Origin of the sequence: Agarivorans litoreus (genome assembly GCF_019649015.1) — a bacterium.
Taxonomy (GTDB): Bacteria; Pseudomonadota; Gammaproteobacteria; order Enterobacterales; family Celerinatantimonadaceae; genus Agarivorans; species Agarivorans litoreus.
The window spans coordinates 3,765,417-3,880,759 of sequence record NZ_BLPI01000001.1 but is presented as its reverse complement, the minus strand read 5'-3'; the positions used below and the strand labels follow the sequence as shown (position 1 = coordinate 3,880,759).

The 115,343-nt window shown below is 43.1% G+C and carries 109 protein-coding genes (2 of these 109 cut by a window edge); 17 read left to right on the top strand and 92 right to left on the bottom strand.

What is annotated here, in order from left to right:
* The 10 genes from K5L93_RS17860 to K5L93_RS17815 form a co-directional block, all read right to left on the bottom strand.
* Positions 1 to 1,184: the 5' portion of a polysaccharide biosynthesis protein gene (locus K5L93_RS17860; protein WP_220721043.1), read on the bottom strand. It extends 715 nt beyond the left edge of the window; only the first 1,184 of its 1,899 coding nucleotides appear in the window; it begins with the start codon at positions 1,182 to 1,184; the stop codon falls past the left edge of the window.
* Positions 1,185 to 1,210: 26 nt separating this feature from the next.
* A complete protein-coding gene (locus K5L93_RS17855; RefSeq protein ID WP_220721042.1) occupies positions 1,211 to 2,386 on the bottom strand; it encodes a DegT/DnrJ/EryC1/StrS family aminotransferase in 1,176 nt (391 codons plus the stop codon).
* A gap of 79 nt (positions 2,387 to 2,465) precedes the next feature.
* Complete coding sequence (locus K5L93_RS17850) at positions 2,466 to 3,086, bottom strand: NeuD/PglB/VioB family sugar acetyltransferase (RefSeq protein ID WP_220721041.1); 621 nt, start codon at positions 3,084 to 3,086, stop codon at positions 2,466 to 2,468.
* A complete protein-coding gene (locus K5L93_RS17845; protein WP_220721040.1) occupies positions 3,083 to 3,694 on the bottom strand; it encodes a sugar transferase in 612 nt (203 codons plus the stop codon). The genes K5L93_RS17850 and K5L93_RS17845 overlap by 4 nt, the downstream gene beginning before the upstream one ends.
* Positions 3,695 to 4,831 (bottom strand): glycosyltransferase family 4 protein, encoded by a 1,137-nt coding sequence (locus tag K5L93_RS17840; protein ID WP_220721039.1) that lies wholly within the window; start codon positions 4,829 to 4,831, stop codon positions 3,695 to 3,697.
* On the bottom strand, positions 4,828 to 5,937 hold the full coding sequence (locus K5L93_RS17835; protein ID WP_220721038.1) for a glycosyltransferase: 1,110 nt from the start codon (positions 5,935 to 5,937) through the stop codon (positions 4,828 to 4,830). Before K5L93_RS17835 ends, K5L93_RS17840 begins: the two co-directional genes overlap by 4 nt.
* Complete coding sequence (locus K5L93_RS17830; RefSeq protein ID WP_220721037.1) at positions 5,934 to 7,013, bottom strand: glycosyltransferase; 1,080 nt, start codon at positions 7,011 to 7,013, stop codon at positions 5,934 to 5,936. The genes K5L93_RS17835 and K5L93_RS17830 overlap by 4 nt, the downstream gene beginning before the upstream one ends.
* A complete protein-coding gene (locus tag K5L93_RS17825) occupies positions 7,010 to 8,149 on the bottom strand; it encodes an O-antigen ligase family protein (RefSeq protein ID WP_220721036.1) in 1,140 nt (379 codons plus the stop codon). The genes K5L93_RS17830 and K5L93_RS17825 overlap by 4 nt, the downstream gene beginning before the upstream one ends.
* Positions 8,149 to 9,243 carry a glycosyltransferase gene (locus K5L93_RS17820; protein WP_220721035.1) on the bottom strand — a complete coding sequence of 365 codons (1,095 nt, stop codon included), beginning with the start codon at positions 9,241 to 9,243 and terminating at the stop codon, positions 8,149 to 8,151. The genes K5L93_RS17825 and K5L93_RS17820 overlap by 1 nt, the downstream gene beginning before the upstream one ends.
* Positions 9,236 to 10,537, bottom strand: a complete 1,302-nt coding sequence (locus K5L93_RS17815) for a lipid II flippase MurJ (protein WP_220721034.1) — start codon at positions 10,535 to 10,537, stop codon at positions 9,236 to 9,238. The genes K5L93_RS17820 and K5L93_RS17815 overlap by 8 nt, the downstream gene beginning before the upstream one ends.
* A 299-nt stretch (positions 10,538 to 10,836) precedes the next feature.
* On the opposite strand from K5L93_RS17815, the gene K5L93_RS17810 reads away from it, so the two are divergent.
* A complete protein-coding gene (locus K5L93_RS17810; protein ID WP_220721033.1) occupies positions 10,837 to 10,983 on the top strand; it encodes a hypothetical protein in 147 nt (48 codons plus the stop codon).
* Positions 10,959 to 11,477 carry a hypothetical protein gene (locus K5L93_RS17805; protein ID WP_220721032.1) on the top strand — a complete coding sequence of 173 codons (519 nt, stop codon included), beginning with the start codon at positions 10,959 to 10,961 and terminating at the stop codon, positions 11,475 to 11,477. The genes K5L93_RS17810 and K5L93_RS17805 overlap by 25 nt, the downstream gene beginning before the upstream one ends.
* A 242-nt stretch (positions 11,478 to 11,719) precedes the next feature.
* On the opposite strand, the gene ppiC is transcribed toward K5L93_RS17805, so the two are convergent.
* Positions 11,720 to 11,998, bottom strand: coding sequence for a peptidylprolyl isomerase PpiC (ppiC, locus tag K5L93_RS17800; protein ID WP_220721031.1), 279 nt, complete (start codon positions 11,996 to 11,998; stop codon positions 11,720 to 11,722).
* Positions 11,999 to 12,191: 193 nt separating this feature from the next.
* Here ppiC and K5L93_RS17795 point away from each other — a divergent pair, with 193 nt between their 5' ends.
* The 3 genes from K5L93_RS17795 to K5L93_RS17785 are packed head-to-tail and all read left to right on the top strand — an operon-like array spanning position 12,192 to position 15,848.
* Complete coding sequence (locus tag K5L93_RS17795; RefSeq protein WP_220721030.1) at positions 12,192 to 12,857, top strand: YjbF family lipoprotein; 666 nt, start codon at positions 12,192 to 12,194, stop codon at positions 12,855 to 12,857.
* Between the two features lie 32 nt (positions 12,858 to 12,889).
* On the top strand, positions 12,890 to 13,726 hold the full coding sequence (locus tag K5L93_RS17790; protein ID WP_220721029.1) for a capsule biosynthesis GfcC family protein: 837 nt from the start codon (positions 12,890 to 12,892) through the stop codon (positions 13,724 to 13,726).
* Positions 13,719 to 15,848, top strand: coding sequence for a YjbH domain-containing protein (locus tag K5L93_RS17785; RefSeq protein WP_220721028.1), 2,130 nt, complete (start codon positions 13,719 to 13,721; stop codon positions 15,846 to 15,848). Before K5L93_RS17790 ends, K5L93_RS17785 begins: the two co-directional genes overlap by 8 nt.
* 260 nt (positions 15,849 to 16,108) lie before the next feature.
* Here K5L93_RS17785 and K5L93_RS17780 read toward each other — a convergent pair whose 3' ends face one another.
* From K5L93_RS17780 to gyrA, 74 genes are all read right to left on the bottom strand, one after another.
* A complete protein-coding gene (locus K5L93_RS17780) occupies positions 16,109 to 17,275 on the bottom strand; it encodes a nucleotide sugar dehydrogenase (RefSeq protein WP_220721027.1) in 1,167 nt (388 codons plus the stop codon).
* 51 nt (positions 17,276 to 17,326) lie between these two features.
* On the bottom strand, positions 17,327 to 18,100 hold the full coding sequence (locus K5L93_RS17775) for a glycosyltransferase family protein (protein ID WP_220721026.1): 774 nt from the start codon (positions 18,098 to 18,100) through the stop codon (positions 17,327 to 17,329).
* Positions 18,101 to 18,129: 29 nt separating this feature from the next.
* Positions 18,130 to 19,005 (bottom strand): dTDP-4-dehydrorhamnose reductase, encoded by an 876-nt coding sequence (rfbD, locus tag K5L93_RS17770; protein ID WP_220721025.1) that lies wholly within the window; start codon positions 19,003 to 19,005, stop codon positions 18,130 to 18,132.
* The gene (rfbC, locus tag K5L93_RS17765; RefSeq protein WP_220721024.1) at positions 19,005 to 19,541 is read right to left on the bottom strand and encodes a dTDP-4-dehydrorhamnose 3,5-epimerase; all 537 of its coding nucleotides are present in this window, start codon (positions 19,539 to 19,541) and stop codon (positions 19,005 to 19,007) included. Before rfbC ends, rfbD begins: the two co-directional genes overlap by 1 nt.
* Positions 19,542 to 19,575: 34 nt before the next feature.
* The gene (rfbA, locus tag K5L93_RS17760) at positions 19,576 to 20,475 is read right to left on the bottom strand and encodes a glucose-1-phosphate thymidylyltransferase RfbA (RefSeq protein WP_220721023.1); all 900 of its coding nucleotides are present in this window, start codon (positions 20,473 to 20,475) and stop codon (positions 19,576 to 19,578) included.
* 9 nt (positions 20,476 to 20,484) lie between these two features.
* Complete coding sequence (rfbB, locus tag K5L93_RS17755; RefSeq protein ID WP_220721022.1) at positions 20,485 to 21,561, bottom strand: dTDP-glucose 4,6-dehydratase; 1,077 nt, start codon at positions 21,559 to 21,561, stop codon at positions 20,485 to 20,487.
* A gap of 50 nt (positions 21,562 to 21,611) precedes the next feature.
* Positions 21,612 to 22,718 (bottom strand): glycosyltransferase, encoded by a 1,107-nt coding sequence (locus tag K5L93_RS17750; protein WP_220721021.1) that lies wholly within the window; start codon positions 22,716 to 22,718, stop codon positions 21,612 to 21,614.
* The gene (locus K5L93_RS17745) at positions 22,715 to 23,311 is read right to left on the bottom strand and encodes a DapH/DapD/GlmU-related protein (protein WP_281422579.1); all 597 of its coding nucleotides are present in this window, start codon (positions 23,309 to 23,311) and stop codon (positions 22,715 to 22,717) included. Before K5L93_RS17745 ends, K5L93_RS17750 begins: the two co-directional genes overlap by 4 nt.
* A gap of 14 nt (positions 23,312 to 23,325) precedes the next feature.
* On the bottom strand, positions 23,326 to 24,582 hold the full coding sequence (locus K5L93_RS17740) for a hypothetical protein (protein WP_220721020.1): 1,257 nt from the start codon (positions 24,580 to 24,582) through the stop codon (positions 23,326 to 23,328).
* A complete protein-coding gene (locus K5L93_RS17735) occupies positions 24,583 to 25,404 on the bottom strand; it encodes a glycosyltransferase family protein (protein WP_220721019.1) in 822 nt (273 codons plus the stop codon).
* Positions 25,377 to 26,114 (bottom strand): glycosyltransferase, encoded by a 738-nt coding sequence (locus K5L93_RS17730; protein ID WP_220721018.1) that lies wholly within the window; start codon positions 26,112 to 26,114, stop codon positions 25,377 to 25,379. The genes K5L93_RS17735 and K5L93_RS17730 overlap by 28 nt, the downstream gene beginning before the upstream one ends.
* Positions 26,107 to 27,318 (bottom strand): glycosyltransferase, encoded by a 1,212-nt coding sequence (locus K5L93_RS17725; protein ID WP_220721017.1) that lies wholly within the window; start codon positions 27,316 to 27,318, stop codon positions 26,107 to 26,109. The genes K5L93_RS17730 and K5L93_RS17725 overlap by 8 nt, the downstream gene beginning before the upstream one ends.
* 4 nt (positions 27,319 to 27,322) lie before the next feature.
* On the bottom strand, positions 27,323 to 29,650 hold the full coding sequence (locus K5L93_RS17720; protein WP_220721016.1) for a polysaccharide pyruvyl transferase family protein: 2,328 nt from the start codon (positions 29,648 to 29,650) through the stop codon (positions 27,323 to 27,325).
* Positions 29,651 to 29,674: 24 nt separating this feature from the next.
* Positions 29,675 to 31,006: a flippase gene (locus tag K5L93_RS17715; protein ID WP_220721015.1), complete on the bottom strand. Its 1,332-nt coding sequence runs from the start codon at positions 31,004 to 31,006 to the stop codon at positions 29,675 to 29,677.
* Between the two features lie 33 nt (positions 31,007 to 31,039).
* On the bottom strand, positions 31,040 to 32,008 hold the full coding sequence (fcl, locus tag K5L93_RS17710; RefSeq protein ID WP_220721014.1) for a GDP-L-fucose synthase: 969 nt from the start codon (positions 32,006 to 32,008) through the stop codon (positions 31,040 to 31,042).
* A 4-nt stretch (positions 32,009 to 32,012) separates the two neighbouring features.
* Positions 32,013 to 33,146, bottom strand: coding sequence for a GDP-mannose 4,6-dehydratase (gene gmd / locus K5L93_RS17705; protein WP_220721013.1), 1,134 nt, complete (start codon positions 33,144 to 33,146; stop codon positions 32,013 to 32,015).
* 52 nt (positions 33,147 to 33,198) lie between these two features.
* Complete coding sequence (locus tag K5L93_RS17700; protein WP_220721012.1) at positions 33,199 to 34,626, bottom strand: phosphomannomutase; 1,428 nt, start codon at positions 34,624 to 34,626, stop codon at positions 33,199 to 33,201.
* Positions 34,627 to 34,641: 15 nt separating this feature from the next.
* On the bottom strand, positions 34,642 to 36,045 hold the full coding sequence (locus tag K5L93_RS17695) for a mannose-1-phosphate guanylyltransferase/mannose-6-phosphate isomerase (RefSeq protein WP_220721011.1): 1,404 nt from the start codon (positions 36,043 to 36,045) through the stop codon (positions 34,642 to 34,644).
* A gap of 76 nt (positions 36,046 to 36,121) precedes the next feature.
* Positions 36,122 to 36,583 carry a GDP-mannose mannosyl hydrolase gene (locus tag K5L93_RS17690; protein WP_220721010.1) on the bottom strand — a complete coding sequence of 154 codons (462 nt, stop codon included), beginning with the start codon at positions 36,581 to 36,583 and terminating at the stop codon, positions 36,122 to 36,124.
* 17 nt (positions 36,584 to 36,600) lie between these two features.
* Positions 36,601 to 37,704: a UDP-N-acetylglucosamine--undecaprenyl-phosphate N-acetylglucosaminephosphotransferase gene (wecA, locus tag K5L93_RS17685; protein WP_220721009.1), complete on the bottom strand. Its 1,104-nt coding sequence runs from the start codon at positions 37,702 to 37,704 to the stop codon at positions 36,601 to 36,603.
* A 39-nt stretch (positions 37,705 to 37,743) separates the two neighbouring features.
* Positions 37,744 to 38,724, bottom strand: a complete 981-nt coding sequence (locus tag K5L93_RS17680) for a Wzz/FepE/Etk N-terminal domain-containing protein (RefSeq protein WP_220721008.1) — start codon at positions 38,722 to 38,724, stop codon at positions 37,744 to 37,746.
* 65 nt (positions 38,725 to 38,789) lie between these two features.
* A complete protein-coding gene (locus K5L93_RS17675; RefSeq protein ID WP_220721007.1) occupies positions 38,790 to 41,489 on the bottom strand; it encodes an SLBB domain-containing protein in 2,700 nt (899 codons plus the stop codon).
* 166 nt (positions 41,490 to 41,655) lie between these two features.
* Positions 41,656 to 42,171, bottom strand: a complete 516-nt coding sequence (locus K5L93_RS17670; RefSeq protein WP_220721006.1) for an outer membrane beta-barrel protein — start codon at positions 42,169 to 42,171, stop codon at positions 41,656 to 41,658.
* A 254-nt stretch (positions 42,172 to 42,425) separates the two neighbouring features.
* Positions 42,426 to 43,385, bottom strand: coding sequence for a DHH family phosphoesterase (locus K5L93_RS17665; protein WP_220721005.1), 960 nt, complete (start codon positions 43,383 to 43,385; stop codon positions 42,426 to 42,428).
* Positions 43,386 to 43,400: 15 nt separating this feature from the next.
* Positions 43,401 to 44,009, bottom strand: a complete 609-nt coding sequence (cysC, locus tag K5L93_RS17660) for an adenylyl-sulfate kinase (RefSeq protein ID WP_220721004.1) — start codon at positions 44,007 to 44,009, stop codon at positions 43,401 to 43,403.
* Between the two features lie 31 nt (positions 44,010 to 44,040).
* Entirely contained in the window at positions 44,041 to 45,768 is a 1,728-nt protein-coding gene (locus K5L93_RS17655) for an SLC13 family permease (RefSeq protein WP_220721003.1), read from the bottom strand.
* Positions 45,768 to 47,189, bottom strand: coding sequence for a sulfate adenylyltransferase subunit CysN (cysN, locus tag K5L93_RS17650; protein WP_220721002.1), 1,422 nt, complete (start codon positions 47,187 to 47,189; stop codon positions 45,768 to 45,770). The genes K5L93_RS17655 and cysN overlap by 1 nt, the downstream gene beginning before the upstream one ends.
* A gap of 102 nt (positions 47,190 to 47,291) precedes the next feature.
* Positions 47,292 to 48,197, bottom strand: coding sequence for a sulfate adenylyltransferase subunit CysD (gene cysD / locus K5L93_RS17645; RefSeq protein ID WP_220721001.1), 906 nt, complete (start codon positions 48,195 to 48,197; stop codon positions 47,292 to 47,294).
* Between the two features lie 214 nt (positions 48,198 to 48,411).
* Positions 48,412 to 49,413, bottom strand: a complete 1,002-nt coding sequence (locus K5L93_RS17640) for a response regulator (protein ID WP_220721000.1) — start codon at positions 49,411 to 49,413, stop codon at positions 48,412 to 48,414.
* Between the two features lie 218 nt (positions 49,414 to 49,631).
* Complete coding sequence (locus K5L93_RS17635; protein WP_220720999.1) at positions 49,632 to 50,405, bottom strand: MlaA family lipoprotein; 774 nt, start codon at positions 50,403 to 50,405, stop codon at positions 49,632 to 49,634.
* A 161-nt stretch (positions 50,406 to 50,566) separates the two neighbouring features.
* Positions 50,567 to 51,838, bottom strand: coding sequence for a c-type cytochrome biogenesis protein CcmI (gene ccmI, locus K5L93_RS17630; protein ID WP_220720998.1), 1,272 nt, complete (start codon positions 51,836 to 51,838; stop codon positions 50,567 to 50,569).
* Positions 51,838 to 52,308, bottom strand: coding sequence for a cytochrome c-type biogenesis protein (locus K5L93_RS17625; protein ID WP_220720997.1), 471 nt, complete (start codon positions 52,306 to 52,308; stop codon positions 51,838 to 51,840). Before K5L93_RS17625 ends, ccmI begins: the two co-directional genes overlap by 1 nt.
* 2 nt (positions 52,309 to 52,310) lie before the next feature.
* Complete coding sequence (locus K5L93_RS17620; protein ID WP_220720996.1) at positions 52,311 to 52,841, bottom strand: DsbE family thiol:disulfide interchange protein; 531 nt, start codon at positions 52,839 to 52,841, stop codon at positions 52,311 to 52,313.
* Positions 52,842 to 54,851 carry a heme lyase CcmF/NrfE family subunit gene (locus K5L93_RS17615; protein ID WP_220720995.1) on the bottom strand — a complete coding sequence of 670 codons (2,010 nt, stop codon included), beginning with the start codon at positions 54,849 to 54,851 and terminating at the stop codon, positions 52,842 to 52,844.
* Positions 54,852 to 54,862: 11 nt separating this feature from the next.
* The gene (ccmE, locus tag K5L93_RS17610) at positions 54,863 to 55,357 is read right to left on the bottom strand and encodes a cytochrome c maturation protein CcmE (protein ID WP_220720994.1); all 495 of its coding nucleotides are present in this window, start codon (positions 55,355 to 55,357) and stop codon (positions 54,863 to 54,865) included.
* Positions 55,354 to 55,560 (bottom strand): heme exporter protein CcmD, encoded by a 207-nt coding sequence (ccmD, locus tag K5L93_RS17605; RefSeq protein ID WP_220720993.1) that lies wholly within the window; start codon positions 55,558 to 55,560, stop codon positions 55,354 to 55,356. Before ccmD ends, ccmE begins: the two co-directional genes overlap by 4 nt.
* A 6-nt stretch (positions 55,561 to 55,566) precedes the next feature.
* Positions 55,567 to 56,319 carry a heme ABC transporter permease gene (locus tag K5L93_RS17600; protein WP_220720992.1) on the bottom strand — a complete coding sequence of 251 codons (753 nt, stop codon included), beginning with the start codon at positions 56,317 to 56,319 and terminating at the stop codon, positions 55,567 to 55,569.
* A gap of 33 nt (positions 56,320 to 56,352) precedes the next feature.
* Positions 56,353 to 57,018 carry a heme exporter protein CcmB gene (ccmB, locus tag K5L93_RS17595; RefSeq protein ID WP_220720991.1) on the bottom strand — a complete coding sequence of 222 codons (666 nt, stop codon included), beginning with the start codon at positions 57,016 to 57,018 and terminating at the stop codon, positions 56,353 to 56,355.
* Entirely contained in the window at positions 57,018 to 57,653 is a 636-nt protein-coding gene (gene ccmA / locus K5L93_RS17590; protein WP_220720990.1) for a cytochrome c biogenesis heme-transporting ATPase CcmA, read from the bottom strand. Before ccmA ends, ccmB begins: the two co-directional genes overlap by 1 nt.
* A gap of 223 nt (positions 57,654 to 57,876) precedes the next feature.
* The gene (locus K5L93_RS17585) at positions 57,877 to 58,302 is read right to left on the bottom strand and encodes a DUF2802 domain-containing protein (RefSeq protein ID WP_246615083.1); all 426 of its coding nucleotides are present in this window, start codon (positions 58,300 to 58,302) and stop codon (positions 57,877 to 57,879) included.
* Positions 58,303 to 58,791, bottom strand: a complete 489-nt coding sequence (locus tag K5L93_RS17580) for a chemotaxis protein CheW (RefSeq protein WP_220720989.1) — start codon at positions 58,789 to 58,791, stop codon at positions 58,303 to 58,305.
* A 138-nt stretch (positions 58,792 to 58,929) separates the two neighbouring features.
* On the bottom strand, positions 58,930 to 59,742 hold the full coding sequence (locus K5L93_RS17575) for a chemotaxis protein CheW (RefSeq protein WP_220720988.1): 813 nt from the start codon (positions 59,740 to 59,742) through the stop codon (positions 58,930 to 58,932).
* Positions 59,739 to 60,524, bottom strand: coding sequence for a ParA family protein (locus K5L93_RS17570; RefSeq protein WP_220720987.1), 786 nt, complete (start codon positions 60,522 to 60,524; stop codon positions 59,739 to 59,741). The genes K5L93_RS17575 and K5L93_RS17570 overlap by 4 nt, the downstream gene beginning before the upstream one ends.
* Positions 60,524 to 61,447, bottom strand: coding sequence for a flagellar motor protein MotB (locus K5L93_RS17565; protein WP_220720986.1), 924 nt, complete (start codon positions 61,445 to 61,447; stop codon positions 60,524 to 60,526). Before K5L93_RS17565 ends, K5L93_RS17570 begins: the two co-directional genes overlap by 1 nt.
* A 1-nt stretch (position 61,448) precedes the next feature.
* Entirely contained in the window at positions 61,449 to 62,195 is a 747-nt protein-coding gene (locus K5L93_RS17560; protein WP_220720985.1) for a flagellar motor protein, read from the bottom strand.
* Positions 62,188 to 63,312, bottom strand: a complete 1,125-nt coding sequence (locus K5L93_RS17555) for a protein-glutamate methylesterase/protein-glutamine glutaminase (protein WP_220720984.1) — start codon at positions 63,310 to 63,312, stop codon at positions 62,188 to 62,190. Before K5L93_RS17555 ends, K5L93_RS17560 begins: the two co-directional genes overlap by 8 nt.
* Before the next feature lie 25 nt (positions 63,313 to 63,337).
* On the bottom strand, positions 63,338 to 65,440 hold the full coding sequence (locus K5L93_RS17550) for a chemotaxis protein CheA (RefSeq protein ID WP_220720983.1): 2,103 nt from the start codon (positions 65,438 to 65,440) through the stop codon (positions 63,338 to 63,340).
* Positions 65,441 to 65,451: 11 nt separating this feature from the next.
* Positions 65,452 to 66,192, bottom strand: a complete 741-nt coding sequence (locus K5L93_RS17545; protein WP_220720982.1) for a protein phosphatase CheZ — start codon at positions 66,190 to 66,192, stop codon at positions 65,452 to 65,454.
* A gap of 13 nt (positions 66,193 to 66,205) precedes the next feature.
* Positions 66,206 to 66,589, bottom strand: coding sequence for a chemotaxis response regulator CheY (gene cheY / locus K5L93_RS17540; protein WP_084681816.1), 384 nt, complete (start codon positions 66,587 to 66,589; stop codon positions 66,206 to 66,208).
* A 127-nt stretch (positions 66,590 to 66,716) separates the two neighbouring features.
* Entirely contained in the window at positions 66,717 to 67,436 is a 720-nt protein-coding gene (locus tag K5L93_RS17535; RefSeq protein ID WP_220720981.1) for an RNA polymerase sigma factor FliA, read from the bottom strand.
* On the bottom strand, positions 67,429 to 68,322 hold the full coding sequence (locus K5L93_RS17530) for a MinD/ParA family ATP-binding protein (RefSeq protein WP_281422576.1): 894 nt from the start codon (positions 68,320 to 68,322) through the stop codon (positions 67,429 to 67,431). Before K5L93_RS17530 ends, K5L93_RS17535 begins: the two co-directional genes overlap by 8 nt.
* Positions 68,312 to 69,739 (bottom strand): flagellar biosynthesis GTPase FlhF, encoded by a 1,428-nt coding sequence (flhF, locus tag K5L93_RS17525; RefSeq protein WP_220720980.1) that lies wholly within the window; start codon positions 69,737 to 69,739, stop codon positions 68,312 to 68,314. The genes K5L93_RS17530 and flhF overlap by 11 nt, the downstream gene beginning before the upstream one ends.
* A gap of 31 nt (positions 69,740 to 69,770) precedes the next feature.
* Positions 69,771 to 71,882 carry a flagellar biosynthesis protein FlhA gene (flhA, locus tag K5L93_RS17520; protein ID WP_220720979.1) on the bottom strand — a complete coding sequence of 704 codons (2,112 nt, stop codon included), beginning with the start codon at positions 71,880 to 71,882 and terminating at the stop codon, positions 69,771 to 69,773.
* A gap of 98 nt (positions 71,883 to 71,980) precedes the next feature.
* Complete coding sequence (gene flhB / locus K5L93_RS17515; RefSeq protein WP_220720978.1) at positions 71,981 to 73,108, bottom strand: flagellar biosynthesis protein FlhB; 1,128 nt, start codon at positions 73,106 to 73,108, stop codon at positions 71,981 to 71,983.
* Between the two features lie 18 nt (positions 73,109 to 73,126).
* The gene (fliR, locus tag K5L93_RS17510) at positions 73,127 to 73,906 is read right to left on the bottom strand and encodes a flagellar biosynthetic protein FliR (protein ID WP_016401703.1); all 780 of its coding nucleotides are present in this window, start codon (positions 73,904 to 73,906) and stop codon (positions 73,127 to 73,129) included.
* Positions 73,906 to 74,175 (bottom strand): flagellar biosynthetic protein FliQ, encoded by a 270-nt coding sequence (locus K5L93_RS17505; protein ID WP_220720977.1) that lies wholly within the window; start codon positions 74,173 to 74,175, stop codon positions 73,906 to 73,908. Before K5L93_RS17505 ends, fliR begins: the two co-directional genes overlap by 1 nt.
* 16 nt (positions 74,176 to 74,191) lie before the next feature.
* Positions 74,192 to 74,935, bottom strand: a complete 744-nt coding sequence (fliP, locus tag K5L93_RS17500; protein WP_220720976.1) for a flagellar type III secretion system pore protein FliP — start codon at positions 74,933 to 74,935, stop codon at positions 74,192 to 74,194.
* Positions 74,925 to 75,329, bottom strand: a complete 405-nt coding sequence (gene fliO / locus K5L93_RS17495) for a flagellar biosynthetic protein FliO (RefSeq protein ID WP_220720975.1) — start codon at positions 75,327 to 75,329, stop codon at positions 74,925 to 74,927. The genes fliP and fliO overlap by 11 nt, the downstream gene beginning before the upstream one ends.
* Complete coding sequence (gene fliN / locus K5L93_RS17490; RefSeq protein ID WP_016401707.1) at positions 75,329 to 75,700, bottom strand: flagellar motor switch protein FliN; 372 nt, start codon at positions 75,698 to 75,700, stop codon at positions 75,329 to 75,331. The genes fliO and fliN overlap by 1 nt, the downstream gene beginning before the upstream one ends.
* A 17-nt stretch (positions 75,701 to 75,717) precedes the next feature.
* Positions 75,718 to 76,746, bottom strand: a complete 1,029-nt coding sequence (gene fliM, locus K5L93_RS17485; protein WP_220720974.1) for a flagellar motor switch protein FliM — start codon at positions 76,744 to 76,746, stop codon at positions 75,718 to 75,720.
* A gap of 9 nt (positions 76,747 to 76,755) precedes the next feature.
* On the bottom strand, positions 76,756 to 77,265 hold the full coding sequence (fliL, locus tag K5L93_RS17480) for a flagellar basal body-associated protein FliL (protein ID WP_220720973.1): 510 nt from the start codon (positions 77,263 to 77,265) through the stop codon (positions 76,756 to 76,758).
* An 83-nt stretch (positions 77,266 to 77,348) separates the two neighbouring features.
* Positions 77,349 to 79,460 carry a flagellar hook-length control protein FliK gene (locus K5L93_RS17475; RefSeq protein ID WP_220720972.1) on the bottom strand — a complete coding sequence of 704 codons (2,112 nt, stop codon included), beginning with the start codon at positions 79,458 to 79,460 and terminating at the stop codon, positions 77,349 to 77,351.
* A 97-nt stretch (positions 79,461 to 79,557) separates the two neighbouring features.
* Complete coding sequence (gene fliJ, locus K5L93_RS17470; protein WP_220720971.1) at positions 79,558 to 80,001, bottom strand: flagellar export protein FliJ; 444 nt, start codon at positions 79,999 to 80,001, stop codon at positions 79,558 to 79,560.
* Positions 80,002 to 80,033: 32 nt separating this feature from the next.
* The gene (fliI, locus tag K5L93_RS17465; RefSeq protein WP_220720970.1) at positions 80,034 to 81,377 is read right to left on the bottom strand and encodes a flagellar protein export ATPase FliI; all 1,344 of its coding nucleotides are present in this window, start codon (positions 81,375 to 81,377) and stop codon (positions 80,034 to 80,036) included.
* Positions 81,355 to 82,416: a flagellar assembly protein FliH gene (fliH, locus tag K5L93_RS17460; RefSeq protein WP_220720969.1), complete on the bottom strand. Its 1,062-nt coding sequence runs from the start codon at positions 82,414 to 82,416 to the stop codon at positions 81,355 to 81,357. The genes fliI and fliH overlap by 23 nt, the downstream gene beginning before the upstream one ends.
* A gap of 2 nt (positions 82,417 to 82,418) precedes the next feature.
* A complete protein-coding gene (fliG, locus tag K5L93_RS17455; protein WP_220720968.1) occupies positions 82,419 to 83,453 on the bottom strand; it encodes a flagellar motor switch protein FliG in 1,035 nt (344 codons plus the stop codon).
* Positions 83,443 to 85,137 (bottom strand): flagellar basal-body MS-ring/collar protein FliF, encoded by a 1,695-nt coding sequence (gene fliF / locus K5L93_RS17450; RefSeq protein ID WP_220720967.1) that lies wholly within the window; start codon positions 85,135 to 85,137, stop codon positions 83,443 to 83,445. Before fliF ends, fliG begins: the two co-directional genes overlap by 11 nt.
* 42 nt (positions 85,138 to 85,179) lie before the next feature.
* Positions 85,180 to 85,524, bottom strand: a complete 345-nt coding sequence (gene fliE, locus K5L93_RS17445; protein ID WP_220720966.1) for a flagellar hook-basal body complex protein FliE — start codon at positions 85,522 to 85,524, stop codon at positions 85,180 to 85,182.
* Positions 85,525 to 85,596: 72 nt separating this feature from the next.
* Positions 85,597 to 87,846: an EAL domain-containing protein gene (locus K5L93_RS17440; protein ID WP_220720965.1), complete on the bottom strand. Its 2,250-nt coding sequence runs from the start codon at positions 87,844 to 87,846 to the stop codon at positions 85,597 to 85,599.
* A gap of 185 nt (positions 87,847 to 88,031) precedes the next feature.
* Positions 88,032 to 89,366, bottom strand: a complete 1,335-nt coding sequence (locus K5L93_RS17435; protein WP_220720964.1) for an EAL and HDOD domain-containing protein — start codon at positions 89,364 to 89,366, stop codon at positions 88,032 to 88,034.
* A gap of 50 nt (positions 89,367 to 89,416) precedes the next feature.
* A complete protein-coding gene (gene aroA / locus K5L93_RS17430) occupies positions 89,417 to 90,697 on the bottom strand; it encodes a 3-phosphoshikimate 1-carboxyvinyltransferase (RefSeq protein WP_220720963.1) in 1,281 nt (426 codons plus the stop codon).
* A gap of 16 nt (positions 90,698 to 90,713) precedes the next feature.
* Complete coding sequence (hisC, locus tag K5L93_RS17425; protein ID WP_220720962.1) at positions 90,714 to 91,823, bottom strand: histidinol-phosphate transaminase; 1,110 nt, start codon at positions 91,821 to 91,823, stop codon at positions 90,714 to 90,716.
* A 9-nt stretch (positions 91,824 to 91,832) separates the two neighbouring features.
* Positions 91,833 to 92,921 carry a 3-phosphoserine/phosphohydroxythreonine transaminase gene (gene serC / locus K5L93_RS17420; protein WP_220720961.1) on the bottom strand — a complete coding sequence of 363 codons (1,089 nt, stop codon included), beginning with the start codon at positions 92,919 to 92,921 and terminating at the stop codon, positions 91,833 to 91,835.
* 106 nt (positions 92,922 to 93,027) lie between these two features.
* Entirely contained in the window at positions 93,028 to 95,733 is a 2,706-nt protein-coding gene (gene gyrA / locus K5L93_RS17415; RefSeq protein ID WP_220720960.1) for a DNA topoisomerase (ATP-hydrolyzing) subunit A, read from the bottom strand.
* Positions 95,734 to 95,938: 205 nt separating this feature from the next.
* Between gyrA and ubiG the strand changes: the two genes are divergently transcribed.
* From ubiG to K5L93_RS17380, 7 genes are all read left to right on the top strand, one after another.
* Positions 95,939 to 96,658, top strand: a complete 720-nt coding sequence (gene ubiG / locus K5L93_RS17410; protein ID WP_220720959.1) for a bifunctional 2-polyprenyl-6-hydroxyphenol methylase/3-demethylubiquinol 3-O-methyltransferase UbiG — start codon at positions 95,939 to 95,941, stop codon at positions 96,656 to 96,658.
* Positions 96,659 to 96,660: 2 nt separating this feature from the next.
* Positions 96,661 to 97,335: an HAD family hydrolase gene (locus K5L93_RS17405; RefSeq protein ID WP_220720958.1), complete on the top strand. Its 675-nt coding sequence runs from the start codon at positions 96,661 to 96,663 to the stop codon at positions 97,333 to 97,335.
* Between the two features lie 289 nt (positions 97,336 to 97,624).
* Positions 97,625 to 99,910, top strand: coding sequence for a class 1a ribonucleoside-diphosphate reductase subunit alpha (gene nrdA / locus K5L93_RS17400; protein ID WP_220720957.1), 2,286 nt, complete (start codon positions 97,625 to 97,627; stop codon positions 99,908 to 99,910).
* A gap of 50 nt (positions 99,911 to 99,960) precedes the next feature.
* On the top strand, positions 99,961 to 101,091 hold the full coding sequence (nrdB, locus tag K5L93_RS17395; RefSeq protein ID WP_220720956.1) for a class Ia ribonucleoside-diphosphate reductase subunit beta: 1,131 nt from the start codon (positions 99,961 to 99,963) through the stop codon (positions 101,089 to 101,091).
* Positions 101,091 to 101,378 carry a class I ribonucleotide reductase maintenance protein YfaE gene (gene yfaE / locus K5L93_RS17390; protein WP_152781350.1) on the top strand — a complete coding sequence of 96 codons (288 nt, stop codon included), beginning with the start codon at positions 101,091 to 101,093 and terminating at the stop codon, positions 101,376 to 101,378. Before nrdB ends, yfaE begins: the two co-directional genes overlap by 1 nt.
* A 126-nt stretch (positions 101,379 to 101,504) precedes the next feature.
* Positions 101,505 to 102,377 carry a hypothetical protein gene (locus K5L93_RS17385; RefSeq protein ID WP_220720955.1) on the top strand — a complete coding sequence of 291 codons (873 nt, stop codon included), beginning with the start codon at positions 101,505 to 101,507 and terminating at the stop codon, positions 102,375 to 102,377.
* A gap of 80 nt (positions 102,378 to 102,457) precedes the next feature.
* Entirely contained in the window at positions 102,458 to 102,817 is a 360-nt protein-coding gene (locus K5L93_RS17380) for a DUF3802 family protein (protein WP_246615081.1), read from the top strand.
* Positions 102,818 to 102,824: 7 nt separating this feature from the next.
* On the opposite strand, the gene K5L93_RS17375 is transcribed toward K5L93_RS17380, so the two are convergent.
* The gene (locus K5L93_RS17375) at positions 102,825 to 103,748 is read right to left on the bottom strand and encodes a LysR substrate-binding domain-containing protein (protein ID WP_220720954.1); all 924 of its coding nucleotides are present in this window, start codon (positions 103,746 to 103,748) and stop codon (positions 102,825 to 102,827) included.
* Between the two features lie 169 nt (positions 103,749 to 103,917).
* Between K5L93_RS17375 and K5L93_RS17370 the strand changes: the two genes are divergently transcribed.
* The 4 genes from K5L93_RS17370 to K5L93_RS17355 all read left to right on the top strand — a co-directional run bounded on the left by K5L93_RS17370 (position 103,918) and on the right by K5L93_RS17355 (position 108,705).
* Complete coding sequence (locus K5L93_RS17370; protein WP_220720953.1) at positions 103,918 to 105,138, top strand: pyridoxal phosphate-dependent aminotransferase; 1,221 nt, start codon at positions 103,918 to 103,920, stop codon at positions 105,136 to 105,138.
* A 308-nt stretch (positions 105,139 to 105,446) separates the two neighbouring features.
* Entirely contained in the window at positions 105,447 to 106,748 is a 1,302-nt protein-coding gene (locus tag K5L93_RS17365; protein ID WP_220720952.1) for an anti-phage deoxyguanosine triphosphatase, read from the top strand.
* A 243-nt stretch (positions 106,749 to 106,991) separates the two neighbouring features.
* The gene (locus K5L93_RS17360) at positions 106,992 to 107,441 is read left to right on the top strand and encodes a CBS domain-containing protein (RefSeq protein ID WP_220720951.1); all 450 of its coding nucleotides are present in this window, start codon (positions 106,992 to 106,994) and stop codon (positions 107,439 to 107,441) included.
* A 427-nt stretch (positions 107,442 to 107,868) separates the two neighbouring features.
* Positions 107,869 to 108,705: a dienelactone hydrolase family protein gene (locus K5L93_RS17355; protein WP_220720950.1), complete on the top strand. Its 837-nt coding sequence runs from the start codon at positions 107,869 to 107,871 to the stop codon at positions 108,703 to 108,705.
* Between the two features lie 38 nt (positions 108,706 to 108,743).
* On the opposite strand, the gene K5L93_RS17350 is transcribed toward K5L93_RS17355, so the two are convergent.
* Entirely contained in the window at positions 108,744 to 109,109 is a 366-nt protein-coding gene (locus K5L93_RS17350) for a hypothetical protein (RefSeq protein ID WP_220720949.1), read from the bottom strand.
* Between the two features lie 99 nt (positions 109,110 to 109,208).
* Positions 109,209 to 109,376 (bottom strand): hypothetical protein, encoded by a 168-nt coding sequence (locus K5L93_RS17345; RefSeq protein WP_220720948.1) that lies wholly within the window; start codon positions 109,374 to 109,376, stop codon positions 109,209 to 109,211.
* Positions 109,377 to 109,525: 149 nt separating this feature from the next.
* On the opposite strand from K5L93_RS17345, the gene K5L93_RS17340 reads away from it, so the two are divergent.
* On the top strand, positions 109,526 to 110,113 hold the full coding sequence (locus tag K5L93_RS17340; RefSeq protein ID WP_220720947.1) for an acyl carrier protein phosphodiesterase: 588 nt from the start codon (positions 109,526 to 109,528) through the stop codon (positions 110,111 to 110,113).
* 278 nt (positions 110,114 to 110,391) lie between these two features.
* Here the strand turns inward: K5L93_RS17340 and aceA are convergent, their stop codons facing one another.
* From aceA to pstA, 4 genes are all read right to left on the bottom strand, one after another.
* Positions 110,392 to 111,702, bottom strand: a complete 1,311-nt coding sequence (aceA, locus tag K5L93_RS17335) for an isocitrate lyase (protein ID WP_220720946.1) — start codon at positions 111,700 to 111,702, stop codon at positions 110,392 to 110,394.
* A gap of 944 nt (positions 111,703 to 112,646) precedes the next feature.
* Complete coding sequence (gene phoU / locus K5L93_RS17330; RefSeq protein ID WP_220720945.1) at positions 112,647 to 113,351, bottom strand: phosphate signaling complex protein PhoU; 705 nt, start codon at positions 113,349 to 113,351, stop codon at positions 112,647 to 112,649.
* Between the two features lie 24 nt (positions 113,352 to 113,375).
* Positions 113,376 to 114,194 carry a phosphate ABC transporter ATP-binding protein PstB gene (gene pstB / locus K5L93_RS17325; RefSeq protein WP_220720944.1) on the bottom strand — a complete coding sequence of 273 codons (819 nt, stop codon included), beginning with the start codon at positions 114,192 to 114,194 and terminating at the stop codon, positions 113,376 to 113,378.
* 26 nt (positions 114,195 to 114,220) lie between these two features.
* Positions 114,221 to 115,343: the 3' portion of a phosphate ABC transporter permease PstA gene (pstA, locus tag K5L93_RS17320; protein ID WP_220720943.1), read on the bottom strand. 533 nt of this gene lie beyond the right edge of the window; only the last 1,123 of its 1,656 coding nucleotides appear in the window; its start codon lies beyond the right edge, outside the window; the stop codon is at positions 114,221 to 114,223.

Genomic DNA, 115,343 nt, shown 5'->3' with positions numbered 1-115,343 from the left:
TAAGAACCAAACACATTATTACATACACCTTCTACCACATTTTTCTCAACCAACGGTACATGCTTGTAGGCCGCTGCGTGATACACCGTATCTACCTTATAGGCCTGCATCATGGTACTTAAGCGCGGTAAGTGCTGAACAGAAATCATCAGAGGCACCAGCTCAACGTTAAGCGCTAAGGCTTCACAACGTTTTATTAGTTCACGCTCAATCTCATACAAAGCCACTTCTGAGCGCTCAACTAACAACAAACGCTTGGGTCTATACTGAATGATTTGACGACAAAGTTCAGAGCCAATAGAGCCACCAGCGCCACTTACCAACACGGTTTTATGGCGAATAGAACTGTCCATTAAATGGCTATCCGGGCTTACTGCTTCACGCCCCAATAAATCTTCAATATCCACTTCTTTAATTTGGTCAACTTTTGCTTCACCGGTCACCAAATCATTTAAACGAGGAACGGTGAGCACTTCGGTATTTAAATCAGCAAGAGAAGTAAGAATTTCGGAACGACGCTTTTTACCGGCATTAGGAATAGCCAATAGAACCTTGCTGACATGGAAGCGATGAATCAACATTGGCAGTTGTTGAGGCGGATACACGGTTAAACCATGAATCAAAGAATGACGCAACTCTTGCTTATCATCAATAAATGCTACCGCTTGAAAATCATCTCCCTGGCCAATGGCTTGCAGTAACTGGCGACCACTGTCTCCAGCACCAAAAATAATCACATTTTGCTTAGTACTGTTTTCTATCCACACAAATAAGTAACGAATAGCAAAGCGCACTCCGCCACACATAATTATGCCAAAGGCCAAGTAAATGAACGGGGCTGTACGAGGAATCACCGCTTGTAAGTAAAATGAGGTAACAATCATTAAAAGGGTGGCACTAGCAAAACTAAATAAGATTGCTTGTAAGTTCTTCTCATTGATGTAACGAAGCACTGCCCGATAAAGACCAAAATACCAAAAGCCCGCCAGCGTTGTAACAATCACCGAACCAAAAGTTATCCAGGTTGGCGTGTCGAAAAAGTAATGGTGACTCTCAAAGCGAACCCAAAGCGCCCCCCAAAAAGCTAAACTTAAAAAGGCCAAATCAAACGTAAAGATAAGCGCAACTTTTTGTCGACGACTTGGCCGGTCAAATAAACTCATCAAATTAAATTGCGGTAACATCTAAATTCCTTTTTAGATAAGTACAGTTAAACAGCTATCTCTGAAGACATACGGCTTAAGCAATCTTCAACAAGGTCGCATAAATGCTGCATATCCTGCGTAGTAATGGTTGGGTGAACCATGAACATAATGGCTGTATCACTTAAGTGTTTAGCATTAGTTAATGGTCGTTGCGGCCTCACATCTAAGCCGTCAAACGCCTTCTCTAAATACACTTCTCCGCAGCTACCTTGCATACAAGGCACTCCGGCTGTATTTAATGCGTCAATAATTTGATCGCGACTTACAGTTTGCTGGCTGCTATCAACAAAAACATAAAACTTATAAAACGCATGTTGAATATGCTTGGGAGGCTGAGGGATTGTAATAAAAGGATATTCAGCTAGGCATTTAGCCAGCTGCATCGCATTAGCTTGACGCTGCTTTTGCCAATCGGCCATGCGAGTCAATTGGATACGACCGATAGCGGCTTGCATCTCAGTCATCCGCCAATTGCTACCAATACTCTCGTGTAGCCAACGAAATCCAGGCGGGTGCGCTTTATTAAACACGGTATCGTAAGACTTACCATGGTCTTTATACGACCACATTTTTTCCCACAACGCCTTATCATTGGTGGTAACCATGCCTCCTTCACCACCCGTGGTCATAATTTTATCTTGGCAAAATGACCAAGCAGCTACATCACCTAATCCACCCACTAGCTTACCGCGATAAAGAGCGCCGTGGGCTTGCGCGCAATCTTCAATCACATACAAATTATGCTGTTTAGCAAGTTGATTGATGGCATCCATCTCACAGGGCCAACCTGCAAGGTGCACACAAATAATGGCTTTAGTTGCTTTGCTACGAACCGCGTTAATGCTTTCTGCTGTGATATTTTGGCTGGCTAAATCAACATCGGCAAAAACAGGTTTAGCGCCAACATTTACAATGGCACTGGCCGATGCAATAAAGGTTCGAGAGGTAACGATCACCTCATCGCCTGAGGTAACGCCTAAAGCACGTAGGGCTAACTCTAAAGCTAAGGTGCCATTTGCAACAGCAACTGCAAAATTGGTTTCTGCCCAAGCCGCAAATTCTTTCTCAAAGGTTTTGCCTTGGGTACCGGTCCAGTAGTTAACTTTATTTGATAGCAGTACATCACTTACAGCTTGAGCTTCCTGCTCTGTAAAGCTTGGCCAAGAAGGTAAATCTCGCATTTTTACTTTTTTTAGTCCTTTAAAACACCTTCCCTATATTGCTGTAAAACTACTCAAGCTACAACTTTAGTAGCGTGAATTAAGGTGTTTTAGCTGGGTTACCGAACACTTTTTCAGCAGAGTTCACATCTTTTACCACTACCGCGCCAGCCCCCACCAATACTCGCTCCTTAATGACAATTCCCTGAATAACACAACAGCTAATTCCTAACATACTTTCGTCTCCCACACTCACCTCACCGGCTAGGTGAGCACCAGGGCAAATATGAACACCATCACCTAACTTAACATCGTGATCAACGGAGCTATTATGATTTATAATATTACCGATACCTAAACTAACCCCAACACTTACTGTTGCATTAGCCATTACCACACTCCCTTCACCAAGTATCGCCGAGGCGCACACATGGGCTTTAGGGTGAATCAGTGTCGGTAGTTTAAGGTTTAACTGCTGGAGCTGCTGTAAACGGCTTAAGCGTGTGGAATTATTGCCAATAGCAACGTGCACAGCGTAATCGGTATTGGTGGTAACAAAGGTGAGCATTTCTGCCCACCCGCCTATCACTTGGCAGCCTTCGGTTTCGCCAAGCTCCTGCCAGCGCTCATCAAACAAACAAATAGTTTGATACCCCAACTGCTTAGCTAACTCCACCACAACTTTTGCGTGTCCTCCGGCACCATAAATAGCTAATTTCATGATTCACTGTTCCCAGTAAATTTGCTCATGGTTGCCTCGCCTTCTGCGCTCACACCGTCTTTCACAAAAACCTTTTTCACGGTAAGCATCAATATTTTGATATCCAAGATAAGAGAGCGATTATTAACATACCAAACGTCCAGCTCAAACTTCTCTTGCCAGCTTAATGTATTACGACCATTAATTTGCGCCCAACCGGTTATCCCAGGTTTAACATCATGCCGCTTTGCTTCCTCAGCCGAGTACAGGGGTAAATACTCCATAAGCAGTGGGCGAGGCCCTACAAAGCTCATGTCACCTCTTACAATATTCCACAACTCTGGCAGTTCATCGGCGCTACTTGCTCGAAGTGCACGGCCAAATGAACCTAGTCGTTCTGCGTCGGAGAGTAAGTTGCCTTGAGCATCTTTATCATCGCGCATACTGCGAAACTTAATCATATTAAACGCTTTACCGTGTAAACCAGGGCGCAGCTGAGTGAAGAAAATGGGCTTGCCAAGCTTTGAGGCTACCAGCCAGCAGAGCAACAAAAATAACGGAGACAATAACACCAACAAAATTGCCGCAGCGATCCGTTCAAAAAAGTAAAACACCTTGTCCTTAAACAACTAGCTCTCTCCATCCATGTATTGCAAGATTTGTTGATTAACCAAACGAACGTCGTAACGCTGCTCAGCAAGCTGGCGACTTGCAGCAGCTTGTTGAGTAAGCAGCTCAGGTTGCTCGAAATAACGTTTTAGAGCCTCAACTAATGAGTCTACACTTTGCGGCTGCACTAAATACCCATTCAAGCCTTCCGTCACTGTTTCTCTGCAGCCTGGCGCATCGGTGGTAACAATTGCCCGACCACAACTCATTGCTTCCAAAACCGTGCGAGGCGTACCCTCACGGTAAGATGGCAAAACGTAAACATGGCATTGCGCAATTAAGCCTGCCACATCCTCTATTCGACCGTGATACTTAACAGTACCTTCTTCAACCCAAGCATCTAAATCGGTTTGAGCAATCGCGCTCGGGTTATCATCAATCCAGCCAGCCAAATGAAAAACACATTGGTAACCTTGCTGTTTAAGCTTTTGGGCCGCAGCGGCGTATTCTTCAACACCTTTATCTTTTAGCAGCCGAGCAATTAACAAAAAGTGTATTTGGGGCTGCTGGCGATCTAAAGCGGGTAAACTTAGCAGCGGGAAACGCGCTAAATTAATCCCAGAGCCGTTAATTAGCTTGGTTTTTTGCTCTGGAATTAAGCCCTTATCAACAAACAACTTACGGTCATCTGGGTTTTGAAAAAACACCCCGTTTGAGCAGGCCAAGCCTGATTTATACAAAAGACTAACTAGGGAATGCAGCACTTTTTGTTTAGTTGTATTCTGCTGAGTAAATACGTAACCCAAACCGGTAATCATCGAGTAAACACTTTTTACACCAGCCAAGCGCGCCGCAAGCGCTCCATAGATAACCGGCTTAATGGTATAAGCAAGCGTTTGCTGAGGTTTTAGTCTGCGAATTAAACGAAATAACGACCACACACTGGCAGCATCTTTTATTGGATTTAAACCGGTACGCTGCAGGGCATAAACATGCGGTGTAACGCCCAATTCAAGCAGGGCTTTTTTCTGCTCTAGAGAAAAATCAGGCGCCGCAATATGCACTTCTTTGCCTTGCTGCTGCATCGCTTTAAGCAAATCACCACGAAAGCTTAAAATGGAATCAGCAAAGCTGGCGATTACCAGAACTCGCTTCACCCTTGTACCCCCGCCTGCTGGTAAACCTTCAAATAGCGCTGACTAATATCGCCTATCGAAAACTCTGCTAAAACCCGGGCTTGGTTATCATTGGCCATTTTTTGTCGCTCAACTTGATTAAGGTCTAAAACCCTCTCAACCGTAATTTGCAAATCTTTGGGGCTTTGCGGGGGCACAACCCACTCGGGTTTATTCAGTATAAAGGCCGCATCACCCACATCGGTGGTTATGCATGGCAATGCATTACTCATTGCTTCAACCAGTACATTAGGAAAACCTTCGGTTTTGGAAGGTAAAACAAAAACATCTATATTTTGATAAAAGCTTGCCATGTCACTCACTTCATCAAGCAACATGCATTGTTCTCTAGGGAATTCATAACGGGTAAGCATTGCCATCAGTTCATCATTTTGAGCATTAACATCGCGACCTGCAATCTTCAGACAAAGCGCAGCGTTGGCCCGACAAATAGGCGCAAGTGCTGCAATTAGGTTGGCGTAGTCTTTAGCTGGATGCCAACGCCCTGCCGCACCAATAACAGAGACAGACTTACGCTGCTTCCGTTCTATATCACTTTGTTCAAACTGATAGCCATTAGCAATAAATTGCATCTTATCGGCCGGGTAACCATAGGCAATATGCTGCTGTACACTGCGCTGGCTGCAGCAAATTACCTGCTTGGTTTTATGGGCGCCTTGCCTACCTAACCATAGTGCGATACGAGTACTCATCTTTTCATCTTGGTATTTATCAAGCGAGTGATGAATACCCATAAACAGGGGAAGCTTTGAGGAAAAGAGTTGTTTATATAAACCAGCTATCGCATTAGCGTGATACATCCAGCTTTGAATTAACGCTACATCATACCGTTTAACCAAACGGTGCAGCTTAAATACGGCCAGTAACATACTCACTGGTCCCTTGGCGTTCAAGCCAATAAACTCCACCCTATTCTCTTGCTTAATTAGCGAACGATTCTTAGCTGAGACCCGCATCAAGGCCACAACAACATGTTTATGTTGCGGTTGATTATTAACTAAGTTCGCTAACATTTTTTCCGCACCACCAGTAAGTGCAAAGTTGGTAATGAAATGAAGTATTGTCACAATATAGTCTCAAAAAATGACACAAAGCCTGGTGTGTCTAATACCTTACTTTGGCTATTACTAGGCGGGTTAAGAATAAGCTGCGCTAGCGCGTTAGCATCCCCTACAGGAAAATAATTTTGTTCAGGCAATAACTCTATGGCCCCTCCCGGACAGTCACTTGATATACAGGGTACACCTAAAAACTGTGCCTGAACCAAGGCATTAGGCATCCCCTCAACCATTGAGCTCAAGACGAATGACTGACAATGCTTCATATAATTAAATGGATTACTCTCAAACCCAGCTAGCGATATAACTTCGCTTAACCCTAAATCTTGCACCAAAGCCTCAAGCTTTTTGCGTAAAGGGCCCTCTCCCAATATGATTAAGCGAGTGACTTGCTGCTTTTGACACAAAGCAATAGCTTTGATTAAGGTCTCGTAGTCTTTCTCAGGAACTAAGCGCCCCACAGCCAAAACATAAGGCTGGGCATTTGCCACCCATGGGTGCTCGCAAGGGGCTAAAGATTGATTATTCACCATGTCTTTGTCTAATGGGTTGGCCAATACTTGAATAACCCTATCCAAGCCAAAGTAATTGCTAACATCGCCAGCCACATACTTTGCCGGAGCAATTAGATAATCGGCTCGTCGATAAGCGTACTTGGCGCTACTTTTGACCCAAGCACGTTTTAACCATGAAGAAATACCTAGTAGGTTTGTAGAAGGACAAGATGCCTCTCTGGCAAGCAATTTACAATTTACCCCACTCAAGCGAATTGCCCACAACATCGAAAAAGCCAAATGGCTTTGCGAGCAAAACACCACTTTAGGTTTAATTCTTTTAAGTTGTTTAACTAGCTTAGGAATAGCTTTTAAAGACGATGACTGCCCCACAATGTGACAAGTTAGCTTATCATCTAACTCTTGCCTAAAAGGGCCTTGACCATTTAATGAAAGAAACTCAACAGACCAATTTGATACCAATAAATTTGCTAAAGTCACCGCCAAGCGCTCCGCTCCCCCTTGGTGGAAGCTGGAGCTAAAAATAAGGATGTCGCAACCACTACTTGGTGGCTTAGCAAACGGGCTCATTGTTGTTCATTCCTTTGGTATTGATACATAGCGGCGGCGACCATTACTGCAATAAACATTAACCAGCTTCGGCTGTACCAAACATTTGAAGTAGAGAAAATCACACCTATATGCACTAACATTAAACAGCCCCAGAGGCTAAAAGGAAAAACACGCGTAAGATTAGCAATACTAAATAACACAAGCAGTAAACCCAATGCCGCTAACAAGCCAGCTTCCGCGCCAATATTGAGCAAAGTATTATGAGCATTCACTTCACGTTGTGCATTACCTTCTCGGCCAATGCCTAAAGGGTTAGTCGCAATTATCTCAAGGTACTCGAACACCACATCTAAACGCGAGGAGTCTTTACTAACTAGCTCTTGTTGGCTAGAAGGGGATAGTCGCTCTAGTGCTCTCGAGTTAATGCTATTACCTAGGTTTGCTTGAAAAGCTACTAACACAAACAATAAACCAGAAATAACAAAGCCTAATTTAGCTCGAAAAGAGATCATTGAATAGAACCCCAGGATAACAAGGGTATATAGCAATAAGCCACTTCGTGAAGCGGTTGCCAACACGGTAAACAGGGTAAACAAAACTACTGCAGACTCTTGCCAAGTAAAACCACCACGACTGTTTCGGCACAAAAGTACACCTGCCAATGAAAACACCAAGGCTCTAGCGCCATCATTAGCGTCCCCTGCAAAACCAGCTGCGCGATAATCCAAATTAGAAAAAGTGCCTGGATTAACAACATCTCCCCAAATTGAAGCGCAAGCAAGTATTAACGATATCCAACAAGCACGCTGTACCGTTGCCAAAGAAACTGTACCAAACCAATTGAACAACACCATCAACCAGACTAAATGAAACCAAGGAAAAGCAGCATTAGACAAATTAACCGGTGGGCTAGCGATAAATGACAGACCGTAGCAAAAGTTAACTAACAACATACCTAGCAGCAACCATTGTGTTTTAGGGAACACTTGAAAGCGCTTGTCAAATAATGCGTAAAGTATCCACAACCCAATCATGCCCAATAATGCTACATAAGAAAAACCAGGAATAAGTCGAGTTAAATACAAATCCAGTGCAGACAAATGCATAGCAAACACTGCCATTGAGAGCCAAGTAAGTAGCCGCCTAAAGCTCACTATGCGTTATCCTTAAACAACAGTTTCTGCCATTTATCATAAATAATATCTGGGTGATAACGTTTATTGGCTAAGTAAGCAGCCTGCTCTCCCCACGCCAGCAACTCATTGTGAGGCATGTCAAAAATGCGCAGCAGCGCCTCACTTAAAGCTTTAACATCCTTAAGTGAAACTAATAAGCCAGTTGTTTCATGCTCAACGATATCTTCTGGGCCAAATAAGGTTTTATAACTCACCACCGGCAGCCCCATTGCTTGTGCCTCAAGCAATGCCACTGGAAACCCTTCTCTATAGGAACTCATAACAAATACGCTAGCTTGTTGAAGCTTATCTTTTACTTTATTAGTTGGCCCATGCAAGGTGACGCAGGACTCTAAACCTAGCTTTACAATAAGCTCTGACAGCTGCTGCTGATATTCACCAGTACCGTAAATATCTAATGGCCATCGTTTATCCACAGGGATGAGTGCCAGCGCGTGTAAAGTATCTTGTAAACCTTTTTCCGGCGTTAGACGGCCAATAAACACCAACTTCTTAGCATTAACTTGCGCTTTAGCTGGGGTATCCGAAGTAGCAATCGCGGTACTATTACCAATAACTTGGTAACCTTGCGGCCGCCAGTCTGCTAGTGCTTTTCTAATGGTGTCTGTTTGTAATACCACTTCATCAAAACGGGCATAGCAATAGCGGGTAAGCCTTTGCCATAAAAGGCCATGCCTTTCAATTAGAGGGTTGCTCACTTCACCGCAGTAAACCTCAACCCTTGTCCCTCTAGTTGCAAAAAAAGCTAAACATGCTAAACGATGAGTAAATACCATTAAACGTTCTACGCCATGGGATAATACATACCGCCGAATAGCTTTTATTGTAAGTATATTCTCAATCAATCCCGCACCTTTAAAGTGGAAGCGTTGTTGATCTCGTAACTGGTGAATCGCTAACTTAGGGCTTACCTCAAAAACAGGAGAACTAATAAATAAAGTCACTAGCGCAACATCATGATTGTTATCGGAAAATTGAGAAGCAAGTTCGCAAGCAATTCTTTCCGCACCGCCCTGAGCGAGGCCAGGAACTAATATTGTGAGTTTAGCCAAGGCGCTCTGTCCTTATTTTACTATTTGAAGATGGTAGCAATATGTCTCGCAGCAAAAACAACAATAGTGTTACTGATACCAAATAGATGATAGATGTGGTTAAGGCTATGCCGCTGAGCCCAAACCAACGACTCATTAAGTAGTCCAGTACAATATTAAGAAAAAAAGCCATAAGATTGATCAGCAACATCACTCGCGCTTTGCCCAAACTCACCACGCATCGAGAAAGCACCATTCCAACCAAATACAAGGGCACCAATAAGGTATAGAGCTGAGCAACACTTACCAGTTCGGAAGTCTGTGTGATAACTACTTCACTGCCTCTAAACATAAAAGGAATAACCAGAGGTAGGATGATATAAAGGGCCCCAGCAACACTAATTCCTAGTACTGCAGCCAACCCAGTAGCCTTTGTAAGCCGAGCCTTGAGTAAATCTTTATTTTCAATCCACTCAGCCATGTGTGGTATCAACATGCTACCGATACTCATTGCTAATACGCTTTGTGCAACAGCAACAAATTTATAGGCATTACCTAATACACTCACACTCCCCTCACTAAGCTGGCCAGCAAAACCCAAATCAATCAAGGGTAAGGTTGCGAGTAGGCTTGAGCTTAAAACCAACCACAAAAACTCTTTAAATAATGGTTTAGAGCTGTATTTAGCTGCTGTTGAATAGTTTTCACGGCCTAATGGACTCAAACGCCGATGCTTAAATACTAAGATTGAGAAATGCAATAAGTAAGCGAGTAACAGAGCCAAGGCAATATAAGAAATAGTGAGCATTTTACCAGCTAGCATAACCACAATAACTACCGCCAGACCTATAGCTGGCATAATCAGTTGAGATGCCCCTAAGAAAGCTAATTGTTTTCTAGCGGTAAGCGATGCGATTAAAGGTGCCTGCAGTAAACCAGCCGCGACAACCCCCAAAAAGCTAAAGTAAACCAAAGGTTCAATTTGAGAAGAGCGATAAATAAACCGAGGCAAAATATATCCTGACAGAAACGCAAATAATATGGTTAGCGCGACTGAAAAGAGTGAAAACTGGCGGTAAAAATGGCTAAAATTAAATTGATGACGTTTTAGAAAAGAAGCCAATAAACTATTTAATGCTCCGGTTATAATGCTGATAACAAACATCGCAATAGCAAATAACAATAAATAACTATCTAACTGAGCATTAAAGCCTACCTCCCTAGCAAATAGAACATCTCGAAAAAAAGCTAAAGCTTTACCTAACACCGAGAACATCGATAAAAGTAAACCCGTGAGCAGTAACTTCTTAAACACGTAACTCTTCCATTACAGCACCACTAACCTATATAGTCAGCTTAACTAAAATCCTTTTAGTTAATAGCGCCTTAGTACATCAATACTGCTACACTAACACTGATTGTTTTCACGCCCAAAGCAAAAAGTTGTTAAATAGAGGTTAAAGCGTCAAGTCGTGAAGCAACTATCAAAACTATGTTTTTAGTACCAGAACTAGGCAGTAATACCAACATTCAAAGCTATGATATTCTGCAACTCTCACACTAAGCACCCTGTTGGGGTTGAGCGCAGAGACACTCAACAATCAAGGAGGATTAATGACTAATTACTTTATGTTTAGCACTCAACTCAAGCAGGCAGTCATCGCTAGTATGGTTTGTATCGGCTCGTTTAATCTCATTAGTTGCGCAAACACTGCCGAAGGCGCTGGAACGGTGCATTGGCTGGCGCAGCTGGCGGCTTAGTATCGGGCTTAATTTGGGGCGGCGATCCTTTGGAATCGGCCGCGAGAGGCGCTGCCGTTGGTGCGGCTTCTGGTGCTGCGGTAGGTGCAGTGCAAGATGCAAAACAAAGCTCTGCAAAGGAAGCTCCACAACAAGCTAGTGAAAACAGCTCCAATGAACTACCAAGCAAAGAGCAGCTTGTTGCCGCCATTGGTGAGCCCGCCGTTGATGGCATCGTTGCATTGGCTAAATGTGATTACTCTGGCGCTTTAAGTAACGCTCAGTTATCCAAAACCGCCAGCGAGCCGCATTATCAAGAGGCGGGTGTATGGCTAGAAGCCTTAAGCTATGCAGAGACTGGGGATGTTGAAAAACTAAACGCCAGTTATGCAGAGATTATCAAGCTGGATAAAAAAGTGAGTAACGTGCTCGAAGTACAAACCGAGCTTTCCGACAGCTTAAGCAAGTTAAAGAAAATAAGAACACAGTACAATTTGCCAGAAAGCTGCTCTTAAGCGCACGTATCATTTGCATTAATTCCATTGAAACAAGCACTCTGCCTAAGCAGCGTTGGTCTCGCCTCTTTATTCTGCGAGTTCCTAAGTTCTAATAAATGTGAGTTTCAACATACGACAAACTAGAAAAGCGCGAGCGGCCAAAACAGCCATAACGCTCGCGCTTAAAAATACAAAAAAGCCAGAAAATGGGTTAACAAACCTACAAAAGCAATCGCCAAGCTCAGGATTTATGCGCCTACTTATGTACGATATAGCACTTTAACCACATGCCAGCCGTGTTTAGTTTTCACTAAGTGTGGCACGAGCATTTCACCACTAAAGCATACTTTGTCGAATTGTGGCACCATTTGTCCGCGCCTAAATTCTCCCAAATCTCCGCCTTTTTTACCCGATGGGCAAGATGAATACTTCTTAGCTAAAGTTTGGAATTTAGCGCCTTTTTTAAGTTGTTCAATAATATCTTCAGCTTGCTGTTTGTGCTTAACCAAAATATGCAACGCCGCTGCGGTTCTTGCCATCACCAATTCCCAAATAAATACAATAATGTACCTAAATTACACGCCTCTATAAACTTAAAATGACCAAGAGGCCCCTCTAACAATAAGGCATTGCTCGCAAAACAAACAAGCAATCTTAAAACACAATACGACGCTTTCAGCTTAATAGCTCTAATGATAAGCTGTAACTCACTAACTAACCTAGGCAATGGAAATGCGCTTAAGTAGATTATTACTATTGGTCTTTTTAGCTCTTCAAATACTCGGCTGTACCCAAGACTACAAGAGCGGCAAAGAGCTCATCGATATCGCCATTAACGGCCTGCCCGATTCCAACTTAACAGAAGAGGAACGTCTCGCATTAGGTTTTGCGGCGATATACGTTAAATATGGTCAGCACCCCAAAACCTATATTGCTTTAGCCAAAGCAATTGATGATGAAAGAGTCTGGGCGGCCAGCGATGGTATTACCATCGTTACTCGCTATGGCCAAATCATCCGAACAGACGGCTTGCCCTTTGCAAGCAGCGGTGTTTACTTCACCCAAGAAAACCCTTTTGCAATTGGATTACTGTCAGTAAACCAAGATACTGTTTATACAGCAAAACGAGATTTCATTAGTGAAGGTATGTTCGGGGTAGACAGCCACTCTCGGTTTTCTATTAACGAGGTATCAACGCATTTTGTTGCAGGAAAAGAGCGACGGCTGCAAAAAGTGACCGAACACCTAAGCATTCCGAGTTTAAATTTAAAAACAGAGAACCACTATTGGGTAGAGCCAAACAACAAACAAATCGTTTGGCGTTCTGAGCAGCAGCTAGGGCCAGCTCAACCCGTTGTGCTTTTAGAAAGCCTTCTCCCCTACTTTGATGATATTTAGTCACTAGGCGAACTAACAAGGAAGAGTTAACCATGCGCATAAAGCGTAATCATCACTTAATAAAAAAGGTTGAACAATTAACCCCGTTTAGCCAACTCGCATTTGCGATTTGTAGCCTATTACTATTTACCGCAACAAGCTGGGCAAACCAATCAGCCATCACAAGCGCCGTCAATATTTCAGTAATGGTTAAGCAAGGCCAATCTCCCGCTAAAAGTTACTCGCTTGAAAATAATGCTAGGTTAAGCAACTTATTTACCCAAATACGCTTTAATAAAAATGATTATTGGTACGCAACAGCATGGTTAAGGCAAGACAACCATAAACACTACCAGCATAAAAAATCTCAACTCGAAGCGCTTATCAAAAACCAAATACAACGAGCAAACAAGTACCAAAACCAATGGCAACAGGTTCTAGATAATGTATCAACCATTAAGCCTAGCGACAGACTCGTTACTCCCGTTCACCCTGATAGAGTATTTGCCGTTAAAGCATCCAACTTTTTGCTGCAAAACGGTGATAGCTTATTAATACCTGCTCGCCCCAATTATGTGTTTATTACTGGATTTGTAGAATCAGCAAGCCGCCCTCATGCCACCACCAAAGATTTATTAGACTACCTTAATAACACCTCACCGCTGGCTTTAGCCGACAATAGTAATGTTTGGCTTATAAGGCCCGATACAAGTATAGAAAAGCTCCCCATTGCCTACTGGAATAAACGAGAGAGTGCGTTTATAGCGCCCGGCAGCATTATTTATATCCCAGCTAGCGAGCAAACATTTAGCAACGAGCACAAAGATATTAACCAGCTCTACCTTGAGCTATTACAAAACCAGCTAATAGGAACACGCCAAGGTGAGTAAGCCATTACTAAATCATCGAGTAATCACCCCATTAACGCTTGCGGTAACCAGTGCTTTATGCTGTCAAAGCCTTTCTGCGGCGCCAACACAGTCTGACTACGGCGGCGTAGGCCTAATGCAAATGCCTACCGCCCGTATGAGCCCCGAGGGTGAATTTGCCTTTAACGTAAACTATGTAGATCCATACATTCGCGGCGCAATAGCTGTAACCCCCGTCCCTTGGTTTGAAGGTGTTATTCGCTATACCTCGGTTGAAAACCGTTTGTATAGTTCACACCCCGATTTTAGTGGCGGCCAAAGCTATAAAGATAAAGGCTTCGATGCAAAGTTTCGCTTATGGAAAGAATCTTACTACGTTCCAGAGCTAGCGCTTGGTTTTCGCGATATTGGTGGCACAGGATTATTCTCTAGTGAATATGTTGCCGCCAGCAAACGCTGGGGAAACTTCGATTTTACCCTAGGCATGGGCTGGGGCTATTTAGCCAATGGCAGTAGTATTAAAAACCCTTTTTGTGCCATTAAAGATGGCGCATGCAACCGCCCAGGCTGGACCCCAAGTGATAGCGATAGAGGCGGAAAAGTAGGCTTTGAGAACTTCTTTCGTGGTGAACATGTTGGACTATTTGGCGGGCTTGAATATCAAACACCAATCGAAGGTTTAAGCTTAAAACTAGAATATGATTCTAACGATTATCAAAACGAAGCCTTAAATAATCAGTTTTCTCAAAGCTTACCTATCAACGTCGGCGCTGTTTACGCGTGGGGCGACTATGTAAATCTCAACTTAGGTTACGAGCGTGGTAATACCGTAATGGCAGGCATTACCATTAGAACTAACTTCCAAACAGTGCCTAACCAAATAAAATTAGACGCTCCTCCAGAGCCGTTAAAAGAGCAAACGCCACAAGCAACAGAATATAATGCCGATGAACTCGTCACTGCGCTGTCGGAAAGTGCAGGCCTAGACACAGAGCAAATAGTACTGAGTCAGCAATCAATCACAGTAACTGGAAAACAAGCCAAATATCGCGATAGAAAAGATGCCGACAATCGCGTCGCCCGTGTACTACATAATCGCCTCCCTAGCTCGGTTAACGAATTTACGGTAGTAGAAACCAGCGAAGATATTCCCTTGTATCAAACAACCTTGGATCGTGAACAATTTTTGCTCGAGGCAAACAACCAACTTCCCCCAGGTGAAACCGTTGAGTTTGCGCATGCTAGCTCACTTAAAGAACAGCAGCCAAATGGCGAAGTAACCACCACAGATATAGCACGCACACCCTACAATGTGTCGTTATACCCTGGTTTAACTCAAAGCATTGGCAGCCCAGAAACCTTTTATTTTTACGCCATTTCTTTACATTTAGCCGGTGAATACCAGCTAACTAAAAAACTAAAACTCGATGGTATTGCCTCGTGGACCATCGCCAATAACTACGACAAGTTTAACTATACGGTTGATGGCTCAACCGGGGCCATTCCGCGCTCACGCACTTACATCAGAGAATACCTCAGTAACAGTGATCTAGGCATTTCAAACCTTCAGCTTACTTATTTTGACCACTACGGTAAAAGCCTGTATGCCCAGTATTACGGAGGCTACCTAGAATTTATGTATGGCGGTGTTGGCGGAGAGCTACTCTACCGACCGTTTAACAGCTCTGTGGCACTAGGCGTTGACTTAAACCGCGTAAAACAACGAGAGTTTGATAGAAAATTTAATTTTAGGGACTACGAAGTAACAACCGGCCATGCAAGCTTGTACTGGCAAAGCCCTTGGTACAACATTAATACTCAGTTATCTGCTGGGCAATATTTATCGGGCGATAAAGGCTTTACCGTAGACTTATCCAGAGAATTCGACAACGGCACTATTGCCGGCATATTTTTCACGCGCACTAATGTGAGCGCGAAAGACTATGGCGAAGGCAGCTTTAACAAAGGATTTTACATAAAAATTCCTTTCGACATGATGCTTACACGCTCAAGCACCAAATATGCTGCGTTTAACTGGACTCCCCTCACCCGAGATGGTGGCCAAAAGCTAATACGTAAATACAGCCTTTACGACATAACAAAACCTAAGGGTAAAAATAGTGTATCTACTCACTTTGAGTAGATAACCTGAGCTCGGGATAAGGAAATGACGATAACTCCGCAACCCACTACTTAATCTAGCTTCATGTTTCTGGCGAGATAGTTTTGCTTAGTTCAAGGCGAAGCTGCGCGCCAATAGCTAGCCTATTGCAAGTAGCTTCAACACCGAAATAAGCAAAAGTAGACGTTAGAAACCGGTTTATTATCCCGAGCTCAGGTTAAATCTTTAGGTAACAAAAAAGGCGCTACTGCGCCTTTTTTATAACTCTCTTCGTAACGACCTTAGTCGCTACCAAACAGATCGCGGGTATACACTTTATCGGCTACATCTTTAATATCATCAACCATACGGTTAGCGATAATTACATCACAACTTTGTTTAAATGCATCTAAGTCGCGATACACCTTCGAGCGATAAAACTCGTCTTCTTTCATTACTGGCTCGTAAATTACCACTTCAATACCCTTGGCTTTTATGCGCTTCATAATGCCTTGAATACTCGATGCTCTAAAATTATCGGAGCCAGACTTCATAATTAAGCGATACACACCCACCCGTTTAGGATTGCGCTTCACTATTGATTCAGCGATAAAATCTTTGCGGGTAGTATTAGCATCGACAATGGCACCAATAATGTTGTTTGGTACGTCTTTGTAGTTTGCTAACAGCTGCTTAGTATCCTTAGGTAAACAATAACCACCGTAGCCAAAAGAGGGGTTGTTATAGTGGCTGCCAATACGCGGGTCTAAACCTACCCCTTCAATAATATGGCGGCTGTCTAAACCATGGGTTTCGGCGTAAGTATCTAACTCGTTAAAGTAAGCTACGCGCAGCGCTAAGTAGGTATTAGCAAACAATTTGATCGCTTCTGCCTCGGTAGAGTCGGTTAGCAGTACGTCGATGTTTTCTTTTACGGCGCCCTCTACCAACAAATCGGCAAATACTTGCGCACGTTCAGACTCTTCCCCCACCACAATACGAGAAGGATGCAAGTTATCGTGCAAGGCTCGGCCTTCACGTAAAAACTCCGGAGAGAAAATAATATTATCTACACCAAACTTTTCACGTACAGATTTAGTGTAGCCCACCGGCACGGTTGATTTAATCACCATCACCGCTTGCGGGTTTATCTCTAACACATCACTAATTACCGCTTCTACAGACTTAGTATTAAAGTAATTAGTCTCTGGGTCGTAATCGGTAGGGGTAGAAATAATTACATAATCCGCATCGGCATAAGCCTGCTGCTTATTGAGCGTAGCGCTAAAATTAAGTGTTTTATTAGCTAAAAAATCTTCAATCTCAACATCAACAATCGGCGATTGTTTATTGTTAAGCATGGTTACTTTTTCAGGGACAATATCCACGGCCACCACTTCGTGGTGCTGTGCAATCAACATAGAGTTGGACAGACCTACATAACCTGTACCTGCTACAGCTATCTTCATTTACAACCCGCTATTTTATAAAAATATTTATCCAAACTTTATTAAAGTAAACTAAATGCTTGACTGGCTATTCACTAGGCCAGATTTTGCTAACAAGAATCTGATGACGCTAGTTACGTGCCAATAAAAATGTTTAGAAAACAGCTTTCTATTTGCATGTTTAGCTAGATGTAGCATTTTAGCTTCAGGATAAAAACGCAATTGAGCACCTAGTTGTTTACTTCTAAAGCAAATATCGATGTCCTCACAGTACATAAAATAACCTTCATCAAACCCTTTTAATCGACTATAAAGAGAACTCTGAAAGGCCAAGAAAGAACCAGCGGCCCAATCCACAGTTGTAGACTTCGTTATTTTGTCTTTATCTATTTGAGTACTGTTGCCCACTCCCAAAAAAGACTTTATAAACTCTAATAAGGTTGGAAAATGTCTTATGGAGTTATCAGGAATAGTCCAAGCTCGATCTTTAAATAAATTGACTCCCGCTAACTCACAGCCATCTAGTTTCATTTCATCTATAAGTTGGCTAATAACTTCTGATTCTGCCACTAGATCAGGGTTAAAAACGCAAAAAAAATCATCTTCCGTCATTCCTAACTTTGCCTGGCAATAACGAAACACGACATTGTTATTATGACCAAAGCCCAAGCCGTATTCGCTATCAATATAGTGAATACCATGTTGTTCTAAATACGAAACCAGTTTGGGTTCTTCTTTATTAACTTTAACTACAACAACAAAATGCTCTGCGAGCTGCTCTAAGCAGGCTAACTCTTTTATCAATGAACCATGACCGTGAGAAACTACTGAAATAAAAACAGACATGCGCCGGACTTACCCTTAATTGATTACCGTTAAAGTAACGAAACAACTTTAATAAGCGAAGACCGCCAATCACTGGCCCCAACTCCCCAAGCCTTAAGCATACTAGCGCAATCCATTACCGAGTATGCAGGACGAGGGGCAGGCAATGGATAATCTTCGGTTTTAATCGCTTTAAGTACTGCCACTTTAGATAGCTTACCTTGGGCTAAGCCCTCGGCTAAAATAGCACGGGTAAAACCATGCCAAGAGCTAGGTAAATCACCGCAATGGTGATAAGAGCCCCAAGCGCTATTACCTGCGTTTATTTGTTCACAGCAGTGTAAAATTGCCGCGGCTAAATCACCGGCATAGGTGGGGCAGCCGTATTGATCGGCAATTACGCCCAGCTCTTCTCGCTCTGCAGCTAAGCGCAGCATGGTTTTTACAAAATTATTGCCATACTCCGAGAATACCCAAGCGGTACGAATAATGATGTGCTCTGCTAAGGTATTGCGTACCGCTTGCTCACCTTGCCACTTAGTTTCTCCGTATACGCCTAAGGGCTTAGCAGGATGATTGGGCAGATAAGGGCGAGTGGCTGTACCATCAAACACATAATCGGTTGATACATGAATCATCGGAATAGCCGCAATATTAGCTGCTTTAGCTAAATACTCTGGACCATTGGCATTAATAGCCGTTGCTAGTTCAACTTCGCTTTGGGCTTTATCAACCGCCGTATGGGCAGCAGCATTAACAATAATATCCGGCTTAGTATTATCAACAAAATCAATTACGGCTTGCTGGTTGGTAATATCCAAATCTTGGTAGTCGGTTGCGATTACTGTAAATAGCGAGCTGTTTTTGGCAAGATCTTGCAGACAAGAGCCTAGTTGGCCATTGGCACCAGTGAGTAATATTTTCATTATGAAAATAGCTCCTTTAGGGCTAAACCCTGCTTGTCTTTATCCGACAACTTAACATCTGAGGTTGGCCATATTATGCCTACCTCGCTATCATCCCAGGCTAGGCAACCTTCGTCGCTAGGATCATAATAATCGGTACATTTGTACTCAAAATCTGCTACATCACTGGTTACTACAAAGCCATGAGCAAGCCCGGGCGGCACCCAAAACTGGCGCTTGTTGTCTTCACTTAACTCTACCCCCGCCCACTGCCCAAAGGTTGCAGAGTTTGGACGAATATCTACCGCTACGTCAAATACGCTACCACGCACTACCCGCACTAACTTACCTTGCGGTTTGCTTTTTTGAAAATGTAAGCCGCGTAATACGCCCTTAGTAGAGCGAGAATGATTGTCTTGCACAAAATCTACATCAATATTTAGTAACGCTTTATAGCGCTCTGCTTGGAAGGTTTCTAAAAAAAAGCCGCGGTGATCACCAAATACTTTAGGTTCAATAATCTTTACATCGGCTATACAGGTATCTATAACATTCACGTTTGGCGCCCTTAATCGAATGTTTACTTAACAGTTAAGCTTGGTGTTCTTTTAATAAACGTTGTAAGTATTGGCCGTAACCGGTTTTTTTAAGCGAGGTAGCTTGCGCTTGCAGGCCCTGCTCACAAAGCCACCCTTGGTTAAAAGCAATCTCTTCTAAACAAGCTACCTTTAAGCCTTGGCGATGCTCAATGGTTTGCACGTATTGGCCTGCTTCTAACAGCGAATCATGGGTGCCGGTATCTAGCCACGCAAAACCGCGCCCTAGCAACTCAACCTCTAATTCACCTTTAGCCAAATACGCCATATTCACATCTGTTATTTCTAACTCGCCGCGAGGCGATGGCTTAATGGCTTTAGCAATCTCTACTACGCGGTTATCATAAAAATACAAACCGGTGACTGCGTAGTTAGATTTAGGCTGTGCTGGCTTCTCTTCAATGCTTAAAGCCTTGCCCTGTTTATCAAACTCCACCACACCAAAGCGCTCTGGGTCGGTAACATGGTAACCAAATACGGTAGCGCCAGAGGCTTTACCAGTAGCCTTTAATAACTTATTACTAAAATGCTGGCCATAAAAAATATTGTCACCCAAAATTAGTGCAACATTATCATCACCAATAAATTGCTCACCAATAATAAAGGCTTGGGCTAGGCCGTCTGGGCTAGGCTGCTCGGCATAACTCAAGTTAATACCAAATTGGCTACCATCGCCCAGCATTTTTTGATAATTGGGTAAATCTTCTGGAGTAGAAATAAGCAAAATATCTTTAATGCCAGAAAGCATTAATACCGAGAGCGGGTAAAAAATCATCGGCTTATCGTAAATTGGCAATAACTGTTTAGAGGTACCCATAGTAATAGGATGCAAGCGGGTACCACTGCCGCCGGCCAATACAATCCCTTTGTAGGGTTTAGCACTGATGTTATTCATAAATGGCTCCTAGCCCAATCGCTCTAAACGATAATCACCACTTAGCACATCTTGCCACCATTGCTGATTGTTTAAATACCACATAACCGTTTTACGAATGCCCGTTTCAAAGCTTTCTTCTGGCGTCCACCCTAGTTCTTTAGCAATTTTAGAGGCATCTATCGCGTAACGCGCATCATGCCCTGGGCGATCTTTAACAAAGGTAATGAGATCTTCAAACTTACTATGCCCTGCTGCTGCGAGTTTTGCTTTAGCATCCTTAGGTGCAAGCTCTTCTAACAAGCTACAAATAGTGCGTACCACATCAATGTTGGCTTTTTCATTGTGGCCGCCAATATTGTAGGTTTCGCCTACCTCACCGGTAGTTACTACTTTATAAAGCGCACGGGCGTGGTCTTCTACATATAACCAATCACGAATTTGCAAACCGTTGCCATAAACCGGCAAGGCTTTAGCGTCTAAGGCATTTAAAATAACGTGAGGGATAAGTTTTTCTGGGAAGTGATAAGGCCCGTAATTATTAGAGCAATTAGTAATAACAACCGGCAAACCGTAGGTACGATGCCAAGCGCGCACTAAATGGTCACTTGAAGCTTTAGAGGCGGAATACGGAGAGCTAGGCGCATAAGGTGTGGTTTCTAAAAATAAATCGTTAGTGCCTTCTAAATCCCCATATACCTCATCGGTAGAGATATGGTGGAAGCGAAAGTCATCCTTAGCCTTATCCTCTAAGCCAGCCCAATACTCGCGTGCGGCCTCTAACAAGTTGTAGGTGCCTACGATATTGGTTTGGATAAACTCGCCTGGGCCTTCTATAGAACGGTCTACATGACTTTCTGCCGCCAAGTGCATAACCGCGGTAGGTTTAAACTCGGCGAAGGCTTTAACCATTGCTGCTTTATCGCAAATATTCGCTTGCAAAAATGTATAACGCTCACTATTCGCGACCGTATCTAACGACGCCACATTACCCGCGTATGTTAATGCATCTACATTCAATACCGTATCATTGGTATTCTCAATTATATGGCGCACTACCGCGCTACCAATAAATCCGGCGCCGCCGGTGACTAAAATTCTCTTCATAATTTACTTTTAAATCACTTATATTATTTAGTGGATTCTGAAGTTCTACGTTAGTTTTTGATTTTTAAAATCAAGTCTGACCAGCTTTGAACTGTTTGTTCATCATCAGAAAACCGTGCGCCTTTAAAAATAACTTTGTTATCAACTAGCGCCTTTAACTTTTCAGCTAATAATACATGGTTATCAGGTTCTACGAAACAAGCCTTATCATAATTACCAAGTGTTTCGTGAGCATAAGGTAAATCCGATAGAATAATTGGCTTAGAAAAGTGTTTAGCTTCAGATATTGGCAAGCCCCAAGTCTCAAGTTTTGACGGAAAGACTACTACATCACACGAGCTATATTCCTCGTTTACTTTTTCATATGAAAGCATACCTAAAAAATCAACTTGCGACAGATAACCGTATTTTTCAATCAAAGAACTTGCATATCGATTAGAACCAGCATCTATCGTCAACCTTACTCTAAGTTTTTTATAAACCCTCGCTTCACTTTTATTTAAATAAGCCATAGCATCTAAAATCAACTCAAAATTTTTAAACGTTCTAGCTAAAGCGGGATAAAATAGCACCAGCTCTGCCTGCGAATCAGGTTTATCTTTAATCTGAGCTAGGCTGCCAGGAACACCAACTTTAACTAAGGGCTTAGCCACTATATATTTTTTCGCACCTAGTGTATTCTGAAGATACTGTCCAATCCAACGTTGCTGAACTATAACTGCGGTGTTGGATTTGATGTTGAACTTATACAGCCATTTATAAAATAATGTAAACAAAAACAACCGAGGCTCATATTTCAACTCTCTTAAACCGGAGGCGTAAAAAGGGGAAGGATTATGACAATAAACAAACTGCTTAGGTGTACTCACTCTGGGACTAATGTCGTGCATAGCAAGCCATACGTCCGGATTCAAAATATTATTGAGTGTTTTACATTGTACATATTCAAACCAAATACGTTTTAACCAACTCTTCTTTATTGAAGGGTACTCAATAAAAGTTATTCTTTCCGCATCAAAACTAGAAAACAGAGAAATATCGTGGACTAAACAAACCACTTCCATCTCCGGATCATCAGAGATGGCTTTTATAATATCTTTAAGTACCCTTAACGGCCCTCCTTCGACGAGGTTTACACCCGATATGACAATTTTCATGTATATTCCCAAGTACTCTTTTCTTTATTCAACCTTTTAATAACACGTGCAGGAACCCCGACAGCCACACTATATGAAGGTACCTCTTTGGTTACTACGCTAGCTGCACCAATAACGGAGCCTTCACCAATCTTGACACCTGGCAGTACCATCACACCTTCGCCCAACCAAACTCTATCTTCAATGACGACTGGTTTACTGGCAAGTTTTCGGCTCTTTGGAGTAAGTGAAAAATCCGATATGGATTGCAAATCACCATGATTGTGGTCTGTAATAAAAACTTTACTAGCAATCAAGACCTCATTACCTATTGAGACTGAATCAATACAACCAATATGAACATAATCATTGAACTCACAATCATTACCAATTTTTAGTTTGGGATCATTTTTACCATCAACTTTGAAAGCATCAACCCTCAAGCCTACACCGGTTGTCAAACCTTTCCCAAAATCGATATAGCTCCTTCCTCTTATATAATACGGCAGGCGAATCAACCGAGAGCGATAGAAAAAAACCTTAGTTAAAACCAAGTGAAAAGCCAACCTAATTGCTTGGAAAACACCATACATTGAAACAAATTTTTTAAACAAAACAAAACCCATAATTATTTTTTTGGCATGACCAGTCGAATTGAAAAAAACAGTAAATAACAAGTTCCTATTAGTATAATTGAATCATAAACCCTACCAATAAACATTAATGGATCTAACACTAACGAATATAACATAAAGTACGCATATGCACTTAAACAATACCGAAACAGTCTACTGACTTTAACCTGCAGTGCATAAGTTCTAACTGCACCAAAAAACACACCAATACCAGAGGAAAAAATCAACCCGAAATAATCACCAAAAAATAATATAGCTGTAGCATAAAACGACAAATTTGGCCCAAAATCACCATCCACACTAGCTCGGCCTGCATTAAAAGTATGAACTAACTGTACACCGATAGGCGTGTAATAATCCGCTAACCTAAAGAAACCGAGTAAGGGATTAAATATATAGTTTAATAGCGAGAACAGATCTAAACTTTCAAATGATAGCCTTACATAAGAATTAGCCAAGTACAGATTGACATCTCCAAAATACAAAAACCTTAGATAAAGTTTACTCAGCGCACTACTGACATCCGTACTAGATAAAAAATAAATAAACCCCGCAAATAAAATACCAACTCCACCAAAAAAAATCAATTTGTAGTTTAACACCCTACGATTCCCTTTGAAAAATCGTGGTGACGCAAGAGTGACTGACACCAGTAACAATATGCTAATAATCGCACCTTTACTTCCAGACAAAAGCAGTAACAACGCAAGAGTCAAACAGCCAACTAAAAATGAGCGTTCCCTTTTCAAACGGTACAAAACAAAAAGGCTTATGAAATTGAAATATAACAAAGACCAATTTATTCTTCTTACTAACCCTCCACCTCCAGAAAACCCCATAGTCTTAGCTTCGTCAACGCTCTCTGAAAGTATTGCTATCCCAGCCTTGTTGATGTGATATAAATTAGCGATTAGAACAACAAAAAAGCAGCACCATGTGAAAAAAACAAATCCTTTGTTACAAAATTTTAAACTATTGATTGTGTTATTTAACGATTGCATTCTAAACAAGCGTAAAATTGCGGCCCCAAAATTGATAGACAAGAAAAAAGTCAATAAATGTAAAAAAATTATTAAGGTATAATTTGAATAACCATACATAAGCCAAACAAAAGAAAACGAGAAACCAAGAATGATAAAAATCACAGCAGAAGGTTCCGTTATTAACACAACTTGCTTTCTCAGCAAAATATAGAAAAAAAATACAAACCCTATATTTTGAAAGAAATTAAGCGTTGAAAACTCGGCCACCTAGAGCCACCACAAAGCAAATTTTAAGTTTTGCCTTATCAAAGCGACTTTTAAACCATGAGCTGCGCGATAAAGCCAAAACATTGGTTTCATTAATCCGCTAGAAAAAATAATCTCCATCGCCACCATATGTTCAATATATGCTGAAATAACCTTCTCACTATTAAAATTATTTTTATGAAATGTTAAATCATGCTGTATAACCTCATCGGATACAACAATGTCTATTTTTTTTTGCTTAATAAACTCAAACATATAAACATCAGTGCCGTAATTCCTTAGCCCCTTCAAATATGAGAAATTTAATTTGATAAAAAGAGGTACAGGTACACATACGCCACTATTAATTGCAGAAAAAAAACATTTGCTAATTTTTTTAGGTTCGTAGCTACACTTCCAACCTAACCACTTCCAATTACATGCAGGGCTAACCATTTCATTATGTGCATTGACCCTAGGAACAATAACCTTATCCGAAGATTTAGTTATACAAGAATATAAAGTACCGACAAATGTTTGACTAAAGACAGAATCTTGATCCATAAAACATACGTGCGAAAAACCTCTCTGATAAGCATACTTTAAGATTTTTTCATATACAGTTGCTAAAGGTGTATTTTGAGGGTTATGGTGATATTCTATATCTATATCTGGACTTAGATTCTCTTTGAAATTAGAAAAATCACAATCAAACTCAGGTGAGTTGTCCCACACGTATATTTTTTCACCGTTTGATTGTTTTACTATTGTTCTTAGAGATTGGCTTTCATGACACTTCTGTTTATATAGAACAATTAAGAAAATAATTTTCGAACCCGACACCTAAGCCCCCTAATCTTAAAATAAAAATATGAGATAAAGAAGATCATCATACCTTGATTTTTTTTCACGATATTGAAAAACTCTGTTTCAACACCATTACGGTTAGAAACCCCATTCAATGAATGATAGGTAAAAACATTATCCAATAATAAAAAACGTTTTCCTTGTTTCACATACTTTTGGTTCAAATCGAAGTCTGAAAACACTTTATAGCCTTCATTAAAGAAAAGAGATTCCGTTCTCTTATAAAACAACCCTTGATGATGCATAGTATTTGCTATCTTCAGTTTAAATCCGATCATTGGCTTGAACAACTGTCCATTAGATAGGTGAACGGTTGATACGACGCAATCATACTGCGATAGATCACGTCCAGAAAAAAGACGAGTCAGACCAGCAGGTTCAATTAATAAGTCACCATCATTTAAAAACAACACCCAAGCGCCCTGAGAATTCAAGATCCCTTTATTCATCGCATTATAAATGCCTTTATCCTTCTCGGAGATAAGTATGTCGATTTGGCTTGAATACTTTTCTAGTTTCGACACGGTTCCGTCCGAAGAAAGACCATCGATTACAATAAACTCGAAAAAGCCAGGAGAATACTCTTTAGCTTTACAAATTGAAGTGACAGTTTTCTCTATTGTTTCAACGCAATTATATGTAACCATCACTACCGAAACAACAGGTTTACTTTGAGCGCTATACACTATAGTTGCCTCTATACTTTTCGATACATTTATCAGGGCTAGAAATTAAATCAACTATATTATCAGCTGGTTTATCAAGTTGATTTTTCAAACAGCAACTCAGTGCTTCAGATGTAATATCTTTGACTAACTCTCCATGAGTAGAATTAGAGATCAGATCTTTCATTCCACCGATATCAAATGCTACACATGGTGTACCGCACGCGAGGGCCTCGACTAAAGTATTAGGAAGGTTATCCTGCAGTGAAGGCGCTACAAATAAGTCAGCAGCGTTATAAAGCAACACTAAACTAACATCGTCATACAACCTGCCCATGTAATGTGTCGCTATACCTGTTTCGTTTTCTGTATCTCCGCGACTGGCACCAAATACTACTAACTCAACATCGTCGACCTTATGTTTCTTTTTAAGTAATTGCATTGCCTCTTTTAGGTAAGTATATCCTTTACGCGGGTCGCTAGTGCTAGACATAGCGCCAAACAGTATCAATTGCTTGTTACGTGGCAGCCCAAGTAAATCACGAGCAACTTGCTTATCCACCGGTTTATATACTTCTTGGTCAATGCAGTTACTAATCACTTGAGTGGGTTGATCTTTAAATAGAAAACTCTGCTTCGAACACTCAGCTAACCAACTGCTTGGGCAAACTACATGAAACTTTTTGTTTTTCCAGTGTTTTAACTTTTGCTTAAATATAAACGCATCAAGATCGAAACCGCTGTGCATCGGATTTCGATTCGACTTTGAATAACGCCTCAAATAGCGTTTCTCATTTTCTCTGTCTTCATAGTGCTCAGAGCCACAGAACGCCCACATATCATGCATGGTCCAAACTGTTTTTTGTTTAATTTGACCAATTTCTTTTATGGATAGCATCTCTCCTCCTAACCAATGTAGATTAACTACATCTGGGGAGATTTGGTCAATTACCTTAAGCAAACCGCTTGGAAATATATTTAGAGAGTGGTGGATTGGGTTAGTGGTTTTTTGCAGCTTAGATAGCTGCAGCGCGACTGCGGCAGCCAGTTTTATACGCAGCTTAGCAAAGCCTTTTGGACAATGTACAAATGGATCGTCTGATTTTTTGTCAACAACTAACATCTGGCTGTCTAAGCCTGCCTCTCGCTGAGCTAAGTGTAATCGATAGGCAGCTCTCGCCGCTCCTCCTTCTAAGTCGCTAGAACATAAGTGCAGTACTTTCAATCTCTTATGCTCCCAACAGCTGTTTTAAGCTGGATGAAAAGCTTAAATTATCTAGCTTTATTGGTTGTGGTTTTTCGTTATCTAGCGCGACCATAATTTGGCGGGTAAGCTCGCCTGTTGATAGATTAATCATGGATACAAGTTCTGCGTCAAAACGCTCTGCCAGCGAACGAACCTTGCCCTTACCAAGCGTATAATCTAAGGCAACCGAATTAGTGCCTAAAGCCAAACCAAATACTAATGAATGAAAACGCATGGCCAGCAATGCATCGGCATTCTTAAATGCCTTACAGTATTCGATAGGTGCCATCTCTGCGCCAAGTAACGATAAATCAAGATTATCTTTCAATTGTTTATGTCCGCGGAAGATTCTACGATAAAACCAACGATCATCGCTGCCAAAGTGATTGGTACACATAGGCAGAGGCCGTATAACTATATCAGGGATGTTTTGCACCAACTGTGAAAGACTTTCTATAATAACTTTCTCATAGTTATCTTTGATAGCCAACGCTTCTGCTTCAGGCAAATGCCGTGCATATTCTTGGTATGGGAAATCTCGGAGACCTAGCAACAAGACTTTCTTACTCGTTTTCTCTCGTAATGCCACATCTAAAGTTGGTTCTATACTCGCTAACCAAGTAAATGCAGGGTCTTCTGCCACAACGTCGTTAGTTGTATGCACACCTAGGCTAGTCGCATAATCTAAAGAGCGCTTATCCCTGTAGATACGTTTATCACTGAGTTCCAAAATAGACTTTAAACTGTTGTCGTGCCATTGCTCACCAAAAGGACCAACTCCACAGCCCGCGACAATAGTTGTTACCCCAACCGCTTTTGCACGCTCAAATATCGCCTGCATAGGTGCAAGCTCGTCAATCCCCATTAAAGGACCACCACCAAATACGACATAATCCATCGAGCCTGCAATAGCTGCGCCTTGTTCTGTTGTGACAATACGGCAGTTGCTAAACTCTTTCATTTGCCGACGGGTAATTTCGGTAATATAAGTATGAAGAGCCACTACTACAAATTGCACGTCGCTTCCATAAATTTCACGAAATCCATGCATTACTCCTGCGATAATGCCTTTATCACCTAGGGTCTCTGTACCATACCAGCCACAAATTAGAATAGTTTTACTGTTAATGCTTTTAGGATGAACAGTTGCTTCTACTGTTCTATGATGTTCAAGCAAATTGATAAAGTGTTTTTCTCTTCTGCGTTTTGAATAGAGCGAAAACCCAGGTAGAGATCTAACTATATTCTTAACCCCGAAACGTTGGTCTAACCTTTCGAGGAATTGTTTCTGATACGTTTTTCTATCTGGTATTCCAACATAGTCATGATGGCAGGTTTCGCATTTGTTATTTACTATATCTTTTAAATGTTCCTCGTTATCAAAAAACACAGTTAAAGGATCACCTTTTGCGATACTCTCCATAAGGGGTTTACTCTGAACAGCACAATATGCTAATTCGCCCTTCGCTGTTATTGTTGCGCCACGGTGTTTCCAATCGCACCCAGCTTGCCTAGGCTTATCTCGAATAATTTGTTCAATTAAAGAACGATAGAAAAATAGCTGGTGAGGGCTCGTTTCATAATCCTTAATTAGACCTTCGAGAAACTCTACAAATTCATATTTCTCTTCAAACGATAGCGCATAAGGGTCTAGTAAGTTTTCAGTATATAGTCTCTGGTGAGGTACACCTAAGCGATACTTAACATAGAGATTATTTTCAATACAATATTCAAGCAAATCTGGTAACTTTAATACGTTTTCTCTAATTACAGTGCAGCCAATTCTAAGGTTATCGATCAACGGGTTATCTTTTGCGAACTCTAGAACCTTTTTTGCATTTTCGAAATTACCACTTCGCCCTCTTACTTTATCGTGAACGTCTCCATAGCCATCTAGCGAAACCATAAGATCAAAATGCAAACCCTTGGATTTAACAATCTTGGCTACAGCTTCAATTTGCTCAATAACTTGCAAATACTTGTATGCATTAGTTATTAATGATACTGAGTTCAATTTAGGTAAACTTGTAACTACTGTATCCACTAACTCGGGCAAATCTGCGCGCAATGTAGGTTCACCACCATTAAATCCGATCCCCATAACTTCACTGAAGAGTGGGCTTTCCAGTCCCATTTTTAGCTGTGAAATAGTGATATCTTGACTCTTTTTATTTTCCCATATTCGACACATCTGACACTTAGAGTTACATGTATCAATTACTGGAAACTGAATCACTGTAGGCTTTTCCAACGGCAATGGTCGAGATTTCGCGAGTAACTTAACTTGTGAAAAAACTGAACTAAAATTCATCTTGTTATCTTTTGAATAATTAAATTAAAAACCGTTAACTACTCTTTTCAGCTGATGAGCATTAAAGAAGTAGAAAAAATTAAAAGCTTTAAGTTTCAATAAAAACATATACCTTAAAGGAGAAAATAAAAAATCAAAAAGCCAAAACGCACAAGCCAAAGAGATTAAGGTTGCGACTGCTGCTCCAACAGTACCAAATTTATCAATTAGCACCACATTAAGCGCAACATTAACTAACAGGCCGAAGAGGTTGCGGTATAGGTTCCATTTCAATTTTTTTTCCGCAGCCAATGCAGAGCCTGAGCCAATACCCATGCAAACAAACAACCCAGACCAACAATGGATGAGAAGGATGACTGCGCTATCGTAGTATTGGTCACCATAAATTAAATGAATAACCCAGTCAGATAAAACTGAAACCACAAAAGCAGCTAAGACAGAAATAAAAATTAGTACTGTTAGCAGTAACCTTAGCCTGTCCAAATAACATTCTCGGCTAAAGGATTTTCCTTTTATAATAAAAGGAAAGCTAGCAGCGACGAATGCGGTAGGCAAAAAATACCAAGCTTCCGATAAACGAACAGCTGCAGAGTAAACTCCAACACTTTCTGCGCCCAACATAAACTTAAGCATGACCTGATCCAAGCGCATAAACAATATAGCGCCTAATCCAGCTAAAATTTCAGGCCAGCTTTCTAACAAAAACACTTTCGCTCTTTTTAAAGATAAACCCTCAAATTTAAACATTGAACTTGAATGCTTTAGACTAAAATAAGAAAACAACATCAATGCAACTAGTATATATTCAACTAAGACGGCCACGGAAAAATATATTAAAGGTTGCTCGCTTATCACCAAAAATATTTTAAAGGCTGCTGAAACCAACATCGCAGTGAAGCGAAGGACACTAATATACTTTAAATCAGACAATGCTTGCTGATGTAAATCAACTACATCAAAAGGAGTAAACACCAAAGAAAAGAAGATAATAGTATAAAAAACAACACTATCATCAAAACAAAAAGCAACAATAAAAAAAATTAATATAAAACTACTTACAGAGGCGATTAGCCTCATTCCAAACACAGTCCTGAGACCAGCCAATCTTCTTTCTGGAAATGAAAGCCGTTCTACAAAATACCTGACAGCTACTCTATTCAGCCCTAGGCTAGAAAATGTTATAGCAATAGAAAGCAAAGCAAGGGCATAATTTAGTTGACCAAAACCTTGAGGCGCTAAGTGCCTTGCAATTAATCCACTAACAAATACCCCCACAATCAATTTTGATAGTTTTTCTATCACCATCCAAAATGAGCTGGCTATGACTTTACTATTAAAAAAACTTATTTTTATCAAACTATCATCTCAAGACTACAATAAGAACACTTTTCATTTTCTGAAACAGTTTTCGTTTTCCAAAAACCAATTATAAGAAGCCTTCAATCCCTTATTGAGGTTATTTGAGTACTGCCAACCTAAACTTTCCAATCGCGTGACGTCCATTAACTTTCTTGGTGCTCCGTCTGGTTTTGAAGCATCAAATTTAATATCCCCTTTAAAACCAACAATTTCTGCTACTGTTTCGACTAATTCTTTAATTGTGCAGTCGATACCAGTACCCACGTTAATGTGACTTAACATAGGCTCAGTGTTCGCTTTGTATTCTTCGCAAGATAAATTCATAACGTAGATAGAGGCATCTGCCATGTCATCAACATACAAAAACTCGCGCATTGGCTTACCGCTTCCCCAAGCCACTACTTCTTTATCTCCGTTTAACTTAGCTTCATGAAAACGGCGAATTAATGCCGGAATAACATGGCTATTTTCAGGATGGAAATTGTCATTGGGGCCATACAAATTAGTCGGCATTACGCTTCGGTAGTCACGGCCATATTGGCGATTGTAGCTCTCGCAAAGTTTGATTCCTGCAATTTTTGCAATCGCATAAGGCTCGTTAGTCGGCTCCAAATAACCCGTTAAAAGTGCTGCCTCTTCCATAGGTTGTGGAGCCAATTTAGGATAAATACATGAAGAACCTAAGAACAGTAGTTTTTGTACATTCGCTAAATGCGCAGCATGAATAATATTGCACTGAATCATTAAGTTTTCATAAATGAAATCGGCGGGATAGGTATTGTTTGCCACAATTCCCCCCACTTTTGCTGCAGCCAAATATACTTGGTCAATGTTCTCAGTTTTGAAAAACTCAAACACCGCCTGCTGGTTAGTTAGGTCCAGTTCGTCACGAGTGCGGGTAATTATATTGCTATAACCACTTGCCTCTAACTGGCGTACAATCGCTGAACCCACCATACCACGGTGCCCGGCAACATAAATTCTACTATTTAGCTCCATGTAACTACCCTTGGTTTTCTACGGCAATGGCTACACTATGCCCGTGAGCCTTTAACAGAGCGTGTTGCTTAGCTTTGCTCAAATCGTGCTGTACCATTTCTGCACACATCTCTTCTACTGTAATCTGCGGCTCCCAGCCCAACTTAGCTTTTGCTTTGCTTGGGTCACCTAACAGTGTTTCTACTTCTGCAGGGCGGAAATAACGCGGGTCAACCTTAACAATTACATCACCTTCTTTAAGTGCTGGTGCATTGTCACCGGTGATAGCAGTCACAGTGGCTATTTCATCAACCCCTTCACCAGAAAACTCAAGCTCTATACCTGCTTCTTTAGCAGCCAGCTTAACAAATTCACGCACGCTAATTTGCTTGCCGGTGGCAATTACAAAGTCATCTGCTTGCTCTTGTTGTAGCATCATCCACTGCATACGCACGTAGTCTTTTGCGTGGCCCCAATCGCGCAACGCGTCCATATTTCCTAGGTATAAGCACTGCTCTAAGCCTTGCGAAATATTAGCGATAGCGCGGGTAATCTTGCGCGTTACAAAGGTTTCACCACGGCGTGGGGATTCGTGGTTAAATAAAATACCATTACAGGCATACATCCCGTATGACTCACGGTAGTTCACTACAATCCAATAAGCGTACATTTTGGCTACTGCGTAAGGTGAGCGAGGGTGAAACGGAGTGGTTTCCTTTTGCGGAATCTCTTGCACTTCACCATAAAGCTCTGAAGTAGATGCTTGATAAAACTTAGTTTTCTTTTCCAAACCTAAAAAGCGGATCGCTTCTAACAGGCGTAAAGTCCCCATGGCATCTACGTCGGCAGTATACTCAGGACACTCAAAAGACACAGCTACATGTGATTGTGCAGCAAGATTATAAACTTCGTCGGGCTGAACATCTTTAATGATGCGGGTTAAGTTAGACGAATCGGTTAAATCACCGTAGTGCAAAAAGAACTTTGGGTTAGTTTCATGCACATCTTGATAGATATGATCAACGCGCTCTGTATTTAATGAAGACGCCCGGCGCTTAATACCATGTACTTCATAACCTTTTTCCAATAATAATTCTGCAAGATAAGAGCCGTCTTGGCCAGTCACACCTGTGATTAAAGCCACTTTATTTTTTGACATTACTGTATTCCAATTCTTTAATTCAATTTTATTAAACGTTCAAGTATTAGGTTTACAGTGACCTAATATTCGTTAAACTTTTTTCAACGCTTGCTATTGCCTGCTCAACTGTCTTTGCTTCTGCATAACAGCGTAATTCTGGTGCATTACCCGATGGTCGCAAGTGTACAAACTGTTGTTTTTCCAGCCCAACTCTCAAGCCATCAGTGGTATCCACAGATACAATAGCCAAATCTCCAAAACCTAAGCTTTGCATTAACCATTGTGGGTCTTTAGTACCGGCAGCGACGATTTGTTGGCTTTTTTCCGTCGCAAAATTTTGGATCCGATTACTGGCAGTAAAGCGCTGTGGTAACTCTTCAACTAGCTTACTAATTTTTGAGCGCTGCGCAGCCACTAACAACATAAGAGCCGGTAACACGGCATCTCTGGTGGGTAAAGCTCTTAACTCTTTCCCGTTAACGCTGATATCACTACCGAGCAAAAAGCCACCATTGGCTTCAAAGCCAGCTACTGATGTGTATTCATTGTTCAAGGCCGCGAACTCGGCGATAACATACGGAGAGCCAATTTTAGTGCGTTTTACCAATTCAAACTTATTACTTAGCTCAATAGCAGTGTTACAACTAACCGGAACAGCCAAAGCACTAATATTAAGCGCATCAGCACAAAGCAGGCCTAAGATATCGCCGCGTAGCCATTCGCCGTTTTCATCTGATACAAGCGGCCTATCACCATCACCATCGGTAGAAAACACTAAATCTAAATTATATTGCTTAACCCAAGCTCTCGCTTTGCGCTTGTCTTCTTCTGATACTGCTTCGGTATCTATAGGCACAAAACTATTACTACGCTCTATCGCTATTACTTCTGCACCCAAGGCTTCAAAAATGCGGTAATACAAATCTCTCCCCGCGCTAGAGTGCTCGTAAATACCAACCTTCTTACCCGTTAAAAATGGAGTGTTGAATAAACTGGTATAGCGATTTATATACTCTTCTGCCGCGCGCTTATTTACCTCAAGTTCTGGTAAACCGCCAACAGCTGTAAAACCGACAGTTGCATTTATAATGCTCTGCTCGTCAGTTTTTGATATCTCGCCATCTGGGCGGTAAAACTTTAAGCCGTTTCTATCAAAAGGAATATGGCTACCCGTAACCATTATTGCGGGCATATTATCCAATTGTGCTACATAAGCTAAGGCTGGTGTAGGTACCACTCCGTAGTAAATAACCTTTAAGCCTTGCTGTTTAAGTGCGGCGACGCAGGCTTGCGCCATTGAATAACTACTTGGCCGATTATCAATCGCTATTGCAACGGTATCAAAAGTAAAATTAGCACGCATACTCTCAATAAACGCATGGCTAAACGCAGCACATACATCTGGCGTAAACTGGGTTACTAGGCCTCTGGCACCACTGGTACCAAAAGCAACACCGCTGTCTTTAATAACCTCGCAACTATTTAAATTACTTACCATTAACCTGTTCGCTCCTTATACTCGGCCGTATTTATCTTCATATCGAACAATGTCATCTTCGCCAAGGTAACTACCGGTTTGCACTTCGATCATTTCTAACGGGATCTTCCCGGGATTTTCTAAGGCGTGAATAGTGCCTAAAGGTATATAGATAGATTCGTTCTCGGTTATTAAGTGAGTCTCTTCGCCACGTAATACGCTGGCGGTACCCGATACTACAATCCAGTGCTCTGCACGGTGATGATGTTTTTGAATCGACAATTTGCCGCCGGGTTTTACGGTAATACGTTTAACTTGGTCTCTTGCGCCCATACCGATAGAATCATATTTGCCCCAAGGTCGGTAAACTTCGCGATGATTTTCATATTCGCTTCGTCCCTCTGCCTTAAGCTTTTCTACAATGGCTTTTACTTCTTGAACATGGGCTTTATCTGCCACTAGTAGGGCATCTTTAGTGTCTACTATTACGGTATTTTCCAGCCCTACGGTGGCAATTAAGCGTTCGCCGCCATGCACCAAACAATTTTTAGTACTTTGTAATATATTGTCACCCAGGCTAGTATTGCCATTTTCGTCTTTAGTATTAACTTCCCAAAGTGCGGACCAAGCGCCAATATCATTCCAGCCTGCGTCTAAAGGAACAACTACTGCATCTTTGGTATGTTCCATTACTGCGTAATCAATGGATTCGTCTGGGCACTTTGTAAACGCTGCCTTATCAACGCGAATAAAATCAAGATCTAAAGAGGTTTTCTCCATTGCAAGCGAACATGCTGAGGCAATATCGGGCCTAAACGATTCGAGCTCTTGCAAATAACGACTAGCCTTAAATAGAAACATGCCACTGTTCCAGTAAAACTCACCGCTATTTACATACCCAGTGGCTGTTTCTGCGTCTGGCTTTTCAACAAATTTCTCAACCACAAAACCGTTACTACCAGCTATAGCCTCTCCACGTTGTATATAACCATAACCCGTGTGGGCTTGATTTGGCACAATGCCAAAGGTGACTAACTTCCCCTCTTGCGCTAAGGGAATAGCTTTGTTTAGTGATTCTCGAAACACACCAGCGTCTTGAATAACATGATCTGCAGCCAACACCAATAACAACGGGTCGTCCTCGCCCTTTGCTGCCTCTGCGGCAATAGCCACTGCTGGAGCAGTATTTCGACCAACGGGCTCTAGTAAGATAGATACTGCTTGGTTCAACAATCTTAACTGTTCGGCTACTACAAAGCGGTGTTCTTCATTACAAATAACCAAAGGCTTATTGGTATTAACACCGTCCAGCCGCTTTATCGTTTCTTGCAACATACTATATTCAGATGTTAGCGACAAAAACTGTTTTGGATACAACGAACGACTAAGCGGCCACAAACGTGAGCCACTGCCACCGGCCATAATAACGGGAGTAATCATTAATCTAAAAACCTTAAAATTTTCTTACTTTACTGACGTATACATCTTTTTTAAGCAGCTCTTAACGTTATACGAATTAAATATCAGCTTGCTTACGCTCTTGAAAATACCACTTACAGTGTTCATGCACACTTGAACTGGCTAATAGTTCGCTTTCGTCGAACCAGCGATATTCGGCATGCTGTTCTTCTGGCAGATTGCTCAGCCCATCACTACTACTGAGTTCATAAGCCAACACCACGTAATGAGTACTAAAGTCCTCAATGGAAAAGTTATCTTCATAGAAGTGCTGATATATACCTTTAAATACATGATCAGCTTGGTCCAGCCCTAACTCTTGCTTAATTAAACGAGAGAAAGCATTAGCAAAGGATTCGTCTTTTAGTATTCGCCCCCCAGGAACAAACCAATAATCTTTAGCGGGGCGGTTTTTCCGCTTACCTAACAAAACTTGACCACGGCTATTACGTACAATAAGGTCTATCGACACCAAAGGTGTATGTTTAACAACGGTTTTAAATGTTTCTAATTCAAGCATGCTTGCCAATAACTTTGTTAGCTAGACACCCGTAAGCGGTTTAAGCGTCTCATTCTTCTAAATGCATTGAGTTTTCTAAATGCTTTTAACAAACGCCATATATGTTTTAACGCCATTAAATACCCGCTAAACACCACTAAAAACAAACCGAATGACAACCAATCTGGCGCACTTAAACAGTTAAGCAACACCCCAACCATTGAGATACAAAAACTGAGTAAGGTTATACAAATTAGCGTTTGCCGTGATGTAAAGCCTGCGCGCATAAATATATGGTGTAAGTGGTCGCGGTCTGGTTTAAAAGGTGATTGCCCTTTGCGCTTACGCCTAATCATTACCCCTGCCATATCCATTAGCGGTATAGCAATAACCCATAAGGCTGTTACCGGTTTAAATGCTGGGGCTTCGCCTTGCGAGCCTATAGCTAGTAACCACACCACGCTTAAGCCTACAAACATTGAGCCCGCGTCACCCATAAATATTTTGCTGCGTTTGGGGTTGTCGGCTCTGGTTAAGTTAAAAATAAGGTAAGGAATAAGCGCTACTACTAGGCAAAGTGCTATCCAAGATTCCAGCACAAAGCCTTCTAGTATAAACAGCAGTGATAAAGACAACATACTGGTAAAGGTAACCCCGCCCACAAGGCCATCTATACCGTCTACCATGTTGTAGGCATTAATGGCGCCCATAATGGCCAAATAGGTAAAGGGAACGGCTGCCCAGCCTAGGTGAATATCGCCCATTACCAATAAGTTGCCTAAGTTTTCTATACGGTCTCCGCTTGCAAACATCATTACGCTGGCCGCTACTATTTGGCAGAACATGCGCAAACGAACACTAAGGTCGTATTTGTCGTCTAGCATACCTACTAACAATATGCCGCCAGAGGCCAGTAAAAAGTACTTAAATGAGATGTCGTAGCCTTGAGCTATAACCAACAAAGACAATACAAAGCCTATGTATACGGCAATGCCACCAATTAGCGGTATTGCGCCCACGTGTAGCTTTCGCTCGTTGGGTTTGTCCACCAACTCGTGCTTAATGGCAATTGGCTTTAAGATTTTAATGGCGGTATAGGTACCTAAAAATGCTACTAGCAGAGAGATTACAAATACACTCATGCTTGCCACCAATTTACGTTCTGTTGTAACTGTTTGTTGCTAAGCATTATCTGCCTCTTTATCTGCACCAGCAAAATGGCGAATAAGCACCATCATTACGCCTAACATGCCACCAAGTAAGGTACCTAATACGCAAATTAATGCACGCTTAGGTTTTACTTTTTGTTCTGCCACAACAGCTGGGTCTACTACTTTGAATACAAAATCGTCGTTAGCTTCTGCTAGCATTAAGGTTTTGGTTTGTTCTTCTATGAGTTGGTAAAACACCGTTTGCATTTGCGCTACCGAGGTTTTGTCTAACTGCTCGTTTAAGTAGTTAATATTTGCCAAAGTCTCTTGTTGAGTTCGCTGTTGCATAACTTGGTTAATGTCTTTGATTAACCAAGTCACCCACTGCTGTGCCACTATTGGTGATAAATGCTCTGCAGCAATGGTGATTAAGCCAGTTTCTTTATCGGTAGCTACGCTTAATACTTGTTTTTTAAACACCTCGTGGCTCTCTTGCATAGAGGGCTCTGGTTGTTTAGGTGCTTTTACTTCGCGAGTCCATTGCTGGTTATGCTCATCATAAACTTCTGGGTCGTAACTTAGCTCCCCAGTGATTGCATTCCATTCTTTAGCAGCCATTAAATCGGCTTTTATTTGATACTTATCCAAAAAGTCGCCGAAAAACTGTCGAGACTTTAACACCTCAATCGCTAAGGTTGTTTGATCGGTTCCACCACCAGCATTGAGGTTAATACCCGCGAGTGAGGCTAAACCACCAAATTGAGAGGCCATACCGCTAAGTTTGTTACTCTCTTGATTAGATGCGGCTAACAAAGCATTTGCTCGATAGATATTAGGCTGATTTATTGCAAATATCACCGCACCAATGGCAAACACGGCGGTACAGGCAACAATTAACCACTTGCCACGCCAAATAACTGCGAACAGCTCCCTAAGATCAATTTCGTCTTCTGAGTTGGGCTCAAAATACGCTGGCGGATACGCTGGATGTTGCTGAACTTGTTGAGTCATAAGTTTCTATTTATTCTTTAAAACTAACACTATAGGTAAACTAGGCTTCATGCTTAGTTGGCTACTTATTTAATGGCATTAACAGCAACACCAATTTGATACATAATTTGAGTTGCCGCCGTCCAAGTGCTTAGCGCATCGCGGTAGTCGGTATCAATTGGTACAACAATGGTATCGCCTGGCTGCAGGGGTTGCTTATTATTATTAAACCAAAAACCTGACTCTGGTTTATATACCGAACCATTAGCTCGCACTACAAACACTCGGTCTTCGTCGGCTTGCTTTTTAGCGCCACCGGCAAAATTAATGTAGTCTTTAAAGCTATATTGTTCGTCAAGTAAATATGAGGTAGCTAACTGCACCTCGCCCATAATTGTTACCGTATTTCGGTATTGGGGAACATAAAGCATATCTTGATCTTCGAGCATGAAGTCTTTTGAAGAATCAGCCAACAAGATTGAAGGAAGATCTACCACCATACGGCCTAATGCCTTGGTGCTGCTCATTTCTTGGATTAAATCTAATTGTTCCGAAGGGCTTGAAGTAGAAGAAAAGCTACCAGGACCTGTTTGACGAAGGCTCTTTTTAGCCACTTCCTGGCGAATGCTTTCTGCGTAGGCGTCTATTTGCATTTGCTCGCGCACACGTAGCGCTTCTCGGGTAAATACCGCTCCATCTTGATGGGCGTATTCTGTTAAACCACCCGCTCTAATTATTAAGTCGCCTAGGGTTTCGCCACGCTTAATAACATAAGTACCTGGGAATCTTACCTCACCTTGCAAACTTACGGTGCGTTGCTTGCGTAAGTTTGGAATAGCCAGAACATTAAGCCTATCTCTGGCTTGCAAAACCAAGTTTTGGTCAGAACTTCCTTGCATTACATCGTTTAAGTCTAGGCGTAGCAAGGTAACATCTGCACTTGCATCCCGAACCACTGTTCGCGTTAGTTCACTATGCAGTGCGTAGGCTCCGTCTTTAAGGCCCCCTGCTGCGTCAATTAAGTCTTTTACTGTATTTCTGTTAGTAATTGGGTAAATACCAGGAAACTTAACTTCGCCGAATATTTCAACAACATTTAGCTCTAAACCTGCGTTAGATTGCTCTTGCAGCATGATAAGAATAGGCGCAAGTAGTTTCTCTCGTGTAGACGCAAGAACTTTTTTAACTTCACCTTCAGATATGTCGGCAATTTTGGCAATGCGCTTTAGGTCTTCTTCACTAAATTCTTGAGCGTTTGAATTAGCTTGAGTGTTAATACCATCTTCAGATTTACCAATGGTTTGATTAGCCAAATGCTCTGCATTCTCTAATCTTGAGTTTAAAGCGGCCGCATCGGCACTAAGTAAGTCTTTCTCTTTAGAACCAATTTGAAATGCTTCGCTAAACAGTTCCAAGTCATACTTCGTGAACACCAAAATTTCATCTTCTGGCTTAAGCAAGATATTGTCGGCTGAGTGTTTTTCTGTGATCGCTTGCTCTAAGTTTATCTGCAGAACAGAAATAGTACGATCGCCACTCTTACGTATCACCAAGCTATAATTTAGATCACTACTATTGTTTAAGCTGCGTTGAAGGTTTGGCAATATGTCTGAAACTCGCAGGCCTTTACGCCATTGGTACCTACCTTCTCTGGCTACATTACCTTTTAACGATACGTAATTAGGTGAGCGTTTATCCACTTGCTCTATGGTTAAGAAATCACCATTACGCAGCTTTTTCTTTAGATCATTCTTAGATTTAAGATCTAAAGTAACTAAATCAATTAAGCCTTCGTTAGTAATACGCTCTAGCCTTGCCGATTTTTTAAAAGCCTTGGTTGTATACCCACCTGCGGTGCTAATTAAACCCGCTATAGATTCTTCACCATTAATTTCATAAATGGCCGGGCGAACCACCTCTCCGTCAACACTTACTGTGTCACCAAGAGGGCCAACAAAAACAACATCGCCGCTGCGTAACTGTAGGTCGTTGCTGGTATCTCCACTTAACAGCAAATCATACAAATCGAAACGACTTACTAATTGACCATCACGTAACAAGCGGATATCTCGCAAGCTACCTTGTTGATTTACCCCACCACTTGCATATAGGGCATGAGTGATTGTAGATAAAGAGCTAACCAAATATTTGCCTGGTTGAAAGGCGTCTCCTAGCACAAATACCTCTACGGTACGAAGCTCACCCATAGTGATATTGCTGCGTACTCCTATTTTCTTTTCTTGTATTTGTTGGGTAATCAGTTCTCTAACTTGGTTAAACGTTAGGCCGGATACATTAACCGGCCCCAATTCTGGGAAGCTGATGCTGCCATGGCGATTAACTTTAAATTCGAAGTTGCCATTTTCTTTACCAAATAACTGTACGTTTAGCGTGTCGCCTGGGCCTAATCGATAATTATCAGTAACCGGAATGTTGCTAAGAGGGGCAAAAGTAGTAGGTTGGGTAGCAAATACATCTAGACCAAAGCGTTGTAATTTGGTGGTTTCACCTGCGCTGTTTTTGTTTGCTAGTGCTTGTGTACCCGCCTCAACATCTCGTTTTTGCGGTAGCTGAGGGGCTGCCTCTTGAGAGCTTGGAGTTTGGGCACTACCAGATTGAGAAAATTTGGATATATCAACACCATACTGTTTAGCAAGTGCCGCTTGTTGATCAGCAGGTAGGCTTTTTAGCTGTTGAATTTGATCTGGGCTAAGGTTCATGGCTAACGCGTAATTGGATAAGGCTAGTATCCAAACCACAATGAGACTTTTAAGTCCAAATTTCATTCTGTATTCTTCTCTTTTTTCGAACAACAAAGTTAGTCAGTAATAAAGCAATTAATAACAAGCACGATAGTACTTCATTTTTGTTATCTGCGTAAACTCACCAGCGCCGTTTCCAGCCAAATTAGTTTTGCATTAATTTAGAACGTTTAATAATTAAACACCTAGACTAAAAGCGATATTGAAACGCTAAATTAACGCCGCCAATTTTGGCTTTGCTAGTATTTATGCTGTTCAAATACTCTAAGGTTAATGCAGTTTGCTTACCTAACGCATAATGCGCACCTAAACCAAAACTCATTCCAGTTTCGGTGCTGTTACCGATGTTTTGTTGATCCAGCTTAACGCTTGAGCCACCGAGTAAGGCATACATAGCGACTTGGTCTGTAACCGGCACATTTCCTTTTACCAACAAAGACGCTAAACCATCTACAGAAATCCCTCCAGAACGACCAGTAGATACCCCGTAACGGCCCTCTAAGGCAATAAAGTCATTAAAATAGTGGCCAAGTTGAGCTTGAAATAACAGAGGACGTCCACTTTGACTGGATGCGTCATCAAAGTTGTATTCTGTTGAAGTATAAGAAAAAATTGCACCAGCATAGGTGTTAGCAGTAGCACTAGCGCTTGCTAGCAATAAGAAGAGACAACTCACAAACGTTTTTACGTATTTCGACCCAGCCACGAAGCTTTTCCCTGCACGATATAATAATGGGTCGAAAGTATAACACAGCGATAAACTGTTGAAACTGTAACTAAGCTCCAAGAGCTTGATAAACAAGATTTTTAGGTGTTTAGCTATTGTGTAAATCGTTTTTAAAACAATAAGCTAGCGAAATGAAAACACTTTCTGAGAAATATATTTTTTGCTCACACTTGATATAAAGCAAACTTAAAGAGCTTAAACTGAATAAATAGCCAACCAAGCTACGTTATTGCTTATGAATAGAAATTTTCTATATCGGAAATAAGCTGTTGCAGGTTAGCAGTATTGAATTGATTAATACCCGCCGCACTAGCCCTGCCGCCACCGGTCTCGTATTGTGCGCAAATATCGCCAGCTCCGTACTTTTTGTTAAGTGGCGCTCGCAAACTAACCACAGCAATACCACTAGCAATGCTGGTTAAAACCAAATGCGCTAATGAGGGATGTAAATTTGCTTGCTGATTGCCAAAAACACCACTTATTCGCCTAGCCCAAGAACAGTTAGGCAAAACTGTAACTTTTACTACCGCGCTCTGGTAATGAGTTTTGACCTTGTTGGCCAAAGCCATATCATGCTGATAAGCGTTTTTGAGTTGATGATAGGCTGATTGGCTATCGGCGATAACATCAAAAGGGCTGGTGTATGCCACTAATTGCTTGAATAATACAGAAGGCTCTAGGTGGAGATCGCTCAACGTTGCTCCATAGCCGTTGTAATTAATTAAGGTGCCCAGCTCTTTAAGCTGTTCGCTTTGCTGCTCGCTTAATTGAGCTTGCTCACATAAAGCATCCGCTTGCGCAATGAGGTTATCACCATAAGCCGCAGCTATTGCCCAGCAGTGATGCCTACCTGCAAGAGCCTTATCAACCAACAGCGCGGTACACACATCTGCATCGGTATTGATATTTGCATGCAAATTAGGGTGGAGAGGGATCTGTCCAGGCCGATGATGGTCTATGTAATGTACACTGGCACCAACATCTAAGGCTTGCTTTAATCCCAGTTGATTTTTTTCCATAGAGATATCTAAAACTGTAACTTGGTCTCCAGCACGAAACTCAAAGCTATTCATCAACTGGTTTTCCCGTTTAACCCCAGTAAGCAAAATGCTGTCTTTGGGCTCGGTTAAACGTAGCTGAATGAGTGAAATGATGCCATCGGCATCACCGTTAAAAATATCTATATGTCGCAATGAGTAACCTCGCTCTTAGGCCTTAACAATACCAGCATCGATTAGCGCATTAACCACAAACTCTGCACATTGTTCAACCGATTTTCCTTCCGTTTGCACGTGAACATCGGCTTTTTCTGGTGCTTCATAAGCAGAGCTAATACCGGTGAAGTTTTTAATCTCGCCACTGCGTGCTTTCTTGTATAACCCTTTAGGGTCTCGTTGTTCGCAAACCTCTAAAGGTGTATCAATAAACACTTCAAAAAACTCGCCTTCACCAAGTTGATTGCGAACCAGCGAGCGGTCTGCTTTAAATGGAGAAATAAAAGCAGTAGAAACTACTAAACCTGCGTCTACAAATAGTTTGGCTACTTCACCAATACGACGAATATTTTCTACTCTGTCGGTGTCAGAAAACCCTAAATCGCCATTTAGGCCATGGCGAACATTGTCACCATCCAGAACATAAGTATGAACACCGCGTTGATACAGCAAATAATCGACTGCATTGGCAATAGTAGACTTGCCTGAGCCGCTTAAACCAGTAAACCATAGTACGCAGGGTTTGTGGCCTTTTTTCATAGTGCGCAACTCTCGATTAACACTATGATTATGCCAAACTACATTTTCGCTCTTTTTATCCATTTCTTGCCTGCTCTGTTATCTAAATAAATGACTATAAGGGAAATACAATCGGGACTAACACCAATACAACAAGGCCGTAAACTAATGCCACGGGCAAACCTAATTTGACAAAATCTCTTAAACTGTAGCGACCAGCGTTGTACACCATTAAATTAGTTTGATATCCATAAGGGCTAACAAAACTTGCACTTGCGGCAAAGGCGACCGTCATAACAAAAGTCATAGGGTTTGCCCCTAACGCATTTGCCAAGCCATAAGCCAGAGGAAACATTAGAGCAGCGGCAGCATTATTGGTTACTAGTTCGGTAAATACCCAGGTTAATAAGTACACTGCCACAAGGCTCAATATAAGCCATTGCCCATTAAGCCCCCCGTTAAACAAGCCCTCGAGCAACTCTACTAAGCCGGCATTATGCATTGCCTGAGATAAAGCCAAAGCAGAAGCAACAATCAACCATATTTCTTTAGGGAAACGGCGCACTAGCTCACTTGGTGTTAAGCACCTAAAGAAAATTAAGCCACCAAGAAGAATTACCATGGCTTTAAACAAGCTAACCAAGCCAATAGCTGCTGCGCCCACGGCAAGTACAAAACCACCAATTGCAAATAACTCCGAAGCACCATTTAAACGAGTGTCTGGCTCCACGCCACTCACTGCGATAAAGTTTTTACTTAAGTTACTACGCGACTTAAAATCAGCGCCTACCGCCAATACTAAGAAGTCACCAGCCTGCAAGGTTATTTCACCTAGTTTTCCTGATACTCTTTCGCCATCTCGCTTAATCGCCACAACGGCGGCATCAAACCGGGCACGAAAACCAGCACCCTTTAGGCTTTTACCCACTAACATGCTTTCTGGGCGAATCACGACCTCGGTAAGGTTAGAGCCTAATAAGCCATTGGAATCTGCAAAGGTTTGTAGCCCAGAGAACTGGTTAAGTTGCATCACTTTTGTGACATCGCCACTAAAAATAAGGCGATCACTTTGCTGCATCACCTCGCTTGGCGCTACTGGGCTAATCAGTTTTCCATCTCGCACAATCTCCACCAGGAACAGTGACTCTAAGTGGCGCAGCCCGTTTTCTTCAACGCTCTTGCCAATGAGTGTGGAATCGGCTTGAATTTTTGCGTCAATAAAGTAACGGTGATAATGATTTTCTTCACGTTTATGGTCAGGTAAATAGCGTGAAAAAAACGCCAAGGTAAAACCACAGGCCACCACTGCAACTAGGCCTATTAAAGTAAAATCAAAAAAACCCAAACTCTCACCGGTACTTTCAAGTAACAAGCTGTTTACGATGAGATTAGTAGAAGTGCCAATTAAGGTAAGTGTTCCGCCCAAAATAGCTGCATAAGATAAAGGTAACAATAAACGGCTAGCACTGTGATAAGGATTGTTACGAATTGGCGCCAATAAGGTGGCAACTACCGCAGTATTATTTAAGGCAGCAGAAGACAACACCGTGGTGGAGTACAATCGCAGCCAAGTAGAGCGAAGTGATGGTTTAATGATTGAAGCCGCTAGCACGCGTAATAATCGTGTTTTTTCCAAGGCTATCGAGCATAACATTAAAAGCACCAAGGTCATTAAACCTTGATTCGATACGCTAGCTAATAGCTGTTCAGTACTCACTAAATCTAGCACGAACAGCAGCAGCATTACCCCACCAAAAATTTTAGCAGGATACTGCTGATAACGAATTAAAGACGCAATGGTGCCAACGAAAATCACTAGCACCATGGTGGCCTGCATGCTCATTACTTAAGTAATTCGCTTAAGTCTTTAGCATCCCAATGCGGGAAGTGTTTGCGAACTAGCGCATTAAGTTCTAACTCAAATGCAGAGAACTCTTGCTGCTGCCCCGCTTCTTCTAAGCTGCCCTTTGCGGTAATAATACCGGCACCTACAGTTACATTGGAAATACGGTCAATAATAATAAACGACCCAGTGCCTTTGGCTTTGTTGTAAGCATCAAAAGCTACTTGCTGGCTAAATTGAACTTGGCAAGAACCAATCTCGTTTAAGTTTAAGCGAACAGCTTCCTGCTCTTCTAAGGTGTTCACATCAATTTGATGCTCTATCTTAGCAATAGATCCTGAAGTGGTTTTAGACGCGAGTTTAAAATCGTACTGCTTGTTAGCAATCATTGGCTCTTCAGCCATCCAGACAATGGTTGCTTCAGCGCTGCTGGCTACCCAAGGTTTATTGTTACTATGTACCAGCATGTTGCCGCGACTTGCATCTATTTCATCTTCTAAAGTAAGTGTTACCGCCATAGGTGCATAAGCTTCATCAATTTCACCATCAAAGGTGACAATACTTTTCACTTTAGAGGTTTTACCCGAAGGTAACGACGTTACTTCATCCCCTTTGCGAACAACACCAGAGCTAATCGTGCCGCAGAAACCACGGAAATCAAGGTTTGGACGATTAACGTATTGAACGGGGAATCGGAAGTCATCAAAGTTTTGTCCAGCACTAATTGGCGCACTTTCTAGCATGCCCATCAAGGTTTCACCGTGATACCAAGCACTTTGTTCGCTGCGCTCTACCACGTTGTCACCATTTAGGGCAGAAATTGGTACAAACTTGATACTATCGATATTAAGGTTTTCGGCAAACTTTTGGTATTCTGCTTTAATTTCTTCAAAACGAGCTTCTGAGAACTCAACCAGGTCCATTTTGTTAATAGCAACAATTACTTGTTTAATACCCAGTGTTGATACAATAAAACTGTGACGGCGCGTTTGTACTTGCACGCCATAGCGGGCATCAATCATCACAATCGCTAAATCACAGTTCGAGGCGCCAGTAGCCATGTTACGGGTGTATTGTTCATGCCCAGGAGTATCGGCAATAATAAACTTACGCTTTTCTGTAGAGAAATAACGATAAGCAACATCAATGGTAATACCCTGCTCTCGTTCCGACTGTAAACCGTCAACCAATAGCGCTAAATCGAACTCACCATCGGTGGTATTAAAACGTTTTGAATCATTTTTGATGGTTGCTAACTGATCTTCAAAAATCATTTTTGAATCATGCAGTAAGCGACCAATTAAGGTGCTTTTACCGTCGTCAACGCTACCACAGGTGAGTAAACGTAGTAGTTGTTTCTGTTCGTGTTGTTGTAAGTACTCTTCGATATCTGAAGCAATCAATGTTGATTGATGAGACATGGTATCCTCGCTTTCCTAGCTTTCGCCAGCGTCAAAATTCTTGTTCAATACCCGCTAAATAAGCAACGCGGGAAAATACTGTTTAGAAGCCTGCTATTTCCCTTAGAAGTAGCCTTCCATCTTCTTCTTCTCCATTGACCCTGCACTATCATGGTCAATCACACGACCCTGTCGCTCAGAGGTTTTGGTCAACAGCATTTCTTGAATAACTTCAGGCAAAGTGGTGGCTTCCGACTCTACGGCTCCGGTAAGTGGGTAACAACCTAAGGTGCGAAAACGTACCATTTTGTGCTGAATTTCCCCTTCTTCGACGGGCATACGCTCATCATCTACCATGATTAAGGTGCCATCACGCTCAACCACTGGACGCACTTGCGATAAATAAAGCGGAACAATTTCTATGTTTTCTAAATAAATATATTGCCAAATATCTAACTCGGTCCAGTTGGACAATGGGAATACGCGAATGCTTTCACCTTTGTTAACTTTAGAGTTATATGTATTCCAAAGTTCGGGACGCTGTGATTTTGGATCCCAACGGTGGTTTTTATCGCGGAATGAATATACTCGCTCTTTTGCCCGAGATTTCTCTTCATCACGACGCGCTCCACCAAAAGCTGCATCAAACTGATACTTGTTTAAAGCTTGCTTTAAGCCCTGAGTTTTCATCACATCGGTGTGCACTGCACTACCGTGAGTGAAAGGGCCAATACCCATTTCAAGCCCTTCAGGGTTTTTATGCACTAGCAATTCAAAATCATACTTCTTTGCCATGTGATCACGAAACTGAATCATTTCTTTAAATTTCCAGTCAGTATCTACGTGCAGCAATGGAAAAGGTATTTTTCCTGGGTAGAAAGCTTTACGCGCTAAATGAAGCATTACCGCGGAGTCTTTACCCACAGAGTACAGCATTACCGGGTTGTCAAATTCAGCCGCCACTTCACGGATGATATGGATACTCTCGGCTTCTAATGCTTTAAGATGAGTTAAGTTATAATTTTCCATTTAGTCTTCAGCTCTTAATTCGTTATATCGTTATAGAATATAAAACAAGCTCAGACTAACTGATAAAGCAGACTACTACTAGTAACTGCGCTATAACATTATGCTACTTTTAATAACTTTGGATTCTAAGAATAATAAAAAGCAGTGTGGATTTATGCTGAGCGATTTTTGTAACACCTTTGAGTTAAAGCTAAATTGCTTTACACATTAATGGCTAATTTACTGGGAAGAGTTTTAAATTGATGCGATCGTCAGCCAAGTTTTTAAAACGTAAGCTGAAACCTATGTCTGACAGTTTGCCAATGCTTTCTAAGTAATGGGCATCTGCATTTAAACCTAAAGGCATTCCTGGATGGGCTGCATCGAAGGGAGCGGGTGCCTCTAGCAAGCCCGCATTGGCAAACAAGACTTGGTCATGTTCAATCACCCCATACAAACAAGCAACGGGCGCTCGTAAGTCTGCGGCTTTAATAATACGATTAAGGGTACTAAGCGCTTGGCTAGGCTGAAGTGCTGTGGGATCGTTAACCAAAAAGCGATTCCACATATCTTGGAAAAAGCCATTGATGATTACGGCTGCAACAACCCCTTCATCACCCAATAAGCAAATATCAACGACTAAAAACCCTACATGGTGCTCGTCAATTTGTTTAATAATGGGAAATAAAGTTTGCCCCGTTAAGCGATAATGACAAAAGAACCCCATGATTTCTTGAGTGTTCTCAGGCAGGATTTCATTTAATACCATACTTGCTTGAGCATCATTCGCTTTAAAATGGGCTTTGTGCTCATCAAACTCCACGAATTCCATTTGCAGGTTGTGTTCATTCGCCATAGACAAGTTAGCAAGAATAGTGTCGGTTAACTCATTAAAGTTTATGAGAGGTTTAACTAAGAAATCGCTGGCACCTAACTGTAACACTTTACGTAAATCTGCCATGGTGCTCTTACCAGAAATAACCACTACACTTCCGGAAAAGCTATCTAAATGCTTAAGTAGTTCTACCCCGTTCATGCGAGGCATAACAAGATCCATTAAAATGATGTCGTAATGCTGCTGACTAATGGCTTTGAGTGCTTCATAGCCATCGCCTACAGCGCCTACCATCGCGCCTTTTTGAGTTAAAAACGCAAGTAACTGCTGACGAAATACAACTTCATCTTCTACAACTAAAATTGAAATCCCGTATAAAGGGCTATTGTCGCGCTCTTGCACTTGTTAGAAATACCCTTACTAATTAATGGGTTAATGAAAATAGAATGGTCTAATCAGTTGATAGTATAAGTAATCTAACAGTAACACCAGCAAGCTTGCATAAAATTAATAACACATAAAAATATATAAAATAACAAACCAGCTTAACGGCGTTTTTCCCTAAGGTTATCCGCTTAATCAACTACAACTACAATACGTACAAGCATAGTTCAGCTTAATTAATAATTTTCTAATTCGTCTAAATAATCTTCTAAAGCTGAATCAATATCTTGTTTTGAGGACGTTGGGGGCTTGCCATTGTAGAAGCGGTATAAGCGATACTGTAAGTAAGCATCTTTCACAAAGGTGTAACTGTCTAACGAATTATCAATCAACGGTTCTTGATCAATGATAGATGCTCGCTTGTACAGACCATCTAATCCCCACCTAATAACTTGCTCGGCAAAGGTTAAGTTAGTAAGGGGGGAGGCAAAAGCATCAACCCAATCACCTACTTCTTTGCGAACAGTTGTAGGACCAAGCACAGGTAACATAACATAAGGCCCTTCAGGCACACCGTAGAAGCCCATTACATCACCAAATTCTTCAATATCACGCGGCATTCCCGAAAGCCCCATTAAATCGATAATGCCAAAAATACCAAAGCTTGAGTTAAACAGAAATCGAACTAAATTATTGGAGGCTCGCTCTACTTTTCCTTGCAGTAAATGATTAGCAAAGCTGGCTGGCTCTTCTAAGTTACGAATAACGTTATTCATCGCTTCGCGAATACGAAATGGAATAAACTCTGCGTATGCATGGGTTACAGGGCGATAAAGAGGTTTATCTAGATAATTGTAGTTAAAGTTCCACATGCTTCGGTTGAAGCCCTCGAAAGGATCGGAAAAGTCTTGATAAGGCTCATCAAAAGCCTCTACTTCATTAGCCATTGTGGTAGATGCAGTAGACAACATAACAGCAAACATCAAAAAAGCTGTAACTACTTTACGCACTCAGACCCCCTTCCTTGGTCGGATACCTATCGCAAATCAACTCACCAAATAATTTGCGAAAACAAATAAAAAAAGGTTGCTAAGCAACCTCTTTTTATTATGGCATCTATATTTGAAGCTGAATAGTAAAAACTATTAACACTTACAATATTAATACATAGTTATAAGGGTGTATCTATAAGCAAAGTTATTGCTTGTTCTCCGCCCTGAGAAATAGCAGAAGATCGCCCTTCCCAATCACCTTCAATGGTTTGCACATTATTGTCGTAAGATAAGCGTGCGGTAATATAAAAATCGCCCTGTTGAGAGAGCTTTAGGCCTTCCATCATGCTATCGCTGTCCGACAAATTCACCGTTACAGGAAAACGCGGATGTGCCACTTTTTTTGCGGCCAAAGGCATTGGTGGACCGTTTACTGATTTAGCAAATACAAATAAGAAACTAGAACCCGGTACGTCTAAACCCTCTTTAACATCTACAGTGATGCTGTAGCTAGGGCCACTGGCTGGCTTGTTTTCAACCACCGCTTGCTCAACAGCCGGGGGTTGCTCCGCGGCTGGCGCTTGCTGCTGAGCAATTTGCGCTTGCGCAAATTCGATACTTTGCTGCAACATCTGATAACGCTCTGAGTCGGCGTCAACTAAACTTAACATTCTCTCCCAACGGTCAATAGCCAATTGAAATTGCTGTTGCTCAAGCGCCATAAAGGCGTACAAAGACCAAAGCTCTAACTGGCTAGAATCTTTTTGTAAAGCCAGTACAAGGAGACGCTCTGCTCTAGCTTGTTCATTAGGGTCGCCGCTATAAAATAGCGATTGCGCATAAACGGCAATGATGTTGGCACTCTCTGAATCGCGACGATAAGCTTGCTCTGCGGCGTCGGTCATAATATCTAAGCGATTTAGTGCTTGGCCAACTTTAGCTAACAAAAACCAACCACGGGTATCACTGGGGTCGTTATGTAATTTTGTACGTAAGCCTAAAGCAAAGTCATTTAAGTCTTGTTCACTTACCTCACCACCTTGACCAAGCAACACCTTGTTACTCAGCTCTGGCATTTTTTGCACGACGGTTTGCCAATCTTGCACCTTTTCTGCACTGCCTAGTTTGATATACATACCAATAGAAATGGCGACTAAAAACACTACACCTGGCAAAGCTACCCAGGGCGAAATAGTGTTTTGTTTGTTGTTAAGCTCTTCAGGAATATCATCTAGCAAGTTATGTTGTAACTCGCTAACTAAAACTGAGCTATCTTCGGCCAAACCTTGGTCACTCTCTTGCTCAATTTCTATCAACCTGTCTTTATACAGTGTTTTATTTAGCTCGGTTTGCGTGACCGAGCGGCTGTCCCTTTGTCGCCACAATGGCAACACGATAACAGCTACAGCGAGCACAGTTAAAACGGCAGCAGCCAACCAAAATACAGTCATTATTTTTCTTGCTCCGTTTGTTTAATTAGCTGCTCAAGGCGTTCTTGTTCGGCCACATCTAGCGCAGGTTTTGCGTCTTTTCTTCGTCTGGCTAGTCGCCACACAGTAAACCCACCAATCAGCATAATCAGAATTGGCGCTATCCAAAGGGTAAGCACTGCTGGAGTAAGTGGCGGGTCGTAGCGCACAAAGTTGCCGTAACGCGCTACCATATAATCCAATACTTCTTGTTTATCACTACCCGACTTCACCATTTGGTAGGTTTTCTCGCGTAAATCTTGGGCTAAGCCTGCGTTAGAATCTGAGATGTTATTGTTTTGACATTTAGGGCAACGTAACTCACGTGTTAACTCTCGAAACAGCTCTTCTTGTTCTAGGTTATCAAACTCGTGAGCTGAAATCGCAGCGTAGGCCATAACAGGAAGGCTTAACAGCAATACAGCCCAAAAGCGTTGTAGTGGTTTCATCATGTTTAATCCAACCCTGCAAATATTGGCGCAAGCGTTTCTTGCCAATTACGTGCGTTTACGTCGCCCACATGGCGATAACGAATCACGCCTTGGCTATCGATAAAATAGGTTTCGGGTGCACCGTACACGCCTAGGTCTAAGGCCAACAGGCCTTTACCATCGTACAAGTTCACTTGATAAGGGTTACCGAGTTGCTCCAACCACTTAATCGCTTTAATTCGATCGTCTTTGTAATTTAAGCCAACAATCTTAACACCCTGTTCAGCCAAGGAATTCAGAAAGGTATGTTCTGCACGACAGGTAGGACACCAGGTAGCCCAAACATTTAGCAACAAGGGTTCACCCTTAAAAATCGCAGCATCGTGCTGCTTATCTTGCTGATAAATATCTTGCAAGGTGAACTGTGGAACCGGCTTGCCTATTAATACCGACTCAAGCTCGGTAGCGTCACTGTACAAGCCACGATACAAAAACACCGCCATAAACAAGAACGCAATAAGAGGCAGTAAAAAATAAAAAATACGTTTATTCATTTAAGCCTCCTCTGCCAAATCAGTGCTTTTACTACTTGCACTTTTCACAGCTGGCTTGCCACTTAACTGCTGTTGCTTAACTTTGAAACGATAGCGTTTATCCGACATGGCAAATATACCGCCGATGGCCATAATAATTGAGCCTAGCCAAATCCAACGAATGAAGGGCTTATAATAAAGGCGCACTGCCCAAGCTCCACCGGGAAGCTGCTCCCCCATTGCTGCATATAAGTCACGCCATAAGCCTGCATCAATGGCAGCTTCTGTCATCATGTTTCGTTGTACCCGATAGAAGCGTTTCTCTGCACGTAAGGTTGTTGCTAAGTGCTCATCTTTATATACGTCTATCACCCCAACATGGCCTTCATAGTTTGGACCAACTAAAGGCTCAACCTGTTTAAAGTGGAAAGAGTACGCAGCAAAGGTGACCGAATCACCAGGCTCTAAACGTAAATCACGTTCAATACTGTAATGGCTAGTTAATGCCACGCCTATTACCGTAACCGCTAAACCTAAATGGCCAAGTACCATTGCCCAATGAGAACGACTAAGTACTTTCAATCCTTTGCTGAAACTATGACGGTGAGTAGCACGCAAATATACTTCTAAAGCTGTACAGCTAATCACCCAAAACGATAAGGCAAGCGCCATGTAGGCCAAAGCGTAAAACTTCGGTGCTAGCATTGCTAACAATGCAGCGGGCACCAACAAACTAAATGCAGCTAAAGCCAACAACCAGCTTTTAAGAGGACGAATATCTTGGCGCTTCCAACGCAGCAGGGGACCAATACCCAAAGCAATCGCAAAAGGCACAATCATCCAACTGAACATTCGATTAAAGAAGGCCTCACCAATTGAGATACTGCCTAGGCCAATTTCTTTATGAATAAGCGGCAACAAAGTACCCAGCAATACCACCACCAAGGCGGCCACTAGTAAGATGTTGTTGATTAACAAGAAGGTTTCGCGAGAAAACAAACTATAAGTACCGCGACTTTTCACCTGTGAGCCACGAATAGCAAACAACAATAAGGAGCCACCAATCACCACTAATAAAAAGCCTAGAATAAACAAACCACGAGCAGGATCGCTGGCGAAGGCATGCACCGACACCAATACGCCGGAGCGAACTAAAAAGGTTCCTAATAGGCTAAGAGAAAACGCCGATATAGCCAGTAACACCGTCCAGGATTTAAATACTCCCCGCTTTTCGGTTACCGCTAATGAATGCAGCAGCGCAGTCCCCACAAGCCACGGCATGAATGAGGCATTTTCTACTGGATCCCAGAACCACCAACCGCCCCAGCCTAGTTCGTAGTAAGCCCACCAACTTCCTAGTGAAATACCTAAGGTAAGAAAAATCCAAGCAGCCATTGTCCAAGGGCGCGACCAACGAGCCCAAGTGGAGTCTAAACGTCCAGCCATTAGTGCGGCGATAGCAAAAGCAAAAGCCACCGAAAAGCCAACATAGCCCATGTATAAAAGAGGTGGGTGGAAAATTAATCCAACATCTTGCAACAAAGGATTCAAATCTTGTCCATCAACCGGGAAAAATGGCAGAGTTCTGTCGAAGGGATTTGAAGTAAGCAAGATGAACAGGTAAAAACCTACACATATCATACCCATTACTGCCACCACCCGCGCAACGGCGTCAAGCGGTAGGCCACGGCTAAACATTGCTACTGCAGCGCCCCATCCCGACAAGATCATCGCCCACAACAACAACGAACCTTCATGTGCGCCCCACACAGCAGATAAACGGAAATATACCGGCAATTGACTGTTTGAGTTATTAGCCACGTAAGCAACAGAGAAATCATTGATGGCAAATGCATAGCTCAATACTACAAATGACAATGTAACAAAAGCAAATTGCGCCAACGCTAAGGGCCGAGCAAGTTTCATTAAAGAAACGCTATTTTTAGTCGTTCCCCATAAGGGATATACGCTCTGTAATATAGCTAACGCACAAGATAGGATTAATGCGTAATGTCCAAGTTCCGGGATCATAATTACCGTCTCTAGTGTCCTGAGCCTTTAAGCTGGGCTTCTGTATATTCTGGTTTAAAGTGTTCCATACCTTCAAGCGCTTCTGCCACTTCCTGTGGCATGTATTCTTCGTCGTGCTTGGCTAATACCTCAAATGCATTTACCGTGGTTGGGTTAGCCAATTCACCTTGCGCTACAATGCCCTGCCCTTCTCGAAACAGATCAGGCAAAATACCTTCATAGTTAATGGTTACAATACCACCACCAGCATCACTCAGCTTGAAACTAACTTGCAAACTGGTCTCAGAGCGCTTTACAGTGCCTGGCAGCACCAAACCACCAATTCGCAAACGCTGGCCTACCTCAGGTTTAATTTCAGCCTTTCCCTTACCATTAACTAATTCAGTAGGTGTATAAAATAAATCGATATTTTGTTGCAAAGCAAACAGCAACAAGCCAATAGAAGCCCCTAAACCTAGTACAATTGCCAGAACAATGGTTAAGCGTTTTTTACGTCTTGGGTTCATAAGCGTTCAGTTACCTCTTTTGCTGCTTCTACTCGTTGTTGTCGCGCAGATTGACGCGCAACAGATTTAAAAATCGCATTTCGTTTAACAATGCTATCGACCACTATAGCTATCATTGCCGCTGCACTTACTCCAAAGGCAAGCCACACATAAAAGCCATACCCCCCCATAGCAAAGAAATCTGCGATTGAATCAAATTGCATACTACATTACCCCTTTGCTTGCAGGTGGCGTTGAATAAGTTGCTGTACCCATGGTCTACGTTGTTCGCGGCGCAACAGTTCAGTTCTAAAACGTACTAAGCTCACTGCACCAAGAAAAAAAGCAAAAGCCAAAATGTTTAATAACAGCGGCCATAGCATACGAGAGTCGATTGATGGTTTATCAAACTTGGTAATAGTGGCGCCTTGATGCAAGGTATTCCACCACTCCACCGAGTAATGAATAATCGGTAAATTGATCACCCCAACAATGCTTAAAATACCTGCAGCGCGACCAGCCATGGTTTTATCAGAAAAAGCGTTATAAAGGGCAATAACCCCCAAATACAAAAACAATAGTATTAGCTCTGAAGTGAGCCGCGCATCCCACACCCACCAAGCGCCCCACATTGGTTTGCCCCAAGCCGCTCCAGTAAATAAGGCAACAAACGTGAAAACCGCGCCAACAGGAGCCACTGCAGCAACGTACATATCGGCCTGTTTGATCTGCCAGACTAAGCCAATAAATGCAGCGACCGCCATAGATGAATATGCCCCCATCGACATAATGGCCGAAGGCACATGAATATAAATGATCCTAAAACTATCACCTTGTTGGTAATCGGCTGGCGCAAACAACAAGCCCCACACCAAACCAACAGCAAAACAAACTATGGCAAATACACTAAACCAAGGTATAAACTTGCCTGCAAGGGTGTAGCTAGCCTCGGGTTTTGCATAAGGGTGTAACCATTTCCACATAATGGTATTTACTCTCTCAGTCTTATTATAATTTTAGTTAATGCTTACTTTTAACGCAGCGGCTGTAGCAAAAGGAGCCAACGTTAAGGCCAATAAACTTATTGCGCCCATAATCGCTAAATGCCCCGCGTAGGGCAAGCTTAAAGACGCAGCTTCAATCGCAGATGTCGCAAAAATCAACACTGGAATATACAAGGGCAAAATGAGTAAGCTAAGCAGTACGCCTCCCTTTCGTAAGCCAACAGTTAATGCCACACCTACCGAGCCAATTAAACTCAACACCGGAGTCCCTAACACTAGGGTGTAAAATGTGGCTTGAAAGCTCTGCCACTCAAGTGAAAGCAATATCGCCAACAAGGGGGATAACAATAAAATAGGCAAACCAGTAATTAACCAGTGAGCAACAATTTTTGCTAAAGCGATGAGTGCTAAAGGCGAACCACTGATGACCATTTGCTCTAGAGAGCCATCGGCAAAGTCATCTCTAAATAAACGCTCTAAAGACAGTAACGAAGACAATAACGCCGCCACCCATAAAATCCCAGGAGCAATTTTAGCTAACAATAAGGGCTCTGGCCCCACCGCAATGGGAAACAATGTGATAACAATAAGAATAAACCACAGCGGATTAAGTACATCTGACTTTTGCCTAAATGCCGCTAACAACTCTCGCTTAACCACAGTACGGAAAGCGCCCATTAGACCGCCTCCTCAAAGGCGGGTTTAATCTCTAACACTCGGTAATCAGAGGTCGGGATATTTAACTCTTGGTGAGTCGTCAGCAATACCATCCCTCCCTTCTGAGCGTGAGACAATATGACTTTTTCCAAGTACGCTACGCCTTGTTTATCAATTGCAGTGAAAGGTTCATCAAGGATCCACAGTTTGCGGTAAACCAACCATAACCTAGAGAGGCCAACTCGGCGCTGTTGTCCTGCAGAAAGGTGAGCAACGGGTTCCTCTTCTAAACCTGCTAATCCCACCCGGGTTAACAACGCATAAAGTTGCTCTTGCACTATGTTTTCACCTGCCAGCCCCAAATAAAAGCGCAGGTTTTCTAATGCACTTAGTTCTGCTTTTACGCCTGCTTGATGCCCCAGATAAAGGCACTGTTGGTAATATTGCTCTACCACCTGAGAAATCGCCTCACCTTGCCACAATATGTCTCCGCTTTCAGGGCGAGACAAGCCTGAGACTAACCTCAACAAGCTGGTTTTACCGGCCCCATTTGGCCCAGCAACTTGCAAAATTTCCCCGGGAGATAAAGTAAAAGACAAGTCGTCGAAAAGTACTCGCTCTTCGCGCACGCAACACAGTCTATTAACGTTTAACATTCAGCCATATTCTTGCCAGACATATTGGCTTGGATGTTAACACAGCTAAACCTAAAAACTAGATTGAAGGGATGGATTAACGCCTTGTTTACAGCGCTTTGCAATACAAGTAACAAAATTGGAGGGAGCGAATACGAGAAAACCACACAAATCAATACCGGACCTAAATCAGCCAACGTAGTTGGTTACCTAGTACCTACAGCAACAGGCAACTAACTCTAAATTAACTCACTTGCCCTTTCATCTTATTACGTAAACTTAGTAATAACTCAGCTTCTGCCTTTGGTAGCTCGCACTCACGCATTACCTCGTCCAAATCAGCACCTAACTCAACCAGTTTTACCGCTCGGGTATACAATTTACTATCAGGATCCTGGGATTGGATTTGCGACGTTTTAAGAAAAGCTTGCTCAACTTGCTCACTTTGACGCTCTAGCTCACCGACCAAAGAGGCATTGGCTTGATGAATTTCTTGTAATTGCTTTTCAACCACACGGTGTGACTGAAGAAGGTTTTTAGTCACAAGCTCTAAGCTATCCATCTTTTGTTCGTTGGCTTGAGCTTGTTGCTGAGCCTTGTTGCTAAACCAAATAGCACCAACAAGGCAAACAACAGTTACCACTAGAGCAATCAGATTAATCCAATCCATTTATAGTGAACTTACTTCGTCCCACTCTTCATCAGAAAGTAGTTTGTTAAGGTCTACCAAAATGAGTAACTGTCCATCTCGGTTGCTCACCCCTTGGATAAACTTAGCACTTTCCTCGGTACCAACATTTGGTGCGGTGTCTATTTCCGATGAACGCAAGTAAACCACTTCGGCCACACTATCTACGAGGATGCCAATCACTTGAGATTCTGCTTCAATAATAACAATTCGTGAATTCTCAGTGATATCAGAAGAAGGTAAACCAAAACGTGAACGGGTATCAATAACTGTAACCACATTACCACGCAAGTTAATAATGCCTAATACATAATTTGGTGCACCCGGCACTGGGGCAATTTCGGTATAACGCAATACTTCTTGCACCTGCATTACGTTGATGCCATAGGTTTCACTTTCTAGCTGAAAAGTCACCCATTGTAATACTTCATCTTCGGCAATATTTTCTGCGATGTTACGCTGCTCGCTCATCTGCGTGTCCTTTTTAGTATTCGTGAGTCCTATCGGATCTCGCAACTCATATTATTCAGTATATATTATATGTTATAAAACTAAATGGCAGATTTTCCTACCTTTTCAATTTGAGAAGCCTAGCGGGCTCTCAGATTTTTAATGTCCTTCGATATCTACGCCATCTGCGAGCATTTGCTGTAGTTCTTCAACATGCAACAAGGCACACATTTTTTGCTTTACCATTCCGGCTAACCAAGGCCTTTGACCAGGCGTTGACCGCCATTTAACGTCGTCGCGGTTTAGTCGTTCTGTGCCAAATAGTTTTTCGCAGCTTAAGCCCCAAGCACTTTCACCCAACATAACTAAATATTTGTACTCTGGTTCAAAGGGCTGATTTGGCATTACCCATTTTGCGGTATCAACTACGCTGAGCTTTTCTTCGCGCTCTATCATGATGCCAGAAAACCATGGGGGCTTACCAAACAAGGGACTCACTTCGGAAATCCTATGGATGCCTCCAAGCTGAGTTAGAGGAACACCAAAAGTTACCCCTGCCACTTCAAAAAATAGCACCTGAAAGTCGTAATCAGTATCAATGTTTTGCCATTCTGCGGCAGTTGGCTCTTCTTGTGGCGCTAACGCCGCCTCAGTTTGAACAACAGCTTCTTGCTCTTCCGCCTGCTGCTCTATCACCTCAACGTGGGCTTCTACTTCAATTTCAGGTGCTTGTTCTGGTAACTCTTTAATCGGTAACAATACTGGTTGCGCTTCAGCAACCGCTGCAACACGTTGCTCAGCTTCAGCAAACAATTCTGCTAGTGGTTTGGTTTGCGGCTCTAATTGTTGCGCCACTTTGTTTTGAGTCGATGGTTTTACCTCGGGTAGCTTATCCGCTGGGGGCTTAGACTCTGTAAGTAGTGAATCAAAGTAATCGCCAAGTGCTTCTTCCATTAACTTGTCACTGTTCATAATAGCCCCTGCTCATCGGTCATTTGCAGCAAATGCGCTAATAATGTTTGATAGGCAAAAACCCCGCGACAGTTTTTAATATGATAAGAAGGCGGCGTGTGGCGTAAACTAGCATCACGGAACTTGGTATCGATAGGGATTACCGAGTTCCAAATGTTTTTAGGGTAGGTTTCTTGTAACTCTTTAAGTGCGGCTAAGGACGCCCTAGTACGTTTATCATACATAGTTGGCACAACTGTGTACCGTAACGGGCCTGGGCAAGAACGCTGCATAATAGCCAGTGTTTTCACCATTCGCTCCAACCCCTTAATCGCCAAAAATTCAGTTTGTACCGGTACTAATACTCTGTCGCTGGCAGCTAAAGCATTTACCATCATCACCCCCAAAACGGGCGGGCAATCAATCAATACATAATCGTACTTATCTTCTACCCGTGCCAATATACGTTTTAGAATAAGTCCCATCCCTTCACGCTGACCTAATACTTTATCTAGCGTGGCTAAAGCCATACTGGCCGGTATTAGATCTAAGTTGTCAAATGCGGTGGCTTGAATACTGTGGGTGACCATAGCATCGTCAATGTGGCTGTTTTGATAAAGCTCGTATAAAGTGCCTTGCATGCTATCAACATCAAAGCCCAAATAGCTAGTTAATGAGGCATGCGGATCGGTATCTAACAATAATACTCGCTTACCCTGCTGCGCCAACAAACCGGCGAGCGAGATTACCGTAGTGGTTTTACCTACGCCGCCTTTTTGATTGGCTACTGTCCAAACTTTCACTATTCTTCCTGCCTTGTTGTAAAACGCACCCCACCGCCTTCTAAGGGTACAGCTAACATGGTTTCACTATCTGGTTGTTTTGTCGATTCGGCCTCGGCTTTAAGAGGCTCTTTTGCCCTTTCTTTCACTTTGGGCTGCCATAGCGTTTTAGCTAAAGCGATGACTACACGTCGATTTTTTCGATGACTCGCAGCATTTTCATCAGGAGCAAACTCGGCGTAAGCTTCTAAAGCCATTCTAGCAGGAGCCACTCCTCTTGCCTGCAACTCTCTTAATATTCGTGTTGCTCGCGCTGCCGATAACTCCCAGTTGCTAGGATAAAGTTCGCTATCAATACTATCTTCGTCTGTATAGCCTCTAACTCGAATGTAATTGTCTAGTTGTACCAATTTTTCTGCCAATACATCAATTAGCTCTGCAGCAGGCGTTAGTAGATAGGCACTACCACTGGCAAAAAACAAGCGACTATCCAGCTCTATAGTTAACCACTGTTCATCATAACTTATTACTATATCGTCGTTTTTTAGAAAATCTTTAAACTCTGTTGCCAATTGCTCTGCGAGTTCAATAAAGCCTTCGTTACCGGCATCTGAGTAAGACTCAACATCTGATGTTCTGGGCACTTCACGTTTAAAAACTTCACCATCTAAAATGGATTGGCCTGTAAATAAAATGCCCTCATCTGCAAGGCCTTTAGACTCAATAGTAACTGTAGATTGGTTTATTGGCTTATCCGCCTCAAAAAGCGCAATAGCTTGTTGTAAACGGAGTTGTAACTCTGGATATTCTTGTTCATTAGCAATAGCCATTGCATACAACACGACAAACAAAGCAAACATTAGGGTCATATAATCAGCGTAGGAGACTAACCAGCGTTCGGTACTAGCATTGCGCTTTGCCTGCATGGCGTAGCGATGACGCATATTAGTCTAGTTCCGTGTTGAAACTGGTTAGACGCCGTTGTACTTCCATGCTACTAGCGCCCTCCGAAATAGAAACTAAACCAGCTAAGGTCATTTCTTGATAAATTGCTCGCTCTCCAGCTAAGGCGCGCAATTTGTTAGCAATTGGTAGAAAAACAAAGTTGGCAAATCCCACACCATAAATTGTGGCGACAAAAGCCACCGCAATACCCTGCCCTAACTGCTCAGGGCTAGTTAAAAAATCCATAGCTTGGATTAGCCCGAGCACTGCTCCAATTATACCTACCGTTGGGCAGTACCCCCCCATTGCTTCAAATACGCCGGCCTGCTTCTCTAGACGATTTTGCTCTAGGTCTATTACATCTTCTAATGATTGTTTCAGTTGCTCAGTTTCAGCGCCATCAATTAACATTTCTAGGCCTAATAAACTAAAAGCATCGGCGTTTTGCCGATGTTTCTGTAACACGAGGTAACCATCTTTACGAACAGTGTGAGACCAAGCTAAAATTAGCTTTGATTGCTGGATAACATCTAGCTTTGGACTTTGCCAAACTCGCGGGATTGATTTTATAGCCTGCACAAATTGAGAAGCGGGAGTTTGCAGCATGACCGCACCAACGGTGCCGCCAAGCACAATAATAAAAGCATGTAGATTAACCAGGTCTAAAAAACTTCCCCCCGCTAATGAATGACCTAAACCAACAGCAGAGAAGGCGATAAACACGCCAGCAATGCTAAGTTTATCCATTCCCTATTTCCGCTACAATCGCTTCACAAAAGCGATCAAGAGGTAACTGTTCTGACGCTAAACCAGCACTTGTGACAGCTTGCGGCATCCCATATACAACACAGCTGGCTTCATCTTGCGCCCAAATAGTAGACCCCTGCTCTTTAAGTAAACGTGCACCATCTCTGCCATCGGCCCCCATCCCCGTGAGAACCATAGCCAATACATTAGACTGATGACTTTTTGCTAATGAAGCGAAAGTAATATCAACACAAGGCTTATAATTTACCTTATCGTTGCCATCAATAACCCTTAAGCGACCGTAAGAGCCTCGTCCCTCGACAAGCATTTGTTTGCCACCGGGCGCTAAATAAGCCCAGCCTGGTCGTAACTCATCGCCGTCTTCGGCTTGTTTCACATTGATTCTAGATAAACTATTAAGTCGCTGAGCAAAAGCCGCAGTAAAAGTAGCCGGCATGTGCTGTACCAACAAAATAGGCTTAGAAAACCCTGCTGGTATTTGCGTTAAAATGGTTTGTAAAGCAACGGGCCCACCTGTGGATGTACCAATAGCAACTAGTTTATAGCGCTTACCTGAAGGTTTAAAACGAGCACTAGAACGTTCTTTAGGCTGCGGAGTTGAAGCGGCTGGAGAGCTTTTCAGCGCGGTTCTACTAACAGTAGTTGAACGTATAGTCGCAGTGCTTGGTGGAGTTACCACACTACGACGTGAGCTAACTCGACGGCGCGCAATAGCCTTAACTCTTTGTTGAAGAAGGCTAACCGCTTCTTCTCTATCTCGAGCAATATCTTCAAACTTTTTAGGGATAAAATCCAAAGCACCGGCTTCTAGAGCATCAAGTGTCGCCTTGGCACCTTCATGTGTTAACGAAGAAAACATAAGAACTGGCGTAGGATTCTTCGCCATAATTTCTCGAACCGCGCTAATACCATCCATTACCGGCATTTCAATATCCATGGTAACCACATCTGGTTTTAGGCGTGCAACCATATCTATGGCTTCTCGGCCATTTTTAGCGGTGTCGACCACTTCCAAAGCAGGGTCCGCGTTGATGATCTCGCTTACCCGGCGACGGAAAAAACTCGAATCATCAACTACAAGTACTTTTATTGCCATGTTAGATTCTTCTTAAAGGCTAGGCTTACATCTTACGGGCGTAGCGTTTCAACAGGCTTGGAATATCAAGAATTAATGCAATTCGTCCATCACTGGTGATCGTTGCACCAGCCATACCAGGGGTGCCTTGCAATAATTGATCTAGCGCTTTAATCACCACTTCTTCTTGGCCAATTAAGTTATCTACTACAAAACCGACTTGTTGTGGGCCTATTTGCACTATTACAACATGGCCTTGAGAGCTACGTTCACCAGATTGACCATTTCTAATTAACCAATCTTGGAGGTAAAACAAAGGGATAGCTTTATTGCGAACAATCACAGTTTCTTGACCATCAACAACGTTAGTTTTGGTAAGATCAAGATGAAAAATTTCATTAACGCTAGTAAGCGGCAAGGCAAAGGTTTGTTTACCTACATCAACCATCAAGGTCGGCAAAATAGCCAAGGTTAAAGGTACTTTAATCTGTAGTGTTGTACCTTGACCTAGTTGAGAGTCGATGTCGACTGAGCCGTTTAACTGAGTAATACTGGTTTTGACCACGTCCATCCCAACGCCACGACCTGAGATATCTGAGATCTCGGTTTTGGTTGAGAAACCAGGCGCAAAAATTAGACTATAAGCTTCTTTATCAGGCATACGCGCCGCGGCGTCAGCATCAAGAACCCCGCGTTCAATAGCGATAGATTTCAACTTATCGGCATTCATACCGGCACCATCATCTTCAATTTTCAGTAAGATGTGATCACCCTCTTGCGATGCAGATAAACGAATCAAACCTGTTCGAGGTTTACCTGAAGCTACTCGATCATCTGGCATTTCGATACCATGATCTACTGAGTTTCGCACCAAGTGAACCAGTGGATCAGCTAGGGCTTCAACTAAGTTTTTATCTAAATCTGTATCTTCACCCACAAGCTCGAGATTTATATCTTTTTTCAAACTTCGAGCTAAATCACGAACGACTCGAGGGAAACGGCCAAATACCTTTTTAATGGGCTGCATGCGGGTTTTCATTACCGCACCTTGTAAATCAGCGGTTACCACATCTAGGTTGGCAGTAGCTTTAGACATATCCTCGTCATTGCTATTTAAACCTAAACTCACGAGGCGATTTCGAACTAAAACTAGTTCGCCCACCATATTCATAATTTCGTCTAAAGTACGGGTATCCACGCGGACGGTGGTTTCACCCTGCGGAACAGCTTGCTTCGCCGGTGCTTTTGCTGGCTCTTGCTTTGCCGGTGCAGCTGTAGCTGCAGGCTTGGCTGGTGCAGCAGGTTTTGCAGCTGCCGTAGGGGTGGCCGCTATCTTAGCGGCTGGTTTCGCAGGTGCAGTTTTCGCATCAGGTGCTTTACCGGCGCCATGTAATTGGTCGAGCAACTTTTCAAACTCGTCATCGCCAATTTCGTCACTATTTGAAGTGGGCTTTTCTGTGGCTGGTGCTTTCGGCGCAATGGGCTGCCCAGCGCCAGGTGCTTTAGAACCATGCAGCTCATCTAATAGTTTTTCAAATTCATCATCAGAGATATCGCCATCGCTAACAGTCTTTTCGGCAGGTGCGGGGGTTGACGCAGCTGTTGGCGCTGCTGAGCCATGAAGCTCATCGAGCAAACGTTCAAATTCGTCATCAGTGATTTCGTCAATATTGCCTCCAGCAGAACTAGTCGCCACTGCAACTGGTTCTGGCTCTGGTTCTGGCTCTGGCTCTGGCTCTGCAGCTACTTCATCAGCAGACTCAGGATGAGACAGCTGATGCAAGCGCTCAATCAGTTCAGGAGCAGCAGGAGCTAAGGGTTCACGCGCCTGTACTTGCGCAAACATATCATTCACTGAGTCTAGCGCTTCGAGAATTACATCCATCAGCTCAGACGAAACCGCTCGACCACCATTACGTAAAGTATCAAAAACGTTCTCAGCGCCATGACAAACATCAACCAACTCGGTTAATGACAAAAAGCCTGCTCCACCCTTAACTGTATGGAAACCACGGAATATGGCGTTTAACAAGTCACTGTCATCTGGACGTTTTTCTAAATCTACCAACTGCTCTGACAGCTGCTCAAGGATCTCCGCCGCTTCTACGAGAAAGTCTTGTAAGATGTCTTCATCTACATCAAACGACATGCGCTACTCCCTTAAAATCCTAAACTAGACAACAAGTCGTCAACATCATCTTGATCGTTAACAACGTCGTCCCTTTGCTCTTTATTTAATATTGGTCCTTCGGCTTCAATAGCAGATTTAGTCACTTTTGTATTCTCTGCCACTTCCGCTTTTTCACTACCGAACAAGGTAAGCATTTCAACCAAGCTTTCTTCCACCTCTTGAACTAAGGTGATCACCTTGCGAATCATTTGACCGGTTAGATCTTGAAAATCTTGAGCCATCAATATTTCGGTTAACATGCTACGTAGTTTATCGGCATTTGCTGAAGAACTATTAAGGAAAATATCGATTTGGTGACATAGCGCCTTAAATTGGCCAATTTCGATTCTTCGTTCCATCAAACTTTGCCAAATAGGCATAATATTGTTGATTTCGTTAGTTAATTGATCAGCAATAGGAAGGCCAGACTCTACAGCATCCATGGTTTTATTGGCGGCTTGATCGGTCATCTCTATCACATAGTTCAACCGTTCTTTAGCGTCTGGGATTTCTTGATTAGCTAACTCATTAATTCGAATATCCAGTTTAAATTCGTTTAAAGAGTCATGAAGCTGACGAGTGAGCTGACCAACCTTATCAAATAGCAGGTTAGCTTTTGGAGCACAGAGCTCACTAACAAGTTGATTCGCCTCGGCGACATTTCCTTCTTCAAGTAGCGAGACCAACGATTTGGCGTCGGCTAATGAAATAATCGGAGTATCTGTGCTCACGCATCTTCCTTTCTTATTGTAGTCTTTCGAAAATCTTATCTAGCTTCTCTTTTAGCGTGGCTGCTGTGAAAGGTTTAACAATATATCCATTTACGCCGGCTTGAGCAGCTTCAATGATCTGTTCACGTTTTGCTTCGGCAGTTACCATCAAAACAGGCAAGTGAGACAAGCTTTCGTCGGCACGAATATTTTTCAGTAGGTCGATGCCTTCCATTCCAGGCATGTTCCAATCTGTTACTACAAATTCGAAATCTCCGCCTTTAAGCATAGGTAATGCGGTATTTCCGTCATCAGCTTCATGCGTATTGTTAAAACCAAGATCTCTAAGTAGGTTTTTAATAATCCTTCTCATCGTTGAAAAATCATCAACAACCAGAATTTTCATATTTTTATCCAAGGTACTTCCCCCAACAGGATGTTTTACAAGCCACTAATTAGGCCAAAAATTTATGTAATAAAGATATTATGCCTTAATAAACACAATTTTAGTCCATCTTTTACAAGAAATGTAAGGATGAATTTCTCTATTGTGTCCAATCTCGCATTCGAGTTTTAACTCGAGCGAGTGCTTGGCTATGAATTTGACTGACTCGGGACTCGCTTACGCTCAATACTTCACCAATTTCTTTCAAGTTAAGTTCTTCATCGTAATACAGCGATAATACCAGCGCTTCTCTCTCGGGAAGCCCTTTAATACACTCTGCAAGAGATTGCTGAAAACGCTGGTTGGCAAAACCTTCAAAGGGTCGGTTTAACTCGCGGCTTTCCTCACTGGAAATGACATCTTCGCTCACGCCGAGATCATCAATGCCTAAAATACGCCCGCAATTTACATCGGATAGCATGGAATGATATTCACCCAAGCTTACCCCTAACTTAGCTGCTACTTCAGCATCCTTCGCATCGCCGTTTTTTTCCCTTTCAACCTCTGCTATCGCGTCGCTTATTGCGCGACTGTTTTTGTGCACTGAGCGTGGCACCCAGTCGCCACGACGAATTTCATCGAGCATAGAACCACGAATACGAATACCAGCATAGGTTTCAAAACTAGCACCTTTAGATCCATCAAAATTACGCGCGGCTTCAATCAAGCCAATCATTCCAGATTGAATCAAGTCATCAACAATTACGCTAGCCGGAAGCCTAGCCATTAGGTGATGGGCTATTCGTTTAACCAAATTTGCATGGCGCTCCACCAAAACATTAGTGTCATTAGCGCTGGCATAAGCGGCAACTTTATTCACTAAGCTGTTCTCTATTTTTGCGTTGTCCAAACTCGAGAAGATTCTCGATGAAAAATTCTAAATGGCCGCCTGCCTGTTCGGGAATCGGCCACGTAGACGCTTTACTTGCCAACGAACGAAATGCCAAAGATGCGGGCGATTTAGGGTAAGCTTCGACCACCACTCGCTGTTTTCTTACGGCTAAACGCACGTTATTGTCATAAGGAATACAGGATACTAATTCGAGTGTAGCATCTAAGAAGCGATCGGTAACTCGGGTAAGCTTAGCAAATAACTCTTGGCCTTCGCGTAGGCTACGAACCATATTGGCGACTATTTTAAACTTGTACACACCATGTTGATTGGAAAGCAGTTTAATCAACGCGTATGCATCGGTGATAGAAGTTGGCTCGTCACACACCACAACTAAAATATCTTGTGACGCTTTAGCAAAACTTAACACCATGTCAGATATGCCTGCCGCCGTATCAACCAGCAACACATCAATAGGTGTTTTCATACTACTAAATGCACGAATAAGTCCTGCGTGCTCGGCTGGGCTTAACTCAACCATTGACTGCGTCCCCGAAGTCGCTGGGGCAATTAAAATGCCATTGGGGCCCTTAACCAATACTTCATCTAAGGTGCACTCACCGGATAAAACGTGAGAGAGGTTTTTAGTTACACGTAAACCAAGCAGCACATCTACATTTGCTAGGCCTAAATCGGCATCCAGTACCATTACACGCTTACCTTGAGCAGCCATGGCTATACCCATGTTAAGGGTCACGTTAGTTTTACCTACGCCCCCTTTGCCGCCCGTTACAGCGATAACTTTTACATTGTTTTTTTGTTGCATCATTCTTAAGCCGCTAGCTTGGTCAAATTCATTGTCTTTAGAATACATCTGAAACCTTTTGTTGTTCGGTTTCACTAAACCAGAAATGTTGCTGGCTTTGCTTATCGATAACCGATAATGCTTGTTCAATTAATTGGGTTGGCGCTGCTACCGCTATATCCTCAGGCACTTGCTGACCATGCGTAACGTAACTTATTGGTAAGGCATGGCGCAAGGTTACATTTAACACTTCGCCTAATGCCAAGCTCTCATCTAATTTGGTAAGTATGGTACCAGCCAAAGGAATTCGCTGAAATTGATTCACAGTTTCTTCAATTACCCGACGCTGTGCATTGGCTGACATCACCAAATAGTTACGAATATTAACGCGACTATTTTTTACAAGCTTATCTAATTGCTCGTGTAAGCGAAGATCTCGTTGACTCATTCCGGCGGTATCAATCAGCACCAATTTTTTATCTTTAAACTGATAAAGCAACTGTGATAACTCTTCTTCATCATTAGCTACACGAACTGCACAGCCCATGATTTTGCCATAAGTGGCGAGTTGCTCATGTGCACCAATACGATAGGTGTCGGTAGTAATCATCGCTACGCTGTCGGCGCCATGGCGCATCGCAAACTGCGCGGCCAACTTGGCAATAGTAGTTGTTTTACCCACGCCGGTTGGGCCAAGCAAAGCAATTGCCCCACCCTTTAATAAAATTTCGTCTTGGCCAACCGGAAGTTGATTAACCAATAATTCTCGTAAATGCTGCCATCCTTCTTGAACTCCAAGCTCTTCAGGAATGTAACCAGCTATTTGGTCGGCCATATCTTCATCAAAACCCACTAGCTGCAACTGCTTAATTAACATCGCGCGAACTGGCTCTTGACGCTCGACCTCCTGCCACATTAACCCAGATACTTGATGCTCAAGCAACTTGCGCATGGCGGCCATTTCTTTTTTAAGTTCGCCAACTTCGTTGCCAGCAGCAGCTGATGCTGAATGAGCGGATTGTCCACCAAGAGACGCATTAGTTGGTTTATTGGATAAGGAGCCTTGCTGAGCCCAACCTTGCTGCTGCGCCAAAGAGCGCGGGGCTTGAACAGTACGAGGACGTTGTTGCTTCTGCTGAGACTGTTGCAAATTTTCTTGCTGACGCTTTTGATGGCGCTGCATAAAGTTGGTTAGATTGTCTTTTAAACTGGCACTTTCGTCAAAATCATGACTGGGATGCTGTTTTGCTGGCGAATTCTTGGCAGACGCAGTATTCATCGACGACAATTTGACACTGTCTTCTGCCAATTCTCTATCGGCTTTAGTGGCTGAGTGTTTAGTATTGGAAGGTTCAACCGCAGCAACAATTTCGATGCCACCGGTTACCTTTTTGTTAGACATGATAACCGCATCGCTGCCAAGTGTTTCCTTCACTTCGGCTAGCGCGGTTCGCATATCTTTTGCAAAAAAGCGTTTCATTTTCACTGTTCACCTTCCTTTTGCTGATTCGCTGAAGCTACTGCCCCACTGAACTCACAATTCGTATTTGTTTATCTTCTGGCACTTCTTGATAAGACAGAACCCTTAATGCAGGCATTGCTGTTTTAACAAATCGAGACATGCTTGAACGCAGTATGCCCGAGGTTAATAAGATAGCGGGTTGACCAGCCATTTCTTGGTTTTGACACGCCTCCGTTAATGATACTTGGAGTTTCTCTGCCAAACCTGGCTCCATACCTGCGCCATCGTTTCCTGCCGCTTGCATAGACTGATGCAATATCTGCTCCAAGTCTGGAGACAAGGTGATTACCGGCAACTCTGCCTCGCTACCAATCAACTCTTGAACGATTAAACGTTTTAAAGAAATACGACAAGCGGCGGTAAGAATATCCGGGTCTTGGCTCTTGGGCCCATATTCAACCAAGGTTTGAACGATGCTGCGAACATCACGAATAGGCACGCCTTCATTCAGTAGGTTTTGCAATACCTTAACTACCGTAGACAGTGTCATAGTGTCTGGCACTAAGCCTTCAACCAATTTAGGCAAGCTGCCGCCTAGCATATCAAGTAGGTTTTGAACTTCTTCGTGGCCAAGTAGGCTGGCCGCATTGTTAGTAAGAAGCTGACTTAAGTGGGTAGCTACAACCGTAGCCGAATCAACCACGGTGTACCCCAATGTTTGCGCATGTTCGCGCTGCTCGGTAGCCACCCAAGCGGCTTCTAAGCCAAAAGCAGGATCGGTAGTTGGTTGGCCTTCAATTTTACCAAATACTTGGCCAGGGTTAATCGCCATTTCTCGGTCGTGGAATACCTCCGACTCACCGTAAGTCACGCCCATTAGGGTTATTCGATACTGGTTAGGGCCTAAATCTAGGTTATCTCGAATATGCACAGCGGGTACCAAAAAGCCTAAATCTTGAGATAGCTTCTTACGCACACCTTTAATACGCGCCAATAATTCGCCGCCTTGAGATTTATCCACCAATGGAATTAAGCGATAGCCTACTTCAAGACCAATCACATCAACCGGTTGAACATCATCCCAACCTAGCTCTTTTGGCTCACTGCTTACACTAGAACTGGAAGAAGCGGGTTGTAATGCCGTGTCAGCGGCTTTTTTAGCATCGCCTTTATGTCGCATCCAGGCAGCACCTAAGCATACCGCAGCACAGCTCAAAAAAGCTAAGTGAGGCATGCCAGGTACAATGCCCATAATGAATAGGATTGAGCCACAAATAATCATTACTCGTGGATCTTTGAACATTTGTAAGCTTACCTGCTCACCCATATCCGCTTCGGTATTTTGGCGAGTCACCACAAGGGCAGCAGCTATCGATAACAGTAAAGACGGGATCTGTGCGACTAATCCATCACCAATGGTCAGTAAGGTGTATACCTCTGCAGCTTGAGAGAAGGTTAAGTCGTGCTGAGCCACACCAATGATGAAACCGCCTAAGATATTAATGAATAGAATCAATATGCCGGCTATGGCATCACCTTTAACAAACTTACTAGCACCATCCATTGAACCATAAAAATCAGCTTCGTTGGTAACGTCAGCACGGCGTTCACGAGCTTGTTCTTGGTCGATAATGCCAGCATTTAGGTCAGCATCAATCGCCATTTGCTTGCCTGGCATGGCATCCAAGGTAAAGCGGGCGCTTACTTCTGCGATACGGCCAGCACCTTTTGTTACTACTACAAAGTTGATAATCATCAAGATCAGGAATACCACCAAACCAACAGCGTAGTTCCCGCCAATAACCACTGAACCAAAAGCTTCAATTACATTACCAGCAGCATTTCCACCGTTATGCCCTTCTAATAAAACGACTCGAGTAGAGGCAACGTTTAGGGCCAAACGTAATAAAGTGGCAATTAACAATACGGTGGGAAATACCGCAAAATCGAGCGGGCGCTTGGTATAAACAGCAACCAATAACACCACTAAGGCAAGAGAGATATTAAAAGCAAAAAGAATATCCAATAGCCAAGCTGGCATTGGTAAAACCACCATGCCTAAAGTGGCCAACACAACCATTGGCGTGCCGAAACCCTTTATGACTGTAACATCAACTTTTTTTAGATCTTGAAGCTTAAAGCTGGTGAGACGATTGATGATTTCCATAAATGACGAAATACTGACTTCCAAACAACTGATGAAACGACAAAAGCAATAACTGAGCCAACCACATAAAACACATTCAGTAAAAGCTGAAACTGAGGTTAATATCGCAAATCATCTGGAATAGGTAGGTCGTCGGCAACCGGTTTAGGGCGCTGCCCCTTGCCTTTACGGTATTGTTCAAGCTGGAACACGAAGGCAAGCACTTGCGCCACCGCAACGTACAAACCTTCAGGAATATCGTGGCCAAGTTTAGTTGTGTGATATAAGGAACGCGTTAAAGCAGGCGCTTGCATCACAGGTACATCATAATGACGCGCGATTTCGCGAATTTTCATGGCTACTTCATCCACCCCTTTAGCCACTACTTTTGGCGCTCCACTGCCATTACTATCGTATTTAAGTGCTACTGAGAAATGCGTTGGGTTGGTAACAACAACGTCCGCCTGTGGTACGTCGGCCATCATGCGGCGAGCTGCCATTTCCATTTGTAAGCGGCGAATGCGCCCTTTTACTTCTGGGCTACCCTCCATATTTTTATGCTCGTCTTTTACTTCTTGCTTAGACATTTTAAGCTGCTTGTTGTGATTCCAAATTTGATAAGGCACATCAATGATCACAATAATAATCAAGCTACAAACTAAAGCTAACAGCATCCATTGCAGCATATCCAAGGCATTAACAAGTGAACCAGGAATAGACTGCATGCTAAGCGTAAGAATTTCAGCAAATTTCCATTGGAGGACAAACCAGACTACCCCGGCAATGACCAACACTTTAGCAACACTTTTGATGAACTCAACAAACGCTTGAATGCCCAACATCCGTTTAAAACCTTGAATGGGTGACATTTTACTGGCTTTTGGCCTTGCAGCCTCCCAACTAAAAGGCATACCTCCTAATAAGGTATTGCCAATAAGCGCGGCTAAAGTAATAAACCCCATGATCCATATCATTGGTTTAAACAATAACCACCCCATAATGCCTAAGTTTTTTAGCATTAGGTTCACGTCAAAAACTTGTTCTCGACTCATCACAAAAGCGGTTTGGAAAACCTTTACCATGGATTCAGCTAGCATACCGCCAAATGCCATGATGGCTAAGGCTGCACTAATAAGTACCGCAGCAGTGCCTAACTCTTTAGAACGAGCTACCTGCCCTTTATTACGGGCGTCTTCGAGTTTTTTCCCCGTGGGGTCTTCGGTTTTTTCTTGATCGTCGTCTGCCATAGTAACTAGGCCCTTGGTTTAACAACCAATCAGCAGCATGTCACATGCCAAGCTGCGGCCAACCTCCCACTGACGTTCAAAATGCGCTAAAAACCCACCAATGGTGAGCCAAAGAATGAATAAACCAAACAACATACTTACCGCAAAACCAATACTAAAAATATTCAGTTGCGGCGCTGCTCGCGTCATAATACCGAAAGAAAAATTTACCAGTAACATTGCAACTACAGAGGATATCGATAGCGCCAAAGCAGCCAAAAATAATTGCGAATACCAGCCTGCCAGCAACTGATAATCCAAACTACTTAAGCCGTTCATGCCCACCGGTAACGTTTCAAAACTCATAGCGATTAAAGTGATTAATTGTAAATGACCATCAATCGCCAAAAATAGCAGCGTTGCCAACAGTAAATAGAACTGACCAACCACCGGCGTACTTTGACCGTTATTCGGGTCGACCATAGACGCAAAACCCAAACTGGTTTGCATCGCAATAATTTGCCCGCCCACCACAAAGGTTTGCATCAATAATTGTGAAATAAATCCAATGGCGGCGCCAATGAGTACCTGCTGCAAGATGACGATAACAGCTTGAAAAGAGAAAACCTCTATTCCAGTTACTTCCGGCAAAATAGGCACTAAAGCAAATGTAATGGCTAAAGCTAGTAGCAATCGCACTCGAGTTGGAACTGATTTACCACCAAAACTGGCTAATACCATCAGCATCGCGGCTACTCGAGTAAGGGCCCATAGATACTGACCAATCCAGGCCATCACTACACTGGCTGGAAACTCCATTAGCTAACAACCTGAGGAATCATATCCACCATGGTAAAAAACAACTCCATTAGTTTCTCAGTAAACCAATGGCCTGCAACGATAAGCGCTCCCAAGGTAACAAGTAGGCGAGGCAAAAAGCTTAAGGTTTGCTCGTTAATTGAGGTAGCAGCTTGGAAAATCGCAACAACTAGACCAACCAACAAACTAGGGACAATAGCAGCTGATACCAATAGCATCACTTGGCCTAAGGCAAGGCGAAATACATCAACAAAGACTTCCGGTTCCATCTATAGGCTCCTACGTCTATACGCCAAAACTATTTGCAAGTGTGCCCATCACCAAGCTCCAACCATCTACCAACACAAACAGCATTAGCTTAAATGGCAAAGATACAATCATTGGTGACAGCATCATCATACCCATTGCCATCAAGATACTGGCTACCACTAGGTCGATAACCAAGAAGGGAATAAACAACATAAAACCAATTTGGAAAGCAGTTTTAAGCTCAGAGGTAATAAAGGCAGGAATAAGTACATTAAAAGGTACCTCTTCCGGCGCCCCCACTTCCACTTTGGCAATTTTAACAAAGGTTTCCAAATCCGTTAGCCGGGTTTGCGCCAACATAAACTCTTTGAGCGGCTGTTTGGCTTTTTCGAAAGCCTGCATCGACGTAAGGTCTTCGCTTAAATAGGGCTGAACAGCCTGAGTATTCACTTCATCGATTACCGGCGACATAATGAAAAAGGTCAAAAACAAAGCGATGCCAATAATCACTTGATTTGATGGGCTTTGTTGCAAACCCATGGCTTGCCTTAAAATAGACATCACCACCACAATGCGGGTAAAGGATGTCATCATAATCACCAGAGCAGGCAAAAATGACAGCGCCGTCATTAACGCCAACACCTGTAAGGTGACTGAATACTCTTGCCCACCGTCTGGGTTGGTGGTCATGGTAATTGCCGGCAAAATACCTTCTTGAGCAACACTGGGTGCCACAATACCAAGTAACAAACTTAGGCCAATAAACAGCTTACTTTTCATTTTTAGCCAACAATCCTTGTAACTGTTTAGTGAATGAGCCACTCACCTTGTTCGTTTTGGCAACAATAGGTTTATCGAGCTTATCCAAAAGATTTATAGATTGGGCAGTAACACCAATTAAGTACTGCTGCTCACCAATTTCAACAACCATCACCCGCTCTCTAGTACCTAAAGCCAAATTAGTCACCACTTTAGACTGGCCGCCAGCAAACTGACTAAGGCGCGTTTTTTTTAGCACCCATGCACAAACAAAAATAGTCACCAGGACTAGGGCCAAAGACATCACCCACGAAAGCAGTTCAACTTGGCTATTGGGAGGAGAAGTAGTTTCTTGTTCAGCTAAAGCTGGCAAACTGAAGCCAGCTGTAATGATGAATGCGAGAACTTTTTGCATTACTTGAGCTTTTTAATGCGTTCGGTTTGGCTAATAACGTCGGTAAGGCGAATACCAAACTTATCATTTACAACTACCACTTCACCATGCGCAATCAACGTTCCGTTTACCAAAACATCCAATGGTTCACCGGCAACCCTATCTAGCTCTACCACTGAACCTTGGTTAAGTTGTAACAGGTTACGGATGCTAATATTGCTGCGGCCTACTTCCATAGAAATAGTTACAGGAATGTCCATAATCGAATCAAGCTTACGTTGCTCTTCTTCGGTTATCGGTTTTGATTCATCGACAAAATCTTCAAGTGGTGCAGGCTCGGCCTCGGCCATTGCTGCTGCCCACTCATCAGCCATATCATCTTGATCACTCATACTTTTTCCTTATTACCTTACTCTTCGCCCGTGGATGAGCGGCGGCTACTTACCACCAATTCCAGATCACTTTTCACTGTATCGGGACGTTTTAACTGAGTATCAATTTTTAGTGCCATTTTTTCATTTTTTCTACCAAGTTTTACTCGGTAGCTTGGTAAATCTTCTACATACAACATAGCTGTTTCAGGCATTTCCACCGGAATAATGTCGCCCGCTTTTAATTCCATCAGCTCACGTAAACTGACTGTTGTTTCTAGCAACTTAGTATGTAGACCAACAGGTACGTCCATAATCTCATCACTCAGTGCAGAGCTCCAACGTTGGTCTGTATCCTGTTTGTCACTTTGTACCCCTGCATCCAACAGTTCCCGAATTGGCTCTAACATTGAATATGGCATAGCAATATGAAAATCGCCGCCGCCACCATCTAATTCAATATGAAACGAGCTAACCACTATCACTTCAGTTGGGCTAACAATATTTGCCATGGCTGGGTTTACTTCTGAATCTAAATAATCAAAACCAACATCCATCACTGGTGCCCAGGCTTCGACATAGTCTTCAAAAATAATTTTTAGCAGCATTTGAATAATGCGACGCTCGGTAGGCGTAAATTCTCGGCCTTCAATTTTTGCATGATAACGGCCATCACCACCAAAAAAGTTCTCTACCAAAATAAACACCAAACGTGCTTCCATGGTAATTAAGGCGGTTCCTTTCAAGGGACGAAAACGGACCATATTTAGGCTGGTAGGTACAAATAAAGTGTGAACATATTCACCAAACTTAATCATTTGCACGCCATTAATCGACACTTCTGCGGTACGACGCATCATGTTAAACAGGCTAATTCGCATATGACGGGCAAAACGCTCGTTAACCAACTCAAGGGTTGGCATTCGTCCCCGAACGATTCGATCCTGAGAAGAGAAGTCAAATTCCACCACACTGCCAGACATTTCCGGCTCTATGATGTCCTCTTCTATATCGTCAACGCCGTGTAACAGCGCATCGATTTCGTCTTGGCTTAATAAATCGCTCACGTTGGTCCTTTATTGCATTACAAAGCCAGTAAATAGAATTTTTTCTACTACTACTTTACCGGTTATTTCTTTTAATGCTTTTTGTGTCTCAATTAGCGAATTCTCGCGCATCTTGTCTTTACCTTCTTGAGTGGACAAATCTTCTACTGTTGCCGAGCTAAATACGCTCAACAAAGTCCCCTCAATCAACGGTATATGCAGTTTTGCAGCTTCTTCATTAACGGTACCGCGAACCAACAATTGTACTTTTATTTGTACTAAACGGTCCCGGTTATCGCCCACAATATTGAATACAAAGGGTCTTGGCATGCCTACGTAAAGAGCGGTATGTGTTACCGTTGACGTGGCTTCTTCTGCCGGCTCGGCTGCTGCGGGAGCTTCCTCTGAGTCACCTCCCATCAACAAAAAGCCCACCACGCCACCAATGACTAACACGGCAACAATAGCGATAATGATAATCAGCTTCTTTTTACTGCCACCTTCACCATCTTCTACTTTTAATTCTGATTCTTCAGCCATCTATGCTTCCATGAAATTATCGCTAAACTGTTTTTATTATTACATAGTTAAGAGGCGCTTCAATAGCACCTCATAGAAATAAACTAGGCATAAAAATCAATGCCATTACTGTTTGCTTGATTCGCCAACAATGTGCTCATGTCTTGCTCAGTTGCGTCATCAATCTGCTCGGCATTAAGCGATTGTCCGCCAGCCATTGTTTGCCCGCCACCTTGCTGAGAAGCACTGCCTTGGTTTTGTTGACTAACCTGATTTTGCCCCAGCTCAATGCCTTGTTGCTGCAACATCTCACGCAAACGTGGCATGGTTTGCTCTAAAGCTTCACGCGCTTGTGGCGTTTGTACTTGAATTTGCACCGATACCTGTTGATCTTGGGTCATTTGCAAGCGTATTTGCATGCTTCCTAACTCAGCAGGATCTAAGCGTATCTCAGCCTTTTGCATGCCCTGGCTTAACATGTATTGTACCCGTTGGTTTAACTCAGCTGGCGCTTGATATTGCGCAGGGTTCAAACGTTCATTGAACTGCATAGCTTTATCATTAACTTGGTTAGCTTGCTGAGCTTGTTTTAGTGCAGCCTCATTACTTCCCTGCTCTGCCCGAGCCACCACGTCGGCGCCCGAAGCGGCTCTAAAAATACTGTGGTGTTCTTGTGGGCGAGTAGCTTCAGCTTGGTTCGGTAATCCCTGTTGTTGGGTCTGCGGTGACTGCTGTTCCTTATGCTCGGAACCATTTTCACTGCTCGATTGCTTGCTACTTGCAGCAGCAATACTGGCACTAGCAAATTTGTCGCTTTGCTGGGGTACATCTGCCGCACTTACTTTGCTGTTAACATTGGTATTGGTGCCCTGCTGAACAACAACGCCAGCTTTAGGCTCGTTGCTTAGTTTATTAGTTTGCTGGGCAATCACGGCTTCGCCACTTGATTTAGCATTAAGCTCTTTCGCCTTCGCTTCCTCTTGGTCTACATGAGGTTTAACCGCTGAATAATTTGCTTGAGCTTCACCTTGTTGTTTTAGGCGATTTTGCTCTGCCAAAGATAATGGCTTTTCTGAAGCGTTGTCTTGAACGACGTTTAGGGATTTATCTCCGAACGCTTTGTCTTGTATAGCATTTAGGGATTTATCCACGGGAGCTTTTTCTATTTTGCTAGAAGCGACGACCTCCGACTCTTTAGCCTTAGCCACTTTCTGCTCATCACTTTGACTAACAGTAGCAACAACTTTATCTAATGGCGCTTTTTCATTAGCGCTTGAAGCCATACGCTCACCATCTTTAGCACTTGAGGTTTTGTTATGCTCACCCACTAGGGCTGGTGCATTTTCTTTGGTAATTCGCTCATTGCTTGCGTCAAGCTTTTGGTCTTTGTCAGCAACTTTTTTAGGGTCCACGGGTTCACCGGCGAGCTGTTGTTTATTGCTGCTTTGCTCTTGGCTAGCGCTGGTTTTATCAATTGTTTCTAACTTAGTAGCGTTCTGAGCTTCTACTACCGCTTCTTTTACGGCAGCTGTTTGAGCGTTTTGTAAACCAGCAGTTGCTGCGACATCTACTTTAACGGGTTTAGCTGCAGCATCTTTTCCACCGTTCACTTGGCTACTGTCTTTAGCATCACTCGAAAGTGCTTTAGTTGCTTCTGCTTGAGTAGGCGGCAACTCTCTGCCGCTTTGTGCTGCTTGATTAACTAGCGGTTGTTTATCGCCAGCTAGTTTTTCATCGCCAACAGCTGTTTTCTCTTGTTTTAAGGCAGAGTCACTATCAACAAACGACTGTTTTTGTTGATTTTCACCAAGAGTTTCAAGGTCAACGGAGTTGCCCTTACTAGACTCTTCACTGCTAGTCGTGTCTTTACTATCAGGGGTTTCACTACCATTTGCCAATTCTTTTTCAGCGGTTTTTTTAGTTTCAACTTGGTTTTTCTCAATGCCATCGGCCGCTTGCTTGGCATTATCCAACTGTCTTAATAAATCACTAGGGCTTTGAGCTTTACCAGCTTCAGTATTGTCACCAGCGTTACTTTTCGAGCCGGAAAGCTGTTTTTCAATCGCTTGCTTTACTGGGCTATCAGCCTTGGGAAGATTCTCTAACTCTTTGACTAGTTTAGCAAAATCTTCACTTTTCGCAGAGGGACTAAGCGCTGCACTTCCTAGTGAAGAAAACTGTTTGGCATTGGCTGTGTCGGTTAACAGTAATTCCATATATTTGCTTACCCTTGCGATAAAAATATTTGTCCCGCACCCCACATCTAGAAGGTGCGCTAGCATTATCTAAAAATCAAAGCATTAAACGTGCCGATTAGCTCACTTGACCTCGAAGATGAGCATATAGCGCATATTCATCTAATAGTTTTTGCTCTTCACGTGCCTGTTTATGCAGTTTTTGCTTAACTTGTTTATCTATTAGTAATTCCATAGCCTTGCGTTTAGCTTGTAAATCAAGCCATTGCTTACGTTTAAGCAATACGTTTTTCTTTACTTGCTCGATACTTTTCCCTTGCTGGACACTGGCTTGCTCAAGTTTTTGAATAAACAATTGATACTGGTGAAAACTGTCCGCATAAAAACCGTCAACTCCCTTGGCTAATGCTTGCTCAAGATAGGAACGTCGGTAGTCTTCGAGATGCGCAAGTTGTGCTTCAAACTCGCTAAGTTGTTGCTGCGCTTCAGCCATTTCCCGCGCGGCGTTTTGCTCTTGATCTTGCAAACGCTCAACCATTAAATATAAAGCTCGCCTTGCCATGCGCCTCTCCTACTAAGCCAATTGCATGCTGCTTATAAAGGACCTTGGGCGTTAATGTTAGCCATTTGCATGGTTCGCTCCATCCGCGTCAGACTTTCGTCATAAGCAACTACTTCTTTCATCTCTTGCTGCAAGAACTGATCCATGTGTGGCTTCATAGCAATAGCCAAATCGATGCGCTTATCAGCGCCACGCTGATAAGCGCCAATAGCAATAAGATCTTGGTTTTGCTGATAAGAAGCATTGAGAGATTTTAGCTGCCGAGCAAGCTGTTGGTGCCCTTCGCTAGTTACTGCTGGCATTACCCGACTGATTGATTTTTCTATGTCCACTGCGGGGTAATGGCCAGAGTCGGCTAGCTCGCGCGACAATACAATGTGGCCATCAAGAATAGCTCGGGCGGCATCGGCAATCGGATCCTGCAAATCATCGCCTTCGGTAAGCACGGTGAAAAAAGCAGTGATAGAACCTTGCCCTTCTCCACCATTACCGGCGCGTTCCACCAATCTAGGCAGCTTGGCAAATACTGATGGTGGATAGCCTTTGGTAGCTGGCGGCTCACCGATAGCTAAGGCTATTTCACGCTGGGCTTGGGCATAGCGGGTTAAAGAATCCATTAGCAGCAGCACATTTAAGCCCTGATCGCGGAAGTATTCTGCAATGGTTAACGTTGTATCACAGCCCTTTAAGCGCATAAGCGGTGAAGCATCGGCAGGTGCTGCCACTACCACCGCCCGTTGACGCCCTTCTTCGCCAAGAATATCGTCAATAAACTCTTTTACTTCTCGGCCACGTTCACCAATCAAGCCAACTACCACCACGTCGGCTGTTGTTCCACGTGTCATCATGCCCATCAGCACGCTCTTACCCACACCAGAACCAGCAAATAAGCCCATGCGCTGGCCCTGTCCTACAGTAAGTACCGAATTAATTGAACGAACTCCAACATCGAGTGGCTGTTTAATCGGCTTTCTAGCCATGGGGTTTAAACGCGCGGAACTAAGACTAGTGGTTTGCTTACAGTTAATGTCACCCAAACCATCCAGCGGCTTACCTACCCCGTCAATCACGCGGCCAAGTAACTCCATACCCACAGGGATACCGTGGTGTTCATGCATGGGGATAACGCGAGCCCCCGGCAACACGCCAGTGAGTTGTTCACTGGGCATTAAGAAGAGTTTATCTCCAGAAAATCCGACTACTTCGGCTTCTAAAAAACCATCAAGCGTTTCTACTGAACAGAGAGAGCCAACGGGTGCCCGACAGCCAACCGCTTCTAAGGTAAGGCCTACTACGCGAGTTAACTTTCCCGCCACTGTCGGTGCGTTGCGAACATGCGCGGTGTTATAGCGTTTAAGTCGTTGGCTCAAAGTCATCGTCTTGACCATTTTGGCGAATAAAAGATTGTAAACTTTTTTTTATCACTTCACTCATATTTACTGATACTGAAGAAAGGTCATTTTCTATTAAGCAGTCACCTTGATTTAAGCTGCCATCCGCTAACAGTTGCCAGTTTTTCTTTTCTTGTGTTTCGGGCGGGAATACAGCTTGAATCACCGCCATGTCTTCTGGGTGTAGATGAATGCGAATATGTTGTTTTTGCAAGGGCAGCGCTGCTACAGCTTGCTTAACGGTTTTGGCAATAATGCTAGGATTAGTCACTAACTCCACTTGCACAATTTCAGCAGCAAGTTTAGTGGCTAGCTCTACCACTTGTTGCTCAACCTCTTCATCTATCTGTTTACTGGGCTGATGAAGCTGATCGATAAGCCCTTGCCAACGGCTGCTTAACTGATCAATTTGCTGCTGCCCCTCGCTTAAACCTTGGGCCAACCCCTCTTGGTGCCCCTCCGCTCGACCTTGCTCTAGCCCCTCTTCATGACCACTTACCAAACCTTCTTGATGGCCTTCTGCTCTCCCTTCAGCTTTGCCCTCTTCGTAGGCAGACTGTCGCAGTGCTTCGAGCTCTTCAATAGTCATCGGCTCAAATTGAATTTCAGGCTCTTCGTCAACGGGTTCTTCGTTGAACCACGCTGGCTTCATATTAAATACGTTGCTAGTAGGCTCTTCTTCAACATGGTGGGATTCGGTGAAGTCAGGGAGAGGCCACGCTATATCGTCTGCTAGCTCAGAGTGTACCTGTTCATTACTTGGTAATTCATTGACTGGCTGGTCAGCCGCTATATTTTGCTGTTCTGCTGCATCGGCTAGCATCGCGTCAATCGCCGCTTGTTCGTCGCTTACATCGCTACTTTGCTCTTCTGCTGCAGGCGCTTCAACGACTGATGAAGCATCATTTTGCTCTAGAAGCGCTGCTATTTCGTCTTCATCCATCATCTCGCTGGACGTTTCGACTGGAGCGCTTTGCTCTAGCTCTTCGCTGCCTTGTTCTGGCGTTTTATCTTGGTCGCTCATGTTTATAAGAACTCATCCCCACCGCCACCGCCAATCATAATTTCACCGGCTTCAGAGAGGCGTCGAGCAATCGACAGAATTTCTTTCTGGGCAGTTTCAACTTCACTAACTTTAATTGGCCCCATAGCTTCAAGATCATCTTTAAGCATTTCTGCGGCACGTTTAGACATGTTATTGAAGATCTTGTCTTTCAGTGAATCGTCGGCTCCTTTAAGCGCTTTTTGTAGCAACTCACCAGGTACGTCACGCAGCAAGGTTTGAATACCGCGATCGTCGATGTCGACCAAATTTTCGAATACAAACATAAGATCTTGAATTTGTTGCGCCATCTCTTCGTCGCTTTCGCGAATAGAGTCCATCAACATGCCTTCCATGTTGGTATCTAAGAAGTTCATGATGTTTGCCGCTGCTTTCAGGCCGCCCATCTTGGCAGCTTGTGCGCCAGCTTGGCCAGCAAACTGTTTCTCCATAATTTCGTTCAACTCAGTTAGTGCTGCTGGCTGAACTTCTTCAAGATTGGCAATACGCATCATCAAGTCTAAGCGCACTTTATCTTGGAATTGCGACATAATCTCAGCTGATTGCTCTGCTTCTAAGTAAGACAATACAATGGTTTGGATTTGCGGGTGTTCGTTTTGAATAATATTGGCCACCTGACGCGCATCCATCCATTTCAACGAATCTAGGCCTTTAGCGCCACTACCCATAATAATTTGATCAACAAGGCTAGATGCTCGGTCTTCACCTAACGCCGCTGTTAACGCTTTACGAACAAAGTCCTGACTACCAATACCAATATTGGTGTATTTTTGAATGTCATCAATGAACAAGCGATGAACCGCAACCACTCGCTCATGCGAAAAGTCCTCTAAAGACGCCATGGCCATACCTAAACGCTGAACCTGTTTAGGTTCAAGATGGCGGAAAATAGTAGCGGCATCGTCTTCATTAAGGCTCAGCATCAAAATGGCTGCGCGCTCAATACCACTCATATCACCGAGAACTTCCTCTGGATTCACTTCATCTTCATTTGGCATCGTTAATTACCCAATCTTTTATCACCATCGCTGCTAGGTCAGGTTCATTTGCTACTAACGCACGTACCGCTTTCAGCATATCTTCATCTTTGTGTAAGTCTGGCAGTTTAAGCTGACCATCGCGAATACCAAAGTCCACTTCGGTATTATCTGCAGAGATAAGCTGTAAATCATCGTCATTTTCGTAGGCTGCTAAGGCTGCATCTAAGTCCGTTTCGGCCTGTTCGTCCTCTTCACCACTAGACAGAATACGATTCAGCATTGGACGAACCACAGCAACAATCAATACAATTAATACCAGTACGCTGCCTGCAATGCGCATTGCTCGCCAAAACCACGCTTGTTCCCACACTGGCAAGTCTGCTTCGGTAAAGACCTCAGGGCGAGAGAACGGCACACTCACCACTTCTAAGGTATCACCACGGCTTAGGTTAAAGCCTACACCGCCCTGTAGTAAGCGACGAATGCTAGCAATCTGCTCAGCAGAACGTGGCTCGCGGGTAGTTTCACCAGAGTCAGAAACTTGACTATTGTAATCAAGGGCCACTGATACGCTTAAACGTCTTAGGGTTCCCACTTGTGAGCGAGTATGGCTAATGGTGGTATCTAGCTCATAGTTACGGGTAGATTCTTTATGGCTGCTACCCGATTGAACTTGGTTATTTGCTCCACCAGCCTGCTCTGGAATATCAGCAGGTAAGGGAGGTTGATTAGTCAGCGCACCCGGAATACCAATGGCGCCAGCACCAACGTTGTTATCTTCAATAGTGTACTCACTACGCACTGCTGGTAGGTCTGGATTGAAGCGTTTTTGAGTTTGCTCAACCGCGGTAAAATCAAGTGTCACATCAACTTCTGCGGTGTAGTTACCCACACCCACAATTGGGATCATGATGGCGTCAATTTTATCTTTGTATTCTTCTTCACGCTTACGTTCCATCTCAAATTCTTTGCGGGTGCGTGAAGATAGTGGGTCTTGACTGCCTGAGTTAAGCAAGCGGCCATTTTGATCGGTCACCGTAACGCGCGTAGGCACTAAGCCTTGAACCGCAGAAGCCACAATATCTACAATAGAATCAATTTCTTCCTGCTTAAGCCCGTTACCACCACGTAGGTTTACCACTACCGTAGCAGACGGCTTTTGCTCTCGGCGAGCAAATACGTTGCTTTTGGGAATAGCGAGTAGCACTTGCGCTTTATTCACCGATTTCATTTGTTCGATGGCGGTGGCTAACTGGCGCTCGCGGCTAAGTTTTAATCGCTCGCCTTCTAAGCGCTGACTAACACCAAAGCCCATATCATTAAGCAAAATTTGTTCACCGGCAGGAGCGGCTTCTGTTAGCCCAGAGCGGCGCAATTTAAGTTTAATGCTTTGATATTGTTCGGCATTCACTAATACAGTGTTGCCTTCAATAGTGTAAGGAATTTTTTGAGCGTCTAAAAAATCAAGTGTTTCGACGAGCTCGCTAGTGTTCATATTGCCCAGCGGGCGCATCTCAGGCTCTTTCGCCCACATCAATAGGAATACGGCCATGGCCAAACAAATTGCTAAGGCCAAAATCATAATGATCTGACGTAGCACATCGCCATTACTTAAAAACGATAAGGCTGAGCTTTGTTGCTCGGTAGCCTCTAGGCTCTCACCATCGCTATCTGAACCTAATAGTGCCGGTTCTTGACTCATTGCGTTACTTCCTTCGCTAGCCACAATATTCTCCTAGCCGTATTAAACTGGCATGGACATAATTTCTTTATAAGCATCAACTAGCTTATTTCTTACTTGAACCGTTGCATCAAAGGCGATGCTAGATTTTTGCGCGGCAATCATTACATCACCAATACCCACGCTACGGTCGCCCAAATCAAAGCGAGTTCGCAAGTCATTGGCATTAGATTGCAAGCCATTCACATTATTTATTGCGTCTTTTAGCAGGTTGCCAAAATCGCTGTTTACCGAAGAGGTCGTTAACTGGCTGCTTGGCATAGCAATGTCGTTGGCGATGCCGCCTGTTTTCATTTCACCAGCCATTGATTGCAGTTCGCTAAATAGGTTTGCCGAATCTACTCTCATGATTTCCCTCTACCGCCAGATAAATGGCATTACTCTTAAGATATACAGGGAAAAGCAAAAGCCGCGCCAAGATTAATTCACAACTAATCGAAGGTTCTCTTTTGTAGGTGTTTTAGGCAGATAGTTCTTCACAAAGTCTGCTTCTGGCTGCGGCCTCGCAAAGAAATAGCCTTGTGCTTGCTCACAACCTAATACCGAAGCTAGGTTAGCCTGTAACTGAGTTTCGATACCTTCGATCAAAACTTGATACTTCATACTGCGAGCAATCATCACCATCGCTTTAACAATATGTTGGTCAGAAAGATTATCTTCTAAGCCGTTTACAAAGGCTCGATCAATTTTTAGCACCGTTACCGGTAAGTGCTTCAAATACGCCATTGATGAGTAACCGGTACCAAAGTCATCAATGGCAATACCAAAGCCTGCATCTCGCATCCGCTGAATACTCGCTTTTGCTTCTGTGGGTTGTTCCATCATTGCCGATTCGGTGATCTCAATGCAAATACGCTGTGGATTAACCTGCCACTGCTTGGCATAGTTGATCGCAATTTTCTCTGCATGACCCAGTGATACAGTGGCAGCAGAAAAGTTCACCGATAACTTAAAGCCTTCGGGTAGTTGGCTAGAGAAACGCGCCATAAACCGCATGGCATTTTGAAATACCCACTTGTCTAACTGCAATACCAAGCCTGTTTCTTCGGCAACCGGTACAAACTCATCTGGCGAGATAGCTCCGTCGGCAGTAAACCAGCGCAATAAAACCTCAGCACCAATAACTTTATTGGTTTTTAAGCAGTATTGCGGCTGAAAGAACAAATCCAACTCGTTATTACCTATTGCGCGACGCAACTTAGATTCTAAGGTGAGCTTGACTAAGCCAGCTTGGCTCAAATCAGGTCGATAGCGGCAAATGCTAACCCCCGTTTTAACTGCGTGATTTAGCGCGGTAAAGGTATTAGCCAATAGCGTATCGCTATGTAAGGCTTCACGCCTTGGGTGGTAACTACAGTAGCCCACATGACACCGAGTTAATAGTTGCAACTGCTCTAAACGCAACCAACCACGACAGCTTTGCACAATTTGCTTCGCAATTTCGATAACGTCTTTATCTTTATTTACGTTGGGTACAACCACAACAAAATAATGGTGATACCAATAGGCTAATTGTGCTTCGGGGTAATGCTTACGGAGGCTTTTTTGTACCCGTTTAGCGTAGGCTTCTTTAGTGACTTCACCTAAACGCTGACCAAAGTTTTCGAATACTTCGTTTTGTCTTGGAAAATCAAACATCAATACCGATAACGGCGTAGCATCATCTAACCAGTTAGTCAGTAAGCGGGTGATGTGTCGGCGATTAGGTAAGCTGGTAACTTCATCATGGTTTTTCCAATAATCTAATTGCTCACGCAATTGCGTTGTTTTGTTATTGGCTTTTTTAAGATGCCGACGAACCAATACAATGAGCAAAGCCCCGCAAGCGAAGAAAAGCGATAAGCCTAAAAACCACCAATAAGAAAGCTGTCCCAGGTGTTCATTACGGGCAGAGTAAGCCTGCCAACGCCGATAGGTTTGCTCATTATAATTGGTTTCAAATGACAAAATTCCGCGATTCATTAAATCAACCAGGGGCTGCCAATCTTCCCGAATGGCGAACCGATGCATCATGCCGTGCTCAAGTTGAAAAGCTTGCTGTAAACGCCATTGCGGATAAGCGCGTAAATTGGCGGCAACTTCATCACTACCCGCAAGTAACGCCACACTTTGCTGTTGTACAACCGATTGCATAGCATCAATCAAAGTAGCATACACAATGATTTTTACGTCTGGGTATTGACTGAGCAAGACTTCATGCGCACTACTTCCGGCCACAGTAGCTACATGTTGTCCAGTCAACTGTTGCATGCTTGAAATGCGCGCCTGCTCTAAAGGATGAAATAGCGCCAGTGGCTGAACCCACGTGGTTAGGGAGTAATGAACAAAAGGGTTTAAGCGTCTATGTGAACTAGCACTACTGAGCATGTCTACATGGCCATGCTGTAAGGCTAGAATTGCATCAGAAATAGTAGGGTAAGCTGTATATTTAAGCTTTAAACGGGTTTGAAATGCCAGTTGATTTAGCGCTTCAACTGCATAACCTTGCGGGGTGCCAGCCTGATCGACAGTCTCCAGAGGCAAGCGGTCTGCCACAACAGCAACCCTGATTTCTGGATTATCTTCGAGCCATTGATATTCACTCGCATTGACAATATAGGCGTTTACGCCCAACGACCAACAACAACCTACCACTAGCAACGTTAAGAATTTAACGAGGCACAACCGCAAACTACTTAGCTCCTAAAACCGCGTTGGCTTGGCATTCTTTGCGCCAAACTCTTAGTCGCAACAGCATACCAAAAACCTCATAAAAATAGTTGACCTGAGTGCAAGTTAATTCACGAAAACATAGTTTATTAAGCTGTTAAGTCACAATTTTAATTAAAGTAGACAAAACCCTATATTGAGCTGGCTCAATTTTGCCCAATCAACGACTGATATTGTTCACTCCAAAGCAATGCTTGCAGATTTAACTGCTCTACTTGGGTGTAGTCCATCCGTAATTGTGCTGCCAAACGTTCTGTTTTATACCAGTGCCCCTCTTCATAGGATTTAATGGTCAGTAACATAGCTCGCAGCATTGAGGGTTGCTCTGAACACAAGGCGTCACGAATATCTTGGTCTAAAGGTAAGCTGTATAAAACGTCATATAAAGGCTTATCTAGAATGGCATCAAGTAAGGAAAACAAACCACATAAGAAAGCCGTTTCTTGCATACTTGGTGATTTACGCATGGCCACCAATTCACAAAATCTAGCCCGATGAACCGATAACCTTACTAATTCTCGCGGCTTATGGCTTAATGTCATGGCATTGGCTAACAAAGCTACCAATTTGCGTAATTGGGCATTACCGATATAAACCACTGCCTGCTTAATGGAGGCAATGTCTTCTACAATGGGGAGACTTCCTGAGTTAACAAAGCGCAGCAACTTATAACTTAAAGCGGTGTCACGCTCAAAATAACGTACAACTTCATTAATGTTTACGTCTTCTCGGGTGGCGGCATAAAACAATCTAGAGATCATCACATAGCTAGCATCAATGTCCTTCGCCACCTGCATTTCGGGCTGGCAAAAATAGTAACCTTGAAAGAAATTAAAACCCATTTCTTTGGCTTGCTGGTACTCTGTTTGCGTTTCAACTTTTTCAGCCAATAATTTGATGTTTTTGCGCGACTTTATGGCTCTAAATAGTGGTTCAAGTTGATCAAATGGCGTTCGCTGTATATCCACTTTAATCAGCCGAACAAACTTTAAGTACGGCTCCCATTCTGGTCGATACACAAAATCATCAAATGCCAAGCGATAGCCTCGGTGAAACAACGATTGGCAGCGCTTATATAGCTTTTCACTCGGTTTCATGTCTTCTAAAATTTCTATCACTACCTGCTTACTAGGCAGCAATTTAATCATTTCGGAATAAAGACTTTCTTCAGAGAAGTTAATTAATGCGGGTTTACCCTGAGTAATAGCGCTCAAACCTTCGTTAAGCTGAGTACGGATAATCAACTTTGAGGTTGCTTCATGTGGATCAACGTCAGGAAAGACATTTTCAGGCCCATCCCGAAAAAGTAGCTCGTAGGCTACTACTCGCTGTCGACGATCTAGGATCGCCTGCCGCGCAGTATAAACATTCATAGTCCAGTTACCGTTTCTGCCGTACTTTATGCTATGGCTTAGTGCCTTTATATTAATAAACTCAAACATATTGCTTGAGCCAAAGTACGAACCTAAAAAAAGAGTCACAAAAGTGACTCTTTTAAGACTAACTAAGTTATCAACACATTTCAACCGTTTTATTCGCTAAGTTGCTTCAAGCGCTCAAAATAATCAGGAAATGTTTTAGATGTACACTTTGGATCGTTAATTGTCACTGGTGTATCGCTCAAGGCGACCAAAGAAAAACACATTGCCATGCGATGATCGTCGTAAGTATCGATCTCTGCGTGGTTCAAATTTTCAGGTGGGGTAACTTCAATAAAATCATGTCCTTCGTTTACAATGGCTCCCACTTTTTTAAGCTCGGTTGCCATTGCTGCTAGTCGGTCAGTTTCTTTTACTCGCCAATTATACACATTACGAATAGCAGTAGTGCCTTTCGCAAACAACGCCGTGGTAGCAATCGTCATCGCTGCGTCAGGAATATGGTTCATATCCATATCTACTGCACTTAACTCACCACTGCGAGCAATAATGTAATCATCGCCCCACTCTATATCTGCCCCCATCGCTGCCAACACGTCAGCGAACAAAACATCACCCTGCATAGACTTTTTACCTACACCGGTAACCTTAACTTCGCCGCCTTTAATCGCGCCAGCTGCCAAAAAATATGACGCGGAAGATGCGTCGCCTTCAACCAAAAACTCACCAGCACCTTGATAGGTTTGCTGGCCTTTAACGATAAAGCGTTGGTAGTTGTCATTTTCAACCTCAATACCAAAAGCCGCCATCATTTTAAGGGTGATATCGATATAAGGTTTTGATACTAGCTCACCAACAATATTAATTTCGGTATCTTGTTCGGCGTAAGGCGCAGCCATTAAAAACGCTGTAAGAAACTGACTGGACACCGATCCATCGATATCCACTTTGCCACCCGCTAAGCCAGTGCCTTTAATCTTTAAAGGTGGGTAGTTTTCATTCTTTAAATAAGTAACATCGGCTCCCACTTGGCGCAAGGCATCAACTAAGGCGCCTATTGGGCGCTCTTCCATACGCGGTTCACCGGTTAAGGTAAACTCTCCTTGGCTTAAACATAGCGCAGCGCATAATGGACGCATTGCCGTTCCAGCATTACCTAAGAATAACTCCTCAGCTTGAGTCACATTAAACGCACGCCCTAAACCTGTAACGCTACAACGACTACGATCGTCAGAAAGTTGGTAGCTTACTCCTAGCTTTTTAAGTGCATTTAGCATGTGACGAATATCGTCGCTATCCAGCAAGTTACTTAATATTGTTTCACCGTTGGCTAAAGCCGCTAGTAGTAATGCCCGGTTAGATACGCTTTTTGAGCCCGGTAGGTTTACTTCACCATTAATGCGAGAAATAGGCTGTAAAGTTAATTGTTCCATGTATCGAAATCTCTAATTAATTTGTGCCAATTAGCTGGCTTAATGCGTTAATAAAGGTTTGGTTTTCTTGTTCAGTACCAATGCTTACCCGTAAATAACCTGGCATTTGATAAGGCCCGACCGGTCTTACAATTACCCCTTTATGCAACAACTGTTGATATAGAGCTTGAGCATCACCACTTGGTGCTAAGAAGCTAATAAAGTTACCTTTAGATGGGATATAACTAATACTATTTTCGCTAAAAAAGGCTTCTAACTGGGCTAAACCTTGTTGATTTAAAACCACACTTTGCTGTAAGTATTGCTGATCATTTAATGCCGCTGCTGCCGCTACTAAACTAAGGCTATTAACATTAAAAGGTTGGCGCAAACGGTTAAGTAGATCTGCAATCTCTGGGCTAGAAATCGCGTAACCAACTCGCAAGCCTGCTAAACCATAAGCCTTAGAAAAAGTGCGTGTAACCACTAGGTTACTAAACTGTGCTAACCAGCTTGTTGATGGAGCTTGCTCATGGTCAGGCAAGTACTCGTAATAAGCCTCGTCTAAAACCACCACTACATTTTCTGGCACCTTTTGCATAAAGCCGTAGAGCACATCACTGCTAAGAAAAGTACCTGTTGGATTATTCGGGTTAGCGATGAAAACCATACGAGTTTTATCAGTAATCGCTTCAGCCATAGCATCTAAATCATGCCCCCAATCTTTAGCAGGAACAACCACCGCTTTAGCACCGATTGCTTGCGTCACTATAGGATAAACAACAAAAGCATGTTGAGAGAACACCACTTCGTGCTCGCTGCTAACAAATACTCTAGCAACTAAATCCAATACATCATTTGAGCCATTACCCAAGGTAAATTGCTCAGCAGCCAAACCGTATTTATCCGCCAGCGCTTGCTTTAAATAAAAGCCATTTGAATCTGGGTAACGAGTGAGTTCCCTAGTCGCTTGTTCAATCGCGGCCAAGGCCTGTGGACTCATGCCCAAAGGGTTCTCGTTAGAGGCAAGCTTAACAATGTTACTAATGCCTAACTCGCGTTCTAGCTCGTCAGTTGGTTTACCCGCCTGATAAGGCTGTAAACCTTGTATGCCTTGATTGGCTAAAGCATGAAAATCACAGGTCATGGGAATTCCTTAGCGATTGCGCAGAGCAAAGTCGGCCATAAAGTCTACCAAGGCTTGTACACCTTCTATTGGCATTGCATTGTAAATGCTAGCTCGCATACCACCGACAATTCGGTGGCCTTTCAGAGTCACTAATCCAGCCGCCGCAGACTCGGCTAAAAAGGCAGCATCAAGCTCGCTATTCGCTAACTGGAAAGGTACATTCATTTTAGAACGGTTTTCAGGAGCAACGTTATTCTGATAAAAGTCACTACTATCAATATAGGAGTAAAGTAACTCGGCTTTAGCCGCGTTTTTCTCAGCCATAGCAGTTAATCCGCCATGCTGCTTTAACCATTTAAACACCAAACCAGCCAAATACCATGAATAAGTAGGCGGTGTATTAAACATGGAATCGCTTCCCGCTAATACGCTGTAGTTAAAAATGTTTGGTGTTAATGGGTGAGCCTTATCGAGTAAGTCATCACGCACAATAGCAATGGCTAAACCGGAAGGACCAATGTTCTTTTGCGCACCTGCGTAAATTAAGCCAAACTTACTTACATCAATAGGTTGCGACAAAATCGTTGAAGAGAAATCGCCTACTAATACCATATCGCCTACATCGGGGATCTCATCAATAGCGATGCCTTCAATGGTTTCATTAGGGCAGTAATGAACATAAGCCGCGTCGTTATCTAGTTGCCACTCAGCGCTTGGTTTAACGCTAATTTGTCCTTGTTGATTGCTACTTAGTGCATCAAACACGCTAGCATGAGCGTGCTTTTCGCCCTCTGCAACCGCGCTTTTAGACCATTGACCGGTAGTAATAAAGCTGATCGACTTTTTATCACCTAAAAGATTAAGGGGAGCAGCTGCAAACTGACCACGCCCGCCGCCTTGGCAAAACAGTACTTTGTAATTATCAGGAATGTTTAACAAATCGCGAAGATCTTGCTCAGCCTCAGCAGCCATCGCAATGTATTCTTTACCACGGTGACTAACTTCCATCACCGATACACCTAGTCCTTGCCAGTTACAAAACTCGGCTTGCGCCTGCTTCATTACCGCTTCAGGTAACATCGCAGGACCAGCACAAAAGTTATAGATTTTGTCCATGCTACATCTCTTACTCTATGTTGTGTGCGACCACTCAGTGGTTCATATATTCTTTTAAAACTAAAACGAGCGGCTAAAAGCCGCCCGTTGTTTTTATATTTATAGCTTACTGCTGTTCAGGCTCTGCTTCGCCAGCATCGTCTGCACTTGGTGCATCCTCGCTTGGAGTTGCATCACTCACTTCAGTTGTCTGCTCGCCTTCAGCTAGCTCTTCTAACTCGTCGTCTTCAATTTCATCAATACGCTGAAGACCAACCACTTTTTCATCTTCAGAAGTACGGATTAAGGTAACACCTTGGGTATTACGCCCCACCAAAGACACTTCGTTTACGCGAGTACGAACTAAGGTACCGCCATTGGTAATTAGCATCATTTCTTGCGCTTCGGTTACCTGAACCGCACCAACCACCAGGCCGTTACGCTCACTCACCTTGATAGAAACAACACCCTTAGTGGCACGACTCTTCGCTGGGTACTCATCAAGCTTGGTACGCTTACCGTAACCATTTTCTGTAGCCGTAAGGATATCACCGTCGCCAGTAGGTACAATCAACGATACCACTTTCTGGCCTGCTTCAAGCGAAATACCCCGAACACCAGCAGCAGTTCGGCCCATTGGACGCAATGCCAATAGCTCTTCGCCCGTTTCTGGGTCTAACTTCACAGCGCCAGTTTCACTATCACGTTGCTTCTCGTTAAAGCGAACCACTTTACCCGCATCAGAGAACAACATAATTTCGTTATTACCGTTGGTAATATCTACGCCAATTAGCTTGTCATCATCATTTAGGTTGATAGCTCGAATACCACTTGATAGCGGACGTTTAAACGCAGTTAGCGGCGTTTTCTTAACCGTACCGTTAGCCGTAGCAAACAGGATGAACTTATCTTCTTGGTACTCACGTACTGGCAAGATAGCGGTGATGCGTTCATCTTCAGTTAACGGAAGCAAGTTAACTATTGGCTTGCCACGCGCTTGGCGACTCGCCAGCGGCAACTGGTAAACCTTCATCCAGTAAACCTTACCTACCGTTGAGAAACACAGTACAGTGTCGTGGGTATTGGCAACTAACAGTTTCTCGATAAAGTCTTCATTCTTCATCTTGGTTGCTGCTTTACCTTTACCACCGCGGCGCTGCGATTCGTACTCAGTCAGTGGTTGGTACTTAACGTAACCTTCGTGAGATAGCGTTACTACCACGTCTTCTTCGTTAATTAAGTCTTCTAGAGAAATATCAGCGCTGTTAGCTGAAATCTCGGTGCGACGCTCATCACCAAACTGCTCGCGCACTTCGACAAGTTCGTCACGAATCACTTCCATCAAACGTTCTGGATTATTTAAGATGAAAAGTAGCTCAGCGATAAGATCAAGGAGTTCTTTATATTCGCCAATAATTTTTTCGTGTTCTAGACCGGTTAACTTGTGTAAACGTAAATCTAGAATAGCTTGAGCTTGAATTGGTGTGATGAAGTATTGGCCATCACGAATACCAAATTCAGCTTCTAACCAATCTGGACGCGCGGCGTCATCACCAGCACGCTCTAACATGGCTGCTACTGCACCTAAATCCCAACCTTTAGCCACTAATGCAGCTTTTGCTTCTGCTGGCGTTGGTGAGGTTTTGATTAGCTCGATAATCTCATCAATATTAGCTAGCGCAATGGCTAAGCCTTCAAGGATGTGGGCACGATCGCGCGCTTTGCGTAATTCAAATACGGTACGACGTGTAACCACTTCGCGGCGGTGGCGAATGAAACACTCGATCATTTCTTGTAGGTTGAATATCTTAGGCTGGCCATTATCCAAGGCCACCATATTCATACCAAAAGATACCTGCATTTGCGTTTGTGAGTACAAGTTGTTTAGTACCACTTCGCCCACTGCGTCACGCTTCAGCTCAACCACAATACGCATACCGTCTTTATCAGACTCATCGCGTAGAGCAGAAATACCTTCTAGCTTTTTATCTTTAACTAGCTCAGCCATCTTCTCGATTAAACGAGCTTTGTTCACCTGGTAAGGGATTTCGTGAACAATAATGGTTTCTTTACCGTTTTTCTCGGTAACCACTTCGGCTTTAGCACGAATAGACACTTTGCCACGACCAGTGCGGTAAGCTTGAATAACACCAGCGCGGCCGTTAATGATACCGGCGGTTGGAAAATCTGGCGCTGGAATAAATTCCATCAGCTCATCAATAGTGATGTCTGGGTTTTCAATCATTGCCAAACAACCATTAACCACTTCGGTTAAGTTGTGTGGTGGAATGTTGGTCGCCATGCCTACCGCAATACCAGAAGAACCATTAACCAACAAGTTAGGAACACGGGTTGGCAGTACTTCAGGGATTTGCTCTGTACCATCGTAGTTAGGTACAAAATCAACGGTTTCTTTTTCTAAGTCGGCCAGCAAAGAGTGGGCTAACTTATCCATACGGATTTCGGTATAACGCATGGCCGCCGCAGAATCGCCGTCCACCGAACCAAAGTTACCTTGACCGTCTACCAACATGTAACGCAGCGAAAATGGCTGCGCCATGCGAACAATCGTATCGTAAACAGCACTATCACCATGGGGGTGATATTTACCAATTACGTCACCTACCACACGGGCAGATTTTTTGTAGGGTTTATTCCAGTCGTTCCCCAAAACATTCATTGCGTAAAGCACCCGACGATGCACTGGTTTTAAACCATCACGTACATCTGGCAAGGCACGGCCCACAATAACGCTCATGGCATAATCAAGGTACGAACTCTTCAGTTCATCCTCGATATTGACCGGCGTAATCTCTTTTGCAAGATCGCTCATAGACGACAAAATCCTTCGTTTTTATTGCTTTTTACTATTACCAAGCGTAATCGCAAACTTTACCATAAAATAACGGCCTTAACAGGCTTGATGTCGCTCTTTTCAGTTAGAAAAATGAAAAAACTCAAGAATTGAACAAAAGCTAGTGACTGCATTGAACAAGTTCTTATAATGCCTACAAATACTGATGTGGATTGACAAGTTTATGGAACACCCTCAAAGCAACGAAAATGTTGACCATCAAGAAATTGCACATTTTGCAGGCTTAGCCTCGCGTTGGTGGGATAAACAAGGGGAATTCAAAACCCTACACCAAATCAATCCACTGCGTTTAGACTACATTGAACGTGGCGCGGCAGGCTTATTCGGCAAAAAAGTACTCGATGTAGGCTGCGGTGGCGGCATTTTAGCCGAAAGCATGGCTGTTCGTGGTGCCGACGTTACTGCTATAGATATGGGCAAAGAACAAATTGAAGTCGCCAAGCTACATGCTTTAGAAACCGGTAGCCAACTTAACTACTTACAAACCACCGCAGAAGCGCATGCCGAGTCACATCAAGCGCACTACGATGTAGTAACCTGCATGGAGATGATAGAGCACGTACCGGACCCAGGTTCAGTAATTGCTGCTTGTGCCAGCATGGTAAAACCGGGTGGCAAAGTATTTGTCTCTACCATTAACCGAACGCCAAAAGCCTACCTTTATATGATTCTGGCTGCAGAAAAGTTATTAAAAATTGTACCTGATGGCACTCATCAACATGACAAGTTCATTCGCCCTTCCGAGCTACTAGCTTGGGCCGACCAAAGCAACTTACGTAGCGAAGCCATTAGTGGTGTTCAATTTACCCCTATAATTGAAAGCTTTCGCTTAAGCCGAAACGTAGATGTTAACTATATGGTGCAATTAGCCAAGCCGGAGTAATAATGAACAAGCAAGCAGCGGTGTTATTTGACCTTGATGGTACCTTACTTGATACCGCACCGGATTTGGGTGCAGCAGCGAATAGTGTGCTTGAGCAACACCAACTAAAGCCACTCAGCTTAGCCCAAGCGCGCCAGCTTAGCTCTCACGGTGCTATCGGTCTGCTAAAAGCAGGTTTTGGCAGTAGTTGGGAACAACAGCCACAAGCAGAACTGCGCCAGCAGCTGCTAGATTACTACCAGCAGAACATCTGCCAAGGCACCGATTTTTTCCCCGGTATTAAACAAGCATTACAATGGCTTAACCAAAACGACATCCCTTGGGGGATTATTACTAATAAGCCAGAAGGCTTAAGTAAGCAGTTACTTCGCTTTTTTCCCGAGTTTGAGCAGTCGGCGGTACTAATTGGCGGTGATACACTGCCACAACGTAAACCCGATCCTGCGCCCATGTTACTAGCTTGCGACACCATTAATATTAAGCCTGATCGTTGTTTATATGTAGGCGATGCAGAGCGCGATATTCAAGCAGGCAATAACACCAATATGACTACCCTACTAGCCCTTTGGGGTTATCTGTCTGAGCAGGATCAGTTTGAGCAATGGGCGGCCGATTTACACTGCCAAAAAAGTGAGCATCTCGAACAAACAATAAGCGACTGGCTGGATGATTTGTAAGCAAGTTCAAGTTTTATAAAAATAAATTTTTAAAGTAAAATTTAGCGAAAAAAAACTTGCATTAATGCAAGCTAGTCAGCTTGTAGATACAGCTAGTTAGTGAATACTAACATACTGAAGTTATTTGCAAGTTATACACAATATCTTCAACTTTTCCAAGACTTGCGAAAAAGCCAAAACCTCATTATCTTGTATCGATAAAATTTGAAAACACTATATCTAGTGGCTAAGGAAAAATAGCACTACTAGATAAGCAGTAGCGAAATTAGGATAACAGGGCCACCCCTTCATGAATAAAGATCTTCTGATAACCAAACGCAGCGGTAAACAAGAAGCGATCAACTTAGACAAGATTCACCGAGTGATAACTTGGGCCGCCAAAGGCCTTAAAAATGTCTCGGTATCGCAGGTAGAACTTAAGTCTCATATCCAGTTCTACGATGGCATGGCCACTAAAGACATTCATGAAACCATTATTAAGGCTGCGGCAGATTTAATCTCTCAAGAAACGCCGGATTACCAATTTTTGGCAGCCCGCTTAGCAGTATTCCATTTACGCAAAAAAGCCTATGGTCAATTTGAGCCGCCAAAACTATACGACCACGTAGTAAAACAGTGTGAAGCTGGCCGCTACGACATGCATTTGCTTAAAGACTACAGCCCAGAAGAATTTGCCCAAATGGACGACTTTATCGACCATTGGCGTGATATGGACTTCTCTTACGGCGCAGTTAAGCAACTTGAAGGTAAATACCTAGTACAAAACCGCGTGACTGGTGAGATTTTCGAGAGTGCCCAGTTCTTGTATATTTTGGTAGCAGCATGTTTATTTGCTCACTACGACAAATCGGTGCGCCTTGACTACATCCGTCGCTTCTACGATGCGACGTCTAAATTTAAAATCTCGTTACCTACGCCAATCATGTCGGGCGTACGAACCCCAACTCGCCAGTTCAGCTCTTGTGTATTGATTGAGTGTGGCGACAGCTTAGAATCAATTAACGCCACAGCTTCTTCAATCGTAACTTACGTTTCTCAACGTGCCGGCATTGGTATTAACGCTGGCCGTATTCGCGCCCTAGGCAGTGAAATTCGCGGTGGTGAAGCCTTCCACACTGGTTGTATTCCGTTTTATAAGTATTTCCAAACTGCGGTTAAATGTTGTTCTCAAGGCGGAGTTCGCGGCGGTGCAGCCACTATTTTCTACCCGTTTTGGCACTTAGAAGTAGAATCACTTTTAGTACTCAAAAACAACCGTGGTGTAGACGACAACCGAGTTCGTCACATGGACTACGGTGTGCAGCTTAACAAGCTTATGTACCAACGCTTGGTTAAAGGTGAAAACATCACCTTATTCTCGCCAAGCGATGCGCCTGGGCTTTACGATGCCTTCTTTGAAGACCAAGACAAGTTTGAAAGCTTGTATGTGAAATACGAGCAAGACCCAAGCATCCGTAAACAGCAAATAAAAGCTGTTGATTTGTTCTCGTTGCTAATGCAAGAGCGCGCCTCAACGGGTCGTATCTACATTCAAAACGTAGACCACTGTAATACTCACAGTCCATTTGACCCAGCACAAGCACCGGTTCGCCAATCTAACCTATGTTTAGAAATTGCCTTACCCACTAAGCCGCTACAACACGTACATGATGAAAATGGCGAAATTGCCCTTTGTACTCTTTCGGCCTTTAACTTAGGCGCTATTGAAGACTTAAATGAGTTAGAAGAACTGTCTGACCTTGCTGTTCGTGCTTTAGATAGCCTGCTAGATTATCAAGATTACCCAATCAAAGCCGCTAAGAAAGGCTCTGATGGTCGTCGTACCTTAGGAATAGGTGTTATCAACTACGCCTACTACCTAGCTAAAAATGGCACTAAGTATAGCGATGGCAGTGCCAACAACCTGACTCACCGCACCTTTGAAGCGATTCAATACTGGTTGCTTAAGGCCTCTATGCGCTTAGCCAAAGAGCAAGGCGCTTGCCCAATGTTTAACGAGACTACCTATTCACAAGGTATCTTACCCATTGATACCTACAAAAAGTCTCTCGATAAACTGAGTGACGAGCCGCTCCATTACGACTGGGAAGAGCTGCGTAAAGAAATTATCACTTACGGTTTACGCAACTCAACGCTTTCAGCCTTAATGCCGTCAGAGACTTCCAGTCAGATCTCAAATGCAACTAACGGTATTGAGCCTCCACGCGGTTTTATTAGCGTTAAAGCCAGTAAAGACGGTATTTTGAAACAAGTTGTGCCAGAGTTTGAAACGCTTAAACAAAACTACGAGTTACTGTGGGATATTCCTAGTAACGAAGGTTACCTGCAGCTAGTTGGCCTAATGCAGAAATTTGTTGACCAAAGTATCTCGGCCAACACTAATTATGACCCTACCCGCTTTGAAGGCAACCGCGTGCCCATGAAGACGCTGATTGCCGACTTACTCACTGCATACAAATATGGGGTTAAAACGCTGTACTACCATAACACTCGCGACGGTGCTAGCGATCAACATAATGATGTAAAACCAGAGCCAGAAGATGATGATTGCGCTGGCGGAGCATGTAAGATTTAAGCCAAGTTTACGCGCTAAAGCGCATTAAGAAATTTTTAGGAAAAATGTAGATGAGCTACTCAATTTTTACTCAAAATGCCAACGACGCTACCAAAGAACCCATGTTCTTTGGTCAGCCTGTAAACGTGGCCCGTTATGACCAACAGCGTCATGAGATTTTTGAAAAACTAATCGAAAAACAACTGTCTTTCTTCTGGCGTCCAGAAGAAGTAGACGTTAGCCGTGACCGTATTGACTACAACAAGCTGCCGGCACACGAACAGCATATTTTTATTAGTAACCTTAAGTACCAAACACTGCTTGATAGTATCCAAGGCCGCTCGCCTAACGTGGCTTTGTTACCACTGGTTAGTTTGCCAGAGTTAGAAACCTGGATTGAAACTTGGGCCTTTAGTGAAACCATTCACTCTCGCTCATACACCCACATTATCCGTAATGTAATGGGTAATCCTGGTGAAGTATTTGATGACATCATGGAAAATGAAGAGATCATCAAACGCGCTAACGACATTGCCGGTTACTACGACGATCTGATTCAAGCCACCTCTATTTACCACCTACATGGTGAAGGAGAGCATGAGGTTGATGGTGTTGTTCATAACATCACCGTGCGAGAGCTTAAGAAAAAGTTATATCTTTGCTTAATGTCGGTGAACGTGCTTGAAGCGATTCGCTTCTACGTAAGCTTTGCCTGTTCATTTGCCTTTGCAGAGCGCGAATTAATGGAAGGTAACGCCAAAATCATTAAGCTAATTGCCCGTGACGAAGCACTGCATTTAACTGGTACTCAGCACATGATTAACCTAATGCGCGAAGGCAAAGACGATCCAGAAATGGCCGAAATTGCTGCCGAGTGTGAAGTAGACGCATGGCGCATGTTTACCGATGCCGCAGAGCAAGAAAAAGAATGGGCAAAATACCTCTTCAAAGATGGCTCGATGATTGGGTTAAATGAAGACATTCTTTGCCAATACGTTGAATACATTACCAATACCCGCATGCAGGCTGTAGGTTTGTTACCTTGCTTTGAAGATCGCAGCAACCCTATCCCTTGGATTAACTCTTGGTTGGTATCAGACAACGTACAAGTGGCACCACAAGAAGCTGAGATTAGCTCTTACTTAGTAGGGCAAATTGACTCCAGTATTGATATCGACGACTTCGAGGACTTTGAGCTGTAATGTCTCAAAAAGAAGGCCGCGTTATTGCAGGCGGAATAGAAGTGGTGGTTGATAGCCACCACAAAAGCATCTTAGAAGCGTATGAACAAGCAGGCTTTACGCCAGAGTATCATTGCCGCGAAGGTGTGTGCGGCGCCTGCAGAACCACCCTAGTAAAAGGCGAAGTGGAATATAGCCACACGCCTTTAGCTAACATTCCTAAAGGACAAATCCTTAGCTGTTGCAGCAAGCCCAAAGGCACTGTTGAGCTGGCCGAACAACCTCCGTTCAAGCGCCAAATAGCTTAAAACTAGTCCGTACATTGCTCCTTAACGACACGATGTATGGGCTATACTTTCAATAATGTCTTTAGTTTTTCGGCAAGTAACAGATAACTTAACTATCTGTGTTTTTCTTTGTCTTGTGAGGCCAACATGATCATTCGGCGTCAACCCTTAATAGCAATAAGTAGCAGCTTGTTGCTGCTTACTGCTGTGTTGATTGGCTGGAAGGTATTGAATCCGCCTGCGATTGGCGAAGACGCGATATGTCGCGCAGCTATCGCAACTCACTTTATGCAGCGCCAACTAGGACAAATTCAAGCACTGCCCGACTACCCGCATCAATACGTAAGTGCCAGCCATTTAGGTGATGTCCCTAAATCTGTGGGCTGCCAAATTAGCGGCCAGCTTATCAGCATTAGTGAGCAACAACATGCAATAGCCAATTTGTACTTTGAGCAAAAACGTAATCAAATCGCGATTATTGTGCCGCGACCGGCAGCACCTAGCCGAGTTAGATTATTTACCCGAGAGCAACTCACCTTTCACAAAGTACGTTTAGCTAAGCACGATTTAGCCACTGGCATTCATGAGATGTATGGCGAAGGCTTTGATACCAACCAAATTATTCAGCAAACTGTGGCGCTGCTTAAAGCCAACCATATTTGTGGCCAGCTGGAGCGCCAACAAAACTTAAGGTTATCACCGGTACCAGTGAACGATAGCTACATGAAGCAAGCGAGTATACTTACGCCTTACCTCATAAATATGGTGCAACGCTCGCCGCTTACTGTTGAAGAAATGCTTAAAACCAAACAACAAATTGCTGGCTTAGAACAGGGCTTCCAACAAAATACTCAAAGCTTGGTACAGTGGTTACAACAAACCGAAAGCAATACACCAATAGATAAACGCTTATTGGAATATCATTTGCGCGACTTACGCCGTGCTAATCCGCGCTTATATTTGCCAAGTAACTGCTTACAAGCCTATATTCATTCGGCTGAGCTCACTCAAACCCTGTAAGTGTTAACAAATGTGTCTTAGCGCATGTTGTATTCGCGCTTATTCGTTATACACTAGAGTTAATACTTTTAAGAGAGGAAATGCGTACGATGGTAACTGATAGTGAAGGTTACATTCAGTTAATTGGATTTTTAACAGATAACTTAGCGCTGTTTGAGCATACGCAAGCGCACCAAAATCCCTTAACTATCTGCGACTATGTCTCTGAGCAACTATCAGAAAGCGTGATGTTGGTTTGTCGTCAACATGAGCATTTAGACAGTGAACACCGCTTTACGGTTATTCGTGAGATAGACGCAATAGTAAACGACTTAGAACAAGTTCTCTCTGGAGTATGGATGTCTAGCCCCACCCAGCAGCAACAGCAATTCATTGATGAGTTTGTTGGCTTAATCAAAAACATGTTTGATAACCAACTAATCGCTGTAGATCCTATTTAGCCGTTGGTTATTTATCACCGATAGCTTTAATACCATCGAGATGGCTAAAACAATGCTCCCGGGCGATATCTAAAAACGCTTCGATATAGGCGCTGTCTTGATGGCTTTCATGGCGCGCCGCATACAAGTTTTGCCACAACTTTCCGTCCCCTAACTCACGCGTAACAATATAGCCCTTATTCACATACTCGGTGAGCGCCCAATTAGGTAATACAGCAACCCCACGGCCACTGGCTACCAGCTGCATCATCATAATAGTCATATCCACTTTACGTACTGCTATCGGTTCAACGCCGGCCGGGTCTAAAAACAGATTAAACAGATCTAAACGATGAGTATCTACTGGGTAAGAAATGAGTACTTGATTGGCAAAATCTTCTGCTTCTATTATCGGCTTGTCTACCAAAGGGTGATTAGGGCTTAAAGCTAGTGTTGGCTGATAAGAGAACAATGGCGAAAATACAATGCCTTCACTGGGCTGGGGGTCTGAAGTAATCACTAAATCCAGTTGCCCTTGGGCGAGTTCTGGTAAGGGTTCAAAACTAAAGCCGCTGCTAAAATCTAACTCAACATCTGGCCACAAACCTCGGTAATTATCGATAGCAGGCATCAACCAGTTAAAGCAACTATGACACTCAATGGCTAGGTGCAAACGCCCCGCTTGACCACCGACTAAACGGGCTAGTTCACGCTCGGTATGTTGAACTTGCTCTAGCACATTATCTGCTAACTCTAACACCCGTAAGCCTGCCATAGTAAAACGCAAAGGCTTGGTTTTACGCACAAACAGCTTCGCCCCAATGCGCGATTCTAACTCTTTGAGCTGATGCGAAAGAGCCGATTGAGTTAAGCATAAACGCTGAGCAGCTACCACCAAAGAGCCGGTTTCTCTTAAGGCTTGTAAGGTTTTTAAGTGTTTGAGTTCTAACATAGTCTCGTAGTAGTCAATTATGTTGCGCCGTCAGTTTATCACCATCTAAGGTGGTTCTGCGCTTTCCTAATAAAAAATCCTGAAAAAGCGTAATTAGCTTGCCTAAACACTTGCATGCTACCGAAAAAAATAAGTTAATACGTTTATTGTAAAGGGACCCATTATCATCATGTATCAAATAGAGAAGTCACATAAGCTAGACAACGTATGTTACGACATCCGTGGTCCAGTGCTGAAACAAGCAAAACGCCTCGAAGAAGACGGCCACCGTGTTATCAAATTAAATATTGGCAATACTGCCGAATTTAATTTTGAAGCCCCCGAAGAAATTCTGGTAGATGTTATTCATAACCTACCTACCGCCCAAGGCTACTGTGACTCAAAAGGTTTATTCTCTGCCCGCAAAGCGGTGATGCATCATTATCAACTGCAAGGCTTACGCACTACTACCCTAGAAGATATCTATTTAGGTAACGGTGTAAGTGAGCTAATCGTAATGGCCATGCAAGCGCTGCTTAATAATGGCGATGAAATGTTAGTGCCAGCTCCCGATTACCCATTATGGACAGCCGCGGTAACCCTATCTGGCGGTAACCCAGTGCATTACGAATGTGATGAGCAAGCAGGCTGGTTCCCAGACATTGAAGACATTCGCAGCAAAATTACTCCTCGCACCAAAGGCTTAGTGGTAATTAACCCTAACAACCCTACTGGTGCTGTTTATAGTAAAGAGTTACTTCTAGAGTTAGTGGAGTTGGCGCGTCAGCATAACCTAATCTTGTTTGCCGACGAAATCTATTCAAAAGTCATTTACGACGAAGCCCAGCACGTACCTTTGTCTACCTTGTCTGATGACGTTCTAACGCTAACTTTTAATGGTTTATCTAAAGCTTATCGAGTCTGTGGTTTCCGCTCGGGTTGGATGCTGGTAAGTGGCCCTAAGCATCGCGCTAAAGATTACATCGATGGCTTAGATATGTTGGCCTCAATGCGCTTGTGTGCCAATGTGCCGGTACAACATGCTATTCAAACCGCCCTGGGGGGTTATCAGAGTATTAACGAGCTCATCGTGCCCGGTGGTCGTTTGTATGAACAGCGTAACCTCGCTTGGCAACTACTCAATGACATTCCCGGTGTAAGCTGCGTAAAGCCACAAGGCGCAATGTACCTATTCCCCAAACTGGATGTGAATAAGTTCAATATCAAAGACGATCAGCAATTTGCCTTAGATTTACTTCAGCAAGAAAAAATCTTAGTTGTGCAAGGAACTGGCTTTAACTGGACTAAGCCCGATCACTTCCGCATTGTATTTTTGCCTCGTGAAGAAGAATTACGTGAAGCCATTGGCCGTATTGGAACGTTCTTGGACGGGTATCGCCAAACAAATTAAAGGCCGCAAACTTAAATACCATTCAACAGGGGTGCTTTAGCACCCTTTTTATTGCCTAATACTTAGCCAACAACATCAGCTTAAGGTCATGTTATTTTTAGAAAATCTGTTGTAATGTAGAGCTTGTACCAATCACATTAAGTAAGTGATCAGAAATAACGCAGGAAAAATACTCGAGAACAAGGCAGAATTTTTCGATAAGTAGTTATTCTACAATCAAAAATTCTAACGCAATTGTCGAGTATTTTAGCCAGATAGAATGAACAGTTACTTAGTACGATTGGTATTAAGCAATTTGGGAGCGTGCAATGAGTGAACTAAGCCAGCAAGCTGGAACAGCAAGATACGCCGAAGAACAAAACCAAAGACGTAACGATCATCGCAGCGTATGGCAGCGCGACAGAGCGCGAATTTTGCATTCCGCAGCGTTTCGTCGCCTGCAAAACAAAACCCAAGTCCTAAGCATAGGCAACAACGATTTCTATCGTACTCGCCTCACCCACTCTTTGGAAGTAGCGCAAATTGGCACTGGCATTGTTGGTCATATTAGCGCCAACAATCAACCTCAAAATAAGCTATTGCCCGAGCTTAATCTTATCGAGAGCCTTTGCTTAGCGCATGATATTGGCCACCCACCTTTTGGCCACGGTGGAGAAGTAGCACTCAATTACATGATGCGTGACGACGGTGGTTTTGAGGGCAACGCACAAACCTTTCGTATTCTTACCAAGCTTGAACCTTATACTCGCGCAAATGGTATGAACCTTACTCGGCGAACCCTGTTAGGCATAATGAAATACCCCTGCCTACTCAGCCAATTGCAAAGAAACCCGCTGCCACCAGTAGCCAAAAGCTTTCGGCAGTTAAAAGTGGCGGACTGGGCGCCAGCTAAAGGTATTTATGATGATGATAAACGCCTCTACAACTGGGTGCTTGAGAGCTTAAGCCAAAGTGATAGAACTCTATTTGAAAGTAGCCGCAGCCTAGGCGACACTCATCACCGTAAAAGTAACTACAAATCGCTAGATTGCTCGATAATGGAGCTAGCTGATGACATTGCTTATGGGGTGCATGATTTAGAAGACGCCATTGTGATGGGCATAGTTAGCCGACACGACTGGCAAGAACAGGTAGCTTCGGCCATTGCCGACATAAAAGATTGCTGGCTAGCTGATGAAATAGGCGGGCTATCGGTTAAGTTATTTAGCCGACATCACTACGATCAAAAAGACGCTATTGGCAGCCTTGTGAATGGGTTTATCACCGCTATAAGCTTACAAGCCCAAGAAAAGTTTGACGAACCTCAGTTGGACTATCAGGCGAAAATGGCCCCTCCCATGGCGCAAGCGCTAGATGTATTAAAACGCTTTGTATTGCACTATGTGATTCAAACACCTGAGATAGAAATGGTTCGCTTTAAAGGCCAGCAAGTGGTTATGGAGTTATTTCAAGCTTTTGCCAGCGATCCAGAGCGTTTACTGCCCATCAATACTCGCAGCCGTTGGTTGCAAGCAGGTGAAGACAACGAAAGCCAAGCCAGAGTGATTGCAGACTACATCGCGGGTATGACAGACGACTATGCAAACCGTTTATTCCAAACACTTTTTTAGCAATAACCTAGACAAATTGAAATAGCGCCATCACGCCCAGTATATCTAGCATGTAACTAGTAACACTTGCAGCAGAAGATCGCTTATTTTGCAAAAAATATAGCGATTTTTTGTTAATTTCTCTAGCTAGACAACAACTTTAATAAACCGTTTACAAAGCCGTTAATTAGCTTGATTTCCATCAAGCTCTTTTCTGGCTAACACACTAAATTTAAAGGAGAGAAAACAACAAGAGGTATCGTTATGATTAAAGTAGCCGACATCATGACCACTAACCCGCATACTGCTTTTGAGCAGACCACGCTTGAAGAAGCTATTAGCTTGTGTAACGAACACAAAATTCGCCATCTCCCTATAGTAGACAGTCAGCAACACCTTATTGGTTTAGTGAGCGAGCGAACCTTGCTAGCCGCACAAGAATCAAACCTTAGCAAAACTTCCGAAACTCAGCGCCGCGCACATGAACAGCAAATAATGCTCAAACACATTATGTTGACCAAGTTACATACCGTAGATGCAGCGGCAGGAGTTGGGCAAGCCGCTAAGCACATCGAGCGGCATCGCATAGGCTGCCTGCCAGTAGTAGAAGGTAAGAAGCTGATCGGAATAATTACCGACACCGACTTTGTAGGTGTTGCAATATCCTTGCTAGAAATGCTCGCAGAACAAGAGCCTTTAAGCCCTGATGAATAAGGTAATATTACAACAGTATTTCAGCATTAGCGTGACGCACAACTAAGTAAATTAGAAAAAACCTGTATATTTTAGTAAAAAAATTACAAAAACAGGTTGTTTTGTGAGCTTTGTCACGCTAAGATTACTCCATAAATTGCTTGGCGCTCTCATCCTATGGCGTCGCATTCAGCCGATACTGAATTTGTCGATTTATGGGGCCACTAATCGCCCCTGCTATTGTGCTCTTAGCGATAGCACGTATTAGTCATTCCTTATGTTTTTTTGTCCAGCCTTGAGCTGGATTTTTTTTGTCTAAAATTTCATCCACGTTAATTTCAGTAACCTTCACTTTTTTAACTAAAGCCAAACTAAGCCGACAGCAGCAGTGGTAAGCTATCGCTTGTTTTTAGTCTCGCTAATCAAGCTTGTTAAGGATTTTAAAGCTATGATGCTTCGCTTCACCCCGCTATTACTCACCTTATTAGCAACTATCGCCCAAGCTTTCGATCAGGGAGAAACCATAAACATACCTATGACTGAGCAAGGTCTACTGTGGGGTAAGCAAATACAATTAGAAGCAACTTTATATAAACCCGCAGGCGAAGGCCCTTTTCCACTGGTCATTTTTAACCATGGTTCAACTGGGCCCGGCGTAATACCCGACACACTAACCATTAAGCCATGGGGATTTAGTGCTTACCTAAACAAGCGCAACATTGCTTTGCTAATACCAATGCGACGAGGCAGAGGTGCATCACAAGGCCGTTATAAAGAATCTTACAATTGCAGTGTAAACAGCGTTGAATCCGGTATTAACTACGCGTCGCAAAGCTTAGATGCCACCATGCAATTCCTGCAGCAACAAACTTGGCTAGATCAAGAAAACATTGTAATTAGTGGCCATTCCCGAGGAGGATTGTTGTCGGTAGTTTACGCTGCGAAACACCCTCAGAAATTTAAAGGCGTAGTTAATTTTTCCGGCGGTTGGATGGGTGGGCAATGCCAAATCAAAACCCCAATTGCCAGTAACCAAGGCTTGTTTAGCCAGGCAGCTAAAAACAACCCACTCCCTCACTTATTTTTGTATGGCCGAAACGATCCTTATTACTCAGATAGTGAAATAGAAAGCTACGCTCGAGCTTTTGAGGAAGCCGGCGGACAGATAGATTTTCAGTTTTATTCTCTGGGCTCATCAGCAAATGGCCACGCGCTTTTTTATGAACATAGTGATTTCTGGATCGAAGGTTTTAAGCAATACATGCAACAACTGGATTTAATGTAAAATACCTAGGTGTCCTTTTTTCTCTATTTCGTTCTAAACTAATCTCTCACAAAAATGATGTACAGAAAAAGTAGATAAAAAAAGACGTTAAAAAAAATGTAAGCTCTTGCCAGTAAACCTACTTTATCAAAACGTTTTTCCGCATAATCACCAAGTACACCATGAACAAAAAAAACTCCCTTGGTTTTAAATAAGTAAATATTCACAAGCAAAAAAGTAAGAATAAAAGCCTCAGCAAAATACGCAATTATCGGCCTTGGTTCATACCAAACCGTCGGAACAAAAACTAACACTTGGTTCAGAGCGTACGCCCCCCAAGAGAACTTATCTCCTTTTAAGAATAAATCTAAAAAAACAGGCTTTTCTGATGGAGTTTTATCAGTCATTCGCTTCTCATCCGACATATAAGTTTGCTCCTTATCATTATACCAGTTGTCAAAAATATACTGAGAGCGATTACTTTGTTGTTCACTTAGAATAAATGGGGTCAGAGTCACTTTAATCTAGCTAACACGCTTTCGCCACCCTTTACGCCTACCGCGAGAGCCCTCGGTTACCCGCAAGCCCGAGGTGGTCATAGTGGAGCTGGCTTGCTGGTAGCCCTCGCCATAGTGGTAGGTTTTGTTGTGGGTTTCTGTGTTGCTCAGCGCATCTGTATCGGTAGTGAGCATTTTTACTCATTAGGCTCATCACAAACGGCCACGCGTTATTTTATGAACATAGTGATTTCTGGATTGAAGGTTTTAAGCAATACATGCAACAACTGGATTTAATCTAGCTAAAGCTGCCTAAGTGCCGCTACCTAATATATGCTTAATGAATGAATTATTTAGCTCACTTTCAGATTGCTCAGCATACCAACACGTCTATTGTGGGCGCTTTTCTGGGCGACTTTGTAAAAGGACAAAACTGGCAGAGTTACCACAGCGAGGTACAACTTGGCGTAAAGCTACACCGTAAAATAGATAGCTTTACCGATCAGCAAGTCAATCAACTGGGTTTAGCTCACTGTTTTCAAGCCAGTTTAAGGCGCTACTCTGGTATAGCTCTAGACGTGTATTTCGACTATTTGCTGAGTTTGCACTGGCAACGTTTTTCTACCAACTCGCGTTCTAAGTTTATCAGCCAGTGTTATCAAGAACTCCAGCATTTCCCACTAACTGACAAAGCCAAACATACCGCCAGCCATATGCGTGAATATGATTGGTTGGAACAATACCAGCATCAAGACAGTGTTGCCGGTACCTTACGCGCTATTAGCCGGCGACTGCGCCGCCCGGCAAAGCTAGAGCTGCTGTACGAGGATATTCTTTGTCACACTGCAGAACTTGATGCAGCATTTTTAGCGCTTTACCCCAAGGTGCTGCTACACGCTCAAGAATTTGTGAGCAACTATCAGCCGAAATAAGTAACCAGAGCTCGGGATAATAAACTGGTTTCTAGCGGCTATTTTTACTTATTTCGGTGTTGAAGCTACTTGCAATAGACTAGCTATTGGCGCGCAGCTTCGTCTTGAACTAAGTAAAACTATCTCGCCAGAAACATGAAGCTAGATTAAGTACTGGCTAGCAGAGTTATCGTCACTTCCTTATCCCGAGTTCAGGTTAAGTAGAAAAAGAGCAGCCCTTGGGCTGCTCAAATAGGTGTTACATAGCGTTTTTATTATTAGTGTCTAAATAGTAAACCTTAGCTAAATTGCTCTTCTTCGGTAGAACCGGTTAACGCGGTTACTGAAGATTGACCACCTTGAATCACGTTGGTTACTTGGTCAAAGTAGCCCGTACCCACTTCTTGTTGGTGAGCAACGAAGGTGTAGCCACGGTCGGCAGCTTGGAACTCTTTCTCTTGAACCATGTTCACGTAGTGCTTCATGCCCTCGCCTTGCGCATAGTTGTGGGCAAGATCAAACATGTTGTACCACATGTTATGAATACCGGCTAAGGTGATGAACTGGTACTTATAACCCATGTCGCTAAGCTCTTGCTGGAACTTAGCAATGGTTTCATCATCTAGATTCTTACGCCAGTTAAATGATGGTGAACAGTTGTACGCTAACAGCTGACCTGGGTGCTTAGCATGAATAGCTTCGGCAAATTTGCGAGCCTCTTCCAAGCAAGGTGTTGCAGTTTCACACCAGATTAAATCGGCGTACTCTGCATAAGCTAGGCCTCGGCTAATCGCTTGGTCGATACCAGCACGTACTTTGTAGAAGCCTTCAGCTGTGCGTTCGCCTTCTACGAACTCGGCATCGTAAGGGTCTACGTCTGAGGTTAGCAAGTCCGCGGCGTTAGCATCTGTACGAGCAATCACCAAAGTAGGAACACCGGCAACGTCAGCCGCAAAGCGTGCTGCAACCAGTTTTTGCACCGCCTCTTGGGTTGGAACCAGTACCTTACCACCCATGTGACCACATTTTTTAACTGAAGCAAGTTGATCTTCAAAGTGAACACCAGCAGCACCCGCTTTGATCATATTCTTCATTAGCTCAAAGGCGTTTAACACCCCGCCAAAACCCGCTTCTGCGTCGGCAACAATTGGTAAGAAGTAATCTAAGCCACCATTGGCAGGAGATAGACCATTGGCCCATTGAATTTGGTCGGCACGTTGGAAAGAGTTGTTAATGCGCTCAACCACTTTAGGCACAGAATCTACAGGGTATAGCGATTGATCAGGGTACATACTAGAGGCAGAGTTATTATCGGCGGCAACCTGCCAACCCGACAAGTAGATAGCTTCGATGCCCGCTTTAGCCTGTTGAACGGCTTGGCCACCGGTTAAGGCACCTAAACAATTCACATAGCCTTTTTTAGCTTGGCCATTTACTAAGGCCCATAGCTTCTCGGCGCCACGTCGAGCAATGGTATTTTCAGGGATAATAGAACCACGCAGTTTCACTACTTCTTCAGCAGTGTAAGGACGCTTAACGCCTTTCCAGCGAGGGTTCTCTGCCCAGTCTTTTTCTAATGCTTGAATTTGCTGTTCTCTTGTTAATGTCATGTTCAATCCCTCTTAGACTCTATTCCTCGATACAAATAGCTTGTATCACTCATTCACGTAGTTTTTTGGTACCGCTATTTGTGCGGTTACTCTTTAATTAATCCCAAGCAACACAGGCTTGGAAAATACAACTCGATACTTTTAACTTTTGCTTTTTTTGTCTAAAAGTACCGAGCTAAGTTTGGAGCGCCGTATCAGCATTATTGTTGCTTTTGACTGTGGCTTTTGCTCCGTATCTAGCCTTGTTATTAAGCTCGTTGGCCACTGCTTATTAACCTGGTCGGCTTTATTTAGCTAAGTGTTCCCTGTTTGTAAATTGCCACTGTATCTAACGTAAAATGCGACCCAAACATGTAGCTTTTACGTAGTTGTAATTACAGTTACAAAAATAAAACAGCCTCAATGATAAACACCAAACCTTGTCTTAAATCGGAAAAATATTTAAACAACCGTTTAAAAACCTCCCCAAGACCCTGTTTTTTATAACACCCACAAAAACAAAAGCAAAGCATTATTTAAAGTATTAACTCTATTTTATCAACAAATAGTCAACCTTCCGTTTACTACCTTTGTCGCAAAAAGAAATTAAATTACGTAATATAAAAACAGATTAACCAGAGAGTCACCTAATATCACGAAATACCTTTACGCTTACGTAAAGGTAAATCATTTAGCTAGACCCCATAGAAGGACACTTAGATGAAAGTTACATTATATTAAATAAGCACTTACAGGCTGTTTTAAACAACAGTTTAAAATCGTGTTAGCGTGTTTTTTCTCGCCAACCAAGCGACTAAAGAAACATAAGCAGGAAAAGTTGTTATTAAACAGAAATAGATTTTTGAAGAGATCAGACCAGAGAAATGAAAAAAATTTAGCTATTTTTCTCTAAAAACTAAAAAAGCTGGCCTATCGCCAGCTTTTATCCCTCGAAAGTTTCGCGCTTAAAGCAGCTTTTCTACTTCATCGCCAGCTAAATGGCGAATATCTTTACCTCTTACGAAGTAGATAATGTACTCAGCAATGTTTTGACAACGGTCGCCTACTCGCTCGATAGCACGTGCAGCATTTAAGGCATCTAGCACTTGAGGAATAGAGCGAGGGTCTTCCATCATATAGGTCATCAACTCACGAATTAGGCGCTCATACTCTTTATCCACTTTTTTGTCTTCTTGGTGCACACGCCAGGCCGTTTCAACATCCATACGTGCAAAACCATCTAACACGTCATGCAGCATCTTAGCGGTATGTTGACCTAGGTGCTCCAAACTACTTAGAGAGGCCTTAAGCGGTTTATCCATGTTACGCTCAACCATACGGGCAATGCTTTCTGCAGCGTCACCAATACGCTCTAAGTCAGCAATGGTTTTAATGATCGCCATTACAATACGTAAGTCACTCGCAGCGGGCTGGCGCTTAGCAATAATGCGCGTGCACTCTTCATCAATAGCAACTTCAAAAGAGTTTACTTTGCTGTCGGTGCTAATTACCTTGCTCACTAATTCTGCGTCAGGTCGGCTTAACAGGCTAAGGGCGTCGATCAGTTGTTGTTCAACTAAACCACCCATTGCCATAATTTGATTGCGCACATGATCCAGTTCAGCATTAAACTGACCAGATATGTGTTTGTTCATGTTTAACTTATCCATATCTTTTCCTCAGCTACGGCTCTATTAACCGTAACGGCCTGTAATGTAATCTTCGGTTTGCTTCTTCGCTGGTGTTGTAAACAAGGTATTGGTGTCAGCATATTCCACCATGTCACCCATATACATAAAGGCTGTTTGGTCTGATACTCGCGCAGCTTGTTGCATGTTGTGAGTTACAATCACCACGGTGTAACGACTCTTAAGGTCGTTAATCAACTCTTCAATCGTCAAGGTAGAAATTGGGTCAAGTGCTGATGTAGGTTCATCCAATAATAGCACTTCAGGCTCAATCGCAATGGCGCGGGCAATTACCAAACGCTGTTGCTGACCACCAGATAAGCCAAAGGCATTCTCGTGTAAGCGGTCTTTTACTTCTTCCCACAAGGCTGCACCGCGTAGTGAGCGTTCTACTGCTTCATCTAATACGCGACGGTCTTTAATCCCTTGCAGGCGTAAACCATAGACCACATTTTCGTAAATAGACTTTGGGAATGGGTTTGGACGCTGAAACACCATACCCACGTTACGACGTAGCGCGGCTACGTCTACGCTTTTATCGTAAATGTTTTGTCCGTGTAGCAAGATCTCTCCGCTAATTTTACAAATATCAACCAAATCATTCATACGGTTAATACAGCGCAGTAAGGTTGATTTACCGCAGCCCGACGGGCCAATAAAGGCGGTAACTTGCCCTTTAGGGATCTTCATCGACACATCGAACAAAGCTTGTTTGCTGCCGTAGTAAAGATCCAGGTTCTTTACTTCCAATGCAGTTTGCTCTGCAGTTAAGTTAGCCAAATCTAATTTAGTATCTCGACTATTTTCTGTATTCAAAGAAATCATTTTTTTTCCTACAAATTGCCGTTAGCTTATTGGTCTAACGTTTTAAACTTTTCGCGTAAACGGTTACGGATTTGGATGGCTGCTAAGTTTAAGCCAATAATAACCGTTACCAATAAAAATGCCGTGGCGTACACCAAAGGTCGAGCCGCTTCTACGTTCGGGCTTTGGAAACCAACATCATAAATGTGGAAGCCTAAGTGCATGAACTTGCGCTCTAGGTGAATGAACGGGAAGTTGCCATCAAGCGGTAATGTTGGTGCTAGTTTCACTACACCTACTAGCATCAATGGTGCTACTTCACCGGCTGCACGTGCTACCGCCAAAATAAGGCCAGTCATAATCGCCGGGCTCGCCATAGGAATAACAATACGCCACAGCGTTTCTGCTTTGGTAGCACCTAAAGCTAGTGAGCCTTGACGCACCGCACTAGGAATACGCGACAAACCTTCTTCGGTAGATACAATCACCACTGGCAAGGTAAGAATAGCCAAGGTTAGGGCTGCCCAAATTACACCCGGTGAGCCAAAAGTTGGCGTAGGTAGTGACTCTTGATAGAACAAGGAGTCAATACTGCCACCTAGCATATAAACAAAGAAACCTAAGCCAAATACACCGTAAACAATGGATGGAACACCTGCCAGGTTAATTACCGCAATGCGGATCAAACGGGTAAAGCTGTTATTGCCGGCATATTCGTGCAAGTAAATGGCAGCTACAACCCCGAGAGGCGTAACAATAACGGCCATCAACATCACCATGAATACCGTACCAAAGATAGCTGGAAATACCCCGCCCTCGGTATTAGCTTCACGTGGCTCAGACACAATAAATTTAACCGCTTGATGCCCCCAATGTGCTAGTTTTTGGAACCAGTTCATCTCATTTGGGAAGAACACATCCAATACATTATCCATTGGAATTGTCACCAACTCACCGCGCATATCACGGATAATTAATTGGTCACGGCGCGCTTCATCACGGTAAGCAAATAACTGCTTCTCAAGTACCAAGTAGTCTTGATGCAATTGCTCGGCATCAGCTTCAATACTGGCTAAGCGTTCAGGCGTTAGTTCATCAGCCAGCTCATACTTGCGCTGCTTTAAACGTAAACGCTCTAGGCTGTAGTTAATGCCACCAATATCATGACGC

What these genes read in the sequence shown, in the direction of transcription:
- fliG (WP_220720968.1), bottom strand. Translation starts at nt 83,453, where the DNA reads ATGCCAAATGAAGATGAAGTGAATCCAGAGGAAGTTCTCGGTGATATG.
- wecA (WP_220721009.1), bottom strand. Translation starts at nt 37,704, where the DNA reads ATGAGTGTATTTGTAATCTCTCTGCTAGTAGCATTTTTAGGTACCTAT.
- fliO (WP_220720975.1), bottom strand. Translation starts at nt 75,329, where the DNA reads ATGCAAAAAGTTCTCGCATTCATCATTACAGCTGGCTTCAGTTTGCCA.
- K5L93_RS17620 (WP_220720996.1), bottom strand. Translation starts at nt 52,841, where the DNA reads ATGAATAAACGTATTTTTTATTTTTTACTGCCTCTTATTGCGTTCTTG.
- K5L93_RS17810 (WP_220721033.1), top strand. Translation starts at nt 10,837, where the DNA reads ATGACTAATTACTTTATGTTTAGCACTCAACTCAAGCAGGCAGTCATC.
- ccmB (WP_220720991.1), bottom strand. Translation starts at nt 57,018, where the DNA reads ATGGGCGCTTTCCGTACTGTGGTTAAGCGAGAGTTGTTAGCGGCATTT.
- aroA (WP_220720963.1), bottom strand. Translation starts at nt 90,697, where the DNA reads ATGGAACAATTAACTTTACAGCCTATTTCTCGCATTAATGGTGAAGTA.
- K5L93_RS17565 (WP_220720986.1), bottom strand. Translation starts at nt 61,447, where the DNA reads ATGCGTCATCGCTACGCCATGCAGGCAAAGCGCAATGCTAGTACCGAA.
- nrdA (WP_220720957.1), top strand. Translation starts at nt 97,625, where the DNA reads ATGAATAAAGATCTTCTGATAACCAAACGCAGCGGTAAACAAGAAGCG.
- K5L93_RS17780 (WP_220721027.1), bottom strand. Translation starts at nt 17,275, where the DNA reads ATGAAGATAGCTGTAGCAGGTACAGGTTATGTAGGTCTGTCCAACTCT.
- fliF (WP_220720967.1), bottom strand. Translation starts at nt 85,137, where the DNA reads ATGAGTCAAGAACCGGCACTATTAGGTTCAGATAGCGATGGTGAGAGC.
- K5L93_RS17775 (WP_220721026.1), bottom strand. Translation starts at nt 18,100, where the DNA reads ATGTCTGTTTTTATTTCAGTAGTTTCTCACGGTCATGGTTCATTGATA.
- aceA (WP_220720946.1), bottom strand. Translation starts at nt 111,702, where the DNA reads ATGACATTAACAAGAGAACAGCAAATTCAAGCATTAGAAAAAGACTGG.
- K5L93_RS17340 (WP_220720947.1), top strand. Translation starts at nt 109,526, where the DNA reads ATGAATTATTTAGCTCACTTTCAGATTGCTCAGCATACCAACACGTCT.
- fliN (WP_016401707.1), bottom strand. Translation starts at nt 75,700, where the DNA reads ATGAGTGATCAAGATGATATGGCTGATGAGTGGGCAGCAGCAATGGCC.
- K5L93_RS17850 (WP_220721041.1), bottom strand. Translation starts at nt 3,086, where the DNA reads ATGAAATTAGCTATTTATGGTGCCGGAGGACACGCAAAAGTTGTGGTG.
- nrdB (WP_220720956.1), top strand. Translation starts at nt 99,961, where the DNA reads ATGAGCTACTCAATTTTTACTCAAAATGCCAACGACGCTACCAAAGAA.
- ccmE (WP_220720994.1), bottom strand. Translation starts at nt 55,357, where the DNA reads ATGAACCCAAGACGTAAAAAACGCTTAACCATTGTTCTGGCAATTGTA.
- K5L93_RS17505 (WP_220720977.1), bottom strand. Translation starts at nt 74,175, where the DNA reads ATGGAACCGGAAGTCTTTGTTGATGTATTTCGCCTTGCCTTAGGCCAA.
- phoU (WP_220720945.1), bottom strand. Translation starts at nt 113,351, where the DNA reads ATGGATAAGTTAAACATGAACAAACACATATCTGGTCAGTTTAATGCT.
- K5L93_RS17365 (WP_220720952.1), top strand. Translation starts at nt 105,447, where the DNA reads ATGAGTGAACTAAGCCAGCAAGCTGGAACAGCAAGATACGCCGAAGAA.
- K5L93_RS17530 (WP_281422576.1), bottom strand. Translation starts at nt 68,322, where the DNA reads ATGTATTCTAAAGACAATGAATTTGACCAAGCTAGCGGCTTAAGAATG.
- K5L93_RS17795 (WP_220721030.1), top strand. Translation starts at nt 12,192, where the DNA reads ATGCGCTTAAGTAGATTATTACTATTGGTCTTTTTAGCTCTTCAAATA.
- K5L93_RS17625 (WP_220720997.1), bottom strand. Translation starts at nt 52,308, where the DNA reads ATGATGAAACCACTACAACGCTTTTGGGCTGTATTGCTGTTAAGCCTT.
- fliH (WP_220720969.1), bottom strand. Translation starts at nt 82,416, where the DNA reads ATGAGCGACCAAGATAAAACGCCAGAACAAGGCAGCGAAGAGCTAGAG.
- cysC (WP_220721004.1), bottom strand. Translation starts at nt 44,009, where the DNA reads ATGGATAAAAAGAGCGAAAATGTAGTTTGGCATAATCATAGTGTTAAT.
- K5L93_RS17790 (WP_220721029.1), top strand. Translation starts at nt 12,890, where the DNA reads ATGCGCATAAAGCGTAATCATCACTTAATAAAAAAGGTTGAACAATTA.
- rfbB (WP_220721022.1), bottom strand. Translation starts at nt 21,561, where the DNA reads ATGAAGAGAATTTTAGTCACCGGCGGCGCCGGATTTATTGGTAGCGCG.
- K5L93_RS17580 (WP_220720989.1), bottom strand. Translation starts at nt 58,791, where the DNA reads ATGAGCGAGCAGCGTAACATCGCAGAAAATATTGCCGAAGATGAAGTA.
- ccmI (WP_220720998.1), bottom strand. Translation starts at nt 51,838, where the DNA reads ATGACTGTATTTTGGTTGGCTGCTGCCGTTTTAACTGTGCTCGCTGTA.
- fliP (WP_220720976.1), bottom strand. Translation starts at nt 74,935, where the DNA reads ATGAAAAGTAAGCTGTTTATTGGCCTAAGTTTGTTACTTGGTATTGTG.
- flhB (WP_220720978.1), bottom strand. Translation starts at nt 73,108, where the DNA reads ATGGCAGACGACGATCAAGAAAAAACCGAAGACCCCACGGGGAAAAAA.
- fliJ (WP_220720971.1), bottom strand. Translation starts at nt 80,001, where the DNA reads ATGGCAAGGCGAGCTTTATATTTAATGGTTGAGCGTTTGCAAGATCAA.
- K5L93_RS17385 (WP_220720955.1), top strand. Translation starts at nt 101,505, where the DNA reads ATGATCATTCGGCGTCAACCCTTAATAGCAATAAGTAGCAGCTTGTTG.
- fliL (WP_220720973.1), bottom strand. Translation starts at nt 77,265, where the DNA reads ATGGCTGAAGAATCAGAATTAAAAGTAGAAGATGGTGAAGGTGGCAGT.
- K5L93_RS17345 (WP_220720948.1), bottom strand. Translation starts at nt 109,376, where the DNA reads ATGCTCACTACCGATACAGATGCGCTGAGCAACACAGAAACCCACAAC.
- ppiC (WP_220721031.1), bottom strand. Translation starts at nt 11,998, where the DNA reads ATGGCAAGAACCGCAGCGGCGTTGCATATTTTGGTTAAGCACAAACAG.
- ccmA (WP_220720990.1), bottom strand. Translation starts at nt 57,653, where the DNA reads ATGTTAAACGTTAATAGACTGTGTTGCGTGCGCGAAGAGCGAGTACTT.
- K5L93_RS17380 (WP_246615081.1), top strand. Translation starts at nt 102,458, where the DNA reads ATGCGTACGATGGTAACTGATAGTGAAGGTTACATTCAGTTAATTGGA.
- K5L93_RS17700 (WP_220721012.1), bottom strand. Translation starts at nt 34,626, where the DNA reads ATGGTAAGTAATTTAAATAGTTGCGAGGTTATTAAAGACAGCGGTGTT.
- K5L93_RS17675 (WP_220721007.1), bottom strand. Translation starts at nt 41,489, where the DNA reads ATGAAATTTGGACTTAAAAGTCTCATTGTGGTTTGGATACTAGCCTTA.
- K5L93_RS17600 (WP_220720992.1), bottom strand. Translation starts at nt 56,319, where the DNA reads ATGTGGAAATGGTTACACCCTTATGCAAAACCCGAGGCTAGCTACACC.
- cysD (WP_220721001.1), bottom strand. Translation starts at nt 48,197, where the DNA reads ATGGAAAATTATAACTTAACTCATCTTAAAGCATTAGAAGCCGAGAGT.
- gyrA (WP_220720960.1), bottom strand. Translation starts at nt 95,733, where the DNA reads ATGAGCGATCTTGCAAAAGAGATTACGCCGGTCAATATCGAGGATGAA.
- rfbD (WP_220721025.1), bottom strand. Translation starts at nt 19,005, where the DNA reads ATGAAAATATTACTCACTGGTGCCAATGGCCAACTAGGCTCTTGTCTG.
- K5L93_RS17575 (WP_220720988.1), bottom strand. Translation starts at nt 59,742, where the DNA reads ATGAACAGTGACAAGTTAATGGAAGAAGCACTTGGCGATTACTTTGAT.
- hisC (WP_220720962.1), bottom strand. Translation starts at nt 91,823, where the DNA reads ATGACCTGTGATTTTCATGCTTTAGCCAATCAAGGCATACAAGGTTTA.
- K5L93_RS17720 (WP_220721016.1), bottom strand. Translation starts at nt 29,650, where the DNA reads ATGAATTTTAGTTCAGTTTTTTCACAAGTTAAGTTACTCGCGAAATCT.
- K5L93_RS17555 (WP_220720984.1), bottom strand. Translation starts at nt 63,312, where the DNA reads ATGGCAATAAAAGTACTTGTAGTTGATGATTCGAGTTTTTTCCGTCGC.
- K5L93_RS17550 (WP_220720983.1), bottom strand. Translation starts at nt 65,440, where the DNA reads ATGTCGTTTGATGTAGATGAAGACATCTTACAAGACTTTCTCGTAGAA.
- K5L93_RS17475 (WP_220720972.1), bottom strand. Translation starts at nt 79,460, where the DNA reads ATGGAATTACTGTTAACCGACACAGCCAATGCCAAACAGTTTTCTTCA.
- fliR (WP_016401703.1), bottom strand. Translation starts at nt 73,906, where the DNA reads ATGGAGTTTCCAGCCAGTGTAGTGATGGCCTGGATTGGTCAGTATCTA.
- K5L93_RS17355 (WP_220720950.1), top strand. Translation starts at nt 107,869, where the DNA reads ATGATGCTTCGCTTCACCCCGCTATTACTCACCTTATTAGCAACTATC.
- gmd (WP_220721013.1), bottom strand. Translation starts at nt 33,146, where the DNA reads ATGTCAAAAAATAAAGTGGCTTTAATCACAGGTGTGACTGGCCAAGAC.
- K5L93_RS17405 (WP_220720958.1), top strand. Translation starts at nt 96,661, where the DNA reads ATGAACAAGCAAGCAGCGGTGTTATTTGACCTTGATGGTACCTTACTT.
- K5L93_RS17370 (WP_220720953.1), top strand. Translation starts at nt 103,918, where the DNA reads ATGTATCAAATAGAGAAGTCACATAAGCTAGACAACGTATGTTACGAC.
- rfbA (WP_220721023.1), bottom strand. Translation starts at nt 20,475, where the DNA reads ATGAATAACATCAGTGCTAAACCCTACAAAGGGATTGTATTGGCCGGC.
- K5L93_RS17350 (WP_220720949.1), bottom strand. Translation starts at nt 109,109, where the DNA reads ATGTCGGATGAGAAGCGAATGACTGATAAAACTCCATCAGAAAAGCCT.
- cysN (WP_220721002.1), bottom strand. Translation starts at nt 47,189, where the DNA reads ATGTCTCATCAATCAACATTGATTGCTTCAGATATCGAAGAGTACTTA.
- K5L93_RS17360 (WP_220720951.1), top strand. Translation starts at nt 106,992, where the DNA reads ATGATTAAAGTAGCCGACATCATGACCACTAACCCGCATACTGCTTTT.
- yfaE (WP_152781350.1), top strand. Translation starts at nt 101,091, where the DNA reads ATGTCTCAAAAAGAAGGCCGCGTTATTGCAGGCGGAATAGAAGTGGTG.
- ccmD (WP_220720993.1), bottom strand. Translation starts at nt 55,560, where the DNA reads ATGCAATTTGATTCAATCGCAGATTTCTTTGCTATGGGGGGGTATGGC.
- fcl (WP_220721014.1), bottom strand. Translation starts at nt 32,008, where the DNA reads ATGGAGCTAAATAGTAGAATTTATGTTGCCGGGCACCGTGGTATGGTG.
- K5L93_RS17750 (WP_220721021.1), bottom strand. Translation starts at nt 22,718, where the DNA reads ATGAAAATTGTCATATCGGGTGTAAACCTCGTCGAAGGAGGGCCGTTA.
- flhA (WP_220720979.1), bottom strand. Translation starts at nt 71,882, where the DNA reads ATGGAAATCATCAATCGTCTCACCAGCTTTAAGCTTCAAGATCTAAAA.
- serC (WP_220720961.1), bottom strand. Translation starts at nt 92,921, where the DNA reads ATGGACAAAATCTATAACTTTTGTGCTGGTCCTGCGATGTTACCTGAA.
- K5L93_RS17615 (WP_220720995.1), bottom strand. Translation starts at nt 54,851, where the DNA reads ATGATCCCGGAACTTGGACATTACGCATTAATCCTATCTTGTGCGTTA.
- pstB (WP_220720944.1), bottom strand. Translation starts at nt 114,194, where the DNA reads ATGATTTCTTTGAATACAGAAAATAGTCGAGATACTAAATTAGATTTG.
- K5L93_RS17680 (WP_220721008.1), bottom strand. Translation starts at nt 38,724, where the DNA reads ATGACTCAACAAGTTCAGCAACATCCAGCGTATCCGCCAGCGTATTTT.
- fliI (WP_220720970.1), bottom strand. Translation starts at nt 81,377, where the DNA reads ATGACTTTGAGCCAACGACTTAAACGCTATAACACCGCGCATGTTCGC.
- K5L93_RS17375 (WP_220720954.1), bottom strand. Translation starts at nt 103,748, where the DNA reads ATGTTAGAACTCAAACACTTAAAAACCTTACAAGCCTTAAGAGAAACC.
- ubiG (WP_220720959.1), top strand. Translation starts at nt 95,939, where the DNA reads ATGGAACACCCTCAAAGCAACGAAAATGTTGACCATCAAGAAATTGCA.
- K5L93_RS17560 (WP_220720985.1), bottom strand. Translation starts at nt 62,195, where the DNA reads ATGGATAAACTTAGCATTGCTGGCGTGTTTATCGCCTTCTCTGCTGTT.
- K5L93_RS17655 (WP_220721003.1), bottom strand. Translation starts at nt 45,768, where the DNA reads ATGAGCATGCAGGCCACCATGGTGCTAGTGATTTTCGTTGGCACCATT.
- K5L93_RS17585 (WP_246615083.1), bottom strand. Translation starts at nt 58,302, where the DNA reads ATGGATTGGATTAATCTGATTGCTCTAGTGGTAACTGTTGTTTGCCTT.
- fliE (WP_220720966.1), bottom strand. Translation starts at nt 85,524, where the DNA reads ATGAGAGTAGATTCGGCAAACCTATTTAGCGAACTGCAATCAATGGCT.
- K5L93_RS17695 (WP_220721011.1), bottom strand. Translation starts at nt 36,045, where the DNA reads ATGATTACTCCCGTTATTATGGCCGGTGGCAGTGGCTCACGTTTGTGG.
- K5L93_RS17855 (WP_220721042.1), bottom strand. Translation starts at nt 2,386, where the DNA reads ATGCGAGATTTACCTTCTTGGCCAAGCTTTACAGAGCAGGAAGCTCAA.
- K5L93_RS17830 (WP_220721037.1), bottom strand. Translation starts at nt 7,013, where the DNA reads ATGAGCCCGTTTGCTAAGCCACCAAGTAGTGGTTGCGACATCCTTATT.
- K5L93_RS17690 (WP_220721010.1), bottom strand. Translation starts at nt 36,583, where the DNA reads ATGCTTGAATTAGAAACATTTAAAACCGTTGTTAAACATACACCTTTG.